The organism is Phycisphaerae bacterium (assembly GCA_024102815.1).
Taxonomy (GTDB): domain Bacteria; phylum Planctomycetota; class Phycisphaerae; order UBA1845; family UBA1845; genus JAGFJJ01.
This window is the reverse complement of the sequence record JAGFJJ010000026.1, coordinates 1-105,008: the sequence shown is the minus strand read 5'-3', so window position 1 is coordinate 105,008 and position 105,008 is coordinate 1. Positions and strand designations below refer to the sequence as shown.

Here is a 105,008-nt window from a genome sequence, read left to right as displayed (position 1 = left end):
GTGATCAGCGTGGACGGCAATGCCCTGTTCTTCACCTCACGCCGCATCCGGCCCGACAGTTCCAATGTGGACCTGATCGATGCCGTGGCAGGGCTTCCCTTCGAGATCCTCCCGGCCGACGTACCGTGCCCCCGCGCCGCGCTCGGTAAAGACGCGGCGCATCGCGCCCACACGCCGGTCTTATTCCAACGCGCCGCGGGCGCGATCCATCAGTCCCTCGCGTACCGTATCGCCGCGGGCGACAACCCGATCCTCGATCCCGCGCGCGACCAAGCGTTCTTCGACTCCGACGCGGCGCTCGACGGCTTCCCCCCGGTACGTCGTGCCGCGCTCGTCCTACACGCCGTCGCGAAAGATCGAGCGGAGTGTCAGGCCGGCGACACCACGTACGCGCTCGATCTCGCCGTCGGTGACGCGGTCCGGCACCAGCCCTGTCCGCCGCAGCACCGGAAGCGCGGCTTCACCCGTTCGCCGATCCTCCGGCTATGATCGCGCCGCGCCAGGCCGGGTAACCAAGCGGATTCGCCCGTCGGACTACGAGCGGACTGGCAACGCTGCGCGGAGCGTACGCACGCTGCCACGCGCGAGCGTCGGGGGAGTAACGCCTGGAACAAGTCCGCGAACGCCGAATCGTGTCCGCTCCAGCGTTCCGACATACAAAGGGAATGAGCGCTCATACGTTCTTCCGCCGAGTGAACGAAGCCGAGCCCGGGCGACACGCCGGCACTCGTTTTATCCGCGAACCTACGGCCGCCGCGGGGATCGCGCCGATCGATTCCTGGGCATCAACATCAACATTGGCCGGCACCCGGCGCCGCGCTACCGCTACGGACATCGCCGATATGTCTCCTGCTACGGTCCTCGCGGCTACGTGGCTCCGTATTTCGGCGCTTACTTTTCTTATGGGGATCGCTATTACGACAATTATGCCGTGGTGTACCGGCCCTACAGCCGTCACTACGCCGACTATTACAACCCCTGGTATCCGTCGTATTGGGCTTCGTATGCTCCGTATGGATACGGCTTCGGCTACTATGCGACGCCGTCCTACGCGCCGACCACGATCTACAATGAGCAGCCCGTGATCGAGCGGGAGTACCACGACACTGTCTACTACTACGGCCAGCCCGACGCGGCGACGGTCGCGCCCGAAGCCTCGCCCGAAGATTTTCCGGTTGAGCCGGATCTGTCACCTCCGGACAGCGTCGAGATCTCGCCGCAGGGCAACGAGAGTGATTTCGGCGCGGTGCGCGAGCCCGCGGGTCAGGTCGCGCCGGGCAACGATACGGGCGCCCCGGAAGATCAGGTTGCCGGGGAGCAGTATCAGGAGCCGGTGACCATCGTCATGGGACACCAGGCCTTCTTCCGCGGCGACTACGAAAATGCGGGACGGTACTACTTCGAGGCCATGATGGCCGATGGGAACGATCCCTACGCCAAGCTGTTCTATGCAATGGCTGGATTTGCCCGCGGAGAGTACGGCGTTGCCATGACAGCCCTGCACGGGGTCTTCAACAGCGCTCCCAGCCTGATCGCTTCGCCGGTCGATTGGCGGCAGTTCTACCCGGACCGCGACACGCTCGAAGGGCAGCTCGCAGCATTGAGGGCCCACGTGGACAAGTCGACAAATGAGACGGATGCAAGGGCGTTGCTGGCCTACGTCTGCTTCGCCACCGGAGAACCGGAGGAGGCGTTGTCCGTGCTCGGGAAAGCCGAGCCGACCAAGGATGGTGATTTCGTCGGCCTGCTTCGCGAATCAGTGCAGTCGGTTGTTGAGCAGATGAAGAATCAGCCGGACGCGGAGGCTAATCCGCCGCAGGATGCGCCGATTCCATAGGCGGCGTGTGGTTTCCGTTACCTGACTGCGTTGCCGGATCGTTACCGTTACGCTCTCGGGCATGCAGGGCCTGGGCGAGCGACGCGAGGCCGGTCACGCTGTCGCAACGGACAGCTTGCTCGAGACCTTCGTAATCACGGTCCGTGAGTGCCCGCCCGCCCACGACGACGAGCGCGCCGACGCTTTCAGCCTCGGCACGAATATGACTCCAGCCGCCACGCAGTTCATTCACGGACTCGGGCGTCGAGAGGCTGAACCAGACCAGACGCGGCCGTCGCTGTGCGATGGCGGCGCGCAGCGTTTCGGTGGGAAGACCCACGCCGAGTGATTCCGCACGCCAGCCGGCGTCGCGCAGGATGACCTCGACCATGGCCGTGGCCAGCATGTAAGGATCAGTGGAGAGCGTTCCGCCGATGGCCAGCGGTGCGCTCAGCGGGGGAGTCGGAAGCATCAGGCGAAACTCGTGGAGCAGCCGCAAGCTGATCTCGCACGCCAGCCGCTCTTCGTAGACTTCCGCGTCTCCATGCTCCCAGCTCGTGCCCATTTCCGCCATGGCCGGGGCCAGTACGTTATCGCAAATCGAGGTCAGCCGATGCTGTGCGAGGTAGAGATTGAATACCGCCCCGCGAACCCTCTCCTCATCTCCCTCAGCCAGTCCCTCGCGCACGCCTCGCGCGGCACGTGCCAGCGCCAGAGTGCCTTGGCCGGAAGTTACGGGCAGACCGAGCACCTCAGGCCGAACGACTTCGTGGCCCTGCTCGCGAATGAACTGGATCACACCGGCCAAGGGCAGGCGGCGATGTCCGCCGAGCGTCCGCGTCGTCGGTAGTAAACCTTTGTCACACCATCGTTTAAGAGAAGCCTCGCTCACGCCGATGGCGCGGGCGACCTGCTTTGGTGTCAGTGTCTCTTTCATTCAGGCCTCCGGGCGAACGAATTGCACGATTCTAGTGTGTCGTGTACCGATTTGTCACGAGAATTCCACGGCCGGCGCTCCACTTCTGCCTCAGCGATGACCATTAAGTATTGCCAATGAATAGGTTACGATGAATTCGCCCTTGTCGCCGGAAGTCTGATCGTTTTGAACGATTTTCTATTGACAGGACGAGCCTGGCGAACGATAATCCTCATGAACGATTTGAACGATTTCTATTGGAGGCAGGCCATGTTCGAGTTGATGTCGACTCGCCGGGAGCGGACCACGGACGGCGGTACGGTAACCCGCGCGTTTGATGTTGATCGTGCGGAACAGGCCGTGCGCGACCTCCTGGAGGCAATGGGCGAAGACCCGGATCGGGATGGTCTGCGGGATACACCGGCGCGTGTGGCCCGGATGTACCGCGAGGTCTTCTCCGGACTGCGGGAGGACCCGACGCGTCATCTGACGCGTACGTTCGACGAGCCTTATGAAGAGATGGTGCTGCTTCGCGATATCGACTTCGCCTCCGTCTGCGAGCACCACCTGCTTCCCTTCCTCGGCAAAGCCCACGTCGCCTACCTGCCTTCAGATCGGGTTGTCGGACTCTCCAAGCTGGCTCGCGTGGTGGAGGGATTCGCGCGGCGGCCTCAGGTCCAGGAGCGGCTGACCGGGCAGGTCGCGGATGCGCTCATGGACCAACTTCATGCCCGCGGATCGATGGTCGTCATCGAATCGCAGCACTACTGCATGAAGATCCGCGGCGTGGGCAAGCCCAACAGTGTCATGGTGACGTCAGCCGTACGCGGGGCGTTCCGTGAAGACGCCGCCCTGCGAGCGGAGGCAATGTCTCTGATTACCGGCGGGCGCTGAGCGTTGCTCAACGACCGCTTCGAGAGTGTTTGAGGAATTGGACCGACATCGTTGAGGGGCTTTTTGGCCCGCACTGCTGGCGGTCAGCAGGCGGAGCGGTCGGCCCGTGCGACGGTGATTTCAAGGAGAGGATCATGTTGAATCTGAATTCGAAGATCGTCGGTGTCGTGGCTTGCGGCTTGGGTCTCGCCCTGTCGAGTGCTCCGGTCGTGGCGAGCGACTGCGGTGGAAAGAAGGACATCGTCTCGACGGCGGTGGCTGCCGGGGATTTCGACACGCTCGTGGCGGCGGTGAAGGCGGCGGACCTGGTCGAGACGCTGCAGGGCTCCGGTCCATTCACGGTGTTCGCACCGACGGATGAGGCCTTTGCGAAGCTGCCCAAGGGTGCGCTGGACGAGCTCCTGGCCAACCCGGATCGACTGAAGGCGGTGCTCTTGCAGCATGTGGTTCCGGGTCGCGTGCTTGCGGCGGACGTCGTGAAGCTGAACTCGGCTACCACGGCACTGGGACAGTCGCTGGCGATCGACACCTCGCGCGGCGTTCGCGTGGGTTCCGCGAACGTGGTCAAGACGGACATCGAAACGTCGAACGGCGTCATCCACGTCATTGACTCCGTGCTGCTGCCGCAAGCGGACATCGTGGAGGTTGCACGCAACGCCGGCTCGTTCAAGACGTTGCTGACCGCGCTGGAGGCGGCCGGGCTGACCGGCGCCCTGCGCGGGGACGGTCCGTTCACGGTCTTTGCGCCGACGGACGACGCGTTCAGCCGCCTGCCGGCGGGCACGCTCGATTCCCTGCTCGCCGATCCGAGCAAGCTCAAGGCCGTGTTGACATACCACGTTGTTCCGGGGCGTGTGCTGGCCGCGGACGTCGCCACGCTCAAGACTGCCAAGACGCTGCAGGGCAAGTCACTGCCGATCGACACGTCGAGCGGCGTGAAGGTGGACAACGCCCAGGTGATCAAGACGGACATTCGCGCAACCAACGGTGTGATTCATGTCATTGATGCCGTCATGGTGCCGTAGTTGCGGCACGTTGACGGATCCGCGGCGGTCGGGGGGCCGAACGTGGTCGTCCCGGAACCCTGTCGGTTCCGGGGCGGCCACAGGCTCCCAAAATTATGGCAAGAACGGAAAGGAAAGACGGCCATGAAGAACAGCACGACGTCAAACTCCAGGCCGAATCAGACGACGGTGCCAGCATACCCGGAACATCCCGAGCTGCACTCGAGGCGACTTCGCCGGGCATGGCTGGAAGAGGCGGAAGTCCTGATGCGTTCCGGGTGTGAGCTCGATGCCCGGGGGGAGGCGGTGCTGTTCAAGGCGATGCACGGCTGCGCGTTCGAAGCGGCTGCAGCACAGCGACGCGGGCGAGCGGTCGACCTGCAGCACGCCCTGGAGCGGCACCAGAGGATCCAGGAATTCCTTGTCGATCGGAACATCGGCCTGGTCTACGAAATGCGACGACGGGCGCACGTCGTCAATGTTGACTCGGACGACCTCAACAGCGAGGGATTCTGGACGCTGGTGCAGTCCGTTCTGCACTTTGACCCCTGGCGTGGGTACAAGTTCAGCACGTACGCCTGCACGTCCATCCTGCGTAGCTATCTGCTGCTGGCGAAGAAGACGCGTCGGCGGATGGGCCGGTTCGATCTGCTGAAGGAAGAGGTCGACCCACGATCGATGGTCGCGATGTTGCAGTCAGATCTTGATACCCAGGAGATGGTCGCCCGCCTGCGGAAGGTGCTCCGCGAGAACACCGCGCGACTCACCGCGACCGAGCGTTTCGTGATCGAAAGGCGGATGTTGCACGCACCGACCGAGAAGGCGGAGACGCTGGAATCGATCGGGGAGAAGTTCAACCTGAGCAAGGAGCGCGTGCGGCAGATTCAGCTACTGGCGATCGGCAAGCTCCGGGCGAGTATGGAGCGTTTCGTTGGAGAACGCAGGGAGGCCGTCGATGGCTCTTCATCGCCGAACGGCGCGACACCGTACCACCGCCGTCGGGGCGTATCTGGCGGGCCGGATTTCGCCGCGACCTCTTCAGGCGGTGCGGCCGCCGGCGCAGGACCTTGCTGCATTCTCGCGGCGTAGATTTGTCCGCGACCGGCAAAAGAATACACTTCTTCAAGGCCCTACGAGTACGGAATGAAGGAGCCATTGCCATGACGACTGAACCTGTACAGGACAAGACGGTTTTCGTTACCGGGGCGACGGGCTACGTCGGAGGTCGGCTGGTTCCTCGACTGATCGAGGCGGGTCATCTCGTACGCTGCTTCGTAAGGACGCCGGAGAAGCTTTCAGGGCGGCCCTGGTACTCGGATCCGCGTGTCGAGATTGTCGCCGGGGACGTGGGCGACGTGTCGCGCTTGACCGACGCGATGCGGGGCTGTGACGCCGCGTACTATCTTGTCCATTCCATGATCGCGGTCGGATCGCGTTATCGTCGGCGCGATCGCACCCTGGCCCTCGGTTTCGCCCACGCGGCGCAAGCAGCCGGCGTCGAGCGCATCATCTACCTCGGCGGACTCGGCGAAATCGGCGACGGCCTCAGCGAGCATCTTGCGTCGCGTCGGGAAGTGGAAACGGCGCTGGCGGCGACCGATGTACCGGTCACGGTTTTTCGCGCGGCCATGATCATCGGCTCGGGCTCTGCGTCATTCGAGATTCTCCGGTACCTCGTCGAGCGTTTGCCGATGATGGTCACGCCGCGCTGGGTGAACACGCGAAGTCAGCCCATCGCCATACGAAACGTATTGCATTATCTCGTGGCCTGCCTGGACGTTCCGGAGACAACAGGGAAAACGCTGGACATCGGCGGCGCGGACGTGCTGACCTACCGCGAACTGATGGACACGATGGCCGATGCCCTCAAGCTACGCCGCCGCGTGGTGCTTCCCGTTCCGGTGCTTACGCCGCGGCTGAGCTCACTTTGGATTCACCTGGTGACACCGCTGAGCCACCGCATCGCGCGTCCCCTGGCCGACGGCCTGCGAAACCGCATGGTCTGTCGCAACGACGAAGCGGCGAGGCTCATGCCGCAGACGTTGCTGACGTCGCGGGAAGCGATCGAAGCGGCGCTTCGAAAGCGGGAAGCCGGGAGCGTGGAAACGACGTGGTCGGCGGCCGGGCCCATGCCGGGCGACCCCGACTGGGCCGGGGGCAAGGTGTTCGTCGATCACCGCGTGACGGAGATTCATGCGTCACCCGAGCACGTGTACCACGCCATCTGCCGGATCGGCGGCGGGCACGGGTACTATGCGGCGGATCGGTTGTGGCAGATTCGCGGGTGGATGGACCGCCTGGTCGGCGGACCCGGGTTGCGACGGGGGCGGCGCGATCCGGAAAACGTGGCATTCGGCGAAGCACTTGATTTCTGGCGTGTGACGGCCATCAAGCCCAATCAACTGCTGGAGCTGCGGGCGGAGATGAAACTGCCCGGCGAGGCGGTGCTCGAGTTCCGCATTGAGAGCGAAGGCGACAAGCGATGCCGGCTCCATCAGACGGCGCGATTCAAGCCGCACGGCCTTGCCGGATTGGCGTACTGGTACTCCGTCCTGCCGCTGCACGGAATCGTCTTCAGCGGGATGCTCGATGGAATTCGCGAGGCCGCCGAGGGCTACGCCCGATCCGGACAGGTTACGGAGAATCGCGTTCAGGTTGGTGGGTCCGTCGAGCCGGCGGTGGGACAGGCGTAAGCAGGGATCACCATGGGCAAAGTGGCGGGCATCTTGGCGAAGTCTGCGACTCGCGAGGGAAATTCCCTCCTGGAGCTTTCCCGCCGTCAGCCGCTCCTGATCGTGTTTCTTCGACATATGGGCTGACCGTTCTGCCGCGAGGCGCTGGCCGAGGTCTCGGCCGTTAGAGACAAGATCGAGGCACAGGGAACGCAGTTGATTATCGTGCACATGGGGTCGGCGTCCGACACCGAAGAAGTGTCGCAGAAATTCGGCTTGTCGGCGCAACATTTCGTGGAAGACCCTGACGCGCGGCTCTACAAGGCCTTCGATCTGGAAGAGCTCTCGACTGGTGAATTGCTCAGTCCGACCATGTGGGCAAAGGCCATACGCACGGCGCTGGTCAAGGGGCATGGCGCGGGTCTGCCCATGGGAAACACGCGACAAAAGCAGGGCGTCTTCCTGGTCCATGACGGAGAGATCGTGCGGAGCTTTCGGCACGAGCGGATCAGCGATCGGCCGGACTACGTGGCGTTGGCCTGCATGCCCAAAGGGGAAGGGGGACTCACTTAGATGATCGGGCGCTTTCTGGGTGACGGGACAGCGAGGGTACGGCGAGGGGTCCCTGGCCCCAAGTGGGGGATTCTGGCGTTTCTGCCGGTACTTGTGCTAGCGGCGGGATGCGGAATGACCATTCCCTACGCCTCTGTTCTGGCTACGCTTCCGCCGCAGGAACTTCTCTTGATCGATGGGCAGTGGGTCCACGTCGAACGCGCCGGAGAGGGGGAACCCGTCGTCTTCATTCACGGCTTCGGAGCATCGACGTTCTCCTGGCGGGAGGTACTTCCCGAGGTGGCGAAGGAATTCGGCGCCCTGGGCATCGACCTCAACGGCTTCGGTTATACAGAGCGGCCGGAAGAGGAGAGCGCGTACAGCTTGCGAGGCCAGGCCGATCTGGTTCTGGGCGTGATGAACAAGCTGGAGTGCCCGACGGCACACGTTGTGGGTCACTCCTATGGTGCCGGAGTGGCGTTGACACTCGCTTTGCAGAACCCGGATCGCGTACGCTCGCTCGTCCTCGTTGACGGCGGAGTGACGGCAAGCGACGCAGGCGCTCCGTCGATCCCTCCGCTGTTCCGTCCCTTGGCCGAGTGGCTGATCCGCGGTTTGTTTCTCACTGAGCGGAATATCCGCGGAGCGTTGGAGTCGGCCGTTTACGATCCGGCTACGGTCACGTCGGACATGGTGAAAGGATACCTTCGCCCTCTTCGGGTCGAGGGATTCGACCGGGCGTTTCGCGGGCTGCTCGCGGCTGGGGACGGACCGATGGCCGATCTTGATCCTGCCGAGGTCGCGGTTCCCACGCTGGTTCTGTGGGGAGAAAACGACCCGTTTTTCCCGCTTTCAGCGGGACAGGCGCTGGCGGACGAGATTCCGGGTGCGGCGCTGGTCGTCTTTCCGATGACCGGACATCTTCCGATGGAGGAGCGGCCGAGCGAGTTTAACTCCGCGTTATTGTTGTTTCTCAAACAGAATCCTTGAGACATTCGTCGTAGTCGGTTTGGTCGAGCCGCGTTAACACCGGCCGGGCTCGATCCCCAGGAAAATGGTGGCCGGTTGCTCCGACTGGAATCCATGATGCGAAGCATTTTTCAATTGAAGATGGCGTTGGTTCTCGGGTGCATGATGACAGGGGGCTGCGGAATGTCGTTCCCTCCGCTGGCCGTGGTCGATTACGTCGACCCCGTGAGGTATGCGGGCAAGTGGTACGAGATTGCCCGTTATCCGAACACGTTCGAGCGCGGCTGCGTGGGTGTGACGGCCGAGTACACCATTCGCGATGACGGGAAGATCACGGTTCTTAACGCGTGCCGGCAGGGTGACCTGGACGGATCGGTCCGCAGCCAAGAGGGCATTGCCCGCATCGTGGACGAAGAGACCAACGCCAAACTCCGCGTGAGCTTCTTTTTCCTTTTCGAGGGCGACTACTGGATCATCGCCCTGGACGAGAATTACGAGTGGGCGGTCGTGGGCGAGCCGAGCCGAAACTTCCTTTGGATTCTCAGCCGCACGCCGCAGTTGGACGAGCAGATTCTCGCCGACATTTACGACATGCTTCCCGACAAGAATTACGATCCGTCGCGGCTGATACTTGTCGAGCAGCCGACGGAATGAGGAACTACAGCTTCCGGATCACGCCGACGACAACACCCTGGATGTCGACCTCGGTGGGATAAATGGGGCGGTATCGGCTGTTGGCCGGTTGCAGGCGAATGCGGCCCTTCTCCCGATAGAACTTCTTGAGCGTGGCCTCCTCGCCGTTAATGAGGGCCACGACGGTTTCGCCATTGCGGGCGTTGGAGCGCTTCTCGAAGACGACAAGGTCGCCCTCGCAGATGTGCTCATCGATCATGCTGTCGCCCGTGACGGTGAGGACGCCGACGGGGTGCCGGCTGTTGTAGAGCTGCTCGAGGTCGACGGCGTCGGATGTTTCAATGGCTTCGATGGGGCGGCCGGCGGCGATCCGCCCGACAAGGGGCAGCAGCGTGGGGCGCTCATCGGGAAGGCGGGCGCTGTTCGTCAACTCCAAAGAGCGAGCCTTGTTGGACCGGCGCGTGAGCATGCCTTTCTCGAGGAGCGCCTCGACGTGCTCGAACACGGTGATCTTGCTGATGCCGAGTTCGTCGGCCATCTCCTGCAGGGTCGGCGAATAGCCGTTGGCCCGCCGGCCGTCGCGAATCATCCGCAGGATTTCCATCTGCCGGGGAGTAACGCAAAGCGAATCGTCCGTCTCCGTCTTGCGCGTTCGTGCCATAACCGTGCTCCAGAAGGCGGGTCCAACCCGCCCGATTCCAAATCACCAATGGAAGCCGCCCGCTCGCCAGCAACGCGCTGAGCGCGAGCCTACGGCGATTCTCTCGAACCACGGCGACCAGACTTCCCGCCAGCCGGGACCACCAACCCGCGACCGCCCCGGAAGCCAGGGCCGGGGCCAGCGGATGGGCGGTGAGAGGAACGCGACGCAGGTTCGGCGCCCTCTTGGCGGGCCTCAAGCCGAGGTCGCGGCCGGTTCCCGTCGGGTGGTCCTGTTCCGGACTGTTCTCCGTGACCCAGGCGTCTCGGAAATCGCCGCCGGGGCCGAAGACGAACAGCGGAAGCGGACGATCGGATTCGCGACGGGGTCGCGGCTTTCGGAAGCGGAAGAACATCCCTGTTGCTCCGGGTCCTGATTTTGAACCGTGAAGGCGCGGCCGCGGGCGATCCGTGCCAGCGGCAACCGGCGCCTGCCGGTTCGATATCTGTTCGGATAAATAGTATCCTAACAACGACCCAACGTCAAGTGAAATCGGTGAGCAATTTCGGACCATGGCGAGCTCCCTGAGAGAGAGGCGCCTGGCTCCGCCGGGCGGGCTCTGTTGTGGTGCGCGTTGCCTTGAACGCTACGGGTTGTGGTATCGGCCGGATGGGGTTGGGGTGTGGAGGCAATTTTCACAGGCGGGGGCGCAGGAATTGCGCGATGGGGCGCTCGATCGTGGGATAGCGTGAGAGCGGGGGCGGTTGGAGGCATGCGAACCGCGTAATTCACTGCTCAAGGGCATGTCCACGAAGCGTGGACATGGCACACAAGAAAGTGGTGCGTCGGAGGCGCGGGGGATTTGGACGCTACGCCGTGCCTGATTGGCCATGGACTTCCGTCCCGCACTCGGGGCAGCGGTCCGGTGTGGCGCGGAGGTCGTATCCGCATTTGACGCAGAGGCCGAGTCGGCGACGGCGGCGGGTGCGCAGGTAACTCCAAATCGCGAAAGCTGGATAAGTAGTCAGCGCCACGAATGGGAACCACGCTGGACAGGCCAGCGCGATTACATACCGGTTAGTCCGTCGCCGCTCTTGTTCCTCCAGGGATAGCGAACCCAATCCCATGCCGCATCGCAGTTTGGGCTTTTCAACGGCTCGGCGGACGCGAAATCCGACTGCCTTGAGATCCCAGTCGTAGGTTTCCTTTGTGGCGGTCGCAGCCTGCCAACTGAATGCCATGCGCCCCTTTCCGATGCGGAGGTCGGCGTGATCCCAAGGACCTTGGTATCGAAGAATCGAGATGTACGAGTCGTCCAGGACCGTGGAGAGCGCGGCATCGATGCGAATCTTCTCTGATTCGTACGCCCAACCGGTGGACCAGTTGACCAAGCCGTGCGGGAAATGCGCGATAGCTGTGACGATGCCAACCGCCGCGGCGGCTGTCGCCATTCCGGCGAAGAGGAATCTTCGTAACCATCGCCCCACATTAGGCCTCATGGCTTGATTTCCTCTACTTCCCGGCCGCACTCGGGGCAGCGGGGGTGAACGGAATCGGCGCGATTTCCGCTGCATATTCTACCACGCGATTCGGAGGACAGGTGCGGGAATTCGGGCTCTCGCACTCTCGCACGCGGTGAGGGTGGCGCATGGCCGCTGTGCGACCCCTTCGGGGTCGGGGGATGGTTGGGCGTGCGAACCGTGGGCGGCGCTTCGCTTGCCCACGGCTACTGTCTTGCACCCCTTCGGGGTGAGGAAGCGCAAGAGGTGCATCAGGGGATGCACCCTACGAAGAGTGGTCCGCGGGGCGGACACTACCGTCTGCGTGAGAGGTGCGTCGGGGACGTTCCGTACAAGACTACTGTCTTGTACCCCTTCGGGGTGAGAGCATGTCCACGAGGCGTGGACATGGCACACAAGCGAAGAGTGGTCCGCGGGGCGGAAACTACCGTTTGCGTAAGAGGTGCGTCGGGGGATGCACCCTACGAAGAGTGCCCCGCAGAGCGGGCGCGACGGTTATTCGTCGCAGGAGAAGCGGAAGGCGTCGTCGAGGTCGACGGGTAACACCAGCGTGCGGAGGTTGGACGCGAGGGCGTCGGCGCACATGGCGGCGCGGGCGGCTGGATCGTTGACGAAATCGTCGGCGTATTCCGCGCTAAGGACGGGCTTGCCCGCGTCGATGAAGGGCTGCATCGCGTCGCACTCGTTGAACTCGTGGCATTGTTCGTTGACGGCGAAATCGAAGTAGTCGACGAGGTCAGGAATCTGTTCGAGGTCGTTCTTGAGGGCGACGGCGAGCCCGCGGGCGTGGGCCTCGTTGGCGAGGAAGCGGTTGAAGGCGAGCTGGTCGCGGGCGGTGATGCCGAATCCGGTGTCGTTGGTGAAGGCGGTGACGTTGTCGGGCTCGACGCCGTCGCAGCCGCGTTCGACGGCATAATCCAGGCGGCGGCGCATGATGGCGTGGACGTTGGAGGAGCGGATGTCCAGCCAGCGCTCGTCGGCGAAGTCTTCGAGGGTGTTGCCGAGCTCGGCGGGGAGAAACTCGTCGGCATCGTCGCGGAAGTCTTCGTAGGTCCCGGCGGAGAAGTAGCAGATGACCCGCCGGCCGGCGCTGCGGAGAATGGCGAGGGTTTCGTCGGACACGTCGAAGAGATCCACGTCGTAGACTTCCACGCCGTAGCCGGTGTTGATGTCGCCCTGGGCGTTGGGCTGAAGCTGCCACTGCCACGTGGCGGACACACCGGGGCGGTACCAGTCGCCCTGGGTGACGGGCGGGACGTCGGGGTCGAGCTCTTCGCCGTTCGAGCCGGCGGCCATGATGGTGAATTCGTCAACGGTCATGCCGCCCACGGTGAGAAACGCGAGTTCCAGCCGATTGCTGTACACGTCTATGCGAAGGGCGCCGTAGTCATCAGCGAAGCGGACGGCGCTGCCCTGCTGTGGGGTATCGACAAAGCCGTGAATGTCCACGCCGCCGAGGCCGTCCACGATGTAGGTCAGCCTGTCGCGAACGATGCGCTCGTAGACGTGATCGTTGCCGGAGAGGATCAGATCGAAGCCGAGGTCTTTCCAGTCCCAGCGCATGTGGGCGCCCTCATCGACATGGCGGTCGGCCGAGGAGTAGGGCGGCTCGTGGAAGTAGGCGATCTTGAAGGTGGAGGTGGAGGCGGCAACACGCTGCTGCACCCATTGGCCCTGGACGGAGTCCTGGGTGACGCCGTCGGGTTCGCAGCCTTCGAGGCTGTGGATGGAGAAGAAGTGGACCGGTCCGCGGACGAAGTCGTAGTAGCGCTCGTTGCCGGAGGAGTCGTCGGGGAGGGTGAAGTAGCGGAGGTAGTCGTCGAGTCCGTCGGGATCGTCGCAGGTATCGCCCCAGTCGTGGTCACCGGGCGTGGGGAAGAAGCGGTTCTCGGCGGAGCCGGGGCCGGAATCGCCCAGGTAGTTGCCAATGAATTCGTGGAAGTATTGGCCGATGGCCAGCTCCAGGCCCTCGAACGTGCCGCGGTAGGCGCCGTCGCTGTAGTCGTTGTCGCCGACGGTGATGATGAAGTCGGGGTTCCAGCTCTTGATCATGTCGGCGACGGCGCGGGTGTTGTCGTCGTCGTCGCCGTAGTCGCCGATGGCCGCGACGGTTAGCAACTTGTCGGCGGTGTTGTCGTTACTATTGTCATTGACATTGTCATTGTCGTTCGAGTTGATGTTGTCATTCGAGTTGATGTTGTCGTTGGCATTGGTGTTGTCATTGCCGGCCGGTGGTGCTGAGGGCGTGCAGGCGCCGGACGTCCACAGTAGGACCTGCGCGGCGGCGAGCAAAGTAATTCCGACAACGGGAAGCGGACAGGCTCTGCCCCCGGTGGCACGACGAACGATTGAATGCATCAGGCCCTTCCTCTCGAATAGACGGGGCATGATCGCGGCAAATTGCCGGAATGGCAACTCGATTGGGGGCGAAGTCGCGAGATTCGAGCGCCGGGGCTTCAGTGGACCTGGTCGGCGACCTGCTGGTAGCGGGTCCTCATTCGCTGAGTCCATTCGTCGAGTACCTGGTCGGACTCGTACTGGGGAGACCGATGGCAGGATTGGCCCGGTTCGAGCGCGGAAAGCTGAGCGCGGGACTGTCCCAGATCAACGTGACGGCCCAAGTCGATCGTGAAGGGATTCTCGCTGATGGCCAGATCGGAGCTGAATTCCTCGTGGATCGCAGGGAGAATCGGATAGTGGTAGAGGGTGGAGGAGTTTACCGATCCTTTCTCGGTGCGGAGGCCCCAGAGCTTTTGTCCGTCTTCCGTGAGGTTGTAGCGAACGAAGGCTGCGGCGAGTGCGGGATCGCGGGCGCAATTCAAGACGCTGACAGCAGCGGGGGAAACGGTGGCGACGCCGGGTGGTACCAGGAAACGGAGCGCGCCGTCTGACCGATCGATGCGTTCCTGCGCATTATCTTTGGTCTTGTTGGCGGCCCCGGGGGGTCGAGAGACCCATGAGCATAGTGAATCCGTCGGTGGGGCGTATGCCGTGAGCTGTTAAGAAATTGTTAAGCAGAGGTTTGGGAGGCCAGGTGACCAGTACCGTCACCCCGGTGCGTTTTACGCGGCTCAGCCAAATTGCGTCAGTTCTTCTACCGATAAAACGGGCAGTAATCGACGGGAAGGGGATGGTGGCGTCATGCGCGGTAGGTACGCGCACGAGGTTCCTGGAACGGAAGTGAATGTTCGGCATCCTGGCTCGACAGGTTCTCCTGCCCGTGCATGAGCGGTTGCTTGGCCGGCCGACGCTGCGCCTGGCGGCCGAGCTGGAGGCATCGCAGTGGCGGTCTCCGGCCGAGATCCGGGCGCTTCAGGGCGAGAAGCTGGGGGCGTTATTGAACCACGCGGCACGTCACACCCGGTTCTACCGGGATCGATTCGCGCAAGCGGGTGTGGATGTATTGCGAGACGACCCATTCGAGGTGCTCCTGAAACTCCCAGTTCTCAAAAAGGCCGAGATTCGCGCCAATATTGAGAAGATGGTTTGGGCGGAGGTTGCCGGGGGACTTCACCCATTTGATACGGGAGGCTCCAGCGGTGAGCCGTTGCGTTTCTTCGTCTGTCGGCGACGACAGGCCGCGGACCAGGCAGCGCGAATCCGCACCCATCGCTGGTTCGGCGCTGAGTTCGGCGATCGCGAGTTGTATCTTTGGGGTTCGCCGATCGAGCTACGCCGAACGGACCGGTACAAGGCGTGGCGCGACCGGTTGTTCAACCACCGGCTGCTCAGCGCCTTCGATATGTCGCCAGCGCGCCTTGATGCGTACTTTGACGAGTTGGATCGATTTCGCCCACATTGCATTTTTGGATACCCGAGTAGCCTCGCACTGCTTGCGAACTACGGCCGCTCGCGCGGAAGGGCGGGCAACCTGGAATCGCTGAAGGCGGTTTTCGTCACCGGCGAGGTGTGCTTTCCCCACGATCGCGAGAACCTGGAGGACTATTTCCAATGCCCCGTGGCTGACGGCTATGGCGCTCGCGACGCGGGTTTTCTCGCACATGAGTGCCCGGACGGCGGCATGCACATCAACGCGGAACAAGTTTTCATTGAGATCTTGCGCGATGGGCGTCCGGTGGAGGCCGGGGAGTCGGGCGAAATCGTGGTGACGCACCTGGACGCCCTGGGAATGCCGCTGATTCGCTATCAAACGGGCGATGTAGGGCGCTTGCAAGTGGGACGGTGCACATGCGGGCGCGGGCTGCCGCTGATGGATGTCGTGGAGGGGCGAACGACGGATTTCGTGCACCTTCCGGACGGTACGAGGCGTCATGCGCTGGCGGTGATCTATCCCCTGCGGGAGCGTGAGGACGTGGGAGCTTTTCGCATCCGGCAGCGTGTGAATTACGTCGTGCAGGTGGAAGTATCCGGCGTGGAGGGACGGGGAGCGCCGGATCGAGAGGCCATTGCGACGGCGGTTGGCCGGGCAGTGGGAGGCGATATTCCTGTTCGGGTAGAGGTTGTCAACCGAATCACTGCGTCGGCGTCGGGGAAGTTTCAGTACGTGCGATCCGAGGTAGCCCAGGGACGAGTCGCATGGGAACCGGCTTGTGTGGCGGGCCTTGCGAAGGGAGCCGGGCATGGCGCCTGAGGTGCTGGACATTACGCCATGCCGGGACGGAGCGCATTCGCGCGGTGCAGTCGCCAGCGCGCATATCGAACAAATCGATGACCTTCGCTGCGATGAATGGAATGCGTATGTGGCGCGTCACCCCAATGGCACGATTTTCCACACCTGGGGCTGGCGGTGGGCAGTGGAGAAGTCGTTCCAGCATCGTCCCATCTACCTGGTTGCCATGCGAGAAGGACGTATTGCGGGTTGCCTGCCGTTGTTTCACGTGCGGAGTCTCTTCCTTGGTTCCATGTTGATCAGCGTTCCCTATGCCGTAGGCGGGGGGATTCTGGCGGACGATGTGGAACCGGCGGGGGCGCTGTTCCGAGCGGCTCGGGATTTGTGTTCGGAGTTATCCTGCCGCTGCGTGGAGTTCCGCAGCGAGAAGGCGTCGATCGACGAGCTTGCAGTCTCGGACCGGTACGTCGGATTCGAGCGCGAATTGCCGGGTCGCCCTGAGGAGGTGTTGGGCTGGCTTCCGCGCAAGGCGCGGGCCGCGGCACGGCAAGGGCGGGAGCGGTTTGGGCTTGCGATCGCACACGGCGAGGAGCATCTCGATCTGGTGTGGCAGTTGTATGCGGAGAACATGGGCCGGCTGGGTTCGCCCGTGTATCCCAAGCATTTCTTTGAGGCGCTGGCGGAAGCAACGGAAGGTCGGCATTGGGTTTCAAGGGTGACATGGGATGGGAAGCCGGTGGCGGGGTTGGTGACGTTTCTCCACGGCGATCGGGTCATGCCCTATTTCTTTGGATCGACGCCATCGGCCAAGGTCTGTCACGCGGCAAACTTCATCTACATGAGCGTGATGGAACGGGCGGTCGAAGAGGGGTATCGCGCATTCGATTTCGGCCGGTCGCGACGCGACAACGCGGGCAGTTGTGACTTCAAGCGCTTTCAGGGCTTTACACCGCGACCGCTTGGGTATCAGACCTATTGTCCTCCGGGTGAGCACGCCCCGGCGTCGTCCCCGTCGAGCGGGCGGTATGCCCTGGCACGGCACATTTGGCGTCACCTGCCACTTGCGTTGACGACGGCGCTCGGCGGCCGGCTGACGAAGCACTTTCCAGGGTGACAATCGTGCGGATTCTGTACTTGGCCCATCGTGTCCCCTACCCGCCAAACAAGGGCGACAAGCTTCGCGCATTCCGGCAAATCGAGCATCTCTCGACAAAACACGAAATCTGGTGCGCGGCGTTTGCGGACCGGGGCGAGGACGGGCGGCACGTGGATTCCCTGCGGCGCTGGTGCGCGGAAGTGGAGGTCGTCCGATTGCGGCCGGCATGGGCGAAGTTGCGGGCCTTGGTTGCGTTGGCTCGAGGGCGAACGCTGACGGAGGGTTATTTCTGGTCGCATGCCATGCGGACAGCGCTGGCGGCGTGGTCCGCACGCACGAGGTTTGATGCCGTGTTCGCCTATTCGTCGAGCATGGCGTCTTATGCGCTTGGCGTTCCTGCCGGGCGGCGGATCCTCGACCTGTGCGATCTGGACAGCCTGAAATGGCAGGACTACGCACGGTTCGGGCGAGGTCTGATGTCGTCGCTTTATGAAATCGAGGGACGGCGGCTTGGGCGCCGGGAGCGATCTTGGATTACCGCGTTCGACGCGACATTGCTGATTACCGAAGCCGAGGCTTCGCACCTGCCGTTGCACTTGCGTCGCCGGGTTCAAATCATGGGGAACGGCGTGACACTTGGCGAGTGGGGTGTGGCCGCGCGAAGTGCGCACGACGATGACGGTCCGGTCATCGGCTTCGTCGGGGCGATGGACTATCTTCCCAATGTCGACGCCGTGACGTGGTTTGTGCGCACGTCCTGGCCTGCGATTCGCGCCCGATTTCCCGAGGCACGGTTCCGCATCGTCGGTCATCGTCCGGTGCGCGCCGTGCGGCGGCTGGTGAGTTTTCCCGGTGTGGAGGTCGTTGGTGCGGTCGCGGATGTCCAGGCCGAGGTCCGCCGGACGGACGTGAGTGTCGCGCCGCTGCGCATCGCCCGAGGGCTGCAGAACAAGGTTCTGGAAGCGATGGCGGAGGGCGTGCCGGTTGTGCTCACGCCCGGCGCTGCCGAGGGAATCGACGGGCGCGCCGATCATGACTACTGCATTGCGGCGGAGGCAACGGACTTCGCCGTCCGTGTGGTGCGTCTGCTTCTGGATGCGACCCTGCGCGATCGCATCGGTGCAGCCGGTCGTGCGCTCGTAGCCCATAAGTTCCGATGGGCGGAGCAACTCGCGCGGCTGGATGAAGTCCTCACAGACGGCGGTGAGCCGCATCGTGTGGTCGCACAACGGACGATTCAACCTGACGGCGACCATCCCGGCTTGATGCGTCCCGGTATCGGCCCCCGCGAAACACGTGAGTTGGTCAGCCCAGGTTCAGGGCCTTGATCGACTTCTTATCCCGCGCGAACAGGTACTTCCCGGCGACCGTCGGTACCGTCCAGGATACGTCATCGAATAGCTGGAACTTGGCGAGGACCGTAAAGTCCTCGGGCGTTGCCGCAGCCAGAGCCAGATTCCCGTCTTCGTCCAGGATGATGAGCTTGCCGTCGGCCTGGATGACGTTGGCCTTGCTGAATCCGCGCTTCCGCCAGGCGATGTCCCCGGTTTTCATGTTCACCGCGGCGATAAAGAATGTGCCCTGGGTGCCGGTGCAGCCATACACGAAGTCTCCGTTGGCGACGGAGGTGACGTGATAGAACTGAATTTTCCGTGTCGACCAGACTTCGCTGACGCTGTATTGACTGCCGGTACGTTCGATCTTCAGCCCGTGTGCGCCGGCATCGGGTGAGGAGAAGAACAGGATGTTGCCGGAGGCCAAGGTGGGCATGCAGATGTTCTGCTTCCACTGATTCTCCTGGGGGAAGCTCCATTTGATCTCGCCGGTGGCGGGTTCCAGCCCGACAATCTCGGTGGCCATGAACGTGACGAGATGGTCCTCGCCGTCGATCCTGAACAGGCGGGGCGTCGAGTAGCCGTTCTCGAAGCTCGCCGACTTCCACTTCACGGATCCGTCCTTCTGATCGAAGGCGACGATGCTCTGGTCCTTGGCGCCAACAAGCGCAATGACCGTGTTCTTGTACGCGATGGGACTGGACGCGTAGCCATGCATGAGGAAATTGCCGCCCAGATCGTCCCAGAGGTTCTTATGCCAATGCGGCTTGCCGGTGAACTTATCGAGGCAGTGCATCTTGCCGGCGATGCCGATGGTGTAGAGCCGATCCTCGACGATGAGCGGTGTGGAGCGCGGGCCCGAGCCGAAGTCCTTGACGTGGCCTTCCTTCACGGCGGACTCATAGCGGTATTCCCAGACGGTTTCGCCGGTGTCGGCTTTGAGGGCGATGACCGCTTCCTTGTCTTCCGAGGCGCGATACATGGTGTAGAGGACGCCGTCTTCGAAGAGGATCGCGGAGTAGCCGTCACCGAGTTCTCGTTCCCAGACCTTGGGCGGACCGGACTCCGGCCAGTTGTCGGCGAGCCCCGCGGCCGAGGCCTTGAAATCCTGGTTGGTGCCGCCCCATTGCCGCCAGGCGGATTCGCCGGGAGATTCGGCAAGCGCCGCGCCGGCAAAGCCGGCGATAACCAGGCCCGACGTCCAGAGACGAGACCAGCGGATGGAGTGTCGTCGAGAGGGCATGGGTCCAGTCCTTTCCTTGTTGAAGGGCGGGACGCATCGGTCCCGAAAGCCCAGGCGGCCCGGCCCATCGTGCCGCCCGGGGGATCAGTGGATTCGTGCAATCGTCGGTGGCCGCCGAATTCGCGTCGTTCCTCGGAACGTGCGGCGGCTTAGCTCGTCGTCTTGTCCTTAATGTCAACACCGGGCGGCGGATTGAACTCGAAGAGCGACTTGTCCGGCTTGACGTTCATCTCAATGTCAGAGAGTGTGAGCAGGGAATCCGGCAGGTCGGCACCGGGTCGTGCGCTCTCCACCTCCCGCTTCAGCAGCAGTCCCCACTCCTTGCTGATATAGAAAGTGATATGGCGTTTGAGGCGGCTGGCAATGGATGTGCCGGTTATGATCCACACTGGTCGGCCGTCAAGCTCGCCCTCGGGCTGAGCGTTGAGGAGGTAGTTATCGTCGAGATAGTCGAACAGGGCCTGACCGCCCAATTCGATGCCCGAGTTTTTCTGTTCGCGCTTGGTTCCGCGGTAAAGTCCGTCCTTCTCGGTCATATTGTATAGGTAGCGTCCATCCGCGACGGTCGTGAAGGTTTCCGTCACCATGCCGCCGTCCACGGCAGAGAAGTGCTTGGAAATTAACTCCTGCCGGTACTGGTCCTTTCCATCGGACTTTCTATAAACGACGGTTCCTTCGGACAGGTGTTGCGACATGCCCGTGCTGGCCTGGAGGTTGACGTCCAGGGTCACCTTGGCGCGGAAGCTGTCGACTTTCTTCCAGGCGGCTGTGATTTCCTTCTCGATCGTGCTCAACTCGGGCGCCTTTGCCGGCGGGGCAGATTCTTGAGCGCTGGTGTTGACGGCGATTCCGATCAGGAAAAGGGCGGACCAAAGAATGTGAGATTTCATGGACTGCAACCTCCGAGGCGAAAACAACGATTGGTTCGAACCGAGACAGCCTCCCGCTTGGGGCCGATCTTACCAGCGCCTTAGGCTAAAAAATCGGCAAGAGCCGTGCAAGACTCCCGTTGATCGATTGGCCCATTTGAACAACGAAACCACGTTGCAGGCGGATTGGACGGTAACCCGTCTGTAACGAACAAGTCCACGATCACTCTGGGAACTCGTTCGTTTTTCGGTAACCCTCCGGCACGCGGAGCGTGAACGGGTCGCGGTCGAGCTGGGGATCCACGACCAGTGAACGGAGGGTCATATCGATCGTGCCCTCATTGCCTTCCCGCACAATGAGTCGAACCACCCGCCGGGGAAGGCTATCGGATCGGGCGATGTACCAGCTGTCTTTTCGCCCCTGGATGGCGACATCCACGCGATCGCACTGGACGCCGGCGATCTCCTCGGGCTTTCCGAGAGTGATGCTCTTGGACGACAACTCTTCCTTGAATGGCTCGGGCGAGGCGAAAGCGGACATGACGGCTCGCTGAATGGCGCGGCTGTCAGGCCCGAGGACCAGCGGGTCCATGTCTTCGTACGCTGTCTTGGTATCGGGATCGACGAGGAAGTAAACATCGCCGTTGGAGCCGGCTTCGCGTTCCGTGGTCTTGCCGTCCTTGTCCATGATGCGAACGCGGCAATGGAAGCGGTCGATTTCCCATTTCGACTGGTTGCCGATGGTGACCGTACCCTCCACATCCGGAACGAATTCCTTCAACCAGCCGCTGGCGCGAAGCTCTACGTCGTATCGAACCACCTCGGATTTCTTCATGGCTTCGGCGGAATTCTGCAGCAAGGCGACGGCTGCGGCATCGCGCTCGCCGGAATCGCCTTTCGCCTGCTCCGTCTGAAGCGGGCTCAAAATCAGAGTGAGCAGGAGGAGTGTGGAAGCGGTCGTCATTGTGGTCTCCTGGCAGAGAGATCGGTCTCCGGGTGCGGTGCACGCCCAGGATTTGGCTCGGGATTCTGATCATCCGTCCGATGGTAATCCCCGGTCTCGTGGGGGCATCCTAGAGGAAATGGGCATCTGATCGCAAGATGAGATCCGTCGGATCCAGTCAGGTCCAGTCCCGTTGCACCCGGTCCTCAGACGATCCCGGCGAATTGGGCAAGCGCCTCCGGGTTGGCGAGGGCGTCCCGGTTGGGAACGTCCTCGCCGTTGATGATGCGCGCGACCGCCAGTTCCACCTTCTTTCCGCTGATCGTGTAGGGGATGGCCGTCACCTGCCTGATGTGCCTGGGAACGTGTCGTTTGGTGGTTCCCTCGGCGATTCGCGCCTTGATTCTCCTGGTCAATTCATCGTCGAGGTTCACGCCGGGGCGGAGAACGACGAACAGACAGATTTCCACGTCGGCGTCCGCGGTGTTCTTCCCGACAACGACGCTGTCCATGATCTCGCCGATGGACTCAACCTGCCGGTAGATCTCGGCCGTACCAATACGCACGCCGCCGGGGTTGAGCGTGGCGTCGGAACGCCCGTAGACGATGACGCCGCCGCGTTCGGTGATCTCCACAAAGTCGCCGTGGTGCCAGACGCCGTTGAACCGGTCAAAGTAGGCCTTGCGGTACTTGTCGTCGTCGGGGTCGTTCCAGAAGTTCGTCGGCTGAGAGGGGAAGGGCGAACAGCATACCAGCTCGCCTTTCTGCCCCACGACCGGTCTTCCATTGAAGTCGAACGCCTTGACGTCCATCCCCAGCCCGAGCGATTGGATTTCCCCGGCGTAGACGGGGAGCACGGGGTTGCCGAGCATGAAGCAGCTGATGATGTCCGTGCCGCCACAGATGCTGGCCAGTTGCAAATCTGCTTTCACATGCTGATAGACCCAGCGGAAGTTTTCAACGGTGAGCGGCGATCCGGTGGAGAGGATGGCGCGAAGTCTGGAAAGATCGTGCTGCTTCGCCGGTTCGATGCCCGCCTTTTCGCACGCGGCGATGTACTTGGCGCTGGTTCCGAAGACGGTGATGGGGAGGCGCTCGGCCAGTTGCCAAAGGTGATCCATCGAGGGGTGCGACGGGCTGCCTTCGTAGAGCACGACGGTGGCGCCGACGCCCAGAGCGCTGACCAGCCAGTTCCACATCATCCACCCGCATGTCGTGAAGTACAGAATCGTGTCATCGCGGCGGAGATCGGTGTGGAGCATGAGCTCCTTCATGTGCTGGATGAGCGTTCCGCCGTGGCCGTGTACGATGCACTTCGGGATGCCCGTCGTGCCCGACGAATACATGATGTAGAGCGGGTGATCGAAGTGCACGGGTTCGAAAGTCAGGGTCGTATCGCTTGCGAGGAAGTCGCCCCATAGCGTGGCGTTCTTCAATCCGGCAAGGTCGGGACGATCCTGGGTGAAGGGCACGATCACGGCGCGCTGGAGACTGGGGATGCGCTCCATGATGCCGCGGACGCGCTCGAGCGAATCGATCCGTTTGCCGTTGTAGTAGTAGCCATCGGCGGCGATAAGCAGCTTGGGCTCGATCTGTCCAAAACGATCGAACACGCCTTCGATGCCGAAGTCCGGCGAGCAGGACGACCACACCGCACCCAGGCTCGCGGCGGCGAGCATGGCGATGACCGTCTCGGGAACGTTGGGCATGAACGCGCCGACGCGATCGCCGCGCTGCACGCCCGCGCCGCGCATCGCGGAGGCAGCACGGGCGACGTCGGTGCGAAGCTGGCGGTAGGTGATATTCCTCGAGCGCCCCAATTCATCCTCCGCGGCCAGGGCGATCCGGTCATCATCGAATCGGAGCAGGTGCCGAGCGAAATTGAACTCCAGGCCGGGAAACCAGCGTGTCGTGAGCATGCCGTCGCCGAAGCGAATGGCGCGAGGGGGGCGGGTGGCCTCGATTCCCGCGAAATCCCATATTTCCTTCCAGAATAGATCGCTGCGAACCACCGACCAGTGGTGGAACGCCGGCCAGTTCGGCTCGAAGCCATGCCTGCCGGCCAGGGTCTGCATAAGTTCGTACATCTGCGAGCGACGGACCTGATCCTCGGTGGGCTTCCATAGCATTTCGTGTGCGGGCATGGGGGATTCCTTGAAGCAGGCCATGAGCGGCGTGATCCGCTCCATCGGTCATTTTCGGCGAGGATCTGGGAGCGTCAATGCAGGCGACGAATGGATTCAGTGATGACGAGAACAGCTCAGCGGGGCTCGAATCGGTTCCCGGGCAGGCGGCGGATGCGCCCGCGGAGCTCAAGCCCGGTGAGCGAGGCCAGTACGTGGCCGGCATCGAAGCCCGCTCTTTCGCAAATCCTGTCGGCGTCCGTGGCTCCATCGCGCAGCGCGTCGAGCACGGCCTGGTCGACCGCGGAGAGTGAACGGTCCGCTCCGGGTACGACTGCCTGGGCGGCGACCTGTGGATCAAACAGCGAAACCGGTGAGGCGGCCTCCTCATTCTTCGCGGCGGATGGCGGCGCGTTGATGTGCATGATGCGCCCCACATCGCCCAGGTCCGAAAGCACATCGTCGAGGCAGGTGATCAGCTTGGCATGTCCCTCGCGGATCAGGGCGTTGACGCCGGCGGCGCGGTCGGGCTGGTCGATGCGGCCGGGGACGGCGAAGGCCTCGCGGTTGTAATCGGCGGCGAGCCGAGCGGAAATCAACGCGCCGCTGCGCTTGCCCGCTTCGACCACAATTACGCCCAGGGCCAGGCCGACGATGATTCTGTTGCGGCGCGGGAAGTTCTTCGCGTCCGGGGCGACGTCGGGCGGGAGCTCGCTGACCAGTGCGCCGGCTTGGACAATGTGTTCGGCCAATTCGGCGTGCTCCGGGGGATAGACCGTGGCGAGTCCGTTGCCGAGTACGGCAATGGTTCGCCCGCCCGCCTGAAGGGCCCCCTGGTGTGCGTGGCCGTCGATGCCCCGGGCGAGCCCGGAGACGATGGTGAAACCCGCTCCAGCGAGACTCTCTGCGAAGCGAAGTGCCTGCTCCCGTCCGTAGTGCGAACAGCGTCGCGTACCCACGATGGCCATGCCAACGGCGTCAGTCGGTTCGAGCCTGCCCTTGACGAAAAGGCAGATCGGTGGATCGGAGATGTGCAGAAGGGGGCGGGGATATTCATCGTCTTCCTGGCAGAGAACGCGAACGCCCAGCTCTTCGCAGCGATCGATGATGCGGGACGTTTCTGCATTTCGCCGCGACCCGACGATCGCCTCGGCGGAGGTTCGCCCGATGCCTTCGGCGCGGGTCAGTTCGGTTGCGGACGCTCCCAATACCGCTTCGGGAGTGCCGAAGTGTCTGATCAGGCTGCGGAGTCGAACGGGACCGACGGCATCGGTTTCGGCCAGTTGGAGATAGAGTCGGCCGCGATCGGAGATGACCGCGGGATCGTGCGATGCGGAAGGTGAAACCGCCGCGGAAGATGACTCAGGCGCGGTCATGGGGACTTGGCTTGTTCCGCGATCCACACTCGCATGCGCGTCTCGAGCATATCCAGGGGCATAGGACCTCCCGAGAGCATGAACTCGTTGAACACGCGGAGATCGAAGCGGTCACCGAGCTTTTCTTCTGCCTCGCGGCGGAGGGCGTCGAAATGCTGCCGGCCGATCTCCGCGCCGGCGGCCTCGCCCGGCAGGCTGATGCAGCGGATGACGTCCGACTCGATTTCCTCGTCCGTTCGCGTGGTATTCTCGCGCATGTAAGCCACGGCTCGGTCGTACGACCATCCCTTGGCGTGGATGCCGGTGTCGATGACAAGCATGGCGGCGGAATTGATGCCTTTCTGAACGGAGACGATTCGCTGGAACCGAGTTTCTTCATCGCTTGGTTGGCGAGGGAATGTTATCGTCAACAGGTCAGACCCGAAGAATGCCGTGAAACGAGCGTGTCGGCGAAACTCCGGGAGATTCAACGGGAGATAGAGTTGGTACCCGTAACTTCCCACGGCCTCCCGCCGCCGCCACTCCTCAGCCGCGCGGATGTCTTCGTCTGTGAAGCTCGCGAGTTCCTTTCTTAGGCGCGCAACCTCGGCGACTCCCATCTCGTGGGCCTCTTCCGGCTTGATGGGAATCGTGGCGTGGAGTCGAAGTGCGGCGGCGTAGATAGCATCCCCGCCGGTAATGTCACCGAGCCCGATCGAATTGCGGCAGAGCGGCATGTACTCGTCGAGAAGATAGGCGTGCAAGCTGCGAAGCGCCGAATCCACTTGTTCATTGACCGCAGCAGTAGTGCTTGCCCAACGCGCATTCGATTCTTCAATTGTCTCGTTAGTCCCGCAGGTACTGAGAGGGACAATTAGGGCAAGCTTGATCAATCTGCCGCCCGAGCGGACGTTCACCTGCGGCACTGTGCGCTCCACGAGCAGGCACGGCAGCACAAAGCCCGACTGGGCCGCGGTGTGCATGTTGAGCTCAAGGTCGGCGATCTGTATCGGGAAGGCCCTGAGCCTCGCAATGTACGCGTCATCGACCCTTGTATCGCGGTCGAAGTTCGTCAGGTCGATTTGCGGTCCGCTGACCGGCGTAATAGGCACCAGGGCCCAAGGCAGCGAAGCACGGAGAATCTCGTCACGGATGCAGCGCTGAAGCAGGTCCAGCGTGAGGCGGTCGTCTGCACTGAGTGTCGGCCGGGGAATGCGGTCGGTATCGATGAGAAGAGTGTTGAGGTCCTGCTGCCATTTACGGTTGGCAGCCGGGGAAAGGTCTTCCAAGTTGCCGGACAGGGGATCCTGGCGATCAAGTGCGCATTGCGTCGGAAAGCGGGCGCAGTAAAGCGACCAGTAGCGGTCGGCTAGTTGCTGGACGGTCGGGACTTGCGAGCCAAGGTTCGGCGGGGCGAAGCCGAGACAGGTTCCGGCGGCGATAACGCCGATCAATCGAAACACCCAGCACAGTGAGCGGCGCTTGGGAGAATTCATAAAGACTAGCGTAACCAGCCCACAGGAGGAATTCCAGTGTCGCGGAGTGCGGCGGAATCGAGCTAGGTGCGCTCCATGCGGGCGAATACCACGCTGCCCAATGAGAGGCCGAGGATTCCGACGGCGACGAGCACACCGCAGGGCAGGGCCATTTCGGCCGGTGAGAAGCCGCGGAAGATCGCGCCCTCCATGGCGTAGATGGCCCAGGAGACTGGGCTGACGTTGCTGGCGGTCTGCATCCAAGAAGGCATGAACATGAGCGGCATCATTCCGCCGCCGATCATGGCGAAGACCATGAGGATGGCCCAGCCGATACCTCCCGCGGCCTGCTCCGTCTTGCCAAGCACGGAGAGCAGCATCATGATGCCCGTGAAACACGCGGCGCAGGATGCGACCGCCAAGGCGAGAAGCGGCAGGGAGTCTGGTCGAAGTCCGAATACGATACTCGCGAACAGGAACAGGAAGGCTGCCACGGTGACGGTGGTCAGAAAGCACGCCAGAGCCTTGCCCGCGATGATGTCGCCGAAGCGGATGGGGGAGATGCGGAGGCGCATGAGCGTGCCGCTGTTGCGTTCCACGACCAGGGAGATGCCGAAGGCCGCGGCGCAACCCATGATGCCCCAGACGATGCCCTGCGGGAAGGTGATGTCGAAGCTGGTTTTGGGATGACCTTTCTCGCGCTGCGTCTCGACGGCTTCGACGACGACGGGTTCTATCCCGCCGAAACCGCCGTTACCTTCGCCGCCCGAAATCTGGGTGGTGAACTTGCTCAGTGAGGGCAGGAACGCGCTGAGGGCAATACGCATGATCGGGTCCATATCGGTGTCGGAGGCGACCCGGGCGAGCATGTCCTCGGTCATCCTGTTCATTTCTGCGGGGTCGCGGAAGAGCGTGTCGAGGCGCTCGAAGTAGCGGCGGGTCAGCACCCCCTGGAGCATGGCCGATTCCGCCTTGCGCGAGGGGTCGATTCCTGTGCGAATCTTCGGCGAGCCGCCCCAGAAGGGCATCTTGGCGCTCTCGCCAAAGCCCTCTTTCAGGATGACATAGGCCACAAGCCGGCCCTTGCGGACGAGGTTGGCCGCCGTCTCCCGGTCCATGTCGCAAAGCGTATCACCAGCGCGAACCTTGCGGCGGGCATCGATGTCGCCACCGTCCACCATGCGCTGGATGAATTCGTGCGACAGCTCCGTGTCGTCCTCGTCGATGACGGCGACCTTGAGGGCGCGTGTCTCCTGTCCCATGCCGGAGAAGACAATACCGAACAGCGAGGCGTATATCACTGGGAAGAAGAACGTGAAGAAGAAGCCCACCTTGTCGCGGAAAAGCAGCGACAGGTCTTTCTTTGCGAGTGTGAGTGCCGTGCCCATCAGTCCCGCAAGCTCCTTCCTGTAAGATTGAGGAACACCGTCTCGAGGTCGGGTTGTTCGAGTCGAAACGAGGACAGGCGAGTCTCCGTCTGCAGTCGAACGAGCTCCGCGACGGGATCGTCGGTCTCAACGCGAACCTCGCCGCGGTCCGTTTCAGCGCGGACTACGCTGCGCCCGCCGTGTCTGCGGATCAGTCCGTCCACGGAGTCGAGGTCCAGCAGCCGACCGTGGTCGATAATGCCCACCCGGTGGCAGAGCCGCTCCGCTTCCTCCATGTAGTGCGTCGTGTAGATGACAGTCGTTCCGTGCTCCCGCAGTGCCAGGATTTTTTCGAAGATGGCGTTCCGCGATTGGGGATCGACTCCGACGGTGGGCTCGTCAAGCAACAGCAGCGGCGGATCGTGCACGATGGCGACCGCGAGGTTCGCTCGTCGTTTCATTCCGCCCGAGTAGGTCTTGACCCGGTCGCGGCGACGCTCCGTCAAGCCTACGAAATCCAGTGCCCACGCCACACGCTCGCGAAGTCTCCGGCCGGTAAGACCCTGCAATCTCCCGAAGAAGCGGATGTTGTCCTCTGCGCTGAGGTCTTCGTATAGGGCCAGCGCTTGAGGCGCGGTGCCGATTTGCGCGCGAACCGCAGGGTTCGTTGGAGCCCCGCCGCCATTGATGCTTACGGTCCCGCCATCGGGCACCAGAAGTCCCACGGACAGCGCCACGGTCGTGCTCTTGCCCGCTCCGTTGGGACCGAGCAGGCCGAAGATTTCCCCGCGCTGGATTTCCAGTGTCAGGTCATCGACCGCCCGTGTTGCCCCAAAGCTCTTTCTTACCGCGCACAATTGCAGCATGACGCAGGCTCTCCCAGAGTGAGGTTCGTCCTCACGCCTAGATTATTGACAACGGGCGATGTCACAAGTTGTCACGACGCCGGGCTCTGGACCAATCGGCTGACATGGAGTTCCACGCAATCGGCGAGGGCGCCGAGGTGGTATCCGCCCTCGAGGATGCTCACCAGGCGGCCCGAGCAGTGGCGCCGGGCGCTATCGAGCAGGTAATCGGTCATCCAGCCGAACGAGGCGGTGTCCAGTTCGAGCGGCGCAAGTGGATCCTGCACGTGCGCATCGAATCCGGCCGAAACGAGGACAAACTCGGGCTGGAATCGCTCAATGGCCGGGTGGATCGGATCGTCGAAAGCTCGGCGCCAGACTTCGTCGAGTCCCGGTGGAAGTATGGGGATGTTGATCGTGAACCCTTCGCCTTCTCCTTTGCCGCGCTCATGTTCGTAACCCGTGCCGGGGTAAACGATGCTGGGGTGGCCGTGGAGGCTGACAAAGAGCAGGCGCGGATCGCTCTCGAAGCTGTGCTGTGTACCGTTGCCGTGGTGAACGTCGAAGTCGAGGATGAGTACGCGGGACAGGCCGTGGTCCTCGAGCAAATGCCGCGCGGCGATGGCGATGTTGTTGAACAGACAGAATCCGAGCGACACATGGTGTTCGGCGTGGTGCCCTGGAGGGCGCACGGCGCAGAAGGCGTTCTTGAGCCTTCCGCTCATCACATCATCGACGGCGTTGAGGACTGCCCCCGTGGCGAGTTGGGCGATCTCAAAGCTCTCCTTGCAGATGCCGCTGTCGGGCGTGTCGATGAACGGGGCTCCGTCCGCACAGGCTTGCCGGAGTCGTTGCAGGTACGGTTCGTCGTGGTTGCGCCGCACCTGGGTCATATCCACGGGGGTGACAGCAATTGGCTCGCAGGCCGACTCCAGATCGCTCTCGCGAAGCCGCCGTCGAATAGCCACCAGCCGCTCGGGACGCTCTGGGTGAAACTGTCCGGTCAGGTGGCGTTCAAAGCGTTCGTCTTGAACCAGTCCGGTGCGGGCCATGTGATCTCCGTGTCATTCGGCATGCAGTTGTTGCCAGGCCGATCAAAGCTGATGCTGTCCCTAAGGTCGGCGCCAATCCAGCAAGGGCGGCGTCGTGGACGACGGATGCCTGTTGCCGCTGCTCGGCCGCGCGGATCGCATCGGGTCCTCGAGGAGCAGCGTCGCCTGGCCGTCCAATCGATCATAGATGCGGCGAACCGTCGCGAGCACGTCCCCCTCGGGATCCTCCATGAACATCATGCCGGCCAGAACGCTTTTGCCATCCGATGCTTTCTCGTGAAGGTGCCAGATCAACCGTGCGTCGTCAATGAACACGAGTGTATCGCCAAATGAGGTTCGAGCCCATTTGAGCCGGATGTTGGCCACGGCTGTGTCGGACCCGGCCGCGCGGCGGACGAAGGCGAGTTCCACGTGGCCGGCAAGCGCGGCGTCCTCCAGGACGCCCGCAAGTTCATTCGGGCCGTTGATCTGAAACACGTGCGAATATCGCACGCCCCGGCGGGTCTGCTCGATGATGGCGTCGTAGAAATCGCCGGAGAGAAGCGGCGGCGCATTGGGCGGCGGGGCAACGGGCACCGGGCTCTGGAGAATGGAAACCTCACGCTCGGCCGACCGAACCCACTCGGTCGCTCGTCGATACAACACTTCAGCCCCGTTGGTACGGTGATCGACACATGTTACGGAAAGCATGCCTTTGTGGTCAGAAAGTCCGCGTGAAATCAGCAGCGTGAACAGCAGTCCGAAGAGAGCCATGGAGAGCAGCGCGAAGGCCGCAAGATGCGCGGTGAGGTAATCTCGCAGGGCATCAGACCACGGTCCGCTGAATACCAAGCCGACCAGCGCGATGAGCGCGGCGATGACGAAGAATGCTGCGGCGCAAAAAAGCAGCAGGTTCGGGCGGGGGACACCCTTGAGCGGCAACCATGCAGGGTTCCTAGGCGGCTTCGGTGGTGACATCCATCTTTCCCCCTTTGCGGGTGCCGGGGAAGCATCCGCGCTGACCGCTGGATGGTATCGATGGATGATCCCGGGAACAACTTCGACCACGCGCCGACGTTCACGATGTCAATCGGACTCATCCGGCAACAGGACGGAGTCGGCGATGTACTCGATGAGGTGCCGCGGGCGGGCGTCGGTGTGGTGTCCGATCTGATGGCGGCACGAGAATCCGGAAACGGCAATGGCCGCTTCGCCCCGAGACCGAACGGCTGGGAAGAGCCGCTCCTCGCCAATCGCGCGAGCAACGTCGTAGTGAGCCTTCTCGTGCCCGAACGAGCCCGCCATCCCGCAACATCCGGAGTTGATCAAACGGGCTCCCTCTCCCCAGACGTGCTTCATAACTGCCATTGCGTCGTCGGTTCCGACGATGGCTTTCTGGTGGCAGTGGCCGTGGTACAGCAGCGGCAGCGAATCCGACCCGGAATTGAGCAGCCCGGAGTTCTCGCGAACCACCTCGGCCAGGAATGTTTCGATTGTTCGAATGCTCGCCGCGACGGTTTGCGCGGCCTGTCCCTGTAGCAATTGCGGATACTCGTCAACAAATGAGAGGATACAGCTCGGCTCGGTACCAACGATGGGGACACCATGGCGAGCAAACGGGGCGAGGATGCGGACGTTGGTTTCGGCCGCCAGTGTTGCCTCGGCGAGTAAGCCCTTGCTGATGCTCGGCCGGCCGCAGCACACCGTCTCCGGACACTGCACCTCGTACCCCAGGTGCTCCAAGACCCGGACAGCGGCGATGCCCACTTCCGGACAATAGTAGTTCGTCCAGGTATCCACGAAGTAAACCACCGGTCCGCGCGACCCGGAACGGCGGCTCGAGTGGCGCCGGACGTGTCGTCGAAACCACGCGCGGAAAGTCTGTGTGGCGAATCGCGGCGGCGGGACACGACGGTCAAGCCCGTACCATCGTTCCATCAACCCGCGCAAGAGGCTCGATTGGCCGAGCAGATTGCTTAAGCGTGGAAACCACGAGGCCCATTCTGCATAACGCGGCATGTCCGCGACGAGGCGGGCCAGCGGCTCTGCTCCATGGAGCAGATTCCGCTGGCTCAGATACTCCGACTTGAGGCGGGCCATATCCACCCCCGTCGGGCACTCCGTCTTGCAGGCCTTGCAGGAAAGGCAGAGGTCGAGCACTTCTCGCAGCGAAGGGTCGTCGAGTCCGTCGAGGAAGCCGCGGTCCGACAGCGCCATGCGCAGAGCATTCGCTCGCGCCCGCGTCGTGTGGATTTCGTCGCGCGTAGCCATGAACGACGGGCACATTGTGCCGGTGTTCCGCTGGCGGCAAAGTCCCACGCCACTGCACATGCCTGCGAGCCCGGCCATGCCACCGTAGGCGGAGAAGTCCAGGGATGCGCGAGGCGACTGTGCTTTGAAATCTCCCCCGAAGCGCAGGTGATCCGTCATGGAATAAGGATCAACGATTTTGCCGGGATTGAGTACGCCGTCCGGATCAAACAGCTTCTTGACGGCGCGGAACGATTCCATGATGCGCGGGCCGTACGTCTTTTCCAGCCAAGCCGAGCGGATGATGCCGTCGCCGTGCTCACCGGTCACGGCCCCGCCGAATTCCAGGGCAAGGTCACTGGCTGCATCGGCGATGCGGCGCATGCGGTTTACGTCGGCGGCCTCCTTGAGATTGACCGACGGCCGAACGTGCAGGCAGCCCACGCTGGAATGCCCGTAGAAGCTCGCGGAGGTGTCCTCATCCTTGAGAATCGCCTGAAAGCGCTCGACGTACTCGCGGAGTCGTGCTGGCGGAACGGCCGAGTCCTCGACAAACGCCTGCGGTTGGAGGTCACCCGGGCGGGACATGAGCAGCCCGAGGCCGCTCTTGCGCAGGTTCCATACGTCGCTTTGGCCGGGCCGATCCAAGACGCGAACGGCCTCGGCACAGCCATGGAGTGCGTCACGATTGGCGGCGAGCCTTTCGATCTTGTCTGTCACGTGGTCGGGAGATTCGCCAAAGAACTCGACAACGAGCAGGGCTTCGGGATCGCCGCGGAGGAATTGACAGCGACGCGCGATGGCAGGGTTGCGGACGCCTCCGGCGATGATCGGCCGATCGATGAGCTCGATCGCTGCGGGATGGTGCTCAAGAATCGCGGGCGCAGCACCCAGGGCGTTCAGCAAGTCGTCATAGTGCAGAACAAGCAGTCCCTTGTGCTGAATGGAAGGCAACAGGTCCAAGGTTGCTTCCACGATCAGTCCCAGGGTTCCTTCGCTTCCGCAAAGCACGGGGATCGCCGACGCTTGAGTCCCCGCGGGTCCGAGGCGGTCCAGGCCGTACCCTCCATTGCTCCGCAGGACCTTCGGAAATCGGCGGGCGATGTCTTCGTCGCACTCGTCGCGAATGGCGGAGAGTCCATGTTCCAGTCTTGCGGGCGTTGACCCGCCGGGGCGATTCGATGCCGCGTTGCCGCCGGCCGCGCTTTCGTCGCGGCCGGATGCGGACGTGCCGTCTCGATGGCGGTGGAATTCGACCACTTCGCCGTCGGCCAGAACCACAGTCAGGCGGCGTACGTAATCAACGGTTCTCCCGTAGATGATCGAATGGGCTCCGCAGGAGTTGTTGGCGATCATTCCGCCGAGGGTGGCGCGGTTTGACGGCGCGACGTCCGGGGCGAATTGGAGTCCATGCGGAGCAAGATGGTTGTTCAGGTCGTCGAGTACGACTCCCGGTTCGACAACGATCGTTCTCTGATCTGGATCGAGTTTCCGGATGCCGTGCATAAAGCGAGAGAAGTCGATCTGCACGCCCGGGCCGACGGCCCCGCCCGTCAGTCCGGTGCCCGCGCCGCGCGGGACCACCGTCATTTTGGAGGTGCGACATGCCTGAATGATTCTGACGACGTCGTTGACGCTTTTCGGCAGAACAACGCCCGCGGGAATGATCTCGTAGATGCTGGCGTCCGTGGCATACAGGGCGCGGGAGAGCCTGTCGATCCGAACTTCTCCGCTGATCTGCGAGCGCAGATGCTCGGCCAGGCGTGTCGCATTCTCTGGACTCAAATGATCTGAGCCGACGGCGCCGCGATTCACGACGATTGCTCCGGCAGTGGGATGGTGCCGTGGGCCAGGGCCAACTCGCGATAAACTTCGGCGGTGCGTTCCGCCATCTGGCTGATCGTGTGCAGTTGGCGAACGTATTCGCGGGCGCTGGTCGCCAGCCGTTGCGTATAGGCACGATCGCCGATCAGCCGGGCCAGCGCGTCGGCCAGCGCTTCCGGCGTCGCCGGGTCACAAACGCAAGCCGTCTCATCGTGGTGCAGGTGGTCGGAAATGGAACTGGGGTAGGCTACCGTGGCCAAGCCCATGCCCATGGCTTGGAGACTGTCCACGTGAAAGGCGGTGTCTCGGCTGGGACGCACGAAGATGTCAGCACCTTTCATGGCGTCAAGAGGATCACCCAGCGGGGCCGCGAACGTAACTTGCGAGTTCAACCCCTGACTACGGACCAGTTTGCGCAGGCTCGCTTCGTAGCGTCCCCGTCCCAGGAGGAACAGCAGGGCCTGAATCCCCCGTTGACGGAGGCGGCCCATCGCCCAGAGCAGGTGGTCAACTCCGCTTTCCTGCTCGAATGGCGAGGTGCAGAGGATACTCGGCGTGGACCACGCCCGAAGCCGGCTGGTGACCTCGCTGGCCACGAACACGCCGGGCCGAACGAGGTTGATGCGATCATCCTCGACCGGCGCGGACTCCCGGAGGGCCTGCACAAGCGGTTCCGTGGCGACCATGAAGACCCCCGGCGTCCCTTCCGGCAAACCTGCGGCGGTCTGGCAGTCCGACATCGAACTGACGTTCAGTAGGAGGTCGGCGTCGTAGTGTGCGGCGATCTGAGAAGCCATGAGATAAGACGAACCGGTCATGGCGTGTACGACGGTCGGGGCGCGATTGCCCAGTGCCACCGTTACTTCCTCGAGCTGTCGACTCGGGCGACTCCAGCGGTACTGTCGATAGCGGATCGCGCGAATCGGTCCCAGGGCCAGTCCGGAAACGCGCGCGTCGGCGCCGATGACGTGCACCTGGGCTGCCTGGTCGATCAGCCCCACGGCAAGATGGCGAAGCACGCGTCCCAGGCGATCGAAAGCGTCACTTTCGACGCACAAGGCTACGCTGATATGCCGGAAATCGGCAGTGGGTTCTTCCTGAGTCACGATCGCTACTTCATCCGTCGCGGGTGATCTTGTCAAAAGGCCTCGTGGCGATTCCCAACCTCAGGGGGTTGAGAAGGTCGATTCGGGAGATAGTCCGGTCATGGGCAGCCATTCGGGCCGTTTGTGCCTCCGGAGCCCCGCTCGTATTCTGTGACAGGCGCTGTACGATTCGTGCAAACGCTATCTGCATATATTCTATATGGACGCGTATTTAAAGTCCTGGATTACGGGAGTCGCCGAGTAGCATCTTGAGAGTCTTCGACGGTCTAGCTTCGCTTACCGAGCCGATCAAAGGTGCCGTCTTGACCATCGGCAACTTCGATGGTGTGCATCGCGGACACCAGCAGTTGCTCGCCCAGGCGGGCCTGTTCGCCGCCCAGACCGGCGGTCCGGTAACAGTCCTGACGTTCGATCCGCATCCGATGGCCGTTCTGGCGCCCGATCGCACGCCGCCGCGGCTCACGCCTTCGGACGAGAAGCTCCGCCTGTTGCATCATGGCGGCGCGGAGGTCGTGGTCATCGCTCAGACGGATGCCGCATTGCTGGGCCTTGAGCCCGAGGATTTCGTCGAAGACATTATTCATCGGCGATTTACGCCTACCCATATTGTCGAGGGCCCGACGTTCGGTTTCGGTCGAAGGCGGCGCGGCAATCCGGAATTGCTGAGAACGCTTGCCGGGAAATTCGACTGCCATGTCCACATCGTTCCGCCGGTGACACTGGAATTTGAGGGCGGAGAGACACTGACTGTCTCCAGTTCGCTCGTTCGGAAGTTCCTCGCGGAGGGAGATGTCCGGCGCGCGGCCATGTGCCTGGGGCGCCCGTATGCTCTGCTGGGTCGCGTGGTCGATGGGGACCGCCGCGGCCGGTCGCTTGGGTTCCCCACGGCGAATCTGGGCGACGTGGAGCAACTCATTCCGCGCGACGGCGTCTACGCTGGGATTGCGACGGTCGGGGAGCGATCGTACCTCGCGGCAGTGAGCATCGGACAGAGTCAGACGTTTGCGATGGCGGATCGGCGCATCGAAGCGCACTTGCTCGACTTTGAAGGCGATCTTTACGGCCGGACGCTGCGATTGGCCTTTGCCCGAGCTTTGCGCGACAATCGGCGGTTTGAATCCCCGGATGCCCTCAAGCGTCAATTGGAAGAGGACGTTCGGCAGGTGCGCGAGCTCGTGGAGCTCGAAGGCGATTCGTCGGTCGCCGTCTGATGATGATGGACCATGGATGCGCGATACGTGCCAAACTGCGACTGGACCCAACTCGATCGGCATCTGGCGGACATGCGGCGCCCGCTGCTGGTGAGTCACACGCGGCCCGACAGCGATGCGCTGGGTTCGATCGCAGCGATGGACCTCTTGCTGGCGGATCAGGGCGTCGATCCGGTCCCGCTGCTCTACGAGCCGTTGCCGGACCGATTTGCCTTTTTTGATAAGTATCCCCGCTTCAAGGTGTTGCCGTCGGGCGTAACGGGCGGGGTCGACGTCGAGCACAGCATTGCCACGATTTGCGAAGGCGCCTGCGACGGCGTGGTTCTATTGGATACCTGTGCCATCGCCCAGATTCAGCCAGTCGCGGACTGGATTGTCGGGTGCAAGCTGCCGACCGTGGCCATCGATCATCACGCCACGCGGGACGATTTGGTTCAATTTGCCTGCGTCGATGTCACTGCGGCAGCAACTTGCCTGATGCTTTACGAATGGGCCAGATCGTCGGGCCGGGAGCTGTCACGTCCAATTGCCGAGGCGCTTTTTGTCGGCATCGCCACCGATACGGGTTGGTTTCGCCACGCGAACACGGACGCGCGTGCACTTCACGCCGCCGCGGGACTGGTGGATCACGGCGTGGTGGTGAACGAATTGTTCCGTTGGCTGTATGAACGGGATTCACGCGCGCGAATCCGGCTCCTGGGCGCGGCGATCGATTCCCTGGAGCTCGTCGCGGCGTCACAGGTGGCGATCATGGCTGTTCCGGAAGCGGTCATGCACGGGTTGGGGGCGGCCCCCGCGGATACAGAGGACATCATCAATACGCCGCTTCGCATCGGATCGGTCGTGTGCTCGGTTCTGCTGGTCGAACACGAGAAGGGTCGGGTGCGGGCGAGCCTCCGAAGCAAGCCGCCGGCTTCGGCGGATGACCCGGATATCGATGTCGCGGCCATTGCCGCCCGTTTCGACGGCGGCGGGCATCGCCGGGCTGCGGGGGCCCGTTTCGCAGGTACAATCGCCTCCGCGCGAGCGGCGCTTCTGTCTGCAATTGAAGAGGTCTTGGCGCAATGCGATTGAGAAGGTTCGGTTTGCTTGCGGATGCACCGAACTCCGATCGATTCTCCGTTATTGCATCATGATTCGAAACGTATTCGCAATTTTTGTCCTGTTCCTTTCCGTCATCGTGTTGGGCAGCATTGTTTTCTTGCTTGGGCTGATTTACCCGTCGCGCCGGATCATGGCCGTCGGTTCCAACCTCTGGGCGAGAATCATGCTCATTTCGGCCGGCGTCCGCTTGCGCGTCGAGGGTCAGGAGTATCTGGACGTCGCCCGGCCGCGGTTCTATGTGGGCAATCATCAAAGCGCGATGGATATTCCGGTGATGATCGCCGTAACGCGCGGGCACGTGCGTTTCATGGCCAAGGACTCCCTCTTTCGGATCCCGATTTTCGGATGGGTGCTCGGCCGTTACGGCTACATCCCGATCAATCGGCGAAGCGCGCGTGCCGCTCACCGGCGTCTCGACGTGATGATCGCCGGACTCAAGCGTCACCCGATTTCGTTCGTGGTGTTTCCGGAGGGCACACGCAGCCCGGACGGGCGCCTGTTGCCATTCCGCATGGGTACGATGAAGATATGTCAGCGTGCGGGGATGGACGTGGTTCCCTTCGCGATCGAGGGCAGTCTGGCGGTGCATCGACGGGGGCAATGGCGCGTGAAATCCGGTCCGGTGCGTGTGTGCCTGGCTGAGCCCATCGTCGCTGATGAAGTGAGCAGGACGGCTCCCGGAGAATTGCACCGGCGCGTGCTGTCGGCCATCGAGAGCAGATTGCCGCCGGAATTGCACGCGCCCGCCTTGGATCACGTTTCGTCGCCGGAGGCGGTCCCGGCGGCCGAGAGTTGACATGTCGCTGGATGCACAGGCCGGCCCGGAACGGTTGAGAGATCGTTTCGCCGGACAACATCTTCTGATTACCGGTTCAACCGGATTCCTGGCCAAGGCCTTCATCGAGAAGCTGCTGCGCGCCCTCGAAGATGTCGGAGGTCTCTACCTGATGATCCGTCCACGCTCGGGCGGCGCGCCACCCGAACGCCGGCTTCAGCGCGAAGTTCTGGCTTCGCATGCATTTGATCGTCTTCGTGCAGCACTCGGTGAGCGATTCGCGGAGCGGTGCCGGCAGAAGATTCATGTCGTTCCCGGAGACCTCTCTCGTGACTGCTTCGGGCTCGATACGAAGGACTATGAAGATCTGACGCATCGTATCACGGCCGTGGTCAACAGCGCCGCAACGGTGACCTTCGATGAACGGCTCGACCTGGCGGTTGAATTGAACTCGCTGGGTCCTTCTCGTCTGCTTCAGTTCGCCAAGCAATGTGGGGATGTTCCGTTTCTCCACGTTTCGACGTGCTATGTCTGCGGCATGCGCCGGGGAGCGATCGTGGAGGACTTCAGCGCCCCGGAGATCGCCCGGGAGAAACTGCCCCGGCGTCCGGACAGCGGAGACTACGATCTCGACGCGTTGATCGAGTCACTCCGCACGCAAGCCCGCGAGATTTGCGAACAATATGACCCCGCTACGGAGGACTGCCGGCGCCGGCTCATCGACGCCGGCATGTCCCGGTCCCGGGAGCTCGGCTGGAGCGATACGTACACCTTCACCAAGTGGATCGGCGAACAGCTACTCGTGCGTGATCGTGGCCGGGTGCCGCTGGCGGTATTCCGTCCCGCCATTATCGAGAGCAGCTACGAAGAGCCGCTGCCCGGCTGGATCGACGGATTGCGCATGGCGGATCCCATGATCGCCGCCTTTGGCAAGCGAAAGCTGAAGGAATTCCCCGCCCGGCCGGAGCTGCCTCTCGACCTGATCCCCGTCGATCTCGTGGCGAATGCCATGGTGGCGACCATGCCGCTTGGCGCACAACGAGAAGATCGCGCGGCTGTTTATCATTGTGCCTCCAGCGGTCGAAACCCCATGCTGCTTTCAGTTCTCGCCGTGGGTCTGAGCCGGGCGTTCATGCTTCGCCCGATGAATGACGACCGGGGCCGGCCGATATCCATTCGGCCACTGCGCCTGGTGGACGCCGAGTGGTTTCAGAGAAAGCTCGAGCAGCGCCGCCGCAGAGTTCAGCAGCTCCGCAGCCTTCTGGAGCGCGTCGGCGCGGCGCGGGCCACGGTGCGACGTCTGGCGGGTGTTGTTCGTCAGCTCGAGCAATTGGCGTATTTCTCCAAGATCTACGCGCCGTACACGCATCTCGATGTGCGTTTCGCGGATGATAACCTTCAACATGTTGCGGACTCGCTGCATCCAGAAGATCGGGAGCAGTTCCGTTTTGATGTGGGCCGCATCGACTGGCTTGATTACCTCGTCAACCGCCATGTGCCTGGGCTGCGTTCCTACGTGCTGGGAACAGGGGGGGAACCGTCGGCGCGGCTGCGCGCCGTGTCGATGATGGAGCACGGCGACACCGTTGCGGGCCCCGAAACGCTGCGCGCCGAGAACATCTTTGACGTACTTGGTCGCGTCGCCAGGCGCTTTCCGGACAAGCCCGTATTTCAGATTCGTCGGGACAACCGCTGGATTCGCTACACCTACGAGGAGGCCGTACGCGCGACGGGCACGATCGCCCGCCGATTGCAGGAGCGCGGACTTGCGGCTGGTGATCGTGTGGCGATTTGCGCGGAAAACGGGCCGGAATGGGGACTGGCCTACTTCGCAATCATGCGGGCCGGCATGACCGCTGTTCCGCTCGATCCGCAGCTCTCACCCGAAGATGCCTGGTCGGCGGCACGTTTTGCTGAAGCAAAGTTGATGCTTGCGGGACGCACGACACGGGATGGGCTCGAGCGTCGACGGCACGACGACGATGCGTTGCTCGTTGTCCTGACAGCGCCGTTTGTTCCACCGCCCGCGGCATCGCGCGATCCGGTTCCACCTCCGGAGCCGGCTGCGGCGGATGACGTTGCTTCGATCCTGTTTACCTCGGGAACAACGGTGGCCCCGAAGGCCGTGCAGCTTAGCCATCGCAACCTGCTCAGTAATGCGGCCGCACTGGTTCAGGTTCACCCGGCCTATCCGACGGATGAGTTGCTATCCGTGCTGCCGCTGTACCACGCCTTCGAATTCACCGGAGGCTTCCTTGTACCGATTGCGTCCGGCGCCACGATCACGTACGTCGAGCATCTCAAAGGTCCTGAAATCCGCGCGGCCATGCAGGCCTCGGGAACCACCCTGATGCTGGTGGTTCCGCGCCTATTGCGCATGTTCCACGATGCGGTGATGAGCCAGCTCTCGCAATCGGGTTCATTGAAGCGGGGGATGTTTCGCGTGTTGAGCGCGGTTTCGAAGGTGACGGGAGGCCGGGCGGGGCGCGCCCTCTTCCGCTCTGTTCACCGCGCGTTCGGCGGGCATCTGCGCATGTTTGTCAGCGGCGGATCGAGGCTCGATCCTGAGCTCTTCGACTGGTTCTGGCGGATCGGACTGCCCGTTTACGAAGGCTACGGCCTGACAGAGACGGCCCCGGTCGTCACCGTCTGCCCCCCGGGCAGCGCCCGCCGGGGCTCCGTTGGGCCGGCCCTGCCCAACGTCGACGTTGAAATCCGCCACGCCAATCTGGAGGGCATCGGCGAAGTGTGGGTCCGCGGTCCGAGCGTGATGCGCGGCTACCTGAAAAACGAAGAAGCAACAAGCGAGATTCTGGTCGACGGCTGGCTCCGCACGGGCGATCTGGGAAGGCTGGACGACAACGGCTTCCTGTTCCTGACGGGCCGGTCCAAGGACCTTATCATTACCGCCGCCGGGAAGAACGTGTATCCCGACGAGGTCGAGGCGCGTTACCGCGAGGTGCCGTTCGTCAAGGAGCTTTGCGTCTTCGGCATGCCGGCGCGGGACGGCTTGGGAGACGTGGTCCACGCCGTGATCGTGCCCGATCGCGACGCCGCGCCGGAACTCGATCGTTCGTCTCTCGAACGGACGATCCGCATGTCCATCGAGTCGCTTTCCGATACGCTCCCGGAACACCAGCGCATCGCCGTGCTGCATTTCTGGGAGCGCGATCTGCCCCGCACCACGACGCTCAAGGCCAAGCGGAGTCTCATACGTCAGACCGTCGATCTGGAAGACAGTGGTGTCGCAACCACGCCCGTGTCGATGGACGTCACGCATGAGGATCAGGAGGACGCAGAAGCCCTTCTGAGCGAGAATCCCGACGGTGTTGCGTCCGTCTTCTCGATACTCTCCTCGCAATCACGGAGGGCGGCGCAAGACCTCCATCCGCGCCAGCATCTGCTGCTCGACCTTGGCATCGACAGCATCGGCAAGATTGATGTCCTGGGGCAGATTGAAGCCTGCTTCGACATGCGTATCGGCGACGAGCAGGCTGCCAAGGTTGCCCGGGTCGGAGATCTGCTCCGCATTGTCGGCCGGCGCCTGCCGAAGACACAAACCGGCGCAGAGCGTACGTCGTGGCAGCGCCGCTTGGCCGAGCCCGAAACGGCGGAGAAGAACGGAAAAATGCCAGCGGCGCTGATGCCCCTGCGCTGGGCGGTGCGCGGGGGAATGAGCCTGTTCCTCAACAGCTACGTTCGCGTTCGCGCCGTCGGACGCGAGAATATCCCTGCGGAAGGCGCATTCATCCTCACGCCCAACCACGGTTCGCACCTCGATTCACCCGCCGTGCTCATTGCCGTGGGTGGGCGACGCCGTGTCTGGGTCGCGGGTGCGGAAGACTATTTCTTCAACTCCGCCCTGAAGCGATTCCTGTTCGGCAAGGTGCTGGACACCATCGCCGTGGATCGTCAGGCCGATGGATTCCGAGGCCTGCGGCGGTGCAGCAATGCCCTCCGTCAGGGAGAGGGCTTGCTCATCTTCCCCGAAGGAACGCGCACCCTTACCGGGCAAATCCAGCCGTTCAAGATCGGAGCCGCGGTTCTCGCGATCGAGCGTCAGGTACCCATTGTTCCGGTCCACATCGACCGTTCGTATCAGCTTTTCCGCAAGGGGCAGCGCTTCATACGGCCGGGCGTCATTACTGTGGCCTTCGGCGAGCCCGTCCCGCCGCTCAAGCCCGGTCCCGATGACGACCATTACGCCGCATTCCACGAGTTGACCGAGCGCGTCGAAGGCGAGGTCCATAGGCTTCGCGCAGGGACCGTCGCGGGATGAGTGCCGATACGTTGACACAAGGCGATGCGGCGCCGAGCGTGGCGAATTCGACAGGCGTCGCGGCGTTCTTCGATGTCGACGGGACACTGGCCGACACAACCATCGCTCACCACTATCTCTACTTCCGCCGTCGCCGCCTGCCTCCGGTAATTCGCTCGTTCTGGCACGCCTGGTTTCTTCTGAAATGCCTGGGATATCTGGCAATCGACCGAATTGACCGAACACGACTGAACCGCGTTTTTTACCGCAACTATCGCGGCCTCCCGCAGTCCGAACTTGTCGACCAGAGCGCCGATTGCTTTCGCGAGGTCATTCGCCCTCGAATCCACGCCGACGGGCTGCGCTGCCTTCGTGAGCATCAACAGCAGGGGCGCTCCATCGTTCTTGTAACCGGCTCCCTGGATTTCGTCATCCGTCCCCTGGCGGACTGGATAGGTGGCGTCGAGACCGTTTGCGCGTCGCTGGAATGTCGCGATGGTCGCTTCACGGGGCGACTGGCTGGTACGCCCATCAGCCACGATGAGAAGGCCCGCCGCATCCGGGACATCGCCGGCAAACGATCCTGGGACTTGTCGCAGTCGTTCGCGTACGGGGACAGCATTGCCGATCTGGCCATGCTGGAAATCGTCGGCAGGCCCAACGCGGTGAATCCGGATGCCCGACTACGCCGCATCGCGCGCGATCGCGGCTGGCCCCGGCTGATGTGGACCCGCGATGCTGTCGGCCCGGGAGTCTCCTCGCCGTGAAGGCTCTACTCTTCCAGCGCAGTATTCCTCGTTACCTGCTGATCAAGGGGCTGGGACGGCGCGTACCGACCCTGTGCACGAGCCGGTGGTCACCCTTGAAGCTGACGGAATTTCCGTCGCCCGAACTCCCCGGTGCGGAGTGGGTTCATGTTCGGCCTCGCCTGGCCGGAATTTGCGGTTCGGACATCGCCACGGTCGCCGCCAAGGGATCACCATACTTCGCCCCGGTAACTTCGATGCCTTTCGTGCTGGGTCACGAAGTTGTCGGGACTGTTGTCGCTTGCGGCGGCAGGGCCGGCGAATTTGCTCAAGGTGATCGCGTTGTCCTGCGCCCGGCACTGGGCTGTTCCGTGCGGGGAATCGATCCTCCTTGCACGTCTTGCGCAACGGGCCACGATGCGCTCTGTCGCAATGTTGCCTACGGTGCCATCTCCGCCGGTATTCAAACCGGCTACTGCCGCGATACCGGTGGAGGCTTTAGCGGTGGGTTTGTCGCCCACCGGTCCCAGCTCCGCCGAGTCCCGGGGGGAATTCCCGATCGCGCGGCCGTGCTGGTGGAGCCCTTCGCTTGCGCCATTCACGGGGCGCTGCGCACCACGATTTCGGCAAGCGATTCAGTTCTCGTCATCGGCTGCGGTTCGATCGGGTTGCTGACGATCGCGGCCCTTCGAGCAAGCGGCTGCAAGGCACGGATCACCGCGGTCGCCCGCTACGGACACCAGCGCGAGCATGCTGCCAGACTCGGAGCAGATGTGGCGATTGACGGCAAAGGCTCCATCGCAAATCGCTACGCCGCCTGGGCGACGGCACTCGACGCGGAGGTGTTTCCGCCCGAATTCGGGAAGCCGCTCGTTCTTGGCGGTGCGTCCGTCGTCTTCGACTGCGTGGGGACCTCCGAGACCATCGACGACGGTGTCCGCTTCACGCGCGGGGGCGGGACGCTCGTGCTCGTGGGCATGCCGGGCATTCCGCGCGGCGTGGACTGGACGAGTATCTGGTTCAAGGAGCTGTCAATTCGCGCAGCCTACGCATATGGACCTGAATCACGGCTCGAGGGTACGCGCGATTCTTTCGATCTTGCGCTCCAATGGATGGCCGAATGGCAGGATCGACTCGTGCCCCTGGTGGGGGAGCCTTTACCACTGACGGACTACCGCGAAGCATTCGCACAGGCTATGAGTACGGGCCGCAGCGGCGTCACCAAGACGGTGTTCGATCTCGAATCGTCGGCGAAGTGATCGGGGAATTCTGGCTCATGGCGAACGTCCGCGACGGCAGACTCTTCATCATCGCCAACCCGGCGTCTCGTCGTGGGCGGGGGAAGAGGATCGCCGACGAGGTCGCAAGGTTACTCAGAAAAGCGAAGCGTGAAGTCACTCTTGTCTTCACATCTGCACGGGGCGACGCCGCTCGGTTGGCATCGGAAGCCTGTGGGAAGAATGAATCTCCGGCAGTTGTCGTCGCCTGCGGAGGCGACGGAACCATTCAGGAGGTAGCGGGAGCATTGGCGGGGCACCGGGCGACCTTCGGTGATAGCCCGGCACTTGGTCTGGCGCCCGCCGGACGATGCAATGACTTTGCCGGGGCGATGGGCGTCTCGGCCGATCCCCGGCGAATCGTGGAATCTCTACTCCGCGGGCAGTCTTCGCCGGTTGATCTTGGCCGTCTCGCTGACCGCTACTTCTGCACCGTGGCGACGGTGGGCATCGATGCGGACATCTCCCGTTTTGTCAACGACATGCGCATGCCGCTTCAGGGTACCCCGGCCTATGTATACGGCGCCTTTCGCGTCCTCCTGCGTTACCGAGCGCGGCGCCTGCGACTCGAAGGCGATTTCGGTGTGATCGAGCAACCGGTGTTCGTGGCTTCGACCGCCAACACATCAACCTATGGCGGTGCCGTTCGTATTGCTCCCGCGGCCTGCCCCGACGACGGACTGCTCGACCTCTGTCTAATCGACGGTCTCTCATTCTTCGAAGCGCTGCGGCTCGTGCCCCGGGTCCTCTCATGCCGCCACGAGGGACATCCCCGCGTGAGGTTCCTGCGTACGCGCACGCTCGAGATTCAGTGTGATGAACGGGTCGAAATCTGGGCGGACGGAGAGCCCGTCGGTTTCACGCCTGCCCGACTGGAGGTTGTGCCCGGTGCTTTGCGGGTCGTTGTGTAGAGCGTGCCCCTGAAGGCGGGACAATCAAGCCGCATTTTAGAACGGTGTACACCACTCCAGCAGCAGCAAAGCGGGAATGAACGCCACGATCATCGGAATCATGAGATATTGAAACAGGTTGCTGAAGACGGCCACGGCAAAGATGATGATGCCGTAAGGCCGGATGCGATCCATTAGCGGCCCGATGGTTCGCGGAAAGAGGTGGCCCAATACCCACGAACCGTCGAGCGGCGGGATGGGAATCAGGTTGAAAAATGCCAGAAACAGGTTGATCTGGAAACTCAGCCGCAGGAACGTGACGACGCCTGCGAAGACCTGGGCGCCGGCGAATCCCGACGCAGTGGACGGTTCGAAGATGTCCGGCGAAGCAAGGCCCGTCAGCCGGGCTTCAGGTGCCACAAGTCCAAGGACGCCGCTGAGTCCCAGGAGCAGCGCCAGCGATATGGCAGACAGGAACAGGTTGGCGCCGGGTCCGGCGATGGAAACCAGTATGTCATCCCGCCTCGGACTGCGGAACACTTCCGATCGAACCGGGACCGGCTTGGCGTAGCCGAAAATGGGCGCGCTGGCGAGGAATAGCACAATCGGCAGAAGCACCGTACCGAACAAATCGATGTGCGCCGCGGGATTCAACGTGACGCGGCCCAATCGGCGGGCGAAGTCGTCCCCCAGCCACCACGCCGTGATTGCATGCGCCGCCTCATGAAAGGTGAGGGAGATCAGCAGGACGATCAGGCCGATTCCGATCAGCCCCCAGTTCCGTTCCTCACCAGTGACTTGGGCGAGGACATTGCCTTTTTTCGAGCCACCCGGAGCTTGAACGTCATTGGAATGGGGTCTGGAAAGCGACGGCCCTTCGATATCAAAGGATGCGGGTGTGGCGGAGCGTGGCGCCTGTACGTTGCGGACCAGCCAATATGTTCCGATCGCGGAAACCGCCAACCCCAACACCAGGAAGCTGGCGGCCACACGGCAAAGCGATCGCGAGTGCTCCCAGGCGGCCGATCGACGAACGCGCCTGCGATGCAATCCCAGCAGGACCATCGTCGCGACGGCCGGAACGAGACCGACGATCGGCACGAATACCAGCGCCGAGGAGATCAGCGCCCATATGGCCAAGGGGGAAACCTTGGGGAACAACAGCGGGGTGGATGTTGCCGAACGCTCCTCTTCCTCGGTGGAGTCCTTCTGCGGTGCGGATGAGCGGCGGAACCCAACGGTTCCAAGCGAGCGTTCTGCGTCCGCGCGAGAAAGTACGAAAGCGGCGCGCAGGTCAAACGTCTCGAAGCGCAGCAGTACACCGCCGTCCCAGGGGGAGATAAAGAGATCTCGGAGGATATCCGGCCCGACGAGTTCGATGCGCCCCGGCTCGCCGTGCAGGGCGATTACCCCCGGTGCAAGCTCCACATCCCACGTCCGGCCTTCCATGTCCGTCCATCGTTCATGGGCCGGCTGGACGGGTTGATCGCCGTTTTCGTCCATCGATTCTTCCAGGCGTTGCACAATCGGCAATCGCGAATGACTCCTTGGCGGCATGTCCCCGCGGTCGTTCGGAATCGGCCGTCGTGCTCAATGGCTCATCGCTCGCCAATACCCCGATTGTAGGGTTCCGGTGGCTTGAATTGCAGCCCTTCCATTATTCGTCGAACTCGTCCCCCCGGAAGGAGTTGCCCAGATACGTTTCGCGAACCAGGGCGTCGCGGACCAGGTCGCGCGGACGGCCCTCCGCCAGACGCACGCCGTCGTTGATGATGTAGCTGCGGTCCGTCACCCGAAGCGTCTCGCGGACGTTATGGTCGGTCAACAGGATGGCGATGCCACGTTCACGCTTGAGGCGCAGGATTTCCTCCTGAAGGTCCTCGACGGCCTTGGGATCGACCCCGCTGAACGGCTCATCCAGCATGATGAGCTTGGGGTCGGTGACCAGCGCTCTGGCGATCTCCAGTTTACGCCGCTCCCCCCCGGACAGCGTTCGGGCCTGCTGACGCCGCTGAACGGTCAGGCCGAATTGTTCCAACAGGTGGAGGGCTTTCTCCTTGCGCTCGCGCCGGGAGAGATTCCGCATGGTTTCGAGAATGGCCAGCAGGTTCTCCTCAACGGAAAGCCGCTGGAAGATGCTCGGTTCCTGGGAGAGATAACCCATGCCGAGTTGTGCACGCTTGTACATGGGGAGCGAAGTCACATCGCGGCCACCGAAGGACACCGAGCCTTCCTCCGGGTCGATCATGCCCACCGTCATCCGAAACGTTGTCGTCTTGCCCGCACCGTTGCGCCCCAAAAGCCCGACAATCTCGGCGTTGCTGACATGAAAGCTCAGTCCGTCAACGACAGCCCGGCGGTCGTAACGCTTAACCAAGCCTCGCGCTTCTAATAGCGGTTTTTCAGTGGCGATGACCATGCTCGTCGAACCTCATCCGCCTGAACGGAACCGGCCAGCCTGTGAATAATTGAGTTGCAAGCTGGCGACGTCCGAATCCGCGGCGCTCATTCGTGATACAATACATCGGTCTGTGATTTTTACGGCGAAGGATAAAGCAACCTCTTCTTTAACAAATGGTTGGCGTGATTCGGCCATAGATGACTGATGCTGATTCTCAAATCACGGATGAGTCTGTGCATGCCGGAATCAGACTCGACGTCGATTGACCAGATCGCCATTTGCCCTGTTGAAAGGCAGTGGAAAACGACTGCGGCGCTAATGCCGCACTACTTGCCCCGTTTACCTTCGTTCCATCGCCATCAACTTATACTAGCGAATCCAGCGCATGTTCCCGACGTCGGGGATGACGCCCCAGCGCAGGGCGGGGAGCCAAGGTAGCCGGTGTGGCTGGGGCCAATAAACAAAAAACGCCCTTCCGATCAGCTGGTCCCCGGGAACCGTGCCCAGCTGGAATCCCGTGCCGCGACCCCAAAGGTGCGGGCCCACGACGTCCCACAATCGCGAGTCTTTGCTGGCCTGGGTGTTGTCGCCGAGCATGAAATACTCGTCCGGTCCCAGCAGGATGGGGCTCTCCACCGAGCCCCACCCGCCGCGCGGCGCCCAGCCCAGCTCGAGGCCCGGCCCGCCCGGGTCATGGTAATAATACTCATCCCGGTCGATGAGAACGTGCGACAATTCGAAGGCGCCGCTTGCCCCATACAGCCGCGGCGGCGGCGCCGACCGACTCGCCCATTGGCCGCGCAATGCCTTCAAGTCCGGACCGTAATACGCCGGAGAATCGGGATCGTCCGAGCTCGACGCCACCTCGTTTTCGCCCACGCGAATCGCCAGACGGTAATCCACGTTCTCAAAGCTGAACTCGACGGACCGTCCCGGCGGGATGGGTTCGACGCGGGTCTCTACGAGCGAGCGTGACGAGGGTTGGGCCCCTACGGCACTAAGTGACTCGAAAATACCCACTGCGCCGTCGGCGCGAATCCGTCCCCAGAACACCCTACCGAGCTTCTCAAGGCGAATCAGCAGTTCCGCGTCGGCCGAGCGCGGCGTGAACACCAAACGCACGCGCAGATCGGAGACCGGCTGGGGAAGGGGTCCGTAGATGTTGTACGCGGTAAATGCGCGGATGTCCTTGCCGATCAGGACGGCATAGTCTTCGGCCAATCCCGTGCTCTGGAAGCGCAGTACGGTCGTCTCCGTGTTCCACCCCCCGGCGTCCCCCAAGGCCGCGTGCCAGCGCGGCTGCGACGGATCGAGTGTGCGCGGTCGATAGTCATTATCGAAGACCAAGTGCCAGAGTGAGTACTGCGCGGCCGGTGTCTTGCGGACGATGTGGAACTTCCGGTCGAGCTCTTCCCGCGCCGAAGTCGACAGTTGCGGCAGCGTTCCACGGCGACCCGAGAGCAATTCATGCTTGAGAACGCGCAGCGCCGCAAACTCCGCCTTCGTTGCCTCGGATAGCTCGGCCACGGGCGCTGCATAGAGATCGCCGTCGGCGATCATCAGTACTTCGTTGGGCATGCCCACCAGCCGTTTGATAAAGTTGGTTGTTCCGTCGGCCGGGTCCTTGAACACGGTCACGTCCCAGCGATGCGGGCCGACACCCGGAAGGGGGAGATCGTACAGCCACTTGAGAACCAGGATACGATCGCCTCGTTCGGCGTTGCCGGCGACGTCGTTCTCCTCAAGGTGGTTATTCGGATGATTGCAGTTGGGACAGATGGCAATCGAGTTGGGTTTCACCTGCTGGATTTCGCGCGGGTCGCCCGGGTCCTTGAGCCCGTAGGTGAACTCCGTACCACAATCCTCGCAAATGATCGTCCCATGAGCCCCGAGCAGGGTCGGTGCCATCGAGCCCGTCGGAATGACAAATGCCTCGACAATGAACGCCCGAAACACGAAGGCCAGCACCAGGGCAATCACGATCGATTCGATGGTCTCGCGCATGCCCTCGCGCTGCGGAGTGTTCGAAAGGGCGGGATTCGCTGCTGTTTCGGGCATGAAGAAGAATCCTCTCCGAGTGAGCGAGCCGCGCTCGCCCACCAATCAGACCGGGCATTGTGGCGGGAACAGACGGGTCACGCAACGTGGGGCTCAGGCAGCTTGCCGAAACCCGATTCGCAATAATATGGGTGGGCTCCTGCGATCGGTCGCCGCGCTGACAAAATCACGCCATTTCTTGCACTTGCTATCGAAAGCGTACGTTGCCTTCGTGTTACGATCTCAGGAGGGCGGTCGACCAGGGTCATCCGTAGCGCAAGGCGGAACCGCATGCAAAACAGATTGGCTATATTCCTGGTGATATTCGGAGCGGCCTGGTCCGTCGGTTGCAACACGACGCGTTTGGCCGGAGCTTCAAAGGTTGAAGAGAAAGAGACCATCGATGCGGCACCGCCCGATGCCGACACGAGCAGGCGACTTCTGGACCTGGAGCGTCAGTTTCAGGAGAAGAAGCGTGGGTCGTGCATTACGCTCAGCGATCATGCCTTCGACGACCTCCGTGAGGACGCCCGCTTTCGCGCACTGATTCGCAACCACGTGGACACGGCCGAGTCGTGGATGTTGCCCCCGGACGAACCCGGACAGCGTCTGATCGTTCAAGGGACCATCCGAAACGACATCGGCCAGCCCGTCGAAGACGCACTCGTCTACGCCTACCAGACCGACCCCAACGGCATCTACTCCCGTTTGCACGGCGGCAACACCGCTAGCATGGGCGACGCTTTGAATCCCCGCATCTTTGCGTATGTCCGCACCAAGGATGACGGTCGCTACGGTCTGATGACCGTTCGACCCGGTGGATACCCCGGCGGCGGTCCACCGGCGCACATTCACGTCGAGATCGAAGCTCCCGGCCACGAGCCACTCGTCACGGAAGTGATGTTCGCGGACGACTTGCGCATGACACCGGACACGCGCGAGCGAATGGAGCGCATCGGGTTCGTCGTTTGTCAGCCCACGAAGGACCAACAGGGCAGACATTGCTGCGCGGCCGATCTCGAAATGAAGCGGACGGTGTCGGATGCGTTCTGATCGCTATGACGGCCAAACAGAGAATAAGGCGATGCGGGACGCCCCCCATGAGGAGCGCCCCCCGCACCTGGAAAGCGACCAAGTAACTCTCAGCCGACCTATCGCGCGGCAAGCCCGTTGGCCCCAGCAGGCAGTCCGAGCGTTGTTTCCAGGGGCGCGAGCTGTCCGCTCTCGCGCCCGAATTCAAACGATGCGATGGTTTGATTGCCACTGTTGAGAACGTAGAGGAAGCGGCTGTTGTTGGAGAACGCCGCGTCAATCGGGCGGGCGTCCGGCGCGATATCGGCCGTCACCCCGTCTGCATTGAGGATGTCTAGCGCTGCCCAGCGCCGTTCGATTTCGAACCCCGTAACGGTCCCGCTGCCGGTATTGGTCGTGTAGGCGAATCGCCCGCTGCGCGGTATCGCCACCCAGCACGCCGCCGTTTCCGTCGTAGGCACCAGCGCGTCAATTGCTTGAACGCCGCCGTTCCAGCGCAACCGATAGGAGGATACCGTCGCGGCCTCAGGGGCGCCCCCAAATGCTTCCGAAACGACGAAGTCGTACGGATCGGCGAAGGCGAATCCGAACGGCGTCTCACCGGCCGATGGCGTCGAGACCGGTGACCCCGGTACGCCGCGGCGGTCCACGCGGAAGACCGTGATCGTGTTCGTGGCCTTCTCCGTGACGACCAGGAAATCACCGCGCGGGCTGAATTGGATCTGGGCGGCGCCCGTCATGTCCGCGCCGCTGAGCGGGCGCATCGAATCCGGGATCATCGTCAATTCACCGTCTTCATCCAGGTAGAAGCCGACGATGCTGCCGGCGCCGGCGGCATTCAGGACGTAGACCAACCGGCCGTTCATCGTCACGCTGACAGGCATATCGCCGCCGGAGGGCACGATGTCGGTGAGCACAATGTCATCGCGGAACGCGCCGAAAACGGACACGTCGTTGCTGCCCGCATTCACCGCCAGGAGCCAGCGATTGTTGTCGCTGAGAATAACGCCCCCTTGATTGCCCAATCCGGAGCCTGTGCCCAGCCCGCCGGTCGGAACAACATCGCCGGGCGTCAGCAGCCCGTCCGCATTGCGCTCGAAAACGAGGATTTCATTGCCTTGGGGGTCGTTGCTCGCCGTATAGACGGCGCCGACCCCATTATCATGCGTGTGCGGATGATGGCGCGCGAACGCCGGTGCGCAGGCGGCCAGCAGCGTGATAATTCCCAGTGTTTTTGCCGGTGTCAAACTTCGTAGGCGCTTAAATCGGTTCATATGGTCAACATCTCCTTTTCCCGGGGCGGGGACTGGTCAATTCGGCACCGCGCTGAACCACCACTTCCCGCCGGACGAGCGTTCAGGTCACGTAGCGTTGGTCGCCTGACGAAAGCATCCCTGACATGGCTTGCTCAGATAACGTGGAATTCAGGGGTTGGTCTGCCGGAAGCCGCTGATGCGCGTGATGCGTGTGACTGCGCTGATACCGTTGTGCCTGCTTAACCTTGTAGAAGGGAGCGCAAGCATCGGAGATTGACCTTATCCAGGTCGGTTCCCCGACGGTCTTTGCCCTTGGGCGTTTCGAGAATGAACGGCAGGCCCGCTAAACGCGTGTCGTTCAAGAAGTGGGCGAAAGCGGCTTTGCCGATGCGGCCTTTGCCGATGTGCTCGTGGCGATCCACCCGCGAGCCCAGATCCTTCTTCGAATCGTTGACATGGATGCAATGTACGAGTGTCGCTCCGATGACCCGATTCAGCTCGTCCATCATTGCGCCGTACGATTCGGCGGAGCGAAAGTCGTAGCCAGCCGCAAATAGGTGACACGTGTCGAGACAAATGCCCATTCGAGCGCGGTCTGTCACGCCCGCCAGGATGTCGCGCAAGTGCTCGAAGCGATGACCGATTGAACTTCCCTGCCCGGCCGTTGCTTCGAGCAGGATTCGCACGCCGCCGGCAGTTTGCCGTATGATCTCATTCAGTGAATTGGCAACCGTCGCAATGCCTTCTTCCAGCGAGCGGTCGAGGTGAGCGCCGGGGTGTACGACCAGAGCGACGATGCCGAGTTGCGCACAACGGTTAAGTTCGTCAACCATCGCGTCGATGCTGCGCTTTCGAACCTGGGCGTCGGGGGCGGCCAGATTGATCAGATAGGCCGCGTGCGCAACGACGGGCGCGATGGAGGCGCCTTGGAGCGCCCCACGAAAGGCCAAGATTTGCTCCTCCCTGAGCGGCCCGGCGTGCCACTGGCGCTGGTTTTTCACGAACACCTGCAGCGCATCACATCCCACTTCCCGGGCGCGCTCGCAGGCCAGATGAAGGCCCCCGGCTACCGAGAGATGTGCGCCGAGCCGCGGGCCGCCGGCGTGGTCGGCAGGTCGCTTGGATCCGGATCGGGCCGTTCTTGTAACTTTTTTTTGGGGCACAACTTACAGTCCGATGAGGGGCGCCTGGGCGCCCGGAAAAGGTCCTTGTCGGCGGAAGACAAACAAGTACTTGACGCCGGCGTTGGTTGCGATAGTATACAGGGCTCCCCCACGTTTCCGGTCCTTGCCGGATCCGTCGGGGAGAGGCTCTTTGACAATCGAAGACGCGGACGCAGGTTCGGAGGCCGGACTCGGGTTTTTCGTTGCGAAAAACCTCGCGGATGGCTGTCCGGACCGAAGGTTTGTGGATCTCACATGACACCTGTCCTGGTAGTGGCGCTGGCGTGGGGCTTGTCCCTGCGGCGGCGCGGCGAAGGGAGTGGGTGTCGAGCGCCGAAAGGTCGGCTTGACGCGGCAATGAAGCCTGCTTGGCGGTTCCGGCAGAAGTTGGGTCTGGATCGTCGTGCAGCCTCTCATAATTGTGGTCAAGCTATTAAGGGTGCATGGGGGATGCCTAGGCGTCGAGAGGCGATGAAGGACGTTGCAGCCTGCGATAAGCCTCGGGGAGCTGGCAAACGAGCTTTGATCCGAGGATCTCCGAATGGGGAAACCCGTCGTCACTGGGCAACCAGATGGCGGCATCGCCGGGTGAATGCATAGCCCGGCGAGGCAAACCCAGGGAACTGAAACATCTCAGTACCTGGAGGAAAGGAAATCAACCGAGACTCCGTCAGTAGCGGCGAGCGAACGCGGATCTAGCCCAAACCGTGGTGCTTGCACCGCGGGGTTGCGGGCCCTCAAGGAGTTACAAAGGCGTCGTTAGCGGAAGGGCTTGGAAAGGCCCGGCATAGAGGGTGACACCCCCGTACGCGAAAACGATAGCCCTCCGTTGAGAGGTGTCCCAGAGTAGCGTAGAGCTCGTGGAACTCTGCGTGAAGCTGGGGGGACCACCCTCCAAGGCTAAGTACTACTCGACGACCGATAGTGAACAAGTAGGGTGACTGAAAGGTGAAAAGAACCGCTTTAAGCGGAGTTAAAAGAACCTGAAACCATGCACTTACAAGCGGTGGGAGCACCATGCGGACTTGTCCGGAGGTGTGACCGCGTGCCTTTTGCATAATGAACCGGCGAGTTATGGTTTGCGGCAAGGTTAATCCGTTCCGCGGAGGAGCCGTAGCGAAAGCGAGTCTGAACAGGGCGATCAAGTCGTAGGCCATAGACCCGAAACCACGTGATCTACCCATGGCCAGGCTGAAGCGACCGTAAAAGGTCGCGGAGGGCCGAACCCATTAACGTTGAAAAGTTATGGGATGAGCTGTGGGGAGGAGTAAAAGTCTAATCAAACGTGGAGATATCTGGTTCTCCCCGAAATAGCTTTTGGGCTAGCCTCGGGACACTACGCTGTGGGGGTAGAGCTACTGAATGAGACGAGGGCCCTGCCCGGGTACCTCCCTCAACCAAACTCCGAATACCACAGCGACTATCCCGGGAGTCAGTCTACGGGGGCTAACCTCCGTGGACAAAAGGGAAACAACCCGGATCGTCGGCTAAGGTCCCCAATCCATGCTAAGTGCGAAAGGAAGTCCTTTTTCTGAGACAGCGAGGATGTTGGCTTAGAAGCAGCCACCATTTAAAAAGTGCGTAATAGCTTACTCATCGAGAAATTGGGCGCCGATGATGAACGGGACTTAAGCATGGTACCGAAGCCACGGGTTCTCGTAAGAGAGCGGTAGGGGAGCGTTGGTAGGCAGATACAGGCCATACCGTGAGGAGTGGTAGTGGGCCTACCAAGTGATTATGCCGGTATGAGTAACGATAAAGAAGGTGAAAATCCTTCTCGCCGTAAGCCTAAGGTTTCCTGGGGAAGGGAAATCCGCCCAGGGTTAGGCGGTACCTAAGACGAGGCTGAAAGGCGTAGTCGATGGACAGCAGGTTAATATTCCTGCCCTCCGTTGTGCGATCAAACCGTAGTGCGTCCTCTTCAACTGCAGCCCACGAGAAGTTGCGAGGGTGGCCGAGAGGCCGAGGCCGATTTGTTGCCGAAGTGCAGGGCGAGGGGACCGAGAAAAGCTGCGGGGGCAATCAGCGGATCCGTACTAAAACTGACACAGGTAGGCGAGGCGAGTAGCCTCAGGCGCTCGAGAGAACGGTCCTTAAGGAACTAGGCAAATTGACCCCGTAACTTCGGGAAAAGGGGTCCCTACCCCTTCGGGGGAGGGCGCAGAGAATCGGCTCTGGCGACTGTTTATCAAAAACACAGGTCTCTGCTAACACGTACAGTGGATGTATAGAGACTGACGCCTGCTCGATGCGGGAATGTTAAGGAAGTCGGTTAGTCGCAAGGCGAAGCTGGCAACCGAAGCACCCGTAAACGGCGGCCCTAACTATGAGGGTCCTAAGGTAGCGAAATTCCTTGTCGGGTAAGTTCCGACGCGCATGAATGGCGTAACGACTGGAGCACTGTCTCAAGGACCGACTCGGTGAAATTGTAGTTGTGGTGAAGATACCACATACCCGCGGCAAGACGGAAAGACCCCGTGAACCTTTACTGTAGCCTTGTATTGGTCACAGGCATCACATGCGTAGGATAGGTGGGAGGCGATGATCTGGCGGTCCCGGCCGTCAGGGAGCCATCCTTGAAATACCACCCTTGTGCTGTTTGTTACCTAACCCCATTCCGTGAATCCGGGTGGGGGACCGTGCTAGGTGGGCAGTTTGACTGGGGCGGTCTCCTCCTAAAGAGTAACGGAGGAGCGCAAAGGTCGGCTCAACGCGGTTGGCAATCGCGTTTCGAGTGCAAAGGCATAAGCCGGCTTAACTGCGAGACTCACCAGTCGAGCAGATACGAAAGTAGGCCTTAGTGATCCGGTAATCCTGTGTGGAAGGGTTATCGCTCAACGGATAAAAGGTACTCCGGGGATAACAGGCTGATGACTCCCGAGCGTTCATAGCGGCGGAGTCGTTTGGCACCTCGATGTCGGCCCATCACATCCTGGGGGTGAAGGCGCTCCCAAGGGTCCGGCTGTTCGCCGGTTAAAGTGGTACGCGAGCTGGGTTCAGACCGGCGCGAGCCAGGTCGGTCCCTATCTGCCGTGGGCGTACGAAACTTGCGAGGATGTCTCCTTAGTACGAGAGGATTAGGAGGCACGTGCCGCTGGTGTACCAGCTGTCCCGCTCGGGGCACCGCTGGGTAGCTAAGCACGGAAAGGATAACCGCTGAATGCATCTAAGCGGGAAGCCCCCCTCAAGACCAGGTTTCGATGTCAATGACTGAAGGCCCCTGGTAGACTACCAGGTCGATAGGCGGGAGGTGTAAGCACAGTGATGTGTTCAGCTGACCCGTACTAATGGCCAAACGCTTGACCGCAATTATGAGTGGCTGCGCAGCCCACCTTTCGACGGTGAGCTTCTCAGACCCGCGTCCGCGTCTTCGATTGCCAGAGAATTGCAAGCAAAATAAGAGAGGCCCGGGAGGTTTTCTCCCGGGCCTTTTGCGTTAGCAGAGTGATTGGAGGAAGCCTGGCCTACGGCGTTTTCGTCACGGGACCGGAATTGGATTCCGGGCCCGCAGTCTCCGCGGCTGCCGTCGGCGGTGTTGTCCCGTATTTCTCCTCGAATTTCGCCAATTGGACGGTCGAGAGGATGGCCTTGAGCCGCACGACCATCTCCTCGAAGTAGCCGTGAATGGGCTCGAGCAGCTTCTTTCGCTGGTTCTCAATGTCGCGGATCTTCTTGTGGTCCTTGGCCTGCTGCGCCTCCTGAAACGCGACACCCATCCGCCGAAGCTCATCCTCATTTGCCTTGCGGAAGCCTTCGGCCTTCTCCTTGAATTCCTTGAGAATCGACCGGGCGGTACCGATCTGGCCTTCGCTCAGGCTGTACTCCTTGATGAACTCCTCGACGAACGTTTCGAAGTAGTCCGGCTTGAATACTTCGATAATCGGATCGGGCGGCGGCGGGGGCGGCGGTAAGCCTTCGGGTGGCCGCGTCGGCTGCGGGGGATTCTCCGCCGGGCGCTGCGTGGGAAAAATGCCGCCGCCGGCGTTGCCCTTTTCCCACCCCTCAAGGTTGGTATCGATCCGCTCGAACGTTTTCTTCATCTCCGCCAGGTCAAAATCGTGTACCGCCTTCTGCTCCGGCGTGAGCATCTGCCGCCATTCTTCGTTCCCTTCGTAAATGGCATCCTGGATCAGCTTCATCAACGGCCGGGCGAGCTTGCCGAACCGGGCAATCTCGTCCTTGTCCTGCGGCGGGTTCAGCCCCATCTGGTACTGGAGCACGTCACGGATCGCCGGCCAGATCTCTTCCTCGTGGTCGCGGAGGAACTGCTGGACGCGCCGTTTGATCAACTCGCGCGTTTTCTCCGTCTGCTCGTCGTTCAGGTTATAGCGAATGGCCAGGTTGCGAACCACGATTTCCTGGTACTGCTCGACGGTGGCTGCCGTCATGGCGAAGTTGGATTCATCGGACTTGCCTCGCACAGCCTTCTCCTGAGCGAAGCCGGGCGCGGCGACCGCGATCAGGGCCAGAAGTAACGTCGGAAATTTCGCGTATCGAGAGAGGGACATCTGCGGTGAATACCTCCATGAACTGGGAAGACGTCGCATAATACTGGACCCGTGTCCGGGTCGGGAGTCATTGGTCTCAATTACATTATAACCCGCGGCCGCATGTCAGGGTTGCATGCGGCGCGGGGCAGCCCGCTGCGCAGCATTCCGAGACCACGGCGCGCAGCGCTCGCGGGTCAAAGCTGGTGCGATCGATTCTGCCATGTGGATCGCAGAGAGCAAGAGCCGGGGCGATTTAACGGACTTCCTCTGGTTCAGCCGGCTGTGAAATAGCGAGGAGCGGGGCAAGTCCGGACATGTCATTTTCCGGTGACGCTGGGGTGAAGGACCGTGTGGGGTCGTGCGGCCCGCCATTGGAAATCCTGCGGTAGGCCGGATGCGACTGGCCGAGCTCCCAATGCCTAGAAGGCAACTCGGCGAATCGCCTTACGAAGGGTCCGGACGGACGTGGCGATCGCGATCCGCCAGCGAATTTTGCCCAGTTTACGTGACAGTTCGCCCAGCATGGGACTGTCGGGGCAGGTACGACGCCCGTCCCTCAGCACCTCACGGGCTTGGTTCCATTGCCGGAGCCGGACGTGGCCCACGGCCACATGGTAGATTGCGGCGTCGAAATCCGGGCGGATTTCGGTTGCTCGGATCAGATGACGCAGACCATCGCTCCACTGGTCAAGCTGGTAAAAGCAGAGGCCAAGGTTGTAATGCGCAAGGGCGTGATCAGGTTCCTCTCGCAGGACGCGACGATACCAGTCCGCGGCCGCAGGATAGCTTTCCAGGAAGAACTCGCAATTTGCCAGGAGCAGGAACGTGTTGGTGCCGGCCGATTCCTCCCGAACGGCGCGCATGAGCTGGACTCGGGCGGGAGCAAACCGCTTGAGTCGGAGCAGTGTCTCACCATAGCGCTCTGAGAATCGCTCGAGGAGGTTCTGGCCTCCGGAAAATGACTCCACGGCTTCGAAGTAACGACAGGCCTCAGCCGGACGATTTCGATCCAGCCACAGGCAACCCAGGGCAAAGTGGGATTCGATGTGGTCTGGTTCCAGGTCGATGACATGGGCGAGTTTTCCCAGGGCGGCGCCCACGTCGCCTGCCTCAAGGCTCAACTCAGCCATCTCGTAGAGCAGATCCGTGTTGCCGGGATCGTCGCGCAGCTCGCAAAGATAGTGCGTACGGGCCTTGTCAGTCTCGTTTAGGGACCGGTAGGCCTGAGCGATACGGCGGTTGACGCCCGGCTGCTCCGGATCCAGCTCCAGCGCCTTCTTCCAGCAGAAGATCGCCCGCTGGGTCTCGCCGCGTTCCGCGAGGGAACAACCGATGTTGAAGTAGCAGAACGGGCACTGATCGTCGAGCTGCTGGGCGAGGTAGAACATCTCCTCCGCCCGATCGTGCTGATCCAGCTCCGCGTAGATGCCAATCCGGTGGCAGTAGGCCGGCTCGAAGTCGGGATGCGTGCGGGCCAGTTCGTCGAAGATTTCCAGCGCCCTGGCGTACCGGCCTTGTCGAGCGAGCGAGGCACCGAGCGCGGCTACAACCTCATGGTCATCGCCACCCAGATCAAGCGAGCGTTCGTAGGCCTCAGTCGCCTCCGACAATCGGCCCAGCTCGTCGAGCAGGCAACCGCGCTGAGCGTGCCAGGCAGCATTGTTCGGATTGATCGACAATGCGACGTCGATCTCGGCCAACGCTTCCTCGAAGCGCTGCGACTCCGAAAGCTGCTGGGCCCGTTCGACCCGCTGTTCCGCCTCGAACCAATCGTTCATGGTTCCACCCAATGCGCTATCGGTGGGATGAGTTCCCCACGTTTGATTCTATCCCCCTTATCGGACACAGGCAATCGAAGATCGAGCCGGAAAACGCCGCGGAATTCGTGCCGAGCCATACGCTCCGTCCCCGACTCGAAGCTCGGCCCCGCCCTTGCGAATCGTTCAGCTTCTCCAAGCACGTTCGCGACCGCTCGTGTGCGAGCTTGACGGGGCTGACGCGCCTCGTACGATTGCCGCGGTCAGGCTCGTTGCGGAAGGACGTTCATCCATGCTACGCCGCGTGCAAAGCGCCGTCCGGACATCGGCACCTTGTCTTGCGTTACTAGTCGTCGGCGGGCTGTCGGGTTGTATGCGACCGGCGGCGGCGCCGGTGGTGTCAGCAGCGGGGATTGTTCCCGTCCGTGAAACTGGGGTCGAACGGCAACGGGTCTGGGAAGCCGCCGAGCAAACTCTTCGGGATCGCGGCTACGAATTTGACCGCTACGATTCATCCGTGGGCGTCCTGACCACGCGACCGGAGGTCTCGCAGCAGTTCTTCGAGTTCTGGCGGAGAGATGTCGCCACGTGGCGAGACTGGGTTGAGGCCAGCCTCAACGTGATCCGCCGCTGGGTCGAAGTTCGCTGGGTGGACGAGGACGGGGCCCCGGAGGTCCGGGTTGCGGTCTACAAGCAGCGGCTCTCCGCGCCCGATCGCCAGTTCAATAACTCCGGCGCGGCCTACCAGATCTTCGGTGAAAATCTCCCGTCAACGAGCGGTTCGAAGATCCTCCCAGGGGCGGAGCAATGGATCGATATGGGGCGTGACCCGGCCATGGAGGCAAAGTTGGCTCAGGAAATCGCTCGTCGCGCGGATTCCCCGGCTTCTGAAGACCCTTCGTGAAGTGAAGTGATGTTCGCCGCCGCCCAACCTTCGAGCGTTGTCGGGCGATCGCACGATCGGACGACTGTAGAAAGAAGTCCTCATCCGCCGGTGGCCCACACGCGCCTGCAGCGCCATCTTTCCGGGCTCCTCGTCGCGCTGGCAATTGTCGCATCTCCGGTCATTGCGGGGGATGGAACAATGCCGGTTACGCGCGTCGCGGCCTCGCCGGATGCCATTGCCATCATGCTGCCTGTCTCCGTCGACGCTACCCCCGAGCCCGTGCGGTCGTTCTTGCGAAGCCGGGCCGAACAAGTGTTGGCCGCGGCCCTTGATTCGCGGCCTGCCGACCGGGATTCTGACGCCGCCGGCTCTATCGACTCCGAATATGTGTGCCTGGAGAGTCTCCGCGCCGGCGCGGATCGGGGTGAGGAATCCAAGCAATCTCCGCCGGTGCTCCCCCGAGACGTCGAGAGCGCGAAGCGGGCCGCCCGTCGAGCCGGCGTACGCGAACCCGGCTCCCTGCCCTGGAAGTTGATGGAACACTATGACGCACTGGTTCGCGCCTGGCGGGCCAACGATGAGGCGGGCGTCGTGCGTGCATCCGGCGCGGTTTGTCGACTCGCCCTTCAGGCTGCTTTGCCGTTCAACACGGTGTGTGCGGTCGGCGATGAGCAGGCCGGGGCGCTGAGCGAGAACGCAAGTACGAGCCTGCTCGCGGAGGATCGGTCGGTTGCTGCCCGCCTCCAGGCCGGTCTGATGCGCCGGCTTCGGGCGCAACTGGCCTACGAAGTGCGGGTGTTTCCAGAGCGTTACGAACTGCTCGGCGATCCATTCAAGGAGGTTTGCGAGACGGCTTGGCGCGCCAATGAAGCCGTCGGAGATTTGATCCGCGCGGATCGCGCCGCACTTGATGCTCTCCGGATTTCGGACGCGGATTCATTCTCGGTGCGGTCCGATGCCTACTACCTGCTCCTGAGCAAAAGTGCCGGTGGCGTGATTCGTACCCGCCTGGAGGACGGCGCGCTGCTGGCGGCGAAGCTGCTCGGCACGGCTTGGTACGAGGCGGGCCGGCCGTCCATTCCACTGGTCCCGGCCGAGGTGGCGAAGGTCGAAGCATCGAGCGGTGACGAAGAAGTGCAGTCGGTGCCGGAGGCGCTCGTCGGGAGCCGCAATTCCGACAAGTATCATCGGGCCGGTTGTCCCCACGTCCGGCGGATTCGCGAAGAGAATCTCGTGCGGTTTGATTCGATCGAAGATGCCGAAAACGCCGGACGGAAGCCGTGCAGCGTTTGTCGTCCGGATGAAGCGCCCAGCCCCTCAGACGGCAAATCAAAGTAGCGTCTTTTCGCTGATTTTCCGGAAGAATCTGGAAACAAGAAAGGGTGCCTTGTAGGTAAGGCACCCTTCCTCGTGATGTGCTTCGGGCTTCGCGTTTCGTCGATTCAGTCCAACCCGGCTGCCGTGGCGTGAGTCGGATCGAACTTCTCTTCGACGCGCCTCGCTCCGCCCGTCACCATCGTACTACATGGTTGACTTCTTGGCCTTGCGAGACTTCTTCTTTTTCTTCTTCGCGGTCTTCTTTTTAGTCGTCTTCTTCGCGCCAGCTTTCTTCTTCTTGGCGGTCTTCTTCTTCGACGACTTCTTGGCCGCTTTGCGTTTCTTCGCCATCCGTATCACCTCCTTTCTGCGCGGAATCGTACACAATTCCTTCGTCCTGTCAAAACATTTTTCCTATTTACGGTGGATTCGCGCGGCCGCCCCCCAAAGCCTCGTGGGTGCGCGGCGGTGTGCTCGCGCCCACGATCATGCGTGGAAGGCGGAATGTCGCACGACGACAAGACGACATCCGCAGCACCACCGAATCGGTCATGAGCTTGTCCGGGACATGCTGTGCAGGTGGGTGTGGCTCGATCAATTCCCCGTTGCGTGCTTTCGATCTCGCGATGTTCTGCCTGATCGCCAGAACCCGCTGCCGAATGACGAATTACCGCGATCGAACAGGTCATCGCATCCGTCATCGGCAGAATTGCGCTCGAAACTTTCGTATGAGTCGCCTTCGGAAAGGGAGGATTTCGAAGTTTCGATTCGGTATTCCGGGTGCGAAGCGTTGCTGATTCGGCGAGGTGCGCGAGCGATGGTTTCCGATGTTCCCCGGTCGAAATGCGCGATCCGCGAGCCAATCAGCAGTCGACAACACTCGCTACGCCTCCGTTTCCGGGAGCGCGAATGCCGCCCCCAAGTGCCCGTCACAGGGGCTTTCGAGCTCGATTTCGCGGATGAGGGGCGGCGTATCTACTTGGAACGCTCGATGTACTCGCCGGTCCGCGTGTCGATCCGCAGACGCTCTCCGATCTCGATGAACGGGGGGACCCGGACCTTGGCGCCGGTTTCCATGATGGCGTCTTTCATCTGGTTGGTGGCCGTCGCCCCCTTGACCACCGGCGGAGTGTCCGTCACCTGGAGATCCACTACCAAGGGTAGCTCGAAAGAGACCATCTGGCCTTCGTAAATCTGGCATGTTACGGGCGTGTTGGGCTTGAGCCACATGGCCGCGTCCCCGACAAGATCCGCACTGACCGGAATCTGCTCGTAGTTGGACGTGTCCATGACCACGTAGTTTTCCCCGTCGCGGTAGAGGTATTCGTACTGCTTCGACTCGACAAACGGTACCTCGATCCGGTCGTCCACGTTGAAACGGACATCCTGGATCGTCCCCGTTCGGAAATCCTTGATTTTTGCCTGCATGTAGCTGCGCTTGTTACCCTTGGCGACATGCTGAGCCTCGTGAACGATGGCCAGTTGGCCCTCATAAATAATCGTTCGACCCTTCCGCAAATCCACGGCCTTGATCATCGTCGATAGCTCCCCGAAGCGCGAAATATCCCTAGGCTGAAATTAAGCCGCGCGATGATCCCAAACGCCCGCCCTGCGGTCAAGGCGCGGCGCGGCGAGTCGGAGACCGGTCCCCGTTTCCGATAACGTTGCTCGGCCTTACGGCGGTTCTACAATAAATGGATGGGGCGATCGAAGCGGAAAGCTGTTCAGCGCTACCACGACCGCGTCGCGACGCGCTATGACCAAAGCTATGAGGATGCGTTCTGGCGATGGCACGACAGCCTTACCTGGGTTCACCTCAAGTCCTACCTGCCCAGGAATCTCCGCGCAAGGGTCATCGACCTGGGTTGCGGGACTGGAAAATGGGCCGCCAAGCTAATCAAGAGCGGGTTTTCCGTCAGCTGCCTGGACATTTCCCCGGCGATGCTCGACCAGTGCCGAAGGCGTTTCGGGGAGGATGCGAGTTCCGCGCCCGTCGCCTACCTCCAGGCCGATCTTTGCACCATGCCCCAGGTCGAGGATGATTCGTACGACTTCGCGGTAGCTTTGGGTGATCCCATCGGATGCAGTGAATCGCCCCCCCGTGCTCTGGCCGAGATCCGCCGGATTCTCGTTGACGGAGCCGTGCTCGTAGCCACGTTCGACAACCGTCTGGCAGCGATCGACTTCTATCTCCAGGCGGGAAACCGGGGCGATTTGGAGCGCTTCCTGCGCGACGGTAGGACGCGGTGGCTAACGCGTGATCCGAAGGAGCAGTTTCCGATCACAACCTGGTCTCCCGCGCAGATCAGCGACGTGCTCTCCGCGGCGGGTTTCGAGTTGTTGGACATGATCGGCAAGACGGTCTTGCCCATGAGGCATTATCGGGCTCTTCTGGCCGAGTCGTCCGAGCGGCGGGCTTGGGCGCGCGTGGAGAAGTCGCTCTGCCGGGATCCCGGCGCAATCGGGCGCGCCTCGCACATCCAGGTGGCCTGTCGTGTGCACAAAAAGCGGGGCTGAACCCGAAACCGCGACCGTTTCGGCCATGCCGGCTGGTGGGGATGACCGGACGGATTCAACTTTCCGCTTGCGACCTGTCCACCGCGCGCCCATAATCCCCGGAATGTCTGTTCCGGTACGTCCGGGGCAACGTTATTTGAAAAACCGCGTCCGAGGGGACAGTATTCGAAATGGGCGAAACGCTCGATGCTCTGCATCGCCTTCAGGTAGTCGAACTCGAACTCGCCGCACTGCGACGCGATCGGGAATCGCGGGTCCGGCGGGTCGAGGTGCAACAGAAGGCCCTTCGTCAGCTCGATGACAAGATGGAGCAGCAGCAACGCCTGATCCGCCAGGCCCAGATCCGGCTTGACGCCCTTAACCTCGATCTCGAATCACGCGAATCCACCATCCAGCATCACCGCGAAGCCCTCAACAAGGCCAAGACCAACAAGGAATACGCGGCGATCCTCGCGGCCAAGAACACCGAGCAGGCCGACAAGACCAAAGTCGAGAACACCGTCCTCCAGGCCATGGAAGAGGTTCAGAACCTCAAGACGCAGCTCGAAGCGCTGCAAGAGGAAAAGGAAACCCGACTGAACAGCCTTCGCCAGGCGGAGCAGGCTCTGGCCCATCACGACGAGAAGGACCGACCCAAGCGCGAGGAGCTCATGGCCCAGCGCGATGAGTTCTCGGCTGAAATCACGCCAACGACCCTGCAGACGTTTATTCGGGTCGCGGAACACCTCGAAGGTGAGGCGATGGCGGCGGTGCGCAAGCTGCATCCCAAGAAAGAAGACTATTTGTGCTCGGGATGCAACATCTCGGTCACTCTGGAAGTGGTGAACGCGCTCCAGACCCGTGACGAAATCCAGTTATGCAAATCGTGCGGGCGCATCCTCTTTCTTGAATCTGCGACTTCCCGCGCCTGAGCCCTTTGGTTTCTTTCTCTCCCGGTGAAGAAATTCTGTCCGGCTCGACGCACTCTTCCGGATAAAGCAACGCGTGGATTCGCCGAGGCGTGGGATGGGAGAAAGTTTGCCGGTCCGCCCGACGGTTCGCAGTAGGTTGGGGATCAGGCGCGTTCCTCAAATTCCCGGGCGATCTGGCTGACCGTCGCATCCAGAACGGACGGCCGGTTGTACCGGTTCCGCGCAATACGCTCACGGGCGGCGTGGACCTTCTTGTCGCGCAGAACGGGCAGCTGACCAGCGGCCTTCGTCCAGAATGTGACTTCCGCCCGGCGTACGTCCTCGCCCGTAATCGTCCACGCTACCATGAACTCCTCCATGATTGTCCCGGCCATGACGCGGCCCCCAGGTCCGCGCCCGGTACGAAGGTCACCCCGTACCGAGATTGTCTATTAGTCCATCGAGCGCCCGGCGCATGTTCTTCAGGAATTCGCGCGCGTTCTCGCGGCGTCATCGCCCGGATGCACATGGCGCGGAAAGACCGCTGCGATTGCCGCTTGAAAGACTTGACGAATCCAGCGACGATGACCGATAGGAAGGGGCAAGTCGTTTGCTGGATTTCCGCTTGACAAGCTGCGTGTACAGGAGCAATTCCTTGCGACCCAATGGGGTGTGGTGCTCGATCGGATTCGCCTTGCTTGGTTTGACGTTGGGGGGGTGTGTTTACGACGATCAGGGCTACGAGCCGGACCTTTTACCGCCGGAAGTCGTTTACCGTCGACCCAGCGCCTTGAGCCAACCGCCACGTCCGCCGGCATCACAGCGATCGCGCCGGCCTCGTTCGGCTACGGAGGCCTGGTTTCCGGTGGGTCACCGCATTGACCCCCGCTGGAAGGCGATCGTCGTCCACCACAGTGGTACGCCGACGGGCGGCGCCGCATCCTTTGATCGGTTCCATCGCGAAAGCAACGGCTGGGACGAGCTCGGGTACCACTTCGTTATCGGCAACGGTACGGACACGCCGGACGGGATGATTGAAGTCGGTCCGAGGTGGAACAAGCAAAAGCATGGTGCTCACTGCAAAACCGCCGATAATTTCTTTAACGATCATGGCATCGGCATCTGCCTGGTGGGCGATTTCACGCGAAGGGGACCCACGCCGAAGCAGATGGCGTCGCTGCGGCGCCTCGTCGCGTTCCTTTCGGAGGAGTGCCATATTCCACCCAGCCGCATTTACAGTCACGGTGAAATAAATCACAAGACACAGTGTCCGGGTCGGAACTTCCCGATGTTGGCCTTCCGGCGGTCGCTGACCGGCCCGGTAGCGGCATCCGCGTACCCTCTGCAATAGCCCCGGCACCGGCGTTTTCTGTATTGGAAACTACGGCAAGGACGGCCCGATTTCGGTCCGAGAGTCGTCCAGGGGGCGGTCGTGGACTGGACAAGTTCCGTAACCGAGCATATCGGATGTTTCTAAAGGGGTGTCGGCCGCCCGCCGATTCATTACCGTGGTAGGTCACCGCGCCACACGCGCGGAGGCCGGAAGACGCCCCGTAAGCCGACGAGGAAGTCGTTTCGGGGGCAACCGAAGGACCCTTAACTGCCTATAACTACGGGGGCGAACTCAGGCCAAAGCCTCACGCAGGAGCACGAAGATGAGCAATCGCAGGACGTTTCGTGGGCGGATGATCCGGCTGGCCATGTCGCTGGCCGTCGGCGGATCGGCATTTCAACTGGGCGGTTGCGACCCCGCTGTCCGCGACGCCCTCCTTACCGGGCTGGAGACGACCACACAGAGCCTGGGCTCGACGCTGATCACGGCCTTCTTCCTAAGCTTGGACGATGGGAGCAGTTCGAGCAGCAGCACGAACGGCCTGGCAACGACATAGCACTTGCGCCAAATTGGCCCCGGCGAGCGCCGAATGGCGTGCCCCGGGGTTCTTCATCGTTCCCTAAAGAGCGACCGGCACGCGGAGCCATCCCGCGTGCCGGTCGTGCCTTTTGGGCGATGCCCGCTCGCCGTCACCGCCCCAAAGGAGATTCCAATCGCTGATTCGCCGACCATGTGGGTCAGAACGACGGCACGTACTCCTGATACTCCGGGTACCACATGGCGTCAGCCACGACTTCATCCACCATGTCGTCCGGAATCATTCGCCCCAGGTTGAGCCGTCTCGACTCACGCATGACGGCCGAGGCGATATGCCGGCTCACCTCGCGGAGGTCGCTCTGGTCGGGATAAATGGCGCCGACCTCGAGCCGCTCCGGATGGACGTGCTGGGCCAAGGTCCGCGCCGCCACAAGGAACATCGAGTCCGTCACTTCGCGGGATTCCGAGAGAATGCAGCCCAGCCCCACGCCGGGGAAAATGAACACGTTATTACCCTGCCCGATGACGTGCGTACGACCCTTGTACTTGACCGGCGGGAACGGGCTGCCCGTAGCCACGATCGCTCGACCGTCCGTCCAGTTGATGGCCTCTTCCGGCGTGCACTCGGCCTTGGACGTGGGATTGCTGAACGGAAGGATGATCGGCCGTTCGACGTGCTTGGCCATCTCCCGAATGACATCCTCCGAGAAGGCGCCGCCCTTGGCGGTCGTACCCACCAGGATCGTCGGCTTGAATTTGGCCACGACTTCCAGCATGTCCACTGTATTGGCCGCGGGAATTCCCAGCTCCTTCATGCGGGCGCTGCGCATGGTGAATTCCTGCTTGTGCGCGTCGCGGATCGTTCGCCCCTCAAAGAGCAGGCCTCGGGAGTCGAGGAACACCTGGGCACGTTCGACCACGTCGCTCGGAACGCCGTCCTCCAGCATGGCGCTGCGTACAAGGCGTCCGATTCCCACGCCGGCGGCTCCGGAGCCCAGGTAGGCAATCCGCTGCTCACCAAGACTCTGGCCCGTGATTCGCAGCGCGGACAGAACGCCCGCCACGGCCACGCCCGAAGTTCCCTGGATATCGTCGTTGAAACAGCGGATGCGCTTGCGGTAACGGTCGAGGTTCTGGAAGGCGATATCCTTGTGGAAGTCCTCCCATTGAAGCAGCGCCTTGGGGAAGACATCGGTCACAGCGGCAACAAACGCCTCGATGAACTGCTCGTACGGTGCCCCGCGCAAGCGGCGATGGCGGAAGCCGAAGTAAGCCGGATCGTTGAGCAACTCCGCATTGTCGGTGCCCAGGTCCAGGCTGATAGACAGGGTGTGCTGCGGGTGAATACCCGCCGCGCCGCAATACAGGGCGATTTTGCCGATCGGAATGCCGATGCCACCCGCGCCCTGATCCCCCAGGCCGAGGATCCGCTCATTATCCGTAACCACGATAAGCCGGACATCCGTATTCGTGGCATTGCGGAGCAGGTCCGGGATGCGCTCGATATCTGACGGCGTGATCCACAACCCGCGAGGCCGACGGAAGATGTGGCTGTACTCCTGGCAGGCCCGCCCAACGGTCGGCGTGTAGACAATGGGCATCAGTTCTGTGAAATTCTCCACCAGAACGCGGTAGAACAGCGTTTCGTTCCGGTCCTGGAGCGCCGCCAGGCCGATGAACTTCTCCAGGTCGTCGTGCTTGGCCCGCAGATGCTCCAGTTCAAGCGCCACTTGCTCGTCAACGGAGACAACCTTGTGGGGCAGAAGCCCGTCCAACTGGAACGAGCGCCGCTCTTCCAGTGTAAAGGCCGCATCCTTGTTAAGAATGGGGTCGCGGAGGAGGTGAACGCCGCGCTTGTCGACGGCAATCGGGCCGGTGTTGCTCCGGAGGGTTGAGGCGAATGGCTTGCTGCCCATGGGTGTGCATCCTATCACGAGAGTCGATCTGCCTGACGCCAGGGTCGGCGTCCGTGCCCGCGCGACAAGGGGCGGGTACCGTAAATCCGCCTAGCAAGTCCGGTGCCGGACAAATCGCCATTGAATACCATCCCGAAAACAGTGCTCCGGGCCGAGTTTGGGGGTGCGGAAAAGGCAGCTCCATGGCGTTGGCACGCGGGCTGCAAGGGATCCGTAGGGAGATCCCCGGGCCGGGACCATGTCGGTTTCGTGGCGCTCGAAAGATTGAGTCCATTAACCGCCGTGCGGATAATCTGCGGGGAAGGTGAACTTTGGTGCAGTCATAGGAAGGACGGTGCGATCATGGCAGCCGTGGACCTGGCCCGATCAATGCGCGAAGAACATGACCGTGTGGACGAGCTGGCCAACAGCGTCAGGCAGATTACCGCCGTGATCCACTGGGCCAATTTCCAATCCTGGCTGGGAGAGCTCCGGCAGCGGTTCGAGCACCTTCGCGCTCACTTGGTTCAGCACATGGCGCTCGAGGAGCGAGACGGGTACTTCCTTCCCGTGCTCGAAAGGAGGCCGGGACTTGCCCCGCAGGTGGAAGCGCTCCGCAAGGAGCATGAAGAGATGATGCGCATTCTGGACAACGTCCACCAGGCGGTTCTTGCCCTCCAGGCGACGGACCGGCTTCTCGTACGCGATTGCTGCATTCGGATCAATGCGCTGCTCGGGTTTCTTGAGCACCATGAGAGCGCCGAGAATATCCTGATTTCCACCGTTTTCACCCACGACATCGGCACGAAGGACTGATTGTAGCCCCCCGGGCCTTTTATCGTTTTGAGTGGTCGCGCCGGGTGTCGCTTGCCCGGAACGCGTCTGACGCCACAATGCACGCCAGCCGTGCATGCGCAGATCCCACAAACCGGACTCCTCCTGGCGCTGATGCTGGTCGCCGGACTCGTCGGCGCCTACGTGTCTCGCTACCTGCGCATTCCCAAGGTGGTGGGGTACTTGCTGGCAGGAGCTGCGCTGGGTGCCGGCCTGCGGTGGCTGTTTGATTACAATGACGACGCCGAGGCTCGCGCCGCATTGGATGCATCTGCCGAGCCCCTCAAGACCATCAAGAACGTCGCGCTTGGCCTGATTCTCTTCACCATTGGTGGCGTGTTCGACAAGAACCGCCTGCGCTTGACCGGCCCGCGGATCGCGAGACTCGCTCTCGTCGAGGCCGTGACCGTCGTTGTTCTGGTCTCGTCGGCCTGCTTCGCCTCGGGGCTTCTCGATCGGGCCGGAATGTCCTTCGCCGACCTTGCGGTACTTTCCCTCCTTCTGGCGATCGTGGCTTTGGCCACGGCACCGGCTGCGACCGTTCTTGTTCTTCAGGAGTACGAGGCGAAGGGACCGATTACCAACACGATTCTGGGCCTGACAGGCATCAACAATGTTCTGGCGCTGGTGGGGTTCTACTCCGTCTTCCTGGCTCTGGCTTCGATCGGAGCGATTCCTACGCGGGGGGCGGTGACCCAGAGCCCGCTGCTCGCACTTTTTGCGATGACGGCCGGAAGCATCGTGTTGGGGGTGGCGGCCGGCACGCTTCTCAGCATCGTTTACGCCCGGCTGGCCTTGAGCGAGACACTCCTGATTTTCTTCACGCTTTTCATCCTGCTGGGAACAGGGGAAAACTGGCTGCTCACCCACAAGGGTGTTTCCTTCAATTTTCTCCTGACGGCGATGGTTATCGGGGCGGTATTCGCCAACCTGACGGTTGATGCCCCGAAATTGGAAGCCACCCTGCGCGTCATGGGTACACCGCTCTACGCCGCCTTCTTTGTTCTTGCGGGTTACGGGTTGCATCTCAAGGAAGTGCCAGCGCTGGGAATTACCGGCGTAGCATTCCTGATAGCCCGGTTCGGTTCAAAGACCCTGGCCGGTCGCTGGGGCGGCCGTTGGGTCGGCCTTCCTCCACAAGCCGGCGTGGATTTGGGTTCGGCCATGTTATGCCAGGCGGCGATCGCCATCGGTCTCTCCGCGTTCGCCGAGCACTACTGGGATCATCCTGCGGCATCGCGTTTCGCCACTGTCCTGCTCGGAAGCGTTGTCATCTTCGAGTGCATCGGGCCGCTCTTGCTGAAACGCTGCGTTGTTGCGGCAGGTGAGGTCAAGGCCGTGACGCTGCTGCGTCGATCCGGCGGCGCCGCAGATGAGGGTGGAGCGGTCACGCGGCTCACCCTGGAGTCTTTAGGGCGCCTCGTTGGATGGAAGCGCAGTCCGTTGCGAACGGGAGCAGAATCCCTCGAAGTTCGCCACATCATGCGTCGCAATGTCGAGACACTCCGTGCATCTGAGCCCTTTGACGACGTGCTTCACTTCATCGAACGCTCGACGCATGCCCATTTCCCCGTTGTGCATGACGACGGGACATTCTGCGGCGTAATTCACTTCCACGATGTTCGAGACGTGATTTACGATCCCGTGCTGGCGGGATTGCTGACCGCTGCCGACCTCTCCGATCAGGCGGCCGTGTTCGTCCCGATCGATCTTCCTCTGGACCACCTGATGGAGGAATTCCGGCGGCACAATGTCAGCGTGCTGCCCGTGGTCGAGAGCCTGTTAAATCAAAGGCTGGTGGGCATGGTCGAGCAGCGAGACCTGTTGCGGACCGTTCGCCAGCGGGCGGGCACCTTGTAGAGCGACCGGGTCGACGGTGTTTGGCCACGGCCGCAACGCGCAAATCTGCCAATCTGGCAGCGCTCCGGTCGGAGGGCGCTGTTCTGACAGTCGCATGGAGAACCGCGACCTCTGCACGAGCGCCTCCCATGTGACCGTAAACATATGTATAAAAATAGCTTGTGATTCTGCTGCCCCGGCCCGGAGAGGCCGCCGCTCTTTGGCACCGCGTGTGCTTTTCAGTTCCGGGCGGAGGTCCGGCATGCGGTCTTGAATGCGCCGGGTTCGGCCCGAGCGATTCTCGCTCGGCGAGATCATTCCATTTGTGGATTGGCGTGGCGGCCGCCGGTTGAGCGGCCCCGTCAGAAAGGAGCTGGCAGTCCATGGCGAAGTTGAACATCCGTCCCCTGGGGGACAAGGTGATCGTCAAGCGGGTGGAGGCGGAGGAGAAAACCGCCGGCGGCATCGTTCTCCCCGACAGTGCAAAGGAAAAGCCGAAGCGCGGTGTGATTCTGGCCGTGGGCGACGGCAAGCTGCTGGACGATGGCACGCGCAGCCCGCTCCAGGTCAAGAAAAACGACGAGGTGGTGTTCACCAGCTACGCCGGGACGGAGATCAAGGTGGCGGGTGAGGAATTCATGATCATGGAAGAATCGGACATCCTGGGCGTGCTCGAGAAGTAGTCCAGGCGAGCCGCAGGCATGACGCCTGCCCGATTCCTCAAGCGAAGCAGAAACTCGTAATTCCCCAAGCGAAGGAGTATCGCCGATATGGCAGCAAAGCAGATTGCGTATCAGATGGACGCCCGTGAGGCGATTCGCCGCGGCGTCAAGCAGCTCGCACGGGCGGTCAAGAGCACGCTCGGACCCTGCGGCCGGAACGTCGTGATTGAGAAATCGTTCGGCTCGCCGACGGTAACCAAAGACGGCGTGACCGTGGCGAAGGAGATTGAGCTCGACAACGCGTACGAGAACATGGGCGCTCAGATGGTCCGTGAAGTCGCTTCGAAGACCTCCAGCGTTGCCGGCGACGGAACGACCACGGCCACCGTGTATGCGGAAGCGATTTATGACGAGGGTCTCAAGAACATCGCCGCGGGTGCCGAGGCAATGGAATTGAAGCGGGGCATTGAGGCAGCCGTCGAGACGGTCGTCGAAGAGTTCAAGAAGATGTCCTCGCCGGTCAAGGGCAGCGAGCAGATCACACAGGTCGGTACCTGCGCGGCGAATCAGAATCGCGAGATCGGCGAAAAGATCGCCCAGGCGATGGACAAGGTGGGCAAGGACGGGGTGATTACGGTCGAGGAGGGCAAGACGCTCGAAACGACCGTCGAGCTCGTCGAGGGCATGCAGTTCGACAAGGGCTATCTCTCTCCGCACTTCATGAATAACTTTGAGAGCCTGAGCTGCGAATTCGAGAAGCCGCTCATCCTCATTCACGAGAAGAAGATATCCAACATCAAGGACATGATCCCGCTGCTGGAGAAGGTCTCGCAGTCGGGGCGGCCTCTGCTGATTATCGCCGAGGACATCGAGGGTGAAGCTCTGGCCACGCTGGTGGTCAACAAACTGCGCGGCACGCTCCAGGCGTGTGCGGTGAAGGCGCCGGGCTTCGGCGATCGCCGCAAGGCCATGCTCGAGGACATCGCCGTGCTCACGGGCGGGAAGGCGATCTTCGAGGATCTGGGCGTCAAGCTCGAGAACGTGCAGATGTCGGACCTCGGCTCGGCCAAGAAGGTGCGCATCGATAAGGACAACACCACGGTCATTGAAGGCGGCGGTTCTTCCAACGCCATCAAGGGTCGCATCGCGCAAATCAAGAGCGAGATCGACGCCACGACCAGCGACTACGATCGTGAGAAGCTGGAGGAGCGGCTCGCCAAGCTGTCCGGCGGCGTCGCGCAGATCAACGTGGGTGCCGCGACGGAGGTCGAGATGAAGGAGAAGAAGGCCCTGGTCGAAGACGCGCTGCATGCGTGCCGCGCGGCCGTCGAAGAGGGTGTTCTTCCGGGCGGGGGTGTATCGCCCGTTCGTGCGGCGAAATCACTGGATGGCCTGGTCAAGAAGCTCAAGGGCGATCAGAAGACCGGCGTGGATATCGTTCGCCGGGCGCTATCGGCTCCGCTGAAGCAGATCGCGGCCAACGGCGGGCTCGACGGCTCGATCGTCTGGCAGAAGGTGTCGGAAAACAGCGATGTGAACTTCGGGTTCAACGCCCTGACCGGCGACTACGGCGACATGGTGAAAATGGGCGTGCTGGTGCCGGCCAAGGTCGAACGCGTCGCGTTGCAGAATGCCGCGTCGGTTGCGAGCCTGCTGCTGACGACCGACTGTGCCATCAGCGAGATCAAGGAGAAGAAGGATAAGAAGAGCCCGGCCGGCATGGGCGCCGGAATGGGAGGTATGGGTGGCATGGGCGGAATGGGTGGTATGGGCGGCATGATGTAAGCCGCCGAAGAATCCAATCAGTGCCGGGAAAGCCTGGCGCTGCTTCAATAAATGACCCCGCCGAGGCATGGGCTTCGGCGGGGTCGTCTTGTTTCGTGATCGCCGAACCGAAGGAGCCCGGCTGTACTGGAAATACCGCCTAGCGCTTCGAGAACTGGAATCTGCGGCGAGCGCCGGCCTGGCCGTACTTCTTGCGCTCGACCTCGCGCGAGTCGCGCGTCAGCAGGCCCGCTTCGCGCAGCTTGGGACCGAATTCCGGGTTGACCTTGACCAGAGCGCGGGCGAGTCCCAACACCACGGCGCCGGTCTGGCCGGAATAACCGCCCCCGGCCACGTTGACGAATACATCGTACGACTTGGCCGTATCGGTCACCTCGAGCGGTTGGCGGGCGAGCCCGCGATCGCGCTCGTGGTTAAAGTAGGCGTCCATTTCCTTGTCATTGACTTCGAATTTGCCGGTTCCCGGGCGGATTCGCACGCGGGCGACGGAGGTTTTGCGGCGTCCCAGGCCCCAGATATAGGGGTTATTGAGGGCCTTCTTGGATTTCGCAGGAGCGGGTTGTGTAACAACCGGCTCGCTTGGCATATCCACGGTCGTCATCGGCTCGGTGCCCACGTTAAGAAATTCCTCCTCTAACCAAGGTGATCAAACGCCCAGGGCTGAGGCTGTTGGGCGGTATGGGGGTGACTGGGTCCGGCATAGGCCTTGAGCTTGCTGAGCATGGCCCTTCCCAAGGCGTTCTTGGGCAGCATGCGCCGGACGGTCTCCATCAGGATACGTTCGGGATGTTGCTCCTTGACCCGCTGAAACGGAATCTCGCGATATCCGCCGGGATAGTACGTGTACTTCGGATAGCTGTATTCTTCGTCTTTGCGCCCAGTGACGCGGACTTTCTCAACATTGGTAACGACGACAAAGTCGCCCGTGTCCACGTGGGGCGTATAGGTAGGGCGGTGCTTGCCCATGAGCACTGTGGCGATTTGCACGGCGAACCGCCCGAGAATGCGGCCATCTCCGTCGGCGTGGTACCACTTAGGCTCCACGTCAGCGGGGGTTCTGGCCTGAAAACTACGTAACTTACACTGCGGCATAAGCTTACCTCTACATCACGCCGAACTCACTGCGCGAGAATCGCGTAATGTAGCGGTTTTTTGGCGCCCGTCAACCCCGGCTCTCGAACAGGTTCCCCAGCCCACCGAGGATCGAGCCCTGGTCGTCCTTCCGCCCGCCAGGGCGGATGTTGGCCAGAACCCGACCGGCCAGCTTGGAGAAAGGCAACGACTGGAGCCAGACGGAGCCCGGGCCGCGCAGTGTCGCGAGGAAAAGGCCTTCGCCGCCGAAGATGCTGTTGGTGATTCCGCCGGTCATCTGAATGTCGTAGTTGACGCTCGGCTGGAACGCCACGAGGCAGCCCGTGTCCACGCGGAGTGTCTCGCCGGCGGCCAGTTCCCGGCGGCAAATCGTGCCCCCGGCATGCACGAACGCCAAGCCATCGCCGGTGAGCCGCTGGAGGATAAAGCCCTCTCCCCCGAACAGACCCGCGAGAACCTTCCGTTGAAAGGCGATGCCGATCTGAACGCCGCGGGCCGCGCACAGGAAACTCTCCTTCTGGCAGATCATCTCGCCGCCAAGCTCGTTCAGGTGCATGGGGATGATCTTGCCCGGATAGGGCGCGGCGAAGGAAACCTGCTCGCGCCGGTTGCTGGTGGCGCCGAAGGTGGTCAGAAACAGGGACTCACCGGTGATCACGCGCTTGCCTGCGTCAAAGAGTTTTCCGAAAAAGCCCTGGTTCTTGGAGGGGTCGCCGAAAACCGTTTGCATCTCAATGCCGTTCGTCATGTAAAGCATGCCGCCGGCCTCGGCGATGACCACCTCACCGGGATCGAGCGTGATCTCCACGAACTGCATGTCGTCGCCGAAGATCTCGTAGTCGATCTCGTCGCTGCGGCGCACGCCGGCGGCGCGCGGCGGGGGGGCGGTGCCGGCTTCGATGGATTGTCGCAGGGCGGCGATGTGTCTGGCCTCCGTCCAGTCCGCGACTCCCGGGCCCCAGACGAGCGTTTTAGGCCCACCTACGGTGGGAAGAATGCCTATCAACTCCTCACGCGTAACCGGTCCAGTTGTTTGGCCATCCTTTACGTAATACCAACCTGTATCCGTGCTCATGATTCTCTGCTCCGGTACTCTCGGCGATTGAAAATTCAGCTTGACTTACCCTTATCGCCGCCAAGTTGCGTTGCGGCGGCTTGCGCGTCATTGTGCGGAACGGCGGAAGCATGGTCAATGAAACCGCGGGATTCAGGTGGTCAGAATCATGAGTGATTTGCATATTCTCGTGCTCGACGACTTGGGAATTGACCAGCAAGCCATGCGGTCGCTCATGTCCGACGCTGGTCTGGGTTCGGCGTTTCTGGTTCGGCCGGACCGACTCGACTCGGTGCCGAAGGAAGACGTTCGCGCGATTATCACCGTTCGCACGCCGGTCGGAGAAGCGCTTCTGGGGGGCAAGCCTGGACTGCCCAACGTCGGCGTCGTGGCCGTGGCATTTACTGGTTACGACGCTGTCGATCTTGATCGATGCCGTGAACGCGGCGCCGTGGTGTGCAATGTTCCGAGCTACGCATCGGACTCGGTTGTGGAGTTGACCGTTGCGTTGGCGATTTCACTGCTGCGAGACGTGCCGCGCGTGGAGCGCGAGATGCGCGCGTTCGCGGCGACACAAGGAGACATCGCCCCGTGGTGGAAGGGAGTCAGTCCCGGGCGGCAGCTGGCGGGCAAGACCGTCGGCATTGTCGGAACAGGGACCATCGGCTGCCGCGCGGCCGAGGTCTTCGCCGCGATGGGGTGTCGGCTGCTGGGCTGGAGCAGGACGGAGAAGGCGGTATTCAAGCGGCTGGGCGGCGCGTATGTTTCGACGCCAACGGCACTGTGCGTGGCGAGCGACATTGTCTCACTGCACGTGCCCTTGTCGTCCGAAACAAGGGGTCTGATCGGAGGCAAGGAACTCCAGGCGATGCGCCCGGGGACCTGCCTGATCAACGCTTCGCGTGGGCCGATTGTCGACAAGGTCGCCCTACTTGCCGCTCTGAAGTCACAGGAGATTCGGGTCGCCCTGGACGTATTCGATCAGGAACCGCTAGCGACGGACGATCCGCTCCTTGGTTTTCCCGAGAAGACTATCCTCACACCACATATCGGGTTTCGTACGCGGGAAGCGCTCATGGAGCGTGCGCGCCAGACCTTCGAGAACATCCGCTGTGCGCTGGATGGCAAGCCGCAGAATGTGGTGAACTGATCCGCTCAGCGATCATCCGTCCTGGGCAGTTCATGGAATGACAGGCGGTCGCTGGAGAGGTCGAGCACGGCCACGGTGTACCGCGACGCGCGGCATAGCGCACCGGGATTGATCAGGCGGACACCGTTGAAGCGGGTATCGCTGGCACGGTGAGTGTGGCCGTGAAAGATGTAGTCCACGTCGAGCTGCCGCGGAGCGCTCTCAAAGCCGGGTTCGTGCCCGTGAAATACGGCGATGCGCTTTCCCTCCAGATCGACGCGCGCCGGTACAGACTTGGGCGGGCGCAGTCCCACGGCCTTGAGGTAGGCGGGCGTTATCATGGATGGTTCGTCGGTATTGCCCCAGACGAATGTGCAATCGCGTCCGACCATTTCGTCGAAGACCGCCGGTCCGCCCACGTCGCCGCAGTGGACAATGTGCTCGATCGACAAGCGGTCGAATAGTTCCATGGCCCGGCGAACCCGTTCGTAATGTCCATGACTGTCGGAGAGAATGCCAATGAGCATGGTTCGATGAACGGCGCAGTGCGCTGGCTGGTGGTTACAAAGCGCCCATCCTAACGGCGGCGGGCGCGGAACAGGCCATTCTGTCAAACGTCAGGCGGCAAGTCCAGCGAGAAAAGCGAATCGGGCGGTCCAGGGCGTAATGGGGTATTCACGCCAGCGTGAGCCGGATTCCAGGCAGGGATTTCGCTAAGCGGGTCCGGGAGGTGTTCGGGGAGGGCCGCTGTGCGCCGCAAGAGATGAACGCGAGGACCGTTCAAGTTCGGTGATCATCTGTCCGCGGCGCCAAACGCGGACGTCCCCGGTCGACTCGGAAAGGGTTATCGCAATGGCCCTGGTTCCGGCGGTGATACCTGCGGCGGCTGCGTGGCGCGCACCGAGCCTTTGGGCGAGTTCCTCGCCCGGGGCGGAGGGACGGAGCATAGCGCAGGCTGCGACAATGACGCCGTTTCCCTTGATCACGAAGGCGCCGTCGAGCTTGGCGATCTCCTTAACCGTGTCGCGAATCGTGTCGTCGAGGATGTTGCGCTCTTTCTCAGTGTATCCCCGGAAAGGATTGATCCGTCCTTCGTCGTAGTATTTCTGCACCTGGCGGTGGTCGCCGATCACGAAGATCGTCCCCACCGGTTTGCCCTCGCGGCCTTCTTCGCCCAACTCCAGGGCGACGCGGAGGACGCGCTCGAAGACGGGCTGGCGGATATGTTCCGTGAGCTTTGGCTGATCGACCGACTGGAAGAGCTCGAACTCCTTGCCCACGCGCATGGTAATCAGTGAATCGATTTGTCCGCCGGGCAGGCCGGTCAGGAAGACGAACACGTCGTCGGGCTTGAGCAGTTGTTGCGAGATGGCGATCAGCGAAGCCATCTTGATCTGGCCCATGCGGGAAAGATCGAGGGGCGGTACGGTAAGCGTCTCCGCTCCGACAGCCTCGCCGCGATGGCGCTCATCTTCGTTGCGGGCGACCAGCACGAGTCGTGCCGGCTTCTTGATGGCCGATCGCAGGGCCGCCAAGTCACCCGCGGCGCTGATGTACGCAAAGAGGACACCGGCGTGGGTCTTTCGAACCACGTCGGCCGACGCGGCGATGATGGACGCGGCGATGTTGTTGGCGTTGTCGTTGTCGGGCATCGGCTGCACCAGGCCGGGCTGCGTTGGACGGTCCGGCGACCGCCACTATACTGATCGGCTCCATGAAGACCAAAGTTGTTCTGTCCCTGTTGTCGGCATTGATTCTATGCTCGCTGCCGGTCGGTCGGGCCTTTGCGGCTGATGCCGCCGACAGGTCCGATTCCGCGTCGGTCGAGGCTTTGCCAGAACCCGCAGTCCCAGCGCTGGCTGACCATGAGAAGCTCTTCCTCTCCCGAGTGGCCCGCCGGGCGCTCCGCGATACGGTGCTCGGGCGGGATCCCTATGAGCCGGACTACATACCGTCGTCGCTTCAGGAAAAGACCACCGAGGTTGTTGTCCGGTTGCGGCAGGGGGGATTCCTGCTGGCGGCGTCTTCGGGCGGTCCGGCGCCAATTGCGGATGCCGTTCGCGATGCCGCCGCCGCGGCCGGCAAGAACCTGGCGCAAGTGGTCGAGACATCCGTCGGCGATTCGGCCGAGCTGCTGATTGAGATTGAGGTCGTCGGGCCTGCTCAGGCGATACCCAGCGTCGGCGATTGGACGCAGCCGCGGGCCGTCGATTCGTTCATCGAGCCGGGGGTCCACGGGATGGTTCTGGCGGGGCCATCGGGTACATACCGCTTCTGCCCGACGGAGGTATTTACATCGGACGTGACGGTGGCACAGGGTCTGAGGAGTCTTGCGCGGCAAGTTCAGAAGAATCCCATGGAGATTCCGAAAACGCGGCTCTATCGGTTTCGCACGATTCACTGGTACCAGGCCAAAGCGGGCGCCGAAATCGTGTCGCTGCACCGCGGGCTGGTACTGGTCCCGCCCGAGGCAGTGACCGCGGACGAACTCGACCGGGCCATCGAAGAGCTGGCCGAGTACATGGTCTGGCGGCAGAAGCCCTCCGGGTTGTTCTCGTACGAATATGAGCCGGCGCGGGATGCGTTTTCCGATGAAGACAATCTGGTCCGGCAAGTGGGTGCCACGTTGGCGCTGACGCTCCATGCGCGGGAATCGGGGCTCAGCGCGTCACTCGCGGCGTCCGACAAGGGCATCCGTTATCACCTGCAAGGCCTGCGCGACATTCCGGGGCGTGGTGATGCGGCGTTCATTGCCACGGCCGACGGAAAAAACAAGCTCGGCGTGACGGCGCTGCTGGCGCTAGCGCTCGCACAGCATCCCGATCGGCAAAAATACACCGATGTACGCAGCGAACTTATCGAGGGAATGCTGTGGTTGCAGCGCCCGTCGGGCATGTTCGTGACCGCTTTCCCTCCCGCGGAGAATATCGAAGCGCAGGATTATTTCCCCGGTGAGGCGCTCCTCGCCATGGCCGAGCACTACACGCTCGATCCGTCGGCGAAGATCCTGGATGCGTTCAATCGGGCGATGGGTTTCTATCGGGAATATTTCCGGGGGATCCCTTCGCCCGCGTTGGTTCCGTGGCAGTCTCAGGCCTATGCCCTGATGGCGCAGCACGGTCGGCGCCAGGATTATGCCGGGTACGTGTTCGAGCTGACGGACTGGCTGGCCAAGAAGCAGCTCACGCCGGAGAACTGCACTTGGCCGGAGTTGTGGGGCGGAATCGCCGCCTACCAAAAGGGCAGGGCGGGGGTAGCCACGGCTTCCTATCTGGAGGGCTTTGCCGATGCACTGCGACTGGCCCGGGAGCTGAACGATCAGGAGCGGGTGAAACGCTACGAGAAGATCGTACGTGGCGCAACGCGATTCGTACTTCAGCTTCGCATCCGACCAGAGGAGGCGTATTTTATTCGCAGTCCCAAGAACGCCGTCGGCGGCGTTCGTACCACGCCGGCGCTCGATTTGCTTCGGATCGATCATTGCCAGCATGCGCTCGTGGGGCTGATGAAAGCCCGTCACGCCTTGTTTGACCACGGAGGCTGATGCCGCGTGGCCGGCGAACCCAGCCTATCCCCTTCACGAAGAGAATCCCGGCAGGAGGCCCTTGTCGTCGCGGGGGTACTTGTCGTTGCCATGGCGATCATTGCGCTCCTGGTGCCGTACGCCCTCCCGATGATCGGTGTCGAATTGATCGCGGCGCTGATGATCGTAGTTCCACCCGCGCTGGCCGGTCTCTGGCTGGTTCCCGTGTTCCGGCTCGGTCCGATGCCACTGCGATGGCACCTGCTCCTGGGCGCGGCGCTGGGCACGGGATCGACCTCGATCCTCGTGCTTCTGCTCGGACTGGTTGGCATTCTGTATTCGTACGTCTGGCTGGTCATTCTGCTTCTGATGGGAGTGTCCGGCGTGATCCGCCTCCGCAACTTGTTGGGCGGGTCCGACACAATCGCAGGCGAGCTTTCGCTGCCAGGGCAGAAAGGAACCGCGATCTCGCCCTGGTTCTGGCTCGCGGCTGCCCCTTTCCTCGCAGCGGCGCTGCTGGCGGCCTCCAACGCACCGGGGATGATCTGGCGGCAGGAGGGATTCGGTTACGACGTGCTGGAATATCACCTGGAAATGCCGCGGGAGTACTTCGACGCGGGGCGGATTTTTTACGCCGCGCACAACGTCTACGCGAACTTCCCGGCGAACGTGGAGATGCTCTACCTGCTCGCCATGGTCGTACAACGCGCAACGGTGGATGCAGGCGTGACCGCAAACATGATTCATTTGCTTTTCGCCGGTCTTACCGTGTTCGCTGCTGCGGCTGCGGGAAGGGACCATTCGCGCGGTGGTGCGGTCGTGGCCGGCGCTACAACCACCGCTTGCCTATGGCTCGTCTACCTGAGCGGCCTGGCGTACGTTGAAAACGCGATGCTTTTCTATGGGATGGTGGCGGCGGCGATGCTGGTTCGCGCAGGCGGTTCGGCGGATTCCAGCAGGTCAAATTCGCCTCGCGGCTCGCTGCTGGCTGCCGGGGTCATCGGCGGACTGGCTTGCGGGTGCAAATACACGGCCTTGCCATTGATTGTCCTGCCGCTGGCGGTGATTCCTTTGGCGGTTCCGGCGCCTTCGCTGACGCGGGGACTGAAGCGCGGTGCCATCTTCCTGCTTGCGACAGCGGCGACGTTCGCGCCCTGGCTCCTTAAGAATGCGGCCATGACCGGCAATCCCGTTTTCCCCCTGGCGAACAGTGTATTCCATGCGTCGCCGCCGGGCTGGAACGAGGAATGCTCGGTGCGATGGCAGGAGGGACATCGTCCGGTCGAGGCCGAACGTCCGCCGCTAGCCCGAATGCGGATGCTCTGGGACAGGACGCTCGGAGATCCGCTTCAACGCTTGGCCTGGCCGATCGCGGTGTTGCCAATAGCCGGGTTGTTCGCCCGCCGGCGGGATCGCACGGACGGGGCACTGGCGGCGGTTCTCGTTCTCCAACTGCTGATCTGGATCGTCTTCACGCACCTTTATGCCCGGTTTGCGGTCGTGTTCATGATTCCGCTTCTGCTGCTGGTAGGTCGAGCATTGGGCACGCGTGCCGCATCGTGGCGGCGGAACGTGGCAATGGCTTTGCTACTCGTGAGCGCTGCCTGGGGCATGTTCTTCGCGATGAACTTGTTTCAGTCGGAGGCGCCGGGGGGCGTGTATGGCGGCATACCCGCCTCGGCGATCTATGAAGGCGAGATCCCCGGGTACGAGTATCTTGGCTTTGTCAACGAGGAGCTCCCGGCCGACGCCCGCATCCTGTTGGTTGGTGACGCCCGGGCATTCTACGTTCGGCACCAAGTCGATTACTGTGTCGTGTTCAACGCGTGCCCCTTTGTCGAAGCCGTGCGATCGGCGCAGCGGCCGGATCGCGGTCCGGCCGTCCTCGCGTGGTTGGAGGAAAAGGGATACTCCCACGTTATGGTCCATTGGGGAGAGATTCGGCGGCTGCGGAACTCGGCCTACGGATTTCCTGAGGAGGTCAATCGGGAGCTGTTTGAGGACATGGAAAGGGCAGGGCTTTGCAAGGCGCGGGAATTCAGGTTGCCACGTTCGGAAGCACCTTACATTACCGTATTCTTGGTCCCATAAATCGGTGCCGGCGGCTGTTTTCGGGTGTGGTTGGGTCATTCCGGGGCTGTTCTCGGCCTTCATCTTTTCTTAATATTTTCAAGGTCCAATAGGGGAACCGGTGACACCCGCAAACCCGTTGTCCGGAGAAGGACGACGGCTCAGCGCCCATGCGGGATCGTTCTCCGCGGCCTTTCTCCGGATTTTGCGATGAGCAGGAAACGGTCCATTCTGATCGTCGAAGACGAACTCGATCTGGCCGATTCGGTGGGATACAACCTCGAGCGGGAGGGCTACGCCTTCCGACGCGCGTCCGATGGCGAGACGGCTTTGGCCGAGGTACGCCGGCAGCAGCCGGACCTGATCATCCTCGATCGCATGCTTCCGGGTCGGTCCGGTGACGAGGTGGCTACGGAGTTAAAGCGCGACACGAGGACGTCGGGAATTCCCATCATCATGCTGACGGCCAAGGCCGAGGAATCGGACGAACTTGTCGGATTCGCGCTCGGGGCGGACGATTACGTTGCCAAGCCGTTCTCCATGAAGCTGTTGCTGGCCCGTGTGGCGGCGATCCTCCGCCGGTCTGACGCGGCGTCGGTCGATGCCGACGTAATCAGCATCGGGCCGGTGACCGTGGATCAGGGCCGACACCAGGTTACCGTGCAAGGAGATATTGTCTCTCTTACGACGACGGAGTTTCGTGTTCTGCGGACGCTCATGGCGGCCAGCGGTCGCGTTCTCGACCGCGAGCAGCTCATCAACACGGTCCTCGGTCCTACGGTGGCAGTCACCGATCGTACCATCGACGTTCACATTGCCGCAGTCCGAAAGAAGCTGGGATCGGCGGCAGAGTGGATTCAGACCGTTCGCGGCGTGGGTTACACATTCCGGGCGCCGAAGTAAGCGTATGCGATCGTTTGGCGGCAGATGAGAACGGGCCGATTTTTCTGGAAACTCTTCCTGGGCAACGCCCTGCTGCTGGCAGGTGTTGTGGGGGCATGCCTCTGGCTGTTCCTTTCCCAGCTGGACCGCATCCACGAGGCGACGCTTACTGACTATCTCCAGAGCCAGGCGCAGGCTCTGGCGCTGACCATGCGCGATCATTTCGGGCCCCCGTATCGTGACGAACTCGATGCGTTTGCCAAGGCATTGCGCGGCGAGGGCGGTGGCGCCTTTCGGGTGACGTTCATTACAGCGGACGGCATCGTTCTTGGCGATTCGCACGCCCATCCCGCCGAAATGGAATCGCACGCCGATCGACCCGAAGTCCGGGAGGCGCTCGATCGTGGTGCGGGCAGCTCCCGGCGCTGGTCCCGGACGCTCGGGCAGGAGTTTCGATACGTCGCGCGCCGCGTGGACGGCCCCGACGGCGCAGCCGGTGTCGTCCGTGTGGCGGTTCCCGTTCAGAGCATCGGGCTCCACGCGGCGACGGATCGACGTGTTATCTGGGCGATTGCAGGTGTGTCGTTGCTGGCGGCCATCGGATTGGCGCTGGGGCTGGCGCAGCTCTGGAGCCGACGAATCAAGCTCATTCGTGATGCCGCTCGCAGCCTGTCTCGCCGGGATTTCTCGACGCGCATCCGCGTGTCGGGCTCGGACGAGGTGGCCGATCTCGCCCGTTCGCTGAATCAGATGCGCGACGACATCACTCGGCAGCTCGCCACCATCGATCGCCAGCGGCGCACGCTTCAATCGCTGGTGGCGCAACTTCATGAAGGGGTCATCGTAGCGTCACACGCCGGGGACCTGGTGGTTGTGAACGCCGAGGCCGCCCGCCTGTTGCACATGGTTTCGCCGCGCTCAGATGGAACGTTCGAAGGTCTGCCGGTCGAAATCTGCATACCGCAGCACGAGGTTCAGCAGCTTCTCCACTCCGATCGAAAGCCCCTTCGCGAGGCGGCGGCGGCGGAGGTCCCGGTATCGCTGGAAACGAACCACTCCTCCGGCAATGCCGTGGAGTCCAAGTTCCAGGTGGAAGGCCCCACGGGTTCGCTTTCTCTCCTGGCGCGGGCGTTTGACATCGCACTACCGGATGCGGCGGTAAAGGCCTCGGAAAAGGGTTCGGTTCCATCTCTGGGGCGGCTGGTCGTGATTACGGACGTGACCAAGTTGGCCCAAACCATGCAGATCAAGGCGGACTTCGCGGCCAATGCCTCTCACGAGTTGCGTACCCCGCTTTCGGCCATTCGCGTTGCCGTTGATACGCTACGAACGCTCGATCCGGCCGGGGACGGCGCCGCGTTCCGCCACTTTGTGGATGTAATCGACCGCCAGAGCGGGCGCATGGAGGCCATGGTTGCAGACCTTTTGGATCTCTCCCGGGTGGAGAGCCCCACGAGCCACTTTGTGCCTGCCCGGGTCAGCACTGAGGAGGTTGTCGACGAGCTCTACGCCGCATTTGCTGAGGCGCTGGTTGAGAAAGAGCTGCACTGGACTGCGGAGATTGCCGCCGAAGCTCAATACCTTGTCGTCAGCATGGATCTGCTGCGCATCGTGCTCCGCAATCTGATTGAGAACGCCATTCGCTTTACACCGGCGGGTGGGCAGGTTTCGATGACCGTCACGTTGCGCGGTGGCAGTCATGTGATCTCGATCGCCGATACGGGCTGCGGCATACCGGCCGCTGAGCAAAACCGGGTATTCGAGCGTTTCTACCAGGTGGAGCGCGCCCGGTCCGGTTCCAATCGGGGGACGGGCCTCGGGCTGTCGATCGTCCGACACGCTGTTACGGCGATGCAAGGCACGGTCCGGCTGGAAAGCGCTGCAGGAAAGGGGACGCGTGTGGAGGTGACCATCCCCGCGCGTCAAGTGTTGCCGCGACGACTCGCGGCCGCGAGCGCTAAGGAATCTTAACGCAGGATTCGGCTGACACGGATGACGACAGGTATTAGGTTTACGATTCGAGAAAGGGTTCGTTGGGCGCGCGGATGTCGCAAGGTCGCCTTCAACCTCCACCAAGTTCGTTTTCTCAATGGGAGTGACGGGTTCATGTCTGCCCCGAGATTTCGATGCACGTTCGTAAAAACGGGTTCGCTGTTTTGTGCCATCGGTTTTCTGCTCAGTTCGTCAACCTCGGCGGCGCCGCTTCGAGGTACCGTGAGAATCGACGGATCGAGTACGGTCGCGCCGATTACCATGGCCGCCGCCGAGCTTTTCCAGCAAGAGAGCCCTCGGGTGCGCGTGACGGTCGGCATTTCCGGCACGGGCGGCGGTTTCAAGAAATTCCTGGAGGCCACGCCTGATTTGCGTACGGACATCTCTGATGCATCCCGCCCGATTTCTCCGGAGGAAATCAAGCGAGCGAAGGAGCTCGGCGTGGAGTTTATGGAGGTGCCGATCGGACTGGACGGCATCGCTGTGGTGGTTCATCCCAGCAATCGCTTCTGTTCCCATCTGAGTGTTGAGGAGTTGAAGCGTATCTGGGAACCCGGTTCGGCAGTTACGAAGTGGAGCGACGTCCGCCCCAACTTCCCCGACGAACCCATCCGCCTTTACGGTCCTGGAACCGACAGCGGCACGTTCGAGTACTTTACGGAGGTCATTGTCGGCAAGCCCCGGGCATCTCGAAGCGACTACACGGCCAGCGAGAGCGACAATATGCTCGTCCAGGGCGTATCCGGAGACCCCTCCGCGCTCGGTTATTTCGGGTTTGCTTATTACGAAGCCAATGAGAACAAGCTGAAGTTGCTGGGCGTCTCGGAAATGGAAGGCGCGCCGATCCATCCCACGCGGGACACGATACGCGCGGGTACTTACCATCCGCTGGCCCGTCCCATGTTTCTCTACGTGAACAAGGCTTGCTATACGAATAACGAAGCGGTTCGTGAGTTCCTCAAGTTCGTGTATGAGAACGCGGGGAGAATCGTGGAGCACCCGCGGGTCGGATATGTGGCGCTCCCGGACGAACTCTACACGTTGAGCTGGCAGCGCCTCGAGCAGGGTAAGACAGGGTCGGTCATCAGCGGAACCGGGACGGGTCACGTCACCGATCTGCTCGAGATCTACCGGGGCGGCAAGTAACGCAGAAATGGAGTCGTCCACGTGGATCGGACCGGCCCCTTTTTTCCGAATGTGCATCAGGGCTCGAAGTCATGAGTCGATTCTGGCAGAAATCGCGCGAAGGAGGGATTCAGGCTGTATTGTTTGTATGCGCGCTGGTTTCCGTCCTTACGACCATCAGCATCGTCTGGATGCTGATGCTGGAATCGTGGCGCTTTTTCGAGCACATTTCTCCGTTGGCTTTCTTCTTTGGGACCCGATGGGCGCCGCTCCTAGAGCCGCGATCGTTCGGGGTTCTGCCGCTGCTGTGCGGGACCCTGCTGATCGGCGGGGGAGCGCTTCTCGTGGCCGTACCCGTCGGACTCTGCTCGGCCATCTTTCTGAGCGAGTATGCAGGCAGTACGGTCCGCGGCATGTTGAAGCCTCTATTGGAGGTCCTGGCAGGCATTCCCACGGTGGTTTACGGATTCTTCGCCCTGACGTTTGTTACGCCATACGTTCTCCAGCCGCTCATGCCCCAGACGCAGATCTTCAACGCGGCCAGTGCGGCGCTGGTCGTCGGCATCATGATCATCCCTACGGTGGCGTCGCTCTGCGACGACGCGTTTCGCGCCGTGCCCATGAGTCTCCGTGAAGGGGCCTACGCCTTGGCGGCAACCCGCATGGAAGTTTCCACGCGCGTCGTGCTTCCCGCTTCACTTTCGGGAGTTGTCGCGGCCGTGTTACTCGCATTTGCCCGTGCGATTGGCGAGACCATGGCCGTGGCGATCGCCGCGGGCATGACGCCCAAGCTCACGCTGAATCCACTCGCGAGCGTCCAGACCATGACGGCCTACATCGTCCAGGTCAGCCTGGGGGATACGCCGTATGGGTCAATTGGTTACCAGACGATGTTCGCGGTGGGCATGACGCTATTCGCTGTGACGCTGCTGTTCAACCTGATTGCCCAGCGGATTCTGGCGGCGTACCGGGAGGCTTACGAATGACCGCCGCGACCGCTGGTTTCTATCGGCCGCGGCTCGCCGCGCGGCGCCTGAAGGGGCGAATCTTTTCGAGCCTCTGTCTGCTCATGACCTTGAGCGGGCTTCTTGTATTGGCCGTGCTGATCATGCGGATTGTCGATCAGGGCAGCGCGTGGCTCAGCACGGAATTCCTGACAAGCTATCCCTCCACCATCTTTCCGGAGAAAAGCGGCGTTCTCAGCGCTCTGGTGGGCACGCTGTGGGTCATTACGATCACGGCCGTGTTCTCGATCCCGGTGGGCATCGCCGCGGCGATCTACTTGCAGGAATACGCCCGCAAGACCCGCCTGACGAGGTTGATCGAAATAAACATCGCCAATCTTGCCGGCGTGCCATCGGTTGTCTACGGCATGCTCGGGCTGGCACTGTTTGTCCGGCTCCTGCAGTTCGATCGAAGTGTTCTTTCCGGAGGGTTGACTCTCGGCCTACTGGTTCTACCGATTATCATCATCGCGAGTCGTGAGGCATTGCTGGCCGTGCCGGACTCCATTCGCCAGGCGGCCTACGGGCTGGGCGCCACGCGCTGGCAGACCGTTCGATCCCACGTGCTGCCGGCGGCGCTGCCCGGAATCATGACCGGTGTGATCCTGGCGCTATCCCGCGCGATCGGAGAAGCGGCGCCTCTGCTGCTTATCGGTGCGACGGCATTCGTTGCCTTCGTGCCCGAGAATTTGAACGATCCATTTACCGTTCTGCCGCTGCAGATTTACAACTGGACGGACCAGCCGAGCGAGATCTTTCGTGAACTCGCCGCCGCCGCGATCCTCGTTCTTCTTGGCATTCTGCTTCCCATGAATGCGCTGGCCGTGGCCATTCGAGCCTGGCAACAGCGTGGAAAGGTTCGATAGTCGGCATGGAGACCAAGTCCGTGGATCGCATCTCCACTCCAGTCCCTCAGGTTTCGACCCGTCCCCTGGGGGCGGAAGAAGTAATCGCGCAATCGGAATCCACCGAGACGATCATTCAGGCCGAGCATCTGACCATTCGCTACGGAGAATTTGCCGCCGTCCGGGATGTGAGCCTCGATGTTTCCCGCCGCCGCGTCACGGCCATCATCGGACCGTCGGGCTGCGGGAAAAGCACGTTGCTTCGGGCCATGAATCGCATGAATGATTTCGTGGCGGGCACGAGCGTTGAAGGTCAGCTGCTTTATCGGGGTAAGGATATCTATGGCCCCGGAAGCGATCCGGTTGAGCTCCGCCGTCACATCGGCATGGTCTTTCAAAAACCCAACCCGTTTCCCAAGTCGATCTACCGCAACATCGCATGGGGCGCGACGATCAACGGCTACCGAGGAGATATCGAGGAGCTGGTGGAGCGCTCGCTTCGCCAGGCGGCACTCTGGGACGAGGTCAAGGACAAGCTCCGCGACAGCGCCTATGCGTTATCCGGGGGGCAGCAGCAACGTCTGTGCATTGCCCGTGCCATCGCCCTGCAGCCGGAGGTCCTGCTCATGGACGAGCCTTGCTCCGCCCTTGACCCCATTGCCACGGGCCGGATCGAAGACCTGATCGACAAGCTCAAACAGGACTACACCGTCGTGCTGGTTACACACAATATGCAGCAGGCCGCACGGGTTTCCGATCTTACCGCTTTCATGTACATTGGGGAGCTTGTCGAGGTCGGTGCCACTGCGGCCATGTTTACCAATCCGTCGGATCGCCGCACCCAGGATTACATCACCGGCCGGTTCGGCTGACGCCATGACCGCACACTTTGTCGACCTAATCAATGATTTGCGCCGTCGATCGCTGCGTATGGCCAGCCTCGTCGAGGACATCGTCGAGGAGGCCTGCGATGCCGTCTGCCAACCCGGGGATGAACTCGCCCTTCGGGTGATTGCCCGGGACCGCGACGTCGATGCCGAGGAAGTCCAGGTCGAGTCGGAAGTTATTCGACTCCTGGCGCTGTACCAGCCCGTCGGTGCCGATCTTCGTCTGCTCTGCACGGTGTTGAAGGTCAACAACGATTTTGAACGCATCGCCGACTGTGCGGTCAACATCGCGGAGCGCGCCCGCTACCTTTCGGCAGATGCCCTCAACGGACTCGGCGACGACATCAACCGCATGGCGCCGATCGTGCGGCGGATGCTTCGCGCCGCGGTCAAAGTTTACGGGATGCAGAACACCGAGAACGCTGAATCCGTTTTTGAAGAAGAAGAGGTCGTCGACGCCCTTTATGGACAGATCGTACGTGATGTGGTCAGCGAGGCGACACGGCGTCCCGGCGACATGCCCACGCTGCTCGACGTGCTGTCCATCGCCAAGAACCTCGAACGGATCGCAGACCATGCCACGAACATTGCCGAGGATGTCGTGTTTCTCTGCACAGGGAAAATCGTCCGGCACCGCATGCGCAAATCGCAGGATCGGCCGCAAAGTCGTTAATCTTGGTGGGGACTTATCCTAGGATCGTCCACCCCGTCCGCCGCGACGCATGGCCCGATCCATCTCGCGTCTGTGGTCCTTGGCCTTGAGGTCTTCGCGACGATCGCTCTTTCCTTTCCCCTGCGCGAGGGCGATCTCGACTTTGGCCATGCCCCGTTCATTGAAGTACATCCGGACGGGCACAAGCGTAAGCCCTTTCTGCTTCGTCGCGGCAACGAGCTTGCGTAACTGCCGAGCGTGGACCAGCAGCTTGCGGCGACGTGTGGGCAGATGATTGGCCCCATAGCCGAATCGGTAGGACGCAATGTGCGCATCGAAGAGCCAGAGCTCGCCGCCCAGAATTCGGGCGTAAGCTTCGTCCAGCGAGACAGCTTTCTCGCGGAGCGATTTGACTTCCGTTCCGGTAAGCGCAATGCCGCATTCCAGACGCTCGAGAAACTCGAAACGGTGGCCGGCTTTGCGGTTTATGCCGATGGTTCCATCAGATTGTGGTTTTCGGACCATGCGGAGGCCTGGAACGGAATAATATAAAGCTTCTCTGTAGGTGTCAGGTCACGTGACCTTTCGAACATGCCGATTTCGAATAATGTAGGAGAACGGAGGCAACCCGGACAGGTGTCCGTCGGGTATAATTGGAGGGTGGAGGTGAACGCTATTGTGAAGGCATCGCCGGAAACCGACCGTGCCGACGAGAGGGTTTTGGTCGCTCGTGCCCAAAGCGGAGACGAGGGGGCTATCCGCGCGCTGATCCGCGCGCACAAGGATCGCCTCTTTGCCTTCATCTGGCGCATGGTCCGCAACGAGCATGACGCCGAAGAGGTTTGTCAGGATGCTTTTTTGAAGGCGTTTGCCTCGCTGCATACCTTTTCGTCTGAATACCGATTCAGCACCTGGTTATTTACCATCGGGTACCGCGTTTGCCTCAACCGGATGCGGAAGCGATCCGTGCTCTCAGGCGAACTGGATACGGCCCAGCTATCGGCCGCATCCGATGAGAGCGGAGCCGACCGATTGGCTTCGAAAGAGGCGACCGAGTTGCGCGGCCGGGTCTGGGAGGCGGTTGATCGGCTCAGCGACGCCCAGCGGGCTGCGGTCGTGCTCTTTTATCGCCATGAGATGAGCTGCCAGGAAATTGCCCGGGTTCTGGAAGTGCCCGTCGCCACGGTCAAGAGCCATCTGCACCGTGCCCGTGCCCGGCTTCGGGAACTGTTGGAAACGGTGGAGGAGCGGGACATTCGGGAATTTCGCAATCGCGCGGCCGGCGCCGGGTAAAAGAGTGCGGAGATTCGAGCGGTGCCGAGGAGCGGCACCGAATCCGCAAGGATGAAAACGCGATGCGATGCGCGGACGCTGAAGCACTCTTCAATGCCTATCTCGACGGCGAGCTATCGCCGGCCTTGGCCACGGAACTTGGCGCCCATCGGCTCCGTTGTGCCTCATGTCGGCGCAAGCTGGCACTTCTGGAAGTAACCGGACAAATCATCGCTTCCGATCGCGAACCGGTACGTTTGCGCGCGGACTTCGAGAATCGGCTGCTTGAATGCGTCAGCAAACGACGCGCCGTTCGCTCGTTTTGGCGTGCCCGAACGTTCCGCATTGGTGCCCCGATAGCCGCCGCGGCCGTATTGGCCTTGGCGGTTACGGCGGTCTTGACCGGGCGACATCAGGGTCGTGTGGCGGGCGTGGTGGAAGAGGCGTCGCCGGAAGCGCTTGATCTTGACCCCGGGCTATTCGACGAGTTCGCCCCGCCGACAGAGGCTGCTCAGGCCGATACAAGTGAGGTTGCACCTCGCCCATTGGAGAATTGGCTCGAGCGGACCCAGGAAGACATCAGCACCGTCCAGGGCGTTCTTGATCTCACGATCTACCAAACCATTGACATTCTGGAAGAGGCCCGAAGAAACCGTCCCGCCGCCAGCGCCGTCGTGGAAGACGTTGCGTCGTCGCCTGCGAACAGTCCTGCTACGGTTCCGTTGCCACAAGAGCCGAAGAATCCTTAGACGGGAATCGCGCAATTCCGGGGTTCCGGGCGCGAGGATTCCCCGAGTTGTTGTGCCCGGTACCCTTCAGCCGTACCGCGCGCTGCTTGAGCGCTTGATGAGTCCATTCGACGCGGATTGGTACATGCGGCGGAACATCGCTCTCAAACCGACCGCGGTCTTGTTGATCGCCGTGGTCCTGGGGGCCTCCGGTCGAGCAGCCCCCGGCGAGCCAATTCCTCTGGAGCAATTTGTTCCGGAGCAAGCCAGTTGGTACATCCATTTGCCCGCTCCTGAAAAAGTCGAGAGGGAGCTCAAGCGGGCCAATGCCTGGCCGCTTGCGCGCAAAATCGCCGACCTCGACGGGGGGGATTCTTCAGCCGCAAGTCTTGCCAACATGGCGACCCGTTTCCTCGGCCCGGAAAGCGCAATCCCCGTGGATCAGCTTCTTTCCTGTGAATGGCTGATTGTTACACCGGCCCTCGGAGATGTCCGGCGGGGCACCTGGCTGATCCGTCTGCCCAACGACGCAGCGCTTGAGCGGTGGTTTCCCAAAGAGCGGCGGCAGTCCGAGCGCATGGTGGACCAGGCACGACTTTTCCGGATGCGCGATGGTACCTATGTCTGCGCGCGTGAAGGCGTGATCGCGGTTGCTCGAAGGTTCAGCGACGGACTGCTTGTGCGAACGGTCCAGAAACTGATGGTCCTTGGCGGGGTGCATGGACGGCCGATCACCGCCCGAAAGGACTTTCTCGAAATGTCACGTCGAATTCCTCCGGACGCTCTCGCGGTCTTCTATGCGGCGATCCGAATGCCGAATGCGACGAGCAGTTCGCCCATTAGCGGGAATTCTCCCCATTCAAAGGCCGGCGCCATCCGCGCGTCGGGATCTTCCAGTGCAATTGCACCCGGCCAGGAGTCGGATGGTGCCGCCGACTCGAGGAACACATCGCGCGCACTCGTCGGCGTGTATGCACGATCCGCAGGACTGGAGATTTCTATCAGCGCCGACCTTCCGTCCGCGCGTGTGGGAGCCCCCTTGTCCCGTCAGGCGCTGGAGCGAATGCGACGCCTTCCGCAGACGACGTTGGCGGCGGTCGGACTGACGCTTGATTTCGGACGGGCCTTCAGCCGCGGAGGCTCGTCCGGATCCGCCGATGCCGTCCAACGTTACCTGCAGTTGTTGAGCGATCTCAGTCGCGGGGAGGGGGAGCGCAATCCCGTTCTCGCCCGCGTGGGCCCCGATGTAATCGTGGTTTGGGGGCAGGACCTGAGCGAAGAGGGTCTTGGTCCGCAATTCGCCGTACTGGTTCGATCCCCCGATGCGCGGGCGGTTCGTAACGAGATCACGAAGCTGGCGAGGAATCTCATCGCGCTGATCCAGGCCGTCGATCCCGTGCCGGCCGATTCCGCTCCGACCTTCAAGCTCGCGCCGTATCTTGGGGCGCCGATTGTGCATGTGCCACTTCAAAGCTACGCGCGAAAATCCAAGCTCCCATTCGCGCGGCTTCTGGAGTCGCTCGACCCTGCATGGACGTCCTGGCGCGATTGGGTCATCCTGGCGTTGGATCGTACGCATATCGAGCGCATCCTGGACGCACAGGCTGGGCTTGCTCCGACGCTTGGCGGGCTGGCCGCGTTCCAATCGTCTGAAGAGAACCAGCCGGACACGCGTCTCCTGGCGGTGGCCCAAGCCGGGCTGACCGCCGAAGTGCTTCAGGGCTGGCTTGAGGACCGCGGCAGCGACGCCGCATTGTTGTGGAACATGCTCTGGTGGCCCGAGGAGAGCCTCACGGAAGGAAGAGCCGCGCCGCCGCCGATTGAGCTTAAAGAGGAGAGCTCTCCCAACTGCCTCGTCGTGACGCGCGATTTGCAGACAACGGTGGACGCCGGTTTGCGCGCCGGTGATTTGATTCTGGGCGTGGACGGGAAGCTTCTGTCTCTTGGGAATATGCGCGAGGACTTCAACCGAAAGGTCGCGAACAGCACCGCACCCGGCCCGACTATTCGCGTATTGCGCGCGGGAGAAATGCTCGACGTCCCGTTGCCGCGTCTCATCGGATCCCGCGCCCAGGATCTTACACGCTCTTCGTCACTGAATCTCCTACGTCAATTTGCGGTGATAGGCGAGTACGTGCAGACCGTGAATCTCTCGGTGCGATCGGCCGATGGGAAACGGTTTGATTCCACGATTTCCCTGCGGTTTGCGGAATCGGCAGAGTGATCGTCGAATGGCTCGAAAACGTGGTGGGGGGCCGAATCCGATTCGGTCCCCAAAGGGTGACCCGCCTCCGCCGGACCTCTTGTCCGATTCTGGCGGAGACGGATCACCCCGAGAGGAAGCCGCTGACACTTCGGTGTCAGTCATGAATGGCCTGTGTCAGGCCGGGTGTTCGCAAGTCAGGCCGTCATCCGGCGGCGAACCATGCCGACCGCTCCGAGGCCCACGACGCCGAGCAACCAGGCGCCGGGCAGCGGAATGATCGAAGCACGAAGCTCGACCACGAGATCGTTGAAGTCGCGGTCGGAGACGTTATTCAGCGGACCGGGCTTGTCTTCCCAGAACAGCAGCCAGACATGCTCGTCCGGATCGAAGCGCTGCGACGACACGGCATAGGTCACCAAGTGATCCAGCTGGTCGACGTTGTTGGCCTCAACCGAGGAGTAGGGATTACCGCCACCGCTGCGGATCCACTCGAACGGCTGACCCATCGGGAAGTGGTGAACGCCGCTGCCGGAGACGTCGAAGCCTGTCGGACCCGTCATGGACACGTCGAACAGCTTCTGATAGCCCGAGCCTGTGTCAAAACCGAACTCCTGAGCAAGCCCGGCGAACTTCGCCTCAGCGGCCGTGTACGAAATGCCGTCTTCCCACCACTGATCGGTCGTGGGCAGCCCCGGCGTGCCGGTGATCAGGTTCAGGTTGCTACCCGGACCCCCACCCGGCAGGCGATCGTCGACGCGGGTGACCGTCACGACGCCGTTCGTGTAGATGCCGACGCCGCCGCTGACGAACGTTCCACCATAGATGTGGTCAAGAATCTGAGCATGCGTCGCCTCACCCGCAGGTGGCGGATTGACGGTTGTCAGATCCGCGCGGGCGATGCTGCCCATTCCGATCGCCAACCCCAAGGCGGCGATTCCTCCCAGCAATCTTCCTCTCTTCATAGTCCTTTCCCCTCGTATGCGTTGACGAGCCCCTGAGCCGGTCTCGACCCGACTCGTACGATATGCAATGTCACTCCCGCCGCTCCGACCCGGAAACAGCGGTCGCCTTGCACTGACGGCGGATTCTATCCCATTTAATGAGCACATTTCAAGATAGATAATATATTGACCTGCGCCGCAGATTTCCTGTTCTTATCAGACTTCCCATGCTAACAAATCTCCGAGTCTTGATCGGGTATCGCGAGCGTGCTCGGGGCATAGCGATTTTCGGCCGAGAAAGCGGTGCTCGTGGCCCCCGCGGGCGGAGGGTCCAGGAGGTTCTGCTCGGGGTCGGTTGGACCGCGCGAAACTGACAATTTGAATTGGGGCAGGTCTACAAAAGCAGGCAGTCGGTTCGCGGTGCGGTTACTGATCCGCGATCAAGTTCGTCGGCGACGCGTTCAAGGCCACGGCCGCGTTCCAAAGCTGCGCACCATCCAGATAGGTGGCGACTCCCCGATTCCCGGCTTCCGAGCAGACTCGCTCTGCCTCAGTTTGCGGAAAGCTCACATCGCCCGCGCGATTATGTGCGTTCTCAAACCCTGCCAGGGTCGTCGGGGGGTAGACGATGTGGCCGCGCGGCTTGCACCCAGCGACATAGTCCTCCACTGTAAAGACGGCCTTGGATCCGATTTCCGTGAATTTGACAGGGCAGATTCCGCTTCTTCGGTCGCGGATACGGGCTTCATGGCGATCGGATGATTCCGGGTCCAGCGCGAACGCGCGATTGCGAGTTGGGATCTCGACGTTTGACCGACCCCGTTGTCGGCTCTGGTTGTTCCTGAATGGTAAGATTCTGACCATTCTGCTTTCGTAATAGGACCCGGTTTCCGCCGAAGGACGTATCAGGAAACTCGGGACTGAGTGCGGCAGGCTTGAAGTTGGATGTCCCGCGGCCGCCCCCGCTGCGGGAAGGTTCGCGTGGGTACGCCGTTCCATTGCGTACTATGCGTTGCCACGGAGGATCTTGACGCTTCCAAAAGTCAATCAGCGCGGTAGAATTGGGACGCCAAGAGTTTAAGCCGCGCGCAATTGGTCTTGAGATTGTGGCTGCCGAAATCTTGGCGACAGTTGCATCGAGCTGCGGGCGTAATTCAGTGGTAGAATGCCAGCTTCCCAAGCTGGACGTCGTCGGTTCGAATCCGATCGCCCGCTTTGGATATAAACCACGCCGAAACCGTTAGTTACGGTTACCTGCCAGCGTTCGGCAGTGCGGCCTGGGACGTAAGAACGCGCGGTGTAACACCGCGCAACGCGTCCAGGAGGCCGCCCATGCCTACGAAAAAAACGGTCCAAACGCCCCGAGAATGCCTTCCTACCGGCGCCGAACGGGGTACACCCAGGCGATTGTCACGCTAACCGATTCGCTCTCGAAGAAGCGCCGCGATTACTGGCTCGGCGACTACGGCACTGCAGAAAGCCGCGAGCGGTACCACCGTGTGATTGCCGCTTGGGAGGCCAACCAGCGACGCTTCCCGCCGATGGAAGGAGAGGCACCTTCTAACTCGGCCCACGCGAACACCATCGTGGAAGTCATCCGCGAGTACTGGCGTTGGGCCAAAGGCTACTATCGCCCCAAACACGCCCAGGCGATCAACGGCGCGCTCATCCTGCTGCGGCAGTTCTTTGGGCGGACGCCGGCCGTCGAGTGTTCAGTCCGCAGAAACTCCGATTGCTTCGGCAGGAGATGATCCGCGGCGCCGAGCCGGAGCGAAAGCCTTGGTCGCGCAAGTACATCAACGCCCAGGTGCAGCGACTTCGGCACATGTTCAAGTGGTCGGCGGGACGTGAGCTGGTGCCCGTATCAGTCCACGAGTCTCTCCGTACCGTCGAGCCCCTGCGCCGCGGTCGTACGGAAGCGCGCGAAACGGATAAGGTCCTGCCTGTTCCACAGGCAACGATCGATGCCGTACCGCCGCATCTTTCCAGTCCCCATCGTGCCTTGGTACAGCTTCAGGTTTTTACAGGTGCCCGACCCGGAGAGCTGCTGGCCATGCGACCGTGCGACATTGAATTCGATAATGCTGCTGGGCTCTGGCTGTATAGGCCGGAACAGCACAAGAATGCCTTCCGGGAGCGTGAACGCGTGATCTTCTTGGGACCCCAGGCACAGGAGATTGTTCGGGAGTTTCTGACGAGCCGGGCCACGGATCAGTTCCTGTTCAGTCCTGCGGAGTCGGAAGCGGAGTATCGCGAGATGAGGCGCAAACAGCGAAAGACCGTTGCCGGTCAGGGAAACGAACCGGGCGCGAATCGGCAAGAGTCACCTCACCGGCGTCCGGCTGATCGCTACTCGACCGGCAGTTACAACCGCGCCGTGCAATATGCCTGCGACCGGGCCTTCCCGCCGACGGGTGGGCTTGCAAGGCGGACGGGCGAATCGACGACGCGCTGGTACAGACGATTGAAGTCCGAAGGGCTGTGGAACGAGCTCCGGGCTTGGCGGCGCGCTCATCGATTCCATGTAAATCAAGTCCGTCACTCCGCGGCGACTGTTCTCCGGCGCGAATTCGGCCTGGAGGCCGCGCAGCTTGTCCTTGGACACGCCAGCGCGTACGTGACCGATGCCTGTTACGCCGAGCGCGACCACTCCAAGGTTGTCGAGATCATGCAGAGGATCGGGTAGCCAGGCACCCATTCCAGGTGAGAAAAGATGCGAAAAAAGAAACTGAAAATCACCGGGCCGGTCTTCCCTAAGGCCGTCACTCAATCGCTGACAGCACGGGAACTCAACAAGGATGAGGTGGAGCGCTACCAGGAGATCATGCGATTCGGAGTTCGGCGCGTGCGTCGGATCCTCGAGTGGGAGCGGCGCACCTGCCAATACGACGGGTCACCGATGCTCGATCCTTCGGATCGGTTGAGGAAAATCGTCGAGCGGGCGGCCTTGCGGATACTGCAGCGGTATTCGAGGAGAGCCAAGGTCAACGGGGTGTTGACCGACATACCGTCGTCCGAGTGGCCGCACGCCCTCCCGACGAATGCCCCGAGTTCGGCGCACGCCGCGTGTGACATCTTGCGCGGTCTGCGGGATCTCGACACTGTTCTTTCGGCGATGGAGGAGCAGTTGCCGGAGCAACTGCGCGAAAGGAAATCACCCCTGAAACACAAGGTCAACGAAGGCCTCCTGTTCGCGGCGTTCATTGGCTATCAATACGCTCGACTGACGCTGGACCGGTTTGAGCCATTGGCTCGACGTGGACTGGAAAATAAGCAGAGCATCGATCTGGCGAATAAGGCCCGGCGGAATGAGGAACGCGATGCTCGAATACGAAATGAGTTCGCCAAGAAGCGTCGAAAATCGCCACGCAAACAGCTCGGGAAGATCTATGAAGAACTGGCCAGTACATTTGGACTCACCGAGCGCACGATTCAGCGCATCATCAACGAAGAGTGCTGACGACATTTCGTCGACGTGTCATATTCGATATGACAGGTCGACTACGTGTCGTTGACCCTCAATTGCATGGTCTCCTAGGCTTGCACAAACGAGTGCAAGTCTTGGAGTCCTTCGCGTGTCTCTCTCCGACTACCTAACGCTGGCTGAAGCAAGCAAGGATGTGCCCGGCCACCCGCATGTGTCCTGTGTCTGGCGATGGTGCCGCAAAGGGGTGAAGACTCGCGGCGGCCAGACGATCCGCCTCGAGCACTGTCGTCTCGGCGGAAGGATTTTCACGACCGCTGCGTGGCTGGCCGATTTCGGCCAACGCCTCGCCGAAGCCGACGCGGAATACTTCCAGCTTGCCGATGCTGCGCAAGTGGCCGCTGCCTCCACGGTCGAACCTCTACCACGTCGACGACGCCGAAAACAGCTCTCCCCAAAAAACACAGATTATCGATTGCGTCAGATCGAGGAAGCTGAGAACGAACTCGACAGAGCGGGACTTAAATGAGTGTTCCGACTCATACATCTGCAGCAGCTGTAGTCGACGAAGTGCAGTTGCTTCTAGCCGTTCCCATGTGCCTGCAGGAACGGCCACAGTGGGTTGTGTGGAGATACGTCAATCGCGGCGGCAAAACGACGAAGGTGCCTGTTGATCCCAGGAACGGGTGCGCCGCTTCCACCATTGACTCGAAGACTTAGGCGTCGTTTGACGAGGCGTGCGAGGCACTTCGCCGCCGGACGGACGTCGTTGGCGTTGGGTTCGTGTTCACCGAGGATGACCCATTCGCCGGTGTTGACTTGGACAACTGCATCGACGGGGAGTCTGGAGTACTCAAACCATGGGCACGCGAGTTCATCGAGAGCCTCGCCAGTTACAGCGAAATCAGCCCATCGGGGCGCGGTGTGAAGGTCTTCGTGTTGGCCAAGAAGACCGTGAGAGAATGCAAGGCCTACCTCGAAGATGGTGTGATTGAAGTCTACGACAGGGCAAAGTTCTTCACGATCACGGGCAATCGCCTACCAAGCGCGCCTGTGGAGGTGCACGATCGCCAAACCGAACTTGATGCCTTGTGCGAGCACATCTGGGGCGGGGCGGACATCCGGCCCGCGTTCTCGCTCCAGGGTGGCCCGCGTGGCCACGGGGGGGCGTCGGGTGAGGAGATAGCGTGACCAAGGTCGCAAAGAACTCCAGAAAAAAGAGCCAGACGGCATCGTCCGAGGTGATGGTGCGGCTGGCCGACCTATCGCCGTGCCCGGAGAACGAGCTGCTCTACCGCCCGGTGGTCGCGGACGACCCGGATACTCGCGCGCTCGCCAAGAGCATCCGCGAGAACGGCGTCCGCGAGCCGCTGGTCGTCACCAGGGACCACTACATTCTCTCCGGCCATCGCCGGTGGACGGCCGCCAGGCTGGCCGGTCTCGTGAAGGTTCCCTGTCGAGTGGAACCCATCTACTGGGAAGATTGCGATTCCGACGAAGTGCTCCGATTGCTCCGCGAGCACAACCGCCAGCGCGTGAAATCGCTGGATGAAATGCTCCGCGAGGGGGTTGCGTCGGTCGATCCCGACGAGGCCCATGCCCTGCTGCTGGCACATCGGCGCAAAAAGTCAGACATGTCCGACTGCAGGCTGGCGCCGATCGAACTGACCGCGCGGCGTGCCCGAAAACGAATCGGCCCGCTCAAGCAAGCCATGCTCGGCGCGGCCATCAAGGTCATCGAGGATCGAAGGGAATTCTGGCCATTGAGTGTGCGGCAAATCCACTACACGCTGCTCAACGATCCGCCGCTGCGTAATAGCGCCAAGTCCGATTCACGCTACGCCAACGACCGGACAAGCTATGCCTACCTGTGCGATCTGCTGACCAGGGCCCGCGTGGCCGGACTGATTCGCTGGCAGGCCATTGCCGACGAGACCCGGCCGGTGACGTTGTGGCGCAGCTACGCCAAACGGTGTCGGCCAATCCGGCGACCAACAGGTCGACGATTTCCTCGGCGACCGGTGTCGTCGGGCGAACGTCCCAGCCGCGGTCGAAATTGACGACCACCGCGCGGTCGGCGGTGCGCTGCACCCAGAGCTTCGATATGCGACTCGAATCCAATTCGAACTCGGGATAGGCGGCATGCTCGGGAAACACGAGCGCTTCGAAGCGGTGGCCACCGATGTTGCCCGTCACCCACGAGCCGCCGGCGTCCCGTTGTTGCACCTTGGTGATCTTCAGCATGTCCAGCAGGTCCGTCGGCTCGTCGTTGGTCGTCTCTGGCATGTTGTTCGTCGTCATGTTCTTCTCCGCGTTCGGTACGCCCCATGCGTACACCCACATGAGGGCAACTGTTGGCAACGGAATCAAGCTAATTCCCAGGGAATCCTTGAAAGGAATTGCAATTCAAGACAAGCCTGAATCAAACAGCAAGGCAATGTATTCTTGGGCGCGCTCACTTAAAATGAACAGCTGCCGGACCAGGGCAGTAGCTCGACAGTAGCCTGAGTTCCTCAAGAGGATGCAGTCCCGATGATCGAGGATGAACGAAAGCGAAGACAAGACATGTGGCGAAAGCTCAGTCAGCGGGGAGGCTCGAAAGGTGCCGATCCTCAGCTTCTCCGAGAGTTGAGTATTTACGGTGGCCAACAAGGCATTTGGGTTGACAAAAAGGTCACGGGGGCGTTGGCCCAGTCTGGCGTCACCGTCAGCTTGATGCACCGCGGCCACCGTTACTCCGCCGATCTCGATGAAGACACTTTGCTGTACCATTACCCGCAAACGGGGCGACCTACTGGCCGAGACCAGGCGGAGATCGATGCGACAAAAGCCTGCAAGGACCTCCAGCTACCGCTATTTGTTGTGGCTGGCAACTCCTCCGACCCTAAGACGCGCGACGTATTCCTTGGTTGGGTTCATGATTGGGACGACGACGGGCGTCAGTTTCTGGTGATTCTGGCGGATGAGCCCCCGAGGGAGGAGCCACTTGGCGCCATCGAAACGCCCTTCGAGCTGACAAAGCACACCCGCCCTCCGCGCCGCGAAGCAACAGCCCGCCCCGGTCAACCTCGATTTCGATTCCTCGTGTTCAAGCGTTATGGAGCGAGGTGCGCCGTTTGCGACATCGATGTACTCGAGCTCTTAGATGCGGCCCACATCTGCCCCAAAGACGCCGGCGGTACCGACGATCCGCGCAACGGCCTTGTGTTGTGCGCCAACCATCATCGGGCATTCGATAATGGTCTTTTCAGCATCGAACCTGTCAGCCTGCGGATCTCATTTAACACCGCGGGTCCAACTTCGTCGGAGCTTGGAATAGAACGGAGCGATCTCACTCATCTTCCCTTCCAACCGCACAACGATGCGGTTCAGTGGCGTTTCAAGCAACTGGAAGAGGCCACGTGAGGGAAGCACGCTTCTGAAGGGTCCAAGGAGGGCCGCATCGATGTGCCTTGAAGACAAGCCTGAATCACCCAAACGACGCCTGACGACCGTGACCGTCGAACGGCCGCGCTGCCCGCAATGCGGCGGCGTACGGCTTCGCAAGTACCGAACCGTCAGCGACCAGGGCGACGGCAGCGCGCTGTCGTGGGTGCGGTGCATGGACGAGCAATGCGGCTACCGTTTCCGCCTGGTGCAGGAATGAACGTAATCGTTCCCATGTTCTTGTGTTCCAACGCTTGGAATGACGAATGAGAAGTGCGCGTATGATTGGAGCGATGGAGAGCGACCATGCCCCACGCGCCCAAGCGACATCGATCGACGCCTGTCATCAAGCGCCACGGCCAACGACCCTCACCCTCGCAGCGTGGCTACGATCGCCACTGGCAGCGCGTGCGGCACTGGCATCTGATGAAGCATCCGTTGTGCGAAGACCCGTTCAACGATCATGACGGACGCGTCGTCGCCGGAGAGATCGTTGATCATATCGTGCCGCTGGCGCGTGGAGGAACGCACAACGAATCGAACCTGCAAACGCTCTGCGCGAGTTGTCATTCGAAGAAGACGGTGATGTATGATGGCGGCTTCGGTAACTCACCTAACGACCGGTAGGCCGGTCAAATATCTACAGGTTTTGCGTGTATACCACGTCGCCACCGACACGCATTTCTCCCCCGGTTTTGGCATAGGGGGGGAGGGTCGGAGCATGAGAACCGCCCTGGCGCTGTCGAGAAAGCGGGTTGGCTCATGAATAGCACTGCCACTCCGGTTTGCTGGCGCGACACTCGCCCGTTGCCCTCGTGGCAGTGGAACGTACAATGTGCCGATATTGAAATTCAGGCCGGCGTCCGCATCGATGGCCCTCCAATATCGGGCGCACCACAACCCATGGCAGACAATCGACTCCGGCGGCATATTGCGCGCGAGGCCGCCAAACTGATGTACGAGCGCGTCGAGTCTGAATACTACACCGCCAAGCGCAAGGCGGCCTCGAGGCTCGGCGTTAACTTCAGGTACCAGCCGCAGCATCTGCCCGCCAACCGAGAAATCCGCGACGAGATCCAGATTCTCGCCAAGCTCATGGAGGGCGATGGGCGCGACGAAAGACTCCGCGACATGCGGGTCGCCGCGCTTCGGCTCATGCGACTGCTCGAGCCCTTCGAGCCACGGCTGATCGGCAGTGTGATGACCGGTCACGTTCGCAAGGGCTCGGACATCGACCTGCACGTATTCTCCGACTCGGTGTCGGCGATCACAGGTTTTCTAGACGATGCCGGTCTGCCGTACACTATCGAACGAAAGCGCATCATCAAGCACAACGAAGAACGCCTGTTTACGCATATCCATGTTCGCGACGAATTCGAGACCGAGCTAACGGTGTATGCGCGCAATCAGGTCGGGTACCGGTTCAAGAGTTCCATCACCGGTAAGGCGATTGAGCGAATCTCGATTGGTGGGCTGGCGGAATTAATCAAACGGGAGCACCCTGGCACCGACGTTTCCGAGGAGCCCGCCACGAATATCGATCGGTACATGATTTGGCGGATGTTGCTCGTACCACTTGAACACATAAAGCAGGACCCGCTGTGGCATCCGGAGGGTGATGCGCTGTACCACTCCCTGCAGGCGTTCGAGTTGGCACGCGACGAAGTGCCATATGACCAGGAGCTGGTCGCGGCTGCCCTACTGCACGACGTCGGCAAGGCGATCGATCCAATCGATCACGCCGCCGCCGCGGTCGAAGCTTTGGACGGTACGATCACTGAGCGCGAGTCGTTCCTCATCGCGCATCACATGCATGCACTGGAACTCGAGGTTGGTCGGATCGGCCACAAGCTCAAGCGTCATCTGCAGTCCTCGGAGTGGTTTGACGACCTCATGACGCTGCGCGACATCGATAACCGATCCCGCCGGTGTGGAATAGAGGTTTGCACGATCGACGAAGCGCTGGAGGCCATACGGTCAATGGATGATTGATTCGACGGCTTGGATTTGCTCATGAAAGCTCATGAAAAGCTCTGCGCAGGCTTGGACAGGCTCATGGCAATGCTTGGATAAAATCATGGGACGACGAGGTCCAGCCCCGACGCCGACACCGCTCCTGAAGCTTCGCGGCTCGAAGCGCGTCACGCGCAAACGCGAGGAGCGGGAGGTCCGTGGTCCCGAGGGCGCACCCGACCGGCCCGAATGGTTGGACGAAGACGCGGGCAAGGCCTGGGATCATCTCGTTCCACTGCTCGAGGTCATGGGCGTGCTGACCCGCGTGGACGGCAACGCCTTGGGCCGCTACTGCCGCCTGTGGAGCCGCTGGCGCAAGGCCGAGGAGTTCATCGACGAGCGCGGGGAGATGTACCCCATCAAGGACGAGAAGGGCGGCGTGAAGTGCTTCCAGCAGTGGCCGCAGGTTGCCATCGCCAACAAGCTGGCCACGCAGCTCACCCGGCTCGAAGCCGAGTTCGGCATGACGCCCAGCGCCCGGGCCCGCATCCAACTCGCCCCGCAGAAACAGGAGCCCGCCAGTGGCAAAGCGCGGTTCTTCCAGGCGGGGTAAGCTGAAGCAGGACGAAGTCTACCGCCTCATCCCCGGCTACGATCCCTTCGAGAACTCCGGCGGCTGCACCTTTGATGTTCGCGCGGCGAAGCGCGCCGTCGACTTCTTCCACGAATGCCTGACATTCACCGCCGGGGAGTGGATGGGCCAGCCGTTCATCCTCCAGCCGTGGCAACAAGCCATCGTGGGCAACCTCTTCGGCTGGAAGCGTGGCGACGGACGCCGCCGCTACCGGGAGGCCTTCATCTTCG

91 protein-coding genes, 1 tRNA gene and 1 rRNA gene are annotated in these 105,008 nt (G+C 61.9%); 57 read left to right on the top strand and 36 right to left on the bottom strand.

The features are described from left to right. Both J5J06_07255 and J5J06_07250 read left to right on the top strand, forming a co-directional pair. Positions 1-489 (top strand): hypothetical protein (locus J5J06_07255; GenBank protein MCO6436867.1); only part of this gene is annotated, 489 nt, incomplete at its 5' end. After that, on the top strand, positions 410-1,837 hold the full coding sequence (locus J5J06_07250; GenBank protein MCO6436866.1) for a hypothetical protein: 1,428 nt from the start codon (positions 410-412) through the stop codon (positions 1,835-1,837). The genes J5J06_07255 and J5J06_07250, both read left to right, overlap by 80 nt. Here the strand turns inward: J5J06_07250 and J5J06_07245 are convergent. Continuing rightward, a complete protein-coding gene (locus tag J5J06_07245; GenBank protein MCO6436865.1) occupies positions 1,806-2,753 on the bottom strand; it encodes a cobalamin-dependent protein in 948 nt (315 codons plus the stop codon). The genes J5J06_07250 and J5J06_07245 overlap by 32 nt on opposite strands. Positions 2,754-3,014: 261 nt before the next feature. On the opposite strand from J5J06_07245, the gene folE reads away from it, so the two are divergent. From folE to J5J06_07210, 7 genes are all read left to right on the top strand, one after another. Continuing rightward, positions 3,015-3,626 carry a GTP cyclohydrolase I FolE gene (gene folE, locus J5J06_07240; protein MCO6436864.1) on the top strand — a complete coding sequence of 204 codons (612 nt, stop codon included), beginning with the start codon at positions 3,015-3,017 and terminating at the stop codon, positions 3,624-3,626. A gap of 134 nt (positions 3,627-3,760) precedes the next feature. Then, positions 3,761-4,651, top strand: a complete 891-nt coding sequence (locus tag J5J06_07235; GenBank protein ID MCO6436863.1) for a fasciclin domain-containing protein — start codon at positions 3,761-3,763, stop codon at positions 4,649-4,651. 123 nt (positions 4,652-4,774) lie between these two features. Further along, positions 4,775-5,719, top strand: coding sequence for a sigma-70 family RNA polymerase sigma factor (locus J5J06_07230; GenBank protein ID MCO6436862.1), 945 nt, complete (start codon positions 4,775-4,777; stop codon positions 5,717-5,719). Between the two features lie 71 nt (positions 5,720-5,790). Then, positions 5,791-7,323, top strand: a complete 1,533-nt coding sequence (locus J5J06_07225; GenBank protein ID MCO6436861.1) for an SDR family oxidoreductase — start codon at positions 5,791-5,793, stop codon at positions 7,321-7,323. Between the two features lie 195 nt (positions 7,324-7,518). Next, on the top strand, positions 7,519-7,875 hold the full coding sequence (locus J5J06_07220; GenBank protein MCO6436860.1) for a hypothetical protein: 357 nt from the start codon (positions 7,519-7,521) through the stop codon (positions 7,873-7,875). After that, on the top strand, positions 7,876-8,844 hold the full coding sequence (locus J5J06_07215) for an alpha/beta fold hydrolase (GenBank protein MCO6436859.1): 969 nt from the start codon (positions 7,876-7,878) through the stop codon (positions 8,842-8,844). 93 nt (positions 8,845-8,937) lie between these two features. After that, positions 8,938-9,477, top strand: a complete 540-nt coding sequence (locus J5J06_07210; protein ID MCO6436858.1) for a lipocalin family protein — start codon at positions 8,938-8,940, stop codon at positions 9,475-9,477. Positions 9,478-9,481: 4 nt separating this feature from the next. Here the strand turns inward: J5J06_07210 and lexA are convergent, their stop codons facing one another. The 4 genes from lexA to J5J06_07190 all read right to left on the bottom strand — a co-directional run bounded on the left by lexA (position 9,482) and on the right by J5J06_07190 (position 14,438). After that, positions 9,482-10,117, bottom strand: a complete 636-nt coding sequence (gene lexA / locus J5J06_07205; GenBank protein ID MCO6436857.1) for a transcriptional repressor LexA — start codon at positions 10,115-10,117, stop codon at positions 9,482-9,484. Between the two features lie 848 nt (positions 10,118-10,965). Continuing rightward, complete coding sequence (locus J5J06_07200) at positions 10,966-11,595, bottom strand: hypothetical protein (GenBank protein MCO6436856.1); 630 nt, start codon at positions 11,593-11,595, stop codon at positions 10,966-10,968. A 516-nt stretch (positions 11,596-12,111) separates the two neighbouring features. Continuing rightward, complete coding sequence (locus J5J06_07195; GenBank protein MCO6436855.1) at positions 12,112-13,974, bottom strand: endo alpha-1,4 polygalactosaminidase; 1,863 nt, start codon at positions 13,972-13,974, stop codon at positions 12,112-12,114. Positions 13,975-14,072: 98 nt separating this feature from the next. Further along, entirely contained in the window at positions 14,073-14,438 is a 366-nt protein-coding gene (locus J5J06_07190) for a hypothetical protein (protein MCO6436854.1), read from the bottom strand. A gap of 362 nt (positions 14,439-14,800) precedes the next feature. Between J5J06_07190 and J5J06_07185 the strand changes: the two genes are divergently transcribed. Genes J5J06_07185 through J5J06_07175 form a run of 3 tightly spaced genes read left to right on the top strand, consistent with a single transcriptional unit; the run spans position 14,801 to position 18,610 of the window. After that, entirely contained in the window at positions 14,801-16,207 is a 1,407-nt protein-coding gene (locus J5J06_07185) for a phenylacetate--CoA ligase family protein (protein ID MCO6436853.1), read from the top strand. Next, positions 16,197-17,300, top strand: coding sequence for a FemAB family PEP-CTERM system-associated protein (locus J5J06_07180; GenBank protein MCO6436852.1), 1,104 nt, complete (start codon positions 16,197-16,199; stop codon positions 17,298-17,300). Before J5J06_07185 ends, J5J06_07180 begins: the two co-directional genes overlap by 11 nt. 20 nt (positions 17,301-17,320) lie before the next feature. Beyond that, on the top strand, positions 17,321-18,610 hold the full coding sequence (locus tag J5J06_07175; protein ID MCO6436851.1) for a TIGR03087 family PEP-CTERM/XrtA system glycosyltransferase: 1,290 nt from the start codon (positions 17,321-17,323) through the stop codon (positions 18,608-18,610). Here the strand turns inward: J5J06_07175 and J5J06_07170 are convergent. The 12 genes from J5J06_07170 to J5J06_07115 all read right to left on the bottom strand — a co-directional run bounded on the left by J5J06_07170 (position 18,588) and on the right by J5J06_07115 (position 35,047). After that, entirely contained in the window at positions 18,588-19,859 is a 1,272-nt protein-coding gene (locus tag J5J06_07170) for a PQQ-binding-like beta-propeller repeat protein (GenBank protein ID MCO6436850.1), read from the bottom strand. The two genes, J5J06_07175 and J5J06_07170, sit on opposite strands and share 23 nt — an antisense overlap. A gap of 149 nt (positions 19,860-20,008) precedes the next feature. Further along, the gene (locus tag J5J06_07165; protein MCO6436849.1) at positions 20,009-20,749 is read right to left on the bottom strand and encodes an outer membrane lipoprotein carrier protein LolA; all 741 of its coding nucleotides are present in this window, start codon (positions 20,747-20,749) and stop codon (positions 20,009-20,011) included. A 202-nt stretch (positions 20,750-20,951) separates the two neighbouring features. Further along, the gene (locus tag J5J06_07160) at positions 20,952-21,692 is read right to left on the bottom strand and encodes a hypothetical protein (protein ID MCO6436848.1); all 741 of its coding nucleotides are present in this window, start codon (positions 21,690-21,692) and stop codon (positions 20,952-20,954) included. 185 nt (positions 21,693-21,877) lie between these two features. After that, positions 21,878-23,815, bottom strand: a complete 1,938-nt coding sequence (locus tag J5J06_07155; protein ID MCO6436847.1) for an acetoacetate--CoA ligase — start codon at positions 23,813-23,815, stop codon at positions 21,878-21,880. Positions 23,816-23,931: 116 nt separating this feature from the next. Then, on the bottom strand, positions 23,932-25,170 hold the full coding sequence (gene dprA, locus J5J06_07150) for a DNA-processing protein DprA (GenBank protein ID MCO6436846.1): 1,239 nt from the start codon (positions 25,168-25,170) through the stop codon (positions 23,932-23,934). Further along, entirely contained in the window at positions 25,167-26,645 is a 1,479-nt protein-coding gene (locus J5J06_07145; protein ID MCO6436845.1) for a DUF885 domain-containing protein, read from the bottom strand. Before J5J06_07145 ends, dprA begins: the two co-directional genes overlap by 4 nt. A 62-nt stretch (positions 26,646-26,707) precedes the next feature. Continuing rightward, the gene (locus tag J5J06_07140; protein MCO6436844.1) at positions 26,708-28,012 is read right to left on the bottom strand and encodes an ABC transporter permease; all 1,305 of its coding nucleotides are present in this window, start codon (positions 28,010-28,012) and stop codon (positions 26,708-26,710) included. After that, complete coding sequence (locus J5J06_07135) at positions 28,012-28,857, bottom strand: ABC transporter ATP-binding protein (protein MCO6436843.1); 846 nt, start codon at positions 28,855-28,857, stop codon at positions 28,012-28,014. Before J5J06_07135 ends, J5J06_07140 begins: the two co-directional genes overlap by 1 nt. Positions 28,858-28,928: 71 nt before the next feature. Further along, positions 28,929-29,888 carry a histone deacetylase gene (locus tag J5J06_07130; GenBank protein ID MCO6436842.1) on the bottom strand — a complete coding sequence of 320 codons (960 nt, stop codon included), beginning with the start codon at positions 29,886-29,888 and terminating at the stop codon, positions 28,929-28,931. A 60-nt stretch (positions 29,889-29,948) separates the two neighbouring features. After that, complete coding sequence (locus J5J06_07125) at positions 29,949-30,809, bottom strand: hypothetical protein (GenBank protein MCO6436841.1); 861 nt, start codon at positions 30,807-30,809, stop codon at positions 29,949-29,951. A 144-nt stretch (positions 30,810-30,953) separates the two neighbouring features. Continuing rightward, entirely contained in the window at positions 30,954-33,932 is a 2,979-nt protein-coding gene (locus J5J06_07120; GenBank protein MCO6436840.1) for an FAD-binding protein, read from the bottom strand. Beyond that, positions 33,929-35,047, bottom strand: coding sequence for a glycosyltransferase family 4 protein (locus tag J5J06_07115; GenBank protein MCO6436839.1), 1,119 nt, complete (start codon positions 35,045-35,047; stop codon positions 33,929-33,931). The genes J5J06_07120 and J5J06_07115 overlap by 4 nt, the downstream gene beginning before the upstream one ends. A gap of 248 nt (positions 35,048-35,295) precedes the next feature. On the opposite strand from J5J06_07115, the gene J5J06_07110 reads away from it, so the two are divergent. From J5J06_07110 to J5J06_07080, 7 genes are read left to right on the top strand one after another with little or no spacing between them, the layout of a single operon-like run. Continuing rightward, positions 35,296-36,258, top strand: coding sequence for a bifunctional riboflavin kinase/FAD synthetase (locus tag J5J06_07110; protein ID MCO6436838.1), 963 nt, complete (start codon positions 35,296-35,298; stop codon positions 36,256-36,258). A 12-nt stretch (positions 36,259-36,270) separates the two neighbouring features. Beyond that, a complete protein-coding gene (locus J5J06_07105) occupies positions 36,271-37,332 on the top strand; it encodes a DHH family phosphoesterase (protein ID MCO6436837.1) in 1,062 nt (353 codons plus the stop codon). A gap of 58 nt (positions 37,333-37,390) precedes the next feature. Beyond that, entirely contained in the window at positions 37,391-38,158 is a 768-nt protein-coding gene (locus J5J06_07100) for a 1-acyl-sn-glycerol-3-phosphate acyltransferase (protein ID MCO6436836.1), read from the top strand. 1 nt (position 38,159) lies between these two features. Further along, positions 38,160-42,416, top strand: coding sequence for an AMP-binding protein (locus J5J06_07095; GenBank protein ID MCO6436835.1), 4,257 nt, complete (start codon positions 38,160-38,162; stop codon positions 42,414-42,416). Beyond that, positions 42,413-43,162: an HAD family hydrolase gene (locus tag J5J06_07090; protein ID MCO6436834.1), complete on the top strand. Its 750-nt coding sequence runs from the start codon at positions 42,413-42,415 to the stop codon at positions 43,160-43,162. The genes J5J06_07095 and J5J06_07090 overlap by 4 nt, the downstream gene beginning before the upstream one ends. Then, positions 43,159-44,400 carry a zinc-binding dehydrogenase gene (locus tag J5J06_07085; GenBank protein MCO6436833.1) on the top strand — a complete coding sequence of 414 codons (1,242 nt, stop codon included), beginning with the start codon at positions 43,159-43,161 and terminating at the stop codon, positions 44,398-44,400. Before J5J06_07090 ends, J5J06_07085 begins: the two co-directional genes overlap by 4 nt. 17 nt (positions 44,401-44,417) lie before the next feature. Beyond that, a complete protein-coding gene (locus J5J06_07080) occupies positions 44,418-45,329 on the top strand; it encodes a diacylglycerol kinase family lipid kinase (protein MCO6436832.1) in 912 nt (303 codons plus the stop codon). Between the two features lie 36 nt (positions 45,330-45,365). Here the strand turns inward: J5J06_07080 and J5J06_07075 are convergent, their stop codons facing one another. The 3 genes from J5J06_07075 to J5J06_07065 all read right to left on the bottom strand — a co-directional run bounded on the left by J5J06_07075 (position 45,366) and on the right by J5J06_07065 (position 49,767). Beyond that, positions 45,366-46,841: a site-2 protease family protein gene (locus tag J5J06_07075; GenBank protein MCO6436831.1), complete on the bottom strand. Its 1,476-nt coding sequence runs from the start codon at positions 46,839-46,841 to the stop codon at positions 45,366-45,368. Positions 46,842-46,965: 124 nt separating this feature from the next. Further along, positions 46,966-47,727 (bottom strand): LPS export ABC transporter ATP-binding protein, encoded by a 762-nt coding sequence (gene lptB / locus J5J06_07070; GenBank protein MCO6436830.1) that lies wholly within the window; start codon positions 47,725-47,727, stop codon positions 46,966-46,968. A gap of 351 nt (positions 47,728-48,078) precedes the next feature. Then, positions 48,079-49,767 carry a hypothetical protein gene (locus J5J06_07065; GenBank protein ID MCO6436829.1) on the bottom strand — a complete coding sequence of 563 codons (1,689 nt, stop codon included), beginning with the start codon at positions 49,765-49,767 and terminating at the stop codon, positions 48,079-48,081. Positions 49,768-50,037: 270 nt separating this feature from the next. On the opposite strand from J5J06_07065, the gene J5J06_07060 reads away from it, so the two are divergent. Beyond that, a complete protein-coding gene (locus J5J06_07060) occupies positions 50,038-50,799 on the top strand; it encodes a hypothetical protein (protein MCO6436828.1) in 762 nt (253 codons plus the stop codon). 98 nt (positions 50,800-50,897) lie between these two features. Here the strand turns inward: J5J06_07060 and J5J06_07055 are convergent, their stop codons facing one another. Together J5J06_07055 and J5J06_07050 are read right to left on the bottom strand one after the other, a co-directional pair. Beyond that, positions 50,898-52,052 (bottom strand): beta-propeller fold lactonase family protein, encoded by a 1,155-nt coding sequence (locus J5J06_07055; protein MCO6436827.1) that lies wholly within the window; start codon positions 52,050-52,052, stop codon positions 50,898-50,900. Between the two features lie 221 nt (positions 52,053-52,273). Beyond that, positions 52,274-53,197, bottom strand: a complete 924-nt coding sequence (locus J5J06_07050; protein ID MCO6436826.1) for a deoxyribonuclease IV — start codon at positions 53,195-53,197, stop codon at positions 52,274-52,276. A gap of 423 nt (positions 53,198-53,620) precedes the next feature. On the opposite strand from J5J06_07050, the gene J5J06_07045 reads away from it, so the two are divergent. Beyond that, positions 53,621-56,504: ribosomal RNA gene (locus tag J5J06_07045) — 23S ribosomal RNA — on the top strand. A 157-nt stretch (positions 56,505-56,661) separates the two neighbouring features. On the opposite strand, the gene J5J06_07040 is transcribed toward J5J06_07045, so the two are convergent. Then, on the bottom strand, positions 56,662-57,705 hold the full coding sequence (locus J5J06_07040; GenBank protein ID MCO6436825.1) for a hypothetical protein: 1,044 nt from the start codon (positions 57,703-57,705) through the stop codon (positions 56,662-56,664). A gap of 401 nt (positions 57,706-58,106) precedes the next feature. Beyond that, the gene (locus tag J5J06_07035) at positions 58,107-59,465 is read right to left on the bottom strand and encodes a tetratricopeptide repeat protein (GenBank protein ID MCO6436824.1); all 1,359 of its coding nucleotides are present in this window, start codon (positions 59,463-59,465) and stop codon (positions 58,107-58,109) included. A gap of 271 nt (positions 59,466-59,736) precedes the next feature. Here J5J06_07035 and J5J06_07030 point away from each other — a divergent pair, with 271 nt between their 5' ends. After that, entirely contained in the window at positions 59,737-60,348 is a 612-nt protein-coding gene (locus J5J06_07030; GenBank protein ID MCO6436823.1) for a hypothetical protein, read from the top strand. Between the two features lie 180 nt (positions 60,349-60,528). Further along, a complete protein-coding gene (locus tag J5J06_07025; protein MCO6436822.1) occupies positions 60,529-61,668 on the top strand; it encodes a hypothetical protein in 1,140 nt (379 codons plus the stop codon). A gap of 183 nt (positions 61,669-61,851) precedes the next feature. Here J5J06_07025 and J5J06_07020 read toward each other — a convergent pair whose 3' ends face one another. Then, on the bottom strand, positions 61,852-61,998 hold the full coding sequence (locus tag J5J06_07020; protein ID MCO6436821.1) for a hypothetical protein: 147 nt from the start codon (positions 61,996-61,998) through the stop codon (positions 61,852-61,854). A gap of 624 nt (positions 61,999-62,622) precedes the next feature. Then, entirely contained in the window at positions 62,623-63,183 is a 561-nt protein-coding gene (efp, locus tag J5J06_07015; GenBank protein MCO6436820.1) for an elongation factor P, read from the bottom strand. A 162-nt stretch (positions 63,184-63,345) separates the two neighbouring features. Between efp and J5J06_07010 the strand changes: the two genes are divergently transcribed. Next, positions 63,346-64,164, top strand: a complete 819-nt coding sequence (locus J5J06_07010; GenBank protein ID MCO6436819.1) for a methyltransferase domain-containing protein — start codon at positions 63,346-63,348, stop codon at positions 64,162-64,164. 170 nt (positions 64,165-64,334) lie between these two features. Beyond that, positions 64,335-65,075 (top strand): hypothetical protein, encoded by a 741-nt coding sequence (locus tag J5J06_07005; protein ID MCO6436818.1) that lies wholly within the window; start codon positions 64,335-64,337, stop codon positions 65,073-65,075. A gap of 143 nt (positions 65,076-65,218) precedes the next feature. Here J5J06_07005 and J5J06_07000 read toward each other — a convergent pair whose 3' ends face one another. Further along, positions 65,219-65,449 carry a hypothetical protein gene (locus tag J5J06_07000; protein MCO6436817.1) on the bottom strand — a complete coding sequence of 77 codons (231 nt, stop codon included), beginning with the start codon at positions 65,447-65,449 and terminating at the stop codon, positions 65,219-65,221. Between the two features lie 470 nt (positions 65,450-65,919). On the opposite strand from J5J06_07000, the gene J5J06_06995 reads away from it, so the two are divergent. Both J5J06_06995 and J5J06_06990 read left to right on the top strand, forming a co-directional pair. Further along, complete coding sequence (locus J5J06_06995; protein MCO6436816.1) at positions 65,920-66,405, top strand: N-acetylmuramoyl-L-alanine amidase; 486 nt, start codon at positions 65,920-65,922, stop codon at positions 66,403-66,405. A 304-nt stretch (positions 66,406-66,709) separates the two neighbouring features. Beyond that, the gene (locus J5J06_06990) at positions 66,710-66,943 is read left to right on the top strand and encodes a hypothetical protein (protein MCO6436815.1); all 234 of its coding nucleotides are present in this window, start codon (positions 66,710-66,712) and stop codon (positions 66,941-66,943) included. 181 nt (positions 66,944-67,124) lie between these two features. Here J5J06_06990 and J5J06_06985 read toward each other — a convergent pair whose 3' ends face one another. After that, a complete protein-coding gene (locus J5J06_06985) occupies positions 67,125-68,840 on the bottom strand; it encodes an NAD-dependent malic enzyme (GenBank protein MCO6436814.1) in 1,716 nt (571 codons plus the stop codon). A 342-nt stretch (positions 68,841-69,182) separates the two neighbouring features. Here J5J06_06985 and J5J06_06980 point away from each other — a divergent pair, with 342 nt between their 5' ends. The 4 genes from J5J06_06980 (at position 69,183) to groL (ending at position 73,939) form a co-directional block, all read left to right on the top strand. Further along, the gene (locus J5J06_06980; protein ID MCO6436813.1) at positions 69,183-69,635 is read left to right on the top strand and encodes a hemerythrin domain-containing protein; all 453 of its coding nucleotides are present in this window, start codon (positions 69,183-69,185) and stop codon (positions 69,633-69,635) included. A gap of 90 nt (positions 69,636-69,725) precedes the next feature. Further along, on the top strand, positions 69,726-71,513 hold the full coding sequence (locus tag J5J06_06975) for a cation:proton antiporter (GenBank protein MCO6436812.1): 1,788 nt from the start codon (positions 69,726-69,728) through the stop codon (positions 71,511-71,513). A 362-nt stretch (positions 71,514-71,875) separates the two neighbouring features. Beyond that, positions 71,876-72,175, top strand: coding sequence for a co-chaperone GroES (gene groES, locus J5J06_06970; GenBank protein MCO6436811.1), 300 nt, complete (start codon positions 71,876-71,878; stop codon positions 72,173-72,175). A gap of 87 nt (positions 72,176-72,262) precedes the next feature. Next, complete coding sequence (groL, locus tag J5J06_06965) at positions 72,263-73,939, top strand: chaperonin GroEL (GenBank protein ID MCO6436810.1); 1,677 nt, start codon at positions 72,263-72,265, stop codon at positions 73,937-73,939. Between the two features lie 139 nt (positions 73,940-74,078). On the opposite strand, the gene rpsI is transcribed toward groL, so the two are convergent. The 3 genes from rpsI to J5J06_06950 all read right to left on the bottom strand — a co-directional run bounded on the left by rpsI (position 74,079) and on the right by J5J06_06950 (position 76,106). Next, positions 74,079-74,525, bottom strand: coding sequence for a 30S ribosomal protein S9 (gene rpsI, locus J5J06_06960; GenBank protein ID MCO6436809.1), 447 nt, complete (start codon positions 74,523-74,525; stop codon positions 74,079-74,081). Positions 74,526-74,572: 47 nt separating this feature from the next. Then, complete coding sequence (rplM, locus tag J5J06_06955; protein ID MCO6436808.1) at positions 74,573-75,031, bottom strand: 50S ribosomal protein L13; 459 nt, start codon at positions 75,029-75,031, stop codon at positions 74,573-74,575. A 70-nt stretch (positions 75,032-75,101) separates the two neighbouring features. Further along, complete coding sequence (locus J5J06_06950) at positions 75,102-76,106, bottom strand: TIGR00266 family protein (GenBank protein MCO6436807.1); 1,005 nt, start codon at positions 76,104-76,106, stop codon at positions 75,102-75,104. Between the two features lie 148 nt (positions 76,107-76,254). On the opposite strand from J5J06_06950, the gene J5J06_06945 reads away from it, so the two are divergent. Continuing rightward, positions 76,255-77,235 carry a hydroxyacid dehydrogenase gene (locus tag J5J06_06945; GenBank protein ID MCO6436806.1) on the top strand — a complete coding sequence of 327 codons (981 nt, stop codon included), beginning with the start codon at positions 76,255-76,257 and terminating at the stop codon, positions 77,233-77,235. 5 nt (positions 77,236-77,240) lie between these two features. Here J5J06_06945 and J5J06_06940 read toward each other — a convergent pair whose 3' ends face one another. Both J5J06_06940 and J5J06_06935 read right to left on the bottom strand, forming a co-directional pair. Continuing rightward, positions 77,241-77,741 carry a metallophosphoesterase family protein gene (locus J5J06_06940; protein ID MCO6436805.1) on the bottom strand — a complete coding sequence of 167 codons (501 nt, stop codon included), beginning with the start codon at positions 77,739-77,741 and terminating at the stop codon, positions 77,241-77,243. 186 nt (positions 77,742-77,927) lie between these two features. Further along, positions 77,928-78,866, bottom strand: a complete 939-nt coding sequence (locus tag J5J06_06935) for a diadenylate cyclase (protein ID MCO6436804.1) — start codon at positions 78,864-78,866, stop codon at positions 77,928-77,930. 62 nt (positions 78,867-78,928) lie between these two features. Between J5J06_06935 and J5J06_06930 the strand changes: the two genes are divergently transcribed. From J5J06_06930 to phoU, 9 genes are all read left to right on the top strand, one after another. Beyond that, positions 78,929-80,758 (top strand): hypothetical protein, encoded by a 1,830-nt coding sequence (locus J5J06_06930; GenBank protein ID MCO6436803.1) that lies wholly within the window; start codon positions 78,929-78,931, stop codon positions 80,756-80,758. Positions 80,759-80,764: 6 nt separating this feature from the next. Further along, complete coding sequence (locus J5J06_06925) at positions 80,765-82,828, top strand: hypothetical protein (GenBank protein MCO6436802.1); 2,064 nt, start codon at positions 80,765-80,767, stop codon at positions 82,826-82,828. 189 nt (positions 82,829-83,017) lie between these two features. Beyond that, a complete protein-coding gene (locus tag J5J06_06920; GenBank protein MCO6436801.1) occupies positions 83,018-83,710 on the top strand; it encodes a response regulator transcription factor in 693 nt (230 codons plus the stop codon). 24 nt (positions 83,711-83,734) lie between these two features. Next, positions 83,735-85,660 (top strand): HAMP domain-containing protein, encoded by a 1,926-nt coding sequence (locus J5J06_06915; protein MCO6436800.1) that lies wholly within the window; start codon positions 83,735-83,737, stop codon positions 85,658-85,660. A 135-nt stretch (positions 85,661-85,795) separates the two neighbouring features. Beyond that, positions 85,796-86,827, top strand: coding sequence for a PstS family phosphate ABC transporter substrate-binding protein (locus tag J5J06_06910; protein MCO6436799.1), 1,032 nt, complete (start codon positions 85,796-85,798; stop codon positions 86,825-86,827). 71 nt (positions 86,828-86,898) lie between these two features. Next, positions 86,899-87,792: a phosphate ABC transporter permease subunit PstC gene (pstC, locus tag J5J06_06905; GenBank protein ID MCO6436798.1), complete on the top strand. Its 894-nt coding sequence runs from the start codon at positions 86,899-86,901 to the stop codon at positions 87,790-87,792. After that, a complete protein-coding gene (pstA, locus tag J5J06_06900; GenBank protein MCO6436797.1) occupies positions 87,789-88,676 on the top strand; it encodes a phosphate ABC transporter permease PstA in 888 nt (295 codons plus the stop codon). Before pstC ends, pstA begins: the two co-directional genes overlap by 4 nt. A 5-nt stretch (positions 88,677-88,681) precedes the next feature. Then, a complete protein-coding gene (pstB, locus tag J5J06_06895) occupies positions 88,682-89,527 on the top strand; it encodes a phosphate ABC transporter ATP-binding protein (GenBank protein ID MCO6436796.1) in 846 nt (281 codons plus the stop codon). Between the two features lie 4 nt (positions 89,528-89,531). Continuing rightward, positions 89,532-90,215 (top strand): phosphate signaling complex protein PhoU, encoded by a 684-nt coding sequence (gene phoU / locus J5J06_06890; protein MCO6436795.1) that lies wholly within the window; start codon positions 89,532-89,534, stop codon positions 90,213-90,215. A gap of 18 nt (positions 90,216-90,233) precedes the next feature. On the opposite strand, the gene smpB is transcribed toward phoU, so the two are convergent. Continuing rightward, entirely contained in the window at positions 90,234-90,719 is a 486-nt protein-coding gene (gene smpB, locus J5J06_06885) for an SsrA-binding protein SmpB (GenBank protein ID MCO6436794.1), read from the bottom strand. A gap of 141 nt (positions 90,720-90,860) precedes the next feature. On the opposite strand from smpB, the gene J5J06_06880 reads away from it, so the two are divergent. From J5J06_06880 to J5J06_06870, 3 genes are all read left to right on the top strand, one after another. Further along, positions 90,861-91,487: a sigma-70 family RNA polymerase sigma factor gene (locus tag J5J06_06880; protein MCO6436793.1), complete on the top strand. Its 627-nt coding sequence runs from the start codon at positions 90,861-90,863 to the stop codon at positions 91,485-91,487. A 62-nt stretch (positions 91,488-91,549) separates the two neighbouring features. Then, complete coding sequence (locus J5J06_06875) at positions 91,550-92,215, top strand: zf-HC2 domain-containing protein (GenBank protein MCO6436792.1); 666 nt, start codon at positions 91,550-91,552, stop codon at positions 92,213-92,215. A gap of 97 nt (positions 92,216-92,312) precedes the next feature. Continuing rightward, positions 92,313-94,418, top strand: a complete 2,106-nt coding sequence (locus J5J06_06870; GenBank protein ID MCO6436791.1) for a hypothetical protein — start codon at positions 92,313-92,315, stop codon at positions 94,416-94,418. Between the two features lie 176 nt (positions 94,419-94,594). On the opposite strand, the gene J5J06_06865 is transcribed toward J5J06_06870, so the two are convergent. Both J5J06_06865 and J5J06_06860 read right to left on the bottom strand, forming a co-directional pair. Continuing rightward, the gene (locus J5J06_06865) at positions 94,595-95,362 is read right to left on the bottom strand and encodes a DUF4114 domain-containing protein (GenBank protein ID MCO6436790.1); all 768 of its coding nucleotides are present in this window, start codon (positions 95,360-95,362) and stop codon (positions 94,595-94,597) included. A 405-nt stretch (positions 95,363-95,767) separates the two neighbouring features. Further along, the gene (locus J5J06_06860; GenBank protein MCO6436789.1) at positions 95,768-96,205 is read right to left on the bottom strand and encodes a hypothetical protein; all 438 of its coding nucleotides are present in this window, start codon (positions 96,203-96,205) and stop codon (positions 95,768-95,770) included. Positions 96,206-96,484: 279 nt separating this feature from the next. Here J5J06_06860 and J5J06_06855 point away from each other — a divergent pair. The 13 genes from J5J06_06855 to J5J06_06795 form a co-directional block, all read left to right on the top strand. Beyond that, positions 96,485-96,556, top strand: a tRNA-Gly gene (locus tag J5J06_06855). 152 nt (positions 96,557-96,708) lie between these two features. After that, positions 96,709-97,092 (top strand): hypothetical protein, encoded by a 384-nt coding sequence (locus J5J06_06850; protein MCO6436788.1) that lies wholly within the window; start codon positions 96,709-96,711, stop codon positions 97,090-97,092. Next, positions 97,074-98,027 (top strand): site-specific integrase, encoded by a 954-nt coding sequence (locus J5J06_06845; GenBank protein ID MCO6436787.1) that lies wholly within the window; start codon positions 97,074-97,076, stop codon positions 98,025-98,027. Before J5J06_06850 ends, J5J06_06845 begins: the two co-directional genes overlap by 19 nt. 27 nt (positions 98,028-98,054) lie before the next feature. Continuing rightward, positions 98,055-98,801 (top strand): hypothetical protein, encoded by a 747-nt coding sequence (locus J5J06_06840; GenBank protein ID MCO6436786.1) that lies wholly within the window; start codon positions 98,055-98,057, stop codon positions 98,799-98,801. A gap of 115 nt (positions 98,802-98,916) precedes the next feature. After that, positions 98,917-99,294 (top strand): DUF1580 domain-containing protein, encoded by a 378-nt coding sequence (locus J5J06_06835; GenBank protein MCO6436785.1) that lies wholly within the window; start codon positions 98,917-98,919, stop codon positions 99,292-99,294. 254 nt (positions 99,295-99,548) lie between these two features. Continuing rightward, positions 99,549-99,956 carry a hypothetical protein gene (locus tag J5J06_06830; GenBank protein ID MCO6436784.1) on the top strand — a complete coding sequence of 136 codons (408 nt, stop codon included), beginning with the start codon at positions 99,549-99,551 and terminating at the stop codon, positions 99,954-99,956. After that, complete coding sequence (locus tag J5J06_06825; GenBank protein ID MCO6436783.1) at positions 99,953-100,825, top strand: ParB/RepB/Spo0J family partition protein; 873 nt, start codon at positions 99,953-99,955, stop codon at positions 100,823-100,825. Before J5J06_06830 ends, J5J06_06825 begins: the two co-directional genes overlap by 4 nt. A gap of 472 nt (positions 100,826-101,297) precedes the next feature. Beyond that, positions 101,298-102,170 (top strand): HNH endonuclease, encoded by an 873-nt coding sequence (locus J5J06_06820; protein MCO6436782.1) that lies wholly within the window; start codon positions 101,298-101,300, stop codon positions 102,168-102,170. A 40-nt stretch (positions 102,171-102,210) separates the two neighbouring features. Further along, a complete protein-coding gene (locus tag J5J06_06815; GenBank protein ID MCO6436781.1) occupies positions 102,211-102,411 on the top strand; it encodes a hypothetical protein in 201 nt (66 codons plus the stop codon). An 86-nt stretch (positions 102,412-102,497) separates the two neighbouring features. Beyond that, positions 102,498-102,818: an HNH endonuclease gene (locus J5J06_06810; protein MCO6436780.1), complete on the top strand. Its 321-nt coding sequence runs from the start codon at positions 102,498-102,500 to the stop codon at positions 102,816-102,818. A 276-nt stretch (positions 102,819-103,094) separates the two neighbouring features. Then, positions 103,095-104,183 carry a tRNA adenylyltransferase gene (locus tag J5J06_06805; protein ID MCO6436779.1) on the top strand — a complete coding sequence of 363 codons (1,089 nt, stop codon included), beginning with the start codon at positions 103,095-103,097 and terminating at the stop codon, positions 104,181-104,183. An 85-nt stretch (positions 104,184-104,268) separates the two neighbouring features. Beyond that, the gene (locus J5J06_06800) at positions 104,269-104,757 is read left to right on the top strand and encodes a phage terminase small subunit P27 family (protein MCO6436778.1); all 489 of its coding nucleotides are present in this window, start codon (positions 104,269-104,271) and stop codon (positions 104,755-104,757) included. Further along, on the top strand, positions 104,726-105,008 hold a 283-nt coding region (locus J5J06_06795), incomplete at its 3' end, for a hypothetical protein (protein MCO6436777.1). The genes J5J06_06800 and J5J06_06795, both read left to right, overlap by 32 nt.

What these genes read in the sequence shown, in the direction of transcription:
- lptB (MCO6436830.1), bottom strand. Translation starts at nt 47,727, where the DNA reads ATGGTCATCGCCACTGAAAAACCGCTATTAGAAGCGCGAGGCTTGGTT.
- J5J06_07035 (MCO6436824.1), bottom strand. Translation starts at nt 59,465, where the DNA reads ATGAACGATTGGTTCGAGGCGGAACAGCGGGTCGAACGGGCCCAGCAG.
- J5J06_07065 (MCO6436829.1), bottom strand. Translation starts at nt 49,767, where the DNA reads ATGCCCGAAACAGCAGCGAATCCCGCCCTTTCGAACACTCCGCAGCGC.
- rplM (MCO6436808.1), bottom strand. Translation starts at nt 75,031, where the DNA reads ATGCCGCAGTGTAAGTTACGTAGTTTTCAGGCCAGAACCCCCGCTGAC.
- J5J06_06910 (MCO6436799.1), top strand. Translation starts at nt 85,796, where the DNA reads ATGTCTGCCCCGAGATTTCGATGCACGTTCGTAAAAACGGGTTCGCTG.
- J5J06_07020 (MCO6436821.1), bottom strand. Translation starts at nt 61,998, where the DNA reads ATGGCGAAGAAACGCAAAGCGGCCAAGAAGTCGTCGAAGAAGAAGACC.
- J5J06_07040 (MCO6436825.1), bottom strand. Translation starts at nt 57,705, where the DNA reads ATGTCCCTCTCTCGATACGCGAAATTTCCGACGTTACTTCTGGCCCTG.
- pstC (MCO6436798.1), top strand. Translation starts at nt 86,899, where the DNA reads ATGAGTCGATTCTGGCAGAAATCGCGCGAAGGAGGGATTCAGGCTGTA.
- J5J06_06930 (MCO6436803.1), top strand. Translation starts at nt 78,929, where the DNA reads ATGAAGACCAAAGTTGTTCTGTCCCTGTTGTCGGCATTGATTCTATGC.
- J5J06_07185 (MCO6436853.1), top strand. Translation starts at nt 14,801, where the DNA reads ATGTTCGGCATCCTGGCTCGACAGGTTCTCCTGCCCGTGCATGAGCGG.
- J5J06_07155 (MCO6436847.1), bottom strand. Translation starts at nt 23,815, where the DNA reads ATGCCCGCACACGAAATGCTATGGAAGCCCACCGAGGATCAGGTCCGT.
- J5J06_06870 (MCO6436791.1), top strand. Translation starts at nt 92,313, where the DNA reads ATGAGTCCATTCGACGCGGATTGGTACATGCGGCGGAACATCGCTCTC.
- dprA (MCO6436846.1), bottom strand. Translation starts at nt 25,170, where the DNA reads ATGACCGCGCCTGAGTCATCTTCCGCGGCGGTTTCACCTTCCGCATCG.
- J5J06_06810 (MCO6436780.1), top strand. Translation starts at nt 102,498, where the DNA reads ATGCCCCACGCGCCCAAGCGACATCGATCGACGCCTGTCATCAAGCGC.
- groL (MCO6436810.1), top strand. Translation starts at nt 72,263, where the DNA reads ATGGCAGCAAAGCAGATTGCGTATCAGATGGACGCCCGTGAGGCGATT.
- J5J06_06990 (MCO6436815.1), top strand. Translation starts at nt 66,710, where the DNA reads ATGAGCAATCGCAGGACGTTTCGTGGGCGGATGATCCGGCTGGCCATG.
- J5J06_07245 (MCO6436865.1), bottom strand. Translation starts at nt 2,753, where the DNA reads ATGAAAGAGACACTGACACCAAAGCAGGTCGCCCGCGCCATCGGCGTG.
- J5J06_07000 (MCO6436817.1), bottom strand. Translation starts at nt 65,449, where the DNA reads ATGGCCGGGACAATCATGGAGGAGTTCATGGTAGCGTGGACGATTACG.
- J5J06_06985 (MCO6436814.1), bottom strand. Translation starts at nt 68,840, where the DNA reads ATGGGCAGCAAGCCATTCGCCTCAACCCTCCGGAGCAACACCGGCCCG.
- J5J06_07225 (MCO6436861.1), top strand. Translation starts at nt 5,791, where the DNA reads ATGACGACTGAACCTGTACAGGACAAGACGGTTTTCGTTACCGGGGCG.
- J5J06_06865 (MCO6436790.1), bottom strand. Translation starts at nt 95,362, where the DNA reads ATGAAGAGAGGAAGATTGCTGGGAGGAATCGCCGCCTTGGGGTTGGCG.
- J5J06_06935 (MCO6436804.1), bottom strand. Translation starts at nt 78,866, where the DNA reads ATGCCCGACAACGACAACGCCAACAACATCGCCGCGTCCATCATCGCC.
- J5J06_07090 (MCO6436834.1), top strand. Translation starts at nt 42,413, where the DNA reads ATGAGTGCCGATACGTTGACACAAGGCGATGCGGCGCCGAGCGTGGCG.
- J5J06_06950 (MCO6436807.1), bottom strand. Translation starts at nt 76,106, where the DNA reads ATGAGCACGGATACAGGTTGGTATTACGTAAAGGATGGCCAAACAACT.
- J5J06_06940 (MCO6436805.1), bottom strand. Translation starts at nt 77,741, where the DNA reads ATGCTCATTGGCATTCTCTCCGACAGTCATGGACATTACGAACGGGTT.
- phoU (MCO6436795.1), top strand. Translation starts at nt 89,532, where the DNA reads ATGACCGCACACTTTGTCGACCTAATCAATGATTTGCGCCGTCGATCG.
- J5J06_07235 (MCO6436863.1), top strand. Translation starts at nt 3,761, where the DNA reads ATGTTGAATCTGAATTCGAAGATCGTCGGTGTCGTGGCTTGCGGCTTG.
- J5J06_06915 (MCO6436800.1), top strand. Translation starts at nt 83,735, where the DNA reads ATGAGAACGGGCCGATTTTTCTGGAAACTCTTCCTGGGCAACGCCCTG.
- J5J06_07060 (MCO6436828.1), top strand. Translation starts at nt 50,038, where the DNA reads ATGCAAAACAGATTGGCTATATTCCTGGTGATATTCGGAGCGGCCTGG.
- J5J06_06800 (MCO6436778.1), top strand. Translation starts at nt 104,269, where the DNA reads ATGGGACGACGAGGTCCAGCCCCGACGCCGACACCGCTCCTGAAGCTT.
- J5J06_07170 (MCO6436850.1), bottom strand. Translation starts at nt 19,859, where the DNA reads ATGCCCTCTCGACGACACTCCATCCGCTGGTCTCGTCTCTGGACGTCG.
- rpsI (MCO6436809.1), bottom strand. Translation starts at nt 74,525, where the DNA reads ATGCCAAGCGAGCCGGTTGTTACACAACCCGCTCCTGCGAAATCCAAG.
- J5J06_06875 (MCO6436792.1), top strand. Translation starts at nt 91,550, where the DNA reads ATGCGATGCGCGGACGCTGAAGCACTCTTCAATGCCTATCTCGACGGC.
- J5J06_07080 (MCO6436832.1), top strand. Translation starts at nt 44,418, where the DNA reads ATGGCGAACGTCCGCGACGGCAGACTCTTCATCATCGCCAACCCGGCG.
- J5J06_06805 (MCO6436779.1), top strand. Translation starts at nt 103,095, where the DNA reads ATGGCAGACAATCGACTCCGGCGGCATATTGCGCGCGAGGCCGCCAAA.
- J5J06_07100 (MCO6436836.1), top strand. Translation starts at nt 37,391, where the DNA reads ATGATTCGAAACGTATTCGCAATTTTTGTCCTGTTCCTTTCCGTCATC.
- J5J06_07230 (MCO6436862.1), top strand. Translation starts at nt 4,775, where the DNA reads ATGAAGAACAGCACGACGTCAAACTCCAGGCCGAATCAGACGACGGTG.
- J5J06_07105 (MCO6436837.1), top strand. Translation starts at nt 36,271, where the DNA reads ATGGATGCGCGATACGTGCCAAACTGCGACTGGACCCAACTCGATCGG.
- J5J06_07030 (MCO6436823.1), top strand. Translation starts at nt 59,737, where the DNA reads ATGCTACGCCGCGTGCAAAGCGCCGTCCGGACATCGGCACCTTGTCTT.
- J5J06_07005 (MCO6436818.1), top strand. Translation starts at nt 64,335, where the DNA reads ATGGGCGAAACGCTCGATGCTCTGCATCGCCTTCAGGTAGTCGAACTC.
- J5J06_07195 (MCO6436855.1), bottom strand. Translation starts at nt 13,974, where the DNA reads ATGCATTCAATCGTTCGTCGTGCCACCGGGGGCAGAGCCTGTCCGCTT.
- J5J06_07200 (MCO6436856.1), bottom strand. Translation starts at nt 11,595, where the DNA reads ATGAGGCCTAATGTGGGGCGATGGTTACGAAGATTCCTCTTCGCCGGA.
- J5J06_06815 (MCO6436781.1), top strand. Translation starts at nt 102,211, where the DNA reads ATGTGCCTTGAAGACAAGCCTGAATCACCCAAACGACGCCTGACGACC.
- J5J06_06980 (MCO6436813.1), top strand. Translation starts at nt 69,183, where the DNA reads ATGGCAGCCGTGGACCTGGCCCGATCAATGCGCGAAGAACATGACCGT.
- J5J06_06850 (MCO6436788.1), top strand. Translation starts at nt 96,709, where the DNA reads ATGCCTTCCTACCGGCGCCGAACGGGGTACACCCAGGCGATTGTCACG.
- J5J06_07135 (MCO6436843.1), bottom strand. Translation starts at nt 28,857, where the DNA reads ATGCTGCAATTGTGCGCGGTAAGAAAGAGCTTTGGGGCAACACGGGCG.
- J5J06_06945 (MCO6436806.1), top strand. Translation starts at nt 76,255, where the DNA reads ATGAGTGATTTGCATATTCTCGTGCTCGACGACTTGGGAATTGACCAG.
- smpB (MCO6436794.1), bottom strand. Translation starts at nt 90,719, where the DNA reads ATGGTCCGAAAACCACAATCTGATGGAACCATCGGCATAAACCGCAAA.
- efp (MCO6436820.1), bottom strand. Translation starts at nt 63,183, where the DNA reads ATGATCAAGGCCGTGGATTTGCGGAAGGGTCGAACGATTATTTATGAG.
- folE (MCO6436864.1), top strand. Translation starts at nt 3,015, where the DNA reads ATGTCGACTCGCCGGGAGCGGACCACGGACGGCGGTACGGTAACCCGC.
- groES (MCO6436811.1), top strand. Translation starts at nt 71,876, where the DNA reads ATGGCGAAGTTGAACATCCGTCCCCTGGGGGACAAGGTGATCGTCAAG.
- pstA (MCO6436797.1), top strand. Translation starts at nt 87,789, where the DNA reads ATGACCGCCGCGACCGCTGGTTTCTATCGGCCGCGGCTCGCCGCGCGG.
- J5J06_07165 (MCO6436849.1), bottom strand. Translation starts at nt 20,749, where the DNA reads ATGAAATCTCACATTCTTTGGTCCGCCCTTTTCCTGATCGGAATCGCC.
- J5J06_07210 (MCO6436858.1), top strand. Translation starts at nt 8,938, where the DNA reads ATGATGCGAAGCATTTTTCAATTGAAGATGGCGTTGGTTCTCGGGTGC.
- J5J06_07160 (MCO6436848.1), bottom strand. Translation starts at nt 21,692, where the DNA reads ATGACGACCGCTTCCACACTCCTCCTGCTCACTCTGATTTTGAGCCCG.
- pstB (MCO6436796.1), top strand. Translation starts at nt 88,682, where the DNA reads ATGGAGACCAAGTCCGTGGATCGCATCTCCACTCCAGTCCCTCAGGTT.
- J5J06_06820 (MCO6436782.1), top strand. Translation starts at nt 101,298, where the DNA reads ATGATCGAGGATGAACGAAAGCGAAGACAAGACATGTGGCGAAAGCTC.
- lexA (MCO6436857.1), bottom strand. Translation starts at nt 10,117, where the DNA reads ATGGCACGAACGCGCAAGACGGAGACGGACGATTCGCTTTGCGTTACT.
- J5J06_07215 (MCO6436859.1), top strand. Translation starts at nt 7,876, where the DNA reads ATGATCGGGCGCTTTCTGGGTGACGGGACAGCGAGGGTACGGCGAGGG.
- J5J06_07130 (MCO6436842.1), bottom strand. Translation starts at nt 29,888, where the DNA reads ATGGCCCGCACCGGACTGGTTCAAGACGAACGCTTTGAACGCCACCTG.
- J5J06_06860 (MCO6436789.1), bottom strand. Translation starts at nt 96,205, where the DNA reads ATGGTCAGAATCTTACCATTCAGGAACAACCAGAGCCGACAACGGGGT.
- J5J06_07025 (MCO6436822.1), top strand. Translation starts at nt 60,529, where the DNA reads ATGCCGGTTACGCGCGTCGCGGCCTCGCCGGATGCCATTGCCATCATG.
- J5J06_07095 (MCO6436835.1), top strand. Translation starts at nt 38,160, where the DNA reads ATGTCGCTGGATGCACAGGCCGGCCCGGAACGGTTGAGAGATCGTTTC.
- J5J06_07055 (MCO6436827.1), bottom strand. Translation starts at nt 52,052, where the DNA reads ATGAACCGATTTAAGCGCCTACGAAGTTTGACACCGGCAAAAACACTG.
- J5J06_07145 (MCO6436845.1), bottom strand. Translation starts at nt 26,645, where the DNA reads ATGAATTCTCCCAAGCGCCGCTCACTGTGCTGGGTGTTTCGATTGATC.
- J5J06_06920 (MCO6436801.1), top strand. Translation starts at nt 83,018, where the DNA reads ATGAGCAGGAAACGGTCCATTCTGATCGTCGAAGACGAACTCGATCTG.
- J5J06_06840 (MCO6436786.1), top strand. Translation starts at nt 98,055, where the DNA reads ATGCGAAAAAAGAAACTGAAAATCACCGGGCCGGTCTTCCCTAAGGCC.
- J5J06_07180 (MCO6436852.1), top strand. Translation starts at nt 16,197, where the DNA reads ATGGCGCCTGAGGTGCTGGACATTACGCCATGCCGGGACGGAGCGCAT.
- J5J06_07010 (MCO6436819.1), top strand. Translation starts at nt 63,346, where the DNA reads ATGGGGCGATCGAAGCGGAAAGCTGTTCAGCGCTACCACGACCGCGTC.
- J5J06_07140 (MCO6436844.1), bottom strand. Translation starts at nt 28,012, where the DNA reads ATGGGCACGGCACTCACACTCGCAAAGAAAGACCTGTCGCTGCTTTTC.